Consider the following 102,389-nt stretch of genomic DNA (forward strand, 5'->3'; position numbering starts at 1 on the left):
GTGGGCTGATCCAGGAAGCCGGCCACTGGCTGCTCGACGAGCGCCTGGTGCTGTGGCTCGGCCTGGGACTGGCCGCCAGCTGGTTGGGGCGCTTCCTGCTGGCCGGGGCTTCGCAATTCATCGCAGGCAACGCGGCGATCCGCGTGCTCGGCAGCCTGCGCGTGCAGGTGTTCGCCCATGTCCAGGGGCTATCGGTGAGCTACTTCGACCAGACCCGCGCCGGGCGCATCATCGCCCGCGCCGACCGCGACATCGACGCGCTGGAGCCATTGCTGGTGCAAGGCCCGCCAGAGCTGATCGGCGCCCTGCTGCGTTGTTGCCTGGCCGGGGTGATGCTGTGGCGCATCGAACCGAGCTTCTTCTACAGCCTGGCTGCCACCGTGCCGTTGCTGGTGCTGGCGACCTGGCGTTTCAAGCGCATCTCTCAACGCAGCTGGGCCAGGGTCGCCGAACAGCGCAGCCGCTTCACCGCGCACCTGGTCGAGAGCGTCAGCGGCGTGCGGCTGATCCAGCAGTGTGGCCGCGAAGCCGGCAACCAGGGCCGCTACCGGCGTTTGCTGGAGGACTTCAACCAGGCCCTGATCCGCGGCAGCCTGCGCACCGGCTGGTTCGCCCCGCTCACTGCGCTGCTGAGTACGGCGGGCATGGCCGTGCTGTTGCTGGTGGGCGCCTTTGGCCTGGCCGAGGGCCGGGTGAGCGTCGGCCAGATAGCCGAGAGTCTGTTCTACGTGTTCCTGTTCCTCGGGCCGCTGCAGGAGCTGTCGGACCTGTTCGAACGCTACGCCACCGGCAGCGCCTCGGCACAGCGTATCTTCCTGCTGCTCGACACCCGCGCCGAGGTGCTCGACCCCGATCAACCGCGAGCACTGGGCCGGGCCCAAGGCCATGTGAGCTTCGAGCAGGTCGGTTTCGCCTACACCGCCCGGCCGGTGATCGACGGGCTCGACCTGCACATCCGCGCAGGCGAGGTGCTGGCCATCGTCGGCCCCTCGGGGCATGGCAAGAGCACCCTGGTGCAATTGCTCACGCGCTTCTACGACGTGCAACGCGGTGCGGTGAAGCTCGACGGCATCGACCTGCGCCAACTGGCCCAGCGCGACCTGCGGCGCAACGTTGGCGTGGTGCTGCAGGACAACGTGCTGTTCAGCGGCAGCATCCTCGACAATCTGCGCCTGGCCCGGCCCGAGGCCGACGATGCCGTGCTGGAGGCCGCCGCCCGTGAGCTGGGCGCCGACGAGGTGCTGGAGCGCTTGCCAGAGCAATACCACACCGAAGTCGGCCCGCTGGGCAGCCACCTCAGCCATGGCCAGCGCCAGCTGGTGTGCCTGGTGCGCGCCTACCTGGCGGACCCAGCGGTGCTGGTGCTCGACGAAGCCACCTCGGCGGTCGATGTGCACACCGAGCGCCGCATCCAGCGGGCGTTGCGGCGGCTGTGCCAGGGGCGCACGGCGATCATCATCGCCCACCGCCTGGCGACCATCCGCGATGCCGACCGGATCGCCGTGGTGCGCCACGGGCGGGTGGTGGAACTGGGACGGCATGCCGAACTGCTCGAGGCTGGAGGCGCGTATGCCGGACTGTACGACGCCTATCTGCGCAGCGCTGGTGAGGTGAACGCCGAAGCCTGACCCTGGCATTCATCCGCGATGCGCCGCGCCTGCGGCGCTCGGTTCGACAGGCGCAAATGCCCTACCGGCAAACACCTTGCGAACCTCAAATATCCGAAATCCGGATAGGTGGTTTTCAGGTGCTCGGCGAAAGCGCGATGGTGCTCATGTGACCGAGCGCCGCCCGCGCGGCGCATCGCGGATGAATCCGCTCCTACACAGGCCATGCTGCTGCTCATGCAATCGCTGCTGCCCGGCTGCTGCCACGGCAACACCCTGCCCTCGCCAACCACCACCATCCCCCGCGCCATCGGACTCGCGCCGCCATGGCACAGCCGTTGCACCGCCCCCACCCTCGACAACCTCCCCTTCAGGAGCCCCCATGACCACCGAATTCTTCTGGCGCCTGCCCCTGGGCACCGATGGCCCGCAGCTGTCCACCGACCGCCACAACCGCGGCAATCCACAGCACCGCCCCGGCCACATCGCCCCAGGCCGCCTGCCCAACGGCGAGGCCGATGGTTTCACCTACATCGACTACATCGCCCAGGTGGCCAAGGCCGCCGAGCTGGCCGGCTTCGAAGGCGCGCTGCTGCCCACCGGCCCCGAACCCTGGATCGCCGCCGCGGCCCTGGCCCGCGAGACCCGGCGCATCCGCTTTCTGATCGCCTTCCAGGCCACCTGGACCCTGCCCGCCTATGCCGCGCAGCAAGCGGCGATCCTGCAGAACCTCAGCGGCGGGCGGCTGGACTGGAACATCATCACCGGGGGCAACCCTGCCAGCCAGCGCGCCAATGGCGACTTCCTCGAACACGACCTGCGCTACAAGCGCACCGGCGAATTCCTCGACGTGATCCAGGGCCTGTGGGCCAACGACACGTTCTCCTACGAAGGCGACATCTACCGCCTGGAGCACGGCAGCCTGCCGCCGGGCCTGCAGCACGAGCGCAAGCCTGGGGTGTACTTCTCCGGTTTCTCCGACGCCGCGCTGGAGGTCGCCGCCCGCCACGCCGACGTCTACCTGAACTGGGCCGAGCCCATCGACAGGCTCAAGCCGCATATCGAGCGGGTGCGCGAGCTGGCCGACAAGCAAGGCCGCACGGTACGCTTCGGCTTGCGCGTGGACCTGTTCGCCCGCGAAACCGAAGAGCAGGCCTGGCGCGAACTGCGCCAGCAGTTCGAACGCCTCGAAGGCAACAGCAGCGCCATCGCCAAGGGCTTCGCCAGCGGCTCCGACTCGGTGGGCGGCGCGCGCCAGGCGGCCTATCACCAGCACCTGCAGGACTTCGACGCGCTGAAGCTGGCCCGCAACCTGTGGGCCGGCTTCGCCAAGGCCAAGCCCGGCCCGACGGTGGGCCTGGTGGGCAGTCACGAGCACATCGCCGAGCGCCTGGCCGAGTACCGCGATGCTGGCTTCTCGACCTTCATCCTGGCGGCCAACCCGCACCTGGAGGAAGCCTTGCGCATCGGCCAGGAAGTGCTGCCGCTGGTGCAGCAGCCCGCCGCCGCGCCACTGAAGGCCAGCGCCTGAGGAGAACAACCATGAGCCACCCCCTCGATACGCTCTGGTACACCCGCTGCCCGGTGCCCACCGGCCTGGGCATCGCCGTGCAGCAAGGCTGGTTGCAGCAAGACCTGGCCGCCCTCGGCACCCGCGTGCAGTCGCTGCGCGAAGCCGACGAGCAGGCCGTGCGCGAATCGCACTTCGACCACACGCTACGCAACTCGGTGCGCCACGGCGGCAGCATCCCGGCGATCTGGGCCCGCGCCCAAGGCCGCGAGACCCGCGTGATCGGCCTGTCCTGGGCCGACGAGGCACAACTGATCCTGGCCCGCCCGGACAGCGCCATCCACACCGTGAAGGACCTCAAGGGCCGGCGCTTCGGCCTGCCCGACTGGGCCGCGGCGCAGATCGACTTCACCCGCGCCCAGGCCCTGCGCGGCCTGGAAAACGCGCTCAGGCTCGACGGCCTGCAAGTGGGCGACCTGCAACTGGTCAACTACCGCTACGACGGCACCTTCAGCGACCGCCCGGTACGTACTGTCGCCGGCACCCCGGTATCCACCACCCACAACGAAGGCCGCAACCTGGAACTGGCCGGCCTGCTGCGCGGCGAGGTGGACGCGATCTTCCTCAAGGGCGCCAGCGCCGTGCAGCTGGCCCACGCCTTCGGCCTGCGCACCGTGATCGACACCGGCAGCCACCCCGACCCACTGATCCGCAGCAACAACGGCACCCCACGCACCCTGGCCGTGGACAACCACCTGCTCGAGCAGCACCCACAGGTGGCCCGCGCCATCCTCGCCAGCGTGCTGCGCGCCGAGGACTGGGCGCACCAGCACCCGGACGAAACCCGCCGCTACCTGGCGCGCGAAACCAACAGCAGCGAGTACTGGGTCGGCGTGGCCTACGGCAACGACGCCCACCTGCGCCTGCGCACCGCCCTGGACGAGCAGGCAATCGATGCCCTGCAGGACTTCGTGCACTTCCTCCAGCGCTGGCGCTTCATCCCCGCAAGTTTCGCCGTGCGCGACTGGATCGACCGGCAGCCGCTGGAGGCGCTGCTCGCCACGACAACCCCCATGGACAGGAAGCCCGTCGCCCTATGAGCAAGCCCCTGGAAACCCTCTGGTACACCCACAGCCCGGTGCCCACCGGCCTCGGCATTGCCGTGCAGTCCGGGCGCCTGGCCCAGGCCTTCGCGCCGTTCGGCACGCGCATCCAGTCATTGCGCGAGTCCAGCGAACGTGAGGTACGCGAGGCCCACTACGACCACCACCTGCAGAACTCGGTGCGCCACGGCGGCAGCATCCCGGCGATCTGGGCCTACGCCAGCGGCGTCGAGACCCGGGTGCTGGGGCTGAGCTGGATCGACGAGGTGCAGCTGATCCTCACCACCGAAGAGAGCGGCGTGCGCGGCATCCGCGACCTGAAGAACCGCCGCTTCGGCCTGCCCAAGTGGGCCAACGTGCAGATCGACTTCACCCGCGCCCAGGCCCTGCGCGGCCTGGAAAACGCGCTCAAGCTCGAAGGGCTGAACGTGGCTGATGTTGAGCTGGTGGACTACCCCTACGGCGGCACCTACAGCGACGAGCCCAAGCAGCACCTGTACGGCTCGGAAGTGGCCTTGGACACCCGCCGCGTGAGCCGGCGCAACAACGAGTTGATCGGCCTGCTGCGCGGCGACATCGACGCGATCTTCCTCAAGGGGGCCCACGCGGTGCAGCTGGCCCACGAGTTCGGCCTGCGCGTGGTGGTCGACACCGGCAGCCACCCCGACCCGCTGATCCGCAGCAACAACGGCACCCCACGCACGTTGACGGTGGACACCCACTTGCTGCACGAGCATTTCGACGCCAGCCGTATTTTGGTCGATACCGTGCTGCGCACCGAGCAGTGGGCCTGGGCCAACCCCGAGGAGACCCGGCGCTTTCTTGCCCGCGAACTGAACACCAGCGAGTACTGGGTGGCGGCGGCCTATGGCGAGGACGCCCACCGGCGCTTGCGCACGGCGCTGGATAGCCGGTCGATCGCGGCGTTGCAGGACTTCAGCGAGTTTCTCCATCGCTGGGGGTTCATTCCACGGCGCATCGATGTGCGCGAATGGATCGACTCGAGCGTGCTGGAGCAGGTGATCGGGTCGACATCGCGCTTGGCGGTTTGAACGCGGCACTGGGCAAGCCGGCCACTGCTCATATGAGGTCAAGCGGGTCGTCGAGGCTGGCGAACAGCTCGTCGAACGTCACCACGTTGATGTCCTGTTCCTTGGGCGCCATGGCCAACGGCGCGGCCTGGGTGCTGGCGGCGTGGGCCTGCCAGCGCTCCAGGGCCTCGGCCAGTTGCGGCTGGCCGGCGAGGCTGCCGTAGACGTCGGCTTCGCTGACCGGAGCGCGGCGCAGGCTGGCCAGCCGCTCGCGGGTAGCCTGCAGGCGTTCCAGTTCTTTTTCGATGGCGGTCAGGCTGGGCTCGCGGGAACGCGGGTAGTAGTCGCCTCGGCTTAGCCGGGAGCGGCGCTCGCGCAGTTGCTGGCTGATCGATGCCAATGCTGTGTCCACCGCCTCCAGTTCCCGCACGGTCACCGCTGGCGTGCGGTTGGCCAGCGCCTGCTGGTGACGGCGCAGCATGGCCCAGCAGGCCGGGATGTAGCTGGACACCATGAAATGATCCGCCAGGCTGACCGACCGGTGCTGCGGCAGGCCATCGACCTTTTCCAGGTAGTAGTTGCAGGCGGGCTGGGCGGTGATGGTGGTACAGCCCGGGCGCCAGAGAATGGCCGAGGATTCCTGGTTGCTGAGCTGGATCGGCATGAAATGCTGCAGCTCGCCATGGTGCCCGTAGGGCTCGCCGTCCTGGTTGACCAGGCCTGTTCGCATGACCATGGCGCCAAGCGGGAAGTTGATACTCGCCAGGACGGCGCCTGTGGCGATCACCTCGTAACGGGTGTTCATCCACGGCAGTGGCAGGTTGGGGACCATGTCGTCATTGTTGACGATGCGGTGGTGGCGCAGGTTGGCGGCGCTGGCGAGGAACGTGCTGTCGCCGGCTCGGGGGGCGCCGTAGGTGTAGAGCTGGAGGGGATAACTCCTATCGATGGCACGTAGCATTTGGGCCAGCGGTAATGCTATCGCGCCACCGAGGCTGTGGCCGCAGATGATGAGTTTCTGGGATTGATAAAACTTATCCATATAGTTTGTAACTAACCGAACAGCACGCTTTGCGGCAAGATAGAAGCCACGATGAACCTTACCATGCCCCTCTTCGAATGGGACCTGTAATGCGTCCACGTCACGCATTAGATCCGGGATCTTTTCGCTCGTGCCACGAATAGCAATGATCATCACATCGGCATTGTGGGTTATGAATGCCTGAGTATCCGTTGTGTCAGGAAGCCCTCTATCATCCAGGAAGTGAAGGCTGCTTGGATTTTCCTGATCGTCACCTAGCGCGGGGTTGTTCTGCTCATACAGTTCTGGATCGAATGGCACAATTTCCCATCGCTGGGAATAAGGCACATCTTCGTAGAGTGGGAAGTACTCTGTCTGTTGTTTCGTGTCTACGCGCCAGATCTCCTTCCCTTTGGCCAGAGCGTCGCCAAACCAGTTTCCGACGGTGGGGACATGAGGAAAATTGACCGATTGGGCTTTGACTGGATGACCCGGAGGTTCCTGCCCGAACGGGGTGTAGCTGAGCGTGGCCATCAATGCCAACTGATAGAGGTTCAGCGCGCAAAACTCCGGATCCATTGACAGGACAGGCCGCAGCGCTCGTAGCGGGCGAACTTCCAATACCGTGTGCTTGCCGAACATGAGCCCGACACCCCATTCGCAATGCTTGCCCATGATTCGTCGAATACCCAGATCCGAAGGAAAGTCACTCAAGGACCTAGGCGGAAGGTGGCAGATGTGGCAGACAAGCTCGCTAACTTCGACTTGATAAAACTCGTCAGCGCTAACGGCTGCGGGATTTGACTGTGTTCTTCTACCGTCGCGATTCTGGAAATGCGTTTGCTCAGCACGAACTTGAATATCGGTAATCTTCAGCGGGTAATGGTCTCGTGTCTGCAATCGTTCATAGCTCACATCCGCCCCGGTATATTCGCTCGCAAAGCGCAACGACACAGGCCCACGGCAATGATTTAGAACCTCACCTTTACCATCCGTGTCAAGGGCTCCCTTGTAGGTTGTGCCATCCATATCCACCACTTCATAAAAGGCACCTGCATAGGGGGCCCCATGACCTTGCTCGTCTACCAATTGAAAGCTCGTTGAGACGCCGCGCACAGGACAGACAAGCATAATATTGTTGAGCGGATGATTAATTTCCTTGAAAAACTCATTATGACCCATAACGCTTCACTCCTCGCAACTTGGATATAAATTGCAGATTCGCCCATCTGGCATCTTGAAATCGATAAAATCCGAGTAATTCCCTCGACAGTATCCATACAGATCATCCACCCCCTTCCCTAGGCATCGTTTCCAGCCCCTTGGAAATTTCACCCAGGTGTCTTTGAAATATGGCCTCTCGCTCTCAACGACACGAATATTCATTCGTATTGTTTTTCCCGGCAACTGGTCGACCAAGTAGGCACCAAACGGATTCCCGACAAACTTCTCCCCACGCTCTTTATCTTTTTTACAGAGGAGAACCTTCCTTATGTATCGCTCCTTCCCCATCGTTCGAAATAACCACTGACACTCACCATAAAACGTATCTCCATCACCAGCACTCATAACACGCCTATATTTTTCATCAAGCTCTGCATATACCCCAATGCCCGCCCTATTCTCCGACGCTTGATGAAAGGCATCTCCATAGATTCCAATAATTCGGATTTTTATACTACTTACAACCACACTACACCCATCGACAACCTTGCGAATCACGATAGTAGAAGTTGGTTCATACTCCTTATCCCACTCTCGATTGAAGTGCTGTACGGCCCTCCCCCAATCAGCTAGCACGCATTTCGCACCAGGCTCTGGCTCATAGTGCGCAACCGCCGCATACACAAAGTTCGATGGCAGCTCTCCCACCAACTTGAACGTATTCGGCGGCTCTTCCGCACATCCCACCAATGAAGCCAGCCCCAACATCACCAGACACTTCAAGAACGTCCCATTCATCTTTCTTTCTCCCTGTTCAAAACACCGTACGAAGTCGCAACCGCTCCAGGTGCGCCTGTGGACTTTCATCAACCAACGGTGCACACTCCCGCGGCACTTCGTACCCCGGCGAGCGCAGGCTCAACATCAGCAGGAACTCGATCTCCTCCCCTGTATGCCAACCCCAGGCACGGGCCTGGCGCAGTTGGCGTTGCAACCACTCAAGGGGCATCTGGTTCCGGGATAGGGTGCGGTAGGCGTCCAAATGCAGGCCGGAAAGATAGCGATGGGCATTGGCCAAGGCGACCCCATTGCCTTCGACTTCGGCCGGAGTCGGTAACCAGACCGGAACGGGCGGTACGGGGTAGGCACGGGGCGCCGGGTTATCCACCACCCGCCAGGCCGTGGCCTGCCAGTAGCACACGCTGATGGCCTCGCCGAGCCAGGCGGCCCTGCGATCCGCGACCGCCATCGCCCGCGCCAGTACACGGTTGTCATGGAACCGGTACAGCGCCCGCTGCGGCCGCTGGCCCAGCAGCAACCGTGCACGCCAATGCTCGACCCAGTCCGGCAAGGCGCCGGGCGCCAAGCTGGCCAGCCACCCCCAGTTGCCTTGCGGCGCCTCGAACAAGCCCTGCAGCAACTGCACTTCGCCCTCACCGATCAGAAAACAGGCCGGCCCTTGCGCCGCGAGATGGGCGACTTCGGTCTGCTGGTACAGCGCGCACCAGCGCTCGGAGCCCAGGCGGGCCATCAGGGCCTGGCGGGCATCGGAGCCGGCGTCGAGCATCAGCACGATGTCACGGCCGCAAGCGCGCTCGCGTGCCATCCATTGCCACGGGGTTAACTCGCTCATACCGCACCTCCCAAAGGCGTGTCGCAACAACTGTCACAGACCGGACACAGCGCGCTGTCGAGCGCCTGACTCCCCGCCCACAACGCCCACTGCACCGGCCCCGCCGTCACGGGCAGCGGCAATGCATCGGGCAGCTCCTGGCCGTCGCCCGGCAGCAGGGGCTGCGCCGGGACGCTGGCCGCCGGCGCCCCGCCGATCTGGATCGGGCTGCTGCAGAAGATGCCCGCACCATTGATCACCAGGTGCTGCCCACCAACCTTGAGGGTGATGCTGGCACCGCCCTCCACCACCACCTCGCCGTCCGCCGACACCTGCACCTGACGCCCGGCATGCTGCACCAGCACCGTGCCCACACGGGTCTGGCTGCCCTGCTCCACCACCAGGTGGTCGCTGGCCCGCACCAGCACCTGCCGATGCCCACCGACGGTGCGCTGCTCCTCGGCCTCCAGGGTGACCCGGCTGGCCCCTTTCACCCGCACCTCGCGCCGGCCGCCGATCGCCTCGTGGCTGTCGTTGCCCACCTGCCGCTCGTAGTCGCGCTGGGCGCGCAGGTACAGCAACTCCTGCCCCGCACGGTCCTCCATGACCAGCTCGTTGTAGCCCCCGCCGCCACCCAGGCTGCGGCTGCGCAACACCGTGCGACTGCGGTATTCGGGCAAGGCATAGGGTGGCGGGTGCAGGCTGTCGGGCAGGCAGCCGCTGACCACGGGCTGGTCGGGGTCGTTGTCGAGGAAGCTGACCACCACCGCCATGCCCACCCGGGGCAGCGTGACCGCGCCGTACCGGTCGCCGGACCAGCTGGACAGCACCCGCAACCAGCAACTGGTGTGTGCGTCGCCGCGGCCTTCGCGGTCCCAGTGGAACTGCACCTTGACCCTGCCCAGGGCGTCGCAATACACCTCCTCGCCGGGCGGGCCGGTAACCCTGGCCACCTGGCAGCCGGGCACCTGCGGCCTGGGCCGGCTCAGCGGCGGGCGGAACAGCACGTCCCAGGGGATGGCGTCGAAGGTGTTGCTGTAGCGCGTCTGCGCGTCGGCTGTGGCGTGCTCCTCGAGCACCTGGGGCTGGTGGCCCTCGTGGTGGACGTGGGTGAGCAGCCACAGGTCGTTCCAGGCCTCGCGGGGATGGTCGGTCAGTTGCAGCAGGTGGCCGCTGAGCAGAAACGCCGCGTCGCTGGCCCCTTCGGCCAGGCAATGGTTGAAGCGACAGCGCTGCAACGCGCGCTTGCTCAGCGATGCGCCCCGCTGCTGGTCGAGGGTCTGGCGCAAGCCGCCGGGGTAGGCGTAGTGCTCCAGGGGCAGCACCTGGGCCTCGCCGGTGCTGCTCGGGTAGGCCAGTGGCAGCGCGGCCTTGCGAAAGTCGTGGTCACGCAGCTCCACCTGGTTGACCGCGGTGCGCACGCTCACGCCGAACTGGCTGACCACCTGGGTGTCGGCCCGCAGGCCGGTGGGGGGATGAAAGCCCAGGGCGCGCCCGAGGCGGGGGAAGTGTGACTGGTGGTCGGCGAACACCACGCCGTGGCCCTGGCGTGAATGCGTGAAGTGGTAGTGGATACCGTCTTCCTGGCACAGCCGTTCGATGAACGCCAGGTCGCTCTCGCCGTACTGCACGCAGTATTCGCGCGGTGGGTAGGGTTCTTCGAGGAGGAAGCGGTAGCTGTCACCCAGCAGCCCGTGCTCTTCGAGCACCTGGCCGATGATCTGCGCCACCGTGCGTTGCTGGAAGACCCGCTGGTTGGTGCGCAGGCCCAGCCGCGCCAAGCGTGGCTCCAGGCGGGCGTGGTAGTGCGTGAGGCGGTCGCCGATGACGCCCTGGCGAAAACGGCTGATGACACCGTGGATACCGCAGTCCAGGCCATCGAAGGCGAGAAAGGCCGGTTGGTTGAGCATCCGCTCGAGCGGCAGGCGGGCATTTTCGCTGACCAGTTCGAGCTCGAAGCGGAAGAGCCTGCTGATGTATTCGTCGCCGTCGAATTTCAGGACCTGAAGCTCAGGCTGGACTGCCGGTACGTGAAACCGCAGGCGGTCGGGGGGTAATGATTCGAACATCCGTTGTCCCTGGTTGGGCCACCTTGGCCGGGGTGCAACATCGCCCCCTGCAAAGTGGGGAAAACCGCCAAGCTAGCCGAACTTCTCCACCAGATATGCAGGACCGATCCGAGCTCGCGTAGGAGCTTTCCTTGAAACGCGTAAGACGCTTATGAAGCCCCTGCTGCGCCAGCAACACCCAGCAAGCACCTCTCTGTTGCCCAATCCGCACAGCATCTGAAGAAAATCAATAAAACCCAACAATAACAATGAGTTATGAGACTGGCACAGTCCCTGCTCCAGCACTCCCCAACAACGTTTCAATATGGGGAGACTCCACATGCACCAACGCCATCCACTCGCCCGCCAGATCAGCCTCGCGCTGCTGCTCGGCAGCACCGCCAGCCACACCTTCGCCGCCGACGACAACAAGCCCGAGCCGGCCCTGGAGACCGTCACCGTCACCGCCCAGCACCGCGAACAGACGCTGCAGGAAGTGCCGGTTGCCGTATCGGCCATCAAGGGCACGCAACTGGTCGCCGACGGTGTGCGCGCGATGGGCGACATCACCACCTTCGTGCCCAACGCCTCGGCCAAGAACCCCGACGGCGACGGTCGCCCGCGCTGGTACATCCGCGGCCTGGGCACCGGCGACACCGGCGCGGCGACGGTCTACCCGGTGGGTATCTATGCCGACGACGTCTACCTCAACGCCCCGGTCGCCGGCGGCGGGCCGCTGTTCGACCTGGAGCGCATCGAGATCCTGCGCGGCCCGCAGGGCACCCTGTACGGCAAGAACACCACGGCCGGCGCGGTCAACGTGATCTCGAAGAAACCGACCTTCGACACCGACGGCTACGGCACGATCGGCTTCGGCAGCAAGAACGAACGCATCCTCAACGGCGCCATCGGCGGCACCCTGGTGGACGAGAAACTGGCCGGCCGGGTGTCGCTGTATTCCGAAGAGCGCGATGGTTTCCAGAACAACGACTACGACGGCAACAGCTATGGCGACGTGAACAAGAAGGCCGTGCGCGTACAGTTCCTCGCCCAGCTCAACCCCGACCTCGACGCCTTGCTGAAACTCCACAGCCGCCAGTTCAAGGGCGACGGCAGCAACGGTTCGTTGCCGGTGGGCCGCTACTACAACGTCGGCTACGAGCGCCCCAACGGCCGCGACATCTCGCTCAACGTCAACGAGGACTACCGCCTCGACCACGACGGCGCCTCGCTCACGTTCAACGGGTACCTGGGCGACTACACCCTGACCTCGATCAGCGCCTACGACTACATCCGCAACCGCTCCACCACCGACGCCGACTACACACCCTACGAGGTCAACGGCGCCGCGATCACCGACAACAGCTACCGCCAATGGTCCCAGGAACTGCGCCTGGCCTCGCCGGAGGATCGCCCGCTGCACTGGCTGCTCGGTGCCCACTACTTCCATGAAGACCTCGACAGCGCCGCGCAGCGCATCGTCACCCCAGGCCCGACCCCCAACGGCACCGGCTCCAACCAGGTCGGCAGCACGGCCTACCGCGACCTGGGCTTTGACCACCGCACCGACAGCTACGCGCTGTTCGGCAACGTCACCTATGCGTTCACCGATGCCTTCAGCGTGACCGGCGGCCTGCGCTGGACCCAGGAGAAAAAGGACATCGACCTGGACCTGGTGCAACTGACCCGCGCCACCGCCAACGGCCCGCTGATCCCCATCGCCGGCGCCGGCAGCAACGGCAACCGCCAGGAAGACAAGACCTGGGAAGCCTGGACCTACGACCTGACCCCGGAATACCGCATCAACGACAACCTGCGGGTGTTCTTCCGCTATGCCCATGGCTTTCGCTCCGGCGGCTTCAATACCGGACTGTCCACCAGCCTGGCGCAGTTGACCACAGTCGACCCGGAAGAGCTGGACGCCTACGAACTGGGGCTCAAGTCCGAGTGGTTCGACCGGCGCCTGACGGTCAACGCCAACGTCTTCTACTACGACTACTCGGACATCCAGGTGAACCTGCTGACGGTCAACGACGGCGTGCTCACCACCGCCCTGACCAACGGCGCCAAGGGCAAGGTCAAGGGCGCGGAACTGGAGATCGAAGGCCAGCCCACCGAGCGCTTGCACCTGCGCGCGGCGCTGTCGTTCCTCGACACCGAGTACACCGACTTCAAGAACACCAACCCGACCACCGGCGTGGTGACCGGCGACTACAGCGGCAACCGCTTCGTGCGCTCGCCGCGCAATGTGGTGTCGCTGGGCGCCGACTACACCCTGCCGCTGGACGTGCCCGGGCGCGTGGTGGCCGGCGGTGACGTGAGTTTCCGCGACAAGGAGTACTTCCTCGCCGACCGCCAGGGCAGCGCCGACGCGACCCTCAGCCAGCCGCACTACACCCTGGCCAACGCGCGTCTGAGCTGGTTCAGCGCCGACGACAAGCTCAGCATCACCGGCTTCGTCAACAACCTCACCGACCGCCGCTACCAGGTGCATGGCCGGCCCAACGGCGGTGCCGGGCAGTACGTGATCACCTACGGCGATCCACGCACGGTCGGGTTGAGCGTCACCAGCCGGTTCTGAGTCGCCCTTTCGGGCCTCTTCGCGGGCAAGCCCGCGCCCACAGATATCGGCTCGACACCGTACTTGCAGGCGCCGGCCTTGCCGTGAAGTCAGCACAGCCGGACAGCCCCCAAGGTATTGGATACCAATCCCTGTGGGAGCGGGTTTACCCGCGAAAGAGCCCGTACAGACAGCACAATCATCAGCAGGTACCCCATGCCCCCTTTCATCACCAATGCCCTCACCCTGGCCATCGGCAGCCTCGCCCTGCCCGCCCTCGCCGCCGACCAGCTCGACACCGTGGTCGTGGTCGGCACCCACCGCAGCGACCTCACCGCCCTGCAAAGCGCCGCCCCGGTCGATGTACTCAGCGGCGAGAAACTCCAACAAACCGGCGCCCAGGACCTGTCCGGCGCGCTCACCGCCCTGTCGCCCTCGTTCAACTACCCGCAATCCCCTCAAGGCGCCTTCGCCGGCTCCATCGCCCAGGGCGCCTCGCTGCGCGGCCTGGCCTCCGACCAAGTGCTGGTACTGGTCAACGGCAAGCGCCGCCACACCAGCGCCAACGTCACCCGCCAGGGCCTGGTCAACGGCCGCGGCGCGGCGGCGGTGGACCTGAGCCTGATCCCGCTGTCAGCCGTGGAGCGGGTGGAGATCCTGCGCGACGGCGCCGCCGCCCAGTACGGCTCGGACGCCATTGCCGGGGTGATCAACATCGTGCTCAAGGAACGCGACGACGGCGGCAACATCGGCTACCGCTTCGGCGGCTACGACAAGGGCGATGGCCGGCAGCGCAAACTCAGCGGCTGGAAGGGCTTCGCCCTGCCCAACGACGGTTTCCTCACCCTGGCCTTCGACGCCGGCAGCCAAGACCCGGCCAGCGACACCCGCGACGACAACCGGCTGTTCTACCCCGGTTCCACCAGCACCAATACTGCGCGCGAGCAGAACAACCGCTACCGCAACTGGCGCTGGGGCTCAGGCAATGTCTCGGACCAGTACAACTTCACCGCCAATGCCGAGATGGGCCTGGGCGAAGGCCTCAGCGCCTATGGCTTGGCCACTTACGCGCACAAGAACACCGACGCCGAGAACTTCTTCGACCCGCCCACCACCCTGCGCAACAACTATGGCAGCGTGGCCCTGGCCCGTTACCCGGACGGGCGCCTGCCGATCACCCGCTATGGCCTTGAGGACTATGCCGTCACCGGCGGGCTGCGCTACGAGGACGCAACCCTCGGCCACTTCGACCTGGCGCTGAACCACGGCAACAACCGCCTCGACTCCACCGACCGCGACGCCATCAACCCCAGCTGGGGCACCGCCAGCGCCTCGACGATCCACACCGGCCGTCGCGAGGCCGACCAGACCAACCTTACATTGGACTGGACCCGCGACTTCGCCACCGACCTGCTGTTCAAGCCACTCACCTTGTCCGCCGGCCTGGCCTGGCGCGAGGAGAACTACCAACTCACGGCCGGCGACGCCCAGGGCTGGCAGAACGGCCCCCTGTTCAACACCGTCGACCCACTGACCGGGCGGCGTATCCCCGGCTATTACTCGGGTATCACCCAGGTGGACGCCGCCTCGCTCGATCGCCGGGTGATCGGCGCCTATTTCGACCTCGAAGGGCAGGTCACCGAGAAATTCCAGGCCGGCTTCGCCCTGCGCAGCGAGCACTACTCCGACTTCGGCGACACCACCAACGGCAAACTGTCGCTGCGCTACGACTTCACCCCCGAGTTCGCTGCCCGGGCCAGCGCCAGCACCGGCTACCGCGCACCTTCACTGGTGCAGTCGGGATTGTCGTCGTTCAGCGTGCAGGTGGTCGAGCAACCACCGGGCAGCGGCAACTGGGTCGAGGTGCAGCAGCGCACCCTGCGCGCCGACAGCCCCGAGGCACGGCTGCTCGGTGGCCAGGCGCTCAAGCCGGAGGAATCGACCAACTTCTCCGTGGGCCTGGTGTGGCGCCCGCTGCCCAACGCCTCGCTCACCGTCGACGCCTACCGGATCGACATCGACAACCGCATCACCCTCTCCGACCAGTTGCCGGCCGCGGTGGTCGGGCCGATCTTCGCCGGTACGCCCTACGCCAACATCCAGAGCGCGGCGTTCTACACCAACATCGCCGACACCCGCACCGACGGCATCGAGCTGGCCGGGCACTACCAGCTCGACCTTGGTGCCTGGGGCCGGCTCGACCTCAACGGCGGCTATGCCCGTACCAACACCCGCATCACCGGGCTGGACGACGTGGGCGGCATCCCCGGCAACCAGATCATCGGCCGCAACACCCAAGGGCTGATCGAGGACGGCACGCCCAAGGACAAACTCACCCTGGGCGCCAACTGGCTGTATGACGGCTGGAGCGTGACCGTGGCCCAGCGCCGTTATGGCGAGTGGCAGAACCGCAACGCCGCCAACCCGTCCCTGGACCAGACCTTCGGTGCGCAGTGGGTGACCGACCTCGATGTGGCCTACCGCTTCGGCCTGGGGCTCACTTTGTCGGTGGGCGCGATCAACCTGTTCGACAGCCACCCGGACAAGCTCGAAGGCGCGCAGCTGTATGGCGTGCAGAAGTACTCGATCACCAGCCCCGAGGGCGCGCAGGGCGCGTTCTACTACACCAGCCTCAGCTACGATTTCTGATCCCCCGATACCCCGTAGGAGCCAGCCTTGCTGGCGAACCGCAACGCATCGTCATCAAGGCATACACCGCGTCGCGCCCTTCGCCAGCAAAGCTGGCTCCTCCAGAGGCCAGTGCTGACTCACTGCTTCTCTATCAACACTGCACTGCTGCCCTGCCAACACGCCCATCCGATCTCGCCCGGAATCACGGCCCGCCGCCGCTGGCACAGCTCTTGCGATACCCCATTACCACCCGCCACCCCAAGGCCCGCCATGCACCCGCTGAACGCCCTCACCTGGCTGATTTCCCCCCTCGCCCTGCTCGCCCTGTGGGCCGGGGTCGCCGCCGCCGGGCTGTTCCCGGCCAACCTGCTGGTGCCGCCGCTGGAGGTCTGGCGCAGCTTCGCCGACCTGCTGGCCACCGGCGAGCTGCAGGAGCACCTGCTCGGCAGCCTGTCGCGCCTGAGCCTGGGCTTTGCCGGTGGCGCCCTGGCCGGCCTGGCGTTCGGCACCGCCATGGCCCTGTCGCGCACGGTGGAGGCCTACTGCTCGCCGCTGTTCCACACCCTGCGCCAGGTCCCCAGCATCGCCCTGATCCCGATGCTGGTCCTGCTGCTGGGCATCGACGAGACGTTCAAGGTGGTCATCGTCGCCAAGACCGCGTTCTTCCCCGTGGCCCTGGCTACCGTCGAAGGCATCCGCGCCATCCCGCGCAACCATTTCGAGGTGGCCGCAGTGTACCGCCTGCCCTGGCCGACCCTGGTCGGGCGCATCGCCCTGCCCGCGGCGGTACCGGCCATCGTCACCGGCATCCGCGTCGCCCTGACCCGCGCCTGGGTGGTGCTGGTGGCCTGCGAGCTGCTGGCCGCCGACAGCGGCCTGGGGCAGATGATCGAGATGGGTCGGCAGATGCTGCGTATCGATGTGGTGATGGTCGGCGTGGTGCTCACCGGGATGATCGGCTTTACCCTGGACTTCACCTTGCGTCGCCTGGAACGGCGTCTGTCCAGTTGGCAAACGGTCGGGAGGTCGTGATGAAACTGCGCGGTCTAGTGTTGCCGTTGCTGCTGATCACAGCCTGGGAATACGCCTCACGCCAGGATGCCGTGGGGGCCTACGCCTTCGTCCCGCTGTCGTTGATCGGTGGCGCCTTCATCGAACTGCTGGGCAACGGCGAGCTGCTGGTGAACCTGCTGGCGAGCCTCGCACGCACCAGCATCGGTTTGCTGCTGGGGATCCTCGTCGGCGTCGGCCTGGGTGCGCTGATGGCGCTTTCACCGCTGGCCAACCGCCTGATCGCTCCGCTGTTCCACGCCCTGCGCCAGGTGCCGATGCTCGGCTGGATTCCGCTGATCGCGCTGTGGCTGGGCAATGGCGAAGCCTCCAAGCTGCTCATCGTCAGCCTGGCGGCGTTCTACCCGATGGTGCTCAACACCTTCGAAGGCCTGCGCCAGGTCGACACCCGCCACCGCGAGGTCGGCCAGGTGCTGGCCCTCGACCGCTGGCAGCAACTGCGCCTGGTGCTGCTGCCCGCCGCCCTGCCAAGCATCGCCACCGGCGTGCTGCAGGCCCTGGCCTTCGCCTGGGTCACGGCGGTGGGCAGCGAGCTGTTCCTCGCCTCCGGCGCCGGGCTCGGCAACTTGATGATGAATGCCGAGGCCGGGGCGCGCATGGAGATCATCGTGATCTGCGTGCTGTGCATCGGCCTGTGCGGCTACCTGATGACCTGGCTGTCCACCCTGCTCGCCCGCCGCCTGCTGCGCTGGCGCCCCACCCGTTGAAAGGCCCGACCATGAACGCGATCGCCCACTCCTTTACCGCCCACGTGCAGACCGGCGCGCTGAGCATCCGCAACCTGAGCAAGACCTACCCGCTCAAAGGCCAGGATGTGCCGGTGCTGCAAGGTATCGACCTGGATATCCACCCGGGCGAGTTCGTCAGCATTCTCGGCGCCAGCGGCTGTGGCAAATCCACCCTGCTACGCCTGATCGTCGGCCTCGACCCGGACTATCAAGGGCAGATCCTGCTCGACGGCCAGCCAGTGAGTGGGCCGGGCCTCGAACGTGGCATCGTGTTCCAGGACCATCGCCTGTTCCCCTGGATGAACCTGTGGCAGAACATTGCCCTGGCGCTGAAGAACCACGACCTGCCTGCCGCCGAGAAAGCGCGGCGAGTCGACGAGCACATCGCCCTGGTCGGCCTGCAAGGTTACGAACACGCCTACCCGCACCAGCTTTCCGGTGGCATGGCCCAGCGTGGCGCCATCGCCCGGGCGCTGGTGAACAAGCCCAAGGTGCTGCTGCTCGACGAGCCGTTCGGCGCCCTCGACGCCCTGACCCGCGTGCGTCTGCAGCAGGAGCTGCAACGGATCTGGGTGCAGGAGCGCTGCACGGTGATCATGGTCACCCACGATATCGAGGAGGCGCTGTATCTGGGTGACCGGGTGATCGTGATGGACGCCCACCCGGGGCGGATCGGCGAACAACTGCAGTTGGAGCTGCCCCACCCGCGCGAACGCAACGATGGCCTGTTGCAGCACTACAAGCAGCGGCTGCTGGCGCAGTTGGTGGCCAAGCTGCCCTGAGCGCAGTGTCCTCGCTGCGCATATCGGGGGAGCGCAGGCTGATCTGCTTGCGGGACGGCATGGGATGCACCTTTTGCGGCCGCCTCGATAGACAGGTTGCGCAGCGGCGCACGCGCGCCCGTACGCGACCTGTCACTCATGACAACGGCGTGACGAGCCCGGCGCGGTCACGTCCCCGCACGCTCGGCCACCCGTGGCGGAATCCGCAACGCCTTGCCATCCGCGACCATCAGTTCCCGGTAACGCCGGTAGCTCTGCCGCGCCTTGTCCTGATCGCCAAGCCCCCAGTAGCTGTCCGCCAGGTTCAGGTGGGCGACGATACGCTGCGGATCCGCCGCGACGACTCGCTCGAGCAGGATCCGCGCCTGCTCGAAATGGCCGGCTTCGGCAAACAGGAAGGCCAGGTCGTTGGACCAGCCCAACCGGTCGGCGTAGAAGAAGCGTTCGACCACGTAACGCTCCAGATCGCAATTGGCCTCGCCACCGATGATGCCCAGCGCGCCCAGTTGGCGCTCGAGGCCCGCCAGGTCGCCCTTGCGGTAACTGGCCAGGGCCGCAGTGGCGGACTGCTCGAGGTCGACCGGCAACACCTTGAAGGGCTCGTTGGCCGCCTGCAGTTGTGGGTAGGCCGCCTTGAGGTCGTGGAAGGCCCGGGTGCCGTCGAAGTCCTTGAGCCGCTGGTGCAATGCAAGGGCCGATTCGACGAAGTAGGTACTGGTGAAGGTCTGCCCACACTGATAGCGGTTGGTGTTGAGCAGCACACCGAACAGCTGGATGTCTTCACGCTTGGGGGTGTAGCCGAAGATCAGGTTGTAGTTGAAGCTGTCGTTGCTCGCTTCCCGCGTGCTCAGCACGATCACGTCGCCGCGCAGGGTCATGTTCAAGCGCACGGCATGCGGCTTGCCCTCGACACCGGAAACGGTCAGTGCACCACGCCTGGGCTGCACCACCGCCACGTCGAAGCCGTCGAAACGGCCTGGGTTCGACGTGCTGGCAATGGCCGGCAAGGCTTTGAAAGCATCGAGCGCTTCTTCGACATAGTCGCTGTTGGCGTAGTAGGCAGTCAGGGTTTTGACCTGGTTGCCCGCATCGGCGATGACCAGCCGCTCATCATCGCGCTTGCCGGTGAGGTGCATGGGGAGCACCGTCGAATCTTGCTGGCTGCCATGTTTGGCCAGCCACTCGGCCAATGCATCGGCGCCCGGCTTGCCGGCGAGCTGGGCGGCCTTGGTCAACGCGGCGCGAGCTTTATCCGGTGCCTGGCAGGGCCGTTCGGAGGCGATCAGGCTGCTGCCTTCACAATAGAAATAAGCCAGCGAGATCCACTCTTCAGGGTCGGCCTTGGCCGCCGCCATGAACAACGCCTCGGTGCGGGCGAACCCCAGGTACGGCGCCATCTGCGACATGCTCAGGCCCGCGGCGCGGCGGCTGAGGACAGGGTCGCCCGAGGCTGCCGCGCACACGTAGTTCTCGATACCGGCCTCGAACAGCTCCCGCGTGGGGAGGTACTCCTCCCTTGCCCCGAGCCCGGTGAACACCTCGGCCCTGGCGGCGCAGCGTTTCTCTTCGGGGGTATTGCCCAACTGCTGCGCAAGGTCGCGCGCCTGCGGCTCGTACGACCAGTCCTCGACGGTGGTCAAGGTCCAGCACCCCTGCTCGCGGAAACGGTACGCCTTGATCGCATTCAGGCCCTGGCGCTTGTCGATCACCTCGGCACTCTGCCCATCGACCCAGGACTGCACCTGATCGGACTCCAGGCCACGGGCATCGAACAGCGGATAGCCCAGGCCATCGCCCCGCGCCTTGGTGGTTACGGGGCCGATGCCCTCCGCAGTCGGCGCCAGGCGCAACAAATCGACCTCCGGCGCGACGAACGCACGCTGCAAGGCCGGGTCATGGGCATAGGCACGCAGGAAAGCCGCGAAGTCACCGGACGGGCAAACGGCCGGAGGCTCCCCGGCCTGGACCAGTCCGGGAAGCAGCGCGAAGACGGCCGCGCTTAACAGGAAGTGCACGCCGCCACGGCGCATGCCAGGAAACTGCATGGATCAATATCCTTATCAAAAACACCAGGCGCCTTGCTATGCGTGTGGGCGACTGCTTGGGGGCGCGATGATACTCCGTCCGGGTACCTTGCGGCGTCCCCATTCAGCCCAGCCGGCGCGGCCGTGCATGAGCAGGCGTCGTACCCCCCGGCAGGGTGGCACGCGCGATTGGCAACATTTGGACGCAAAATTACAGCGCATCCCTTCGTTCGCATCGCTAGAATGGCCGCCTGGCGTGTGCTGCGTGCGCCCGGGAGCCCTTCCCGAATACGGAGAACATTCATTTGTTTTCCGTGAGATCCGTCCATGTTGCACGCATGCCTCCATTCCCCATGGCCCTTCCCTGCCCGTGACTGCACGGCGTGGGTTGTTGCGCCGCGTTTCCCATCCTTCTGCTCGCCCTTGCGCGCAATGGTCCATGCTGCATGGAGCCATGGTTTCGCCGTGCCTGTCGCACGCCGCGTCACTGCCTGCGCGAGTGCGACGTCATGAACGAGGACCGCTACATGAATGCATCCCTGCACCCTCTCAAGCAGCCTTCGATGCTGCGCCAACTGCTGGCCACCGAAGCGGCCGGCGGCGTGTTGCTGATGTTCACCGCCGCCCTGGCCATCATCATCGCCAACAGCCCCTGGGCCAGCGCCTACCAGCACCTGCTGCACCTGCCGGTCGGCCCGGTAATGACCGACAAGCTCGGCCCGATGACCGTGCATATGTGGATCAACGATGGCCTGATGGCGATCTTCTTCCTGCTGGTGGGCCTGGAGATCAAGCGCGAGCTGGTCGACGGCCGCCTGTCCAGCTGGGAGCAACGCCGCCTGCCAGCCTTGCCGGCGCTGATGGGCATGGCCGTGCCCGCCCTGATCTACCTGGCCGTCTCCCGCGGCGAGCCTGGGCTGGCCGGTGGCTGGGCGATTCCCGCCGCCACCGACATCGCCTTTGCCGTCGGCGCCCTGGCGCTGCTCGGCAAGCATGCGCCGCTGTCGCTGAAAGTGATGCTGGTTTCGGTGGCGATCATCGACGACATGGGCGCGGTGGCGATCATCGCGGTGTTCTACACCTCGTCGATCAACCTGCTGGCGCTGGCCGGCGCCGCCGGCATCGTCGCCGTACTGCTGGCTTTCAACCGCCTGCGCGTGGTGGCCCTGTGGCCGTACCTGATCGGTGTCGCCGCGCTGTGGTACGTCACCCTGCTGTCGGGCGTGCACGCCACCATCGCCGGCGTGGTCGGCGCGCTGCTGATCCCCTACAGCGCCGGTAGCGGTGCCGAGCGCGAAGCCAGCCCGCTGCTCAAGCTGGAGCACGGCCTGGCCCCCTGGGTGGGCTTCCTGATCGTCCCGGTGTTCGGTTTCGCCAATGCCGGCGTGTCGTTCGGCGACCTGGGCTGGAGCGACATCTTCGCCCCGCTGCCGCTGGCCATCGCCCTGGGCCTGCTGCTGGGCAAGCAGCTGGGGGTGTTCGCTGGCGTGCTGCTGGCGGTGAAGAGCGGCCTGGCCAGCAAGCCCCGTGGCGCCAGCTGGTTGCAGATCTATGGCGTGGCGATGCTGTGCGGTATCGGCTTCACCATGAGCCTGTTCATCGGCGAACTGGCCTTCCCGGGCCAGGCTGAGAAGATCGACGCCGCCAAGATCGGTATCTTGCTGGGGTCGCTGTTGTCGGCGGTGATTGCCTGCCTGATCCTGCGCTTTGCGCCCAAGCAGGCGGAATAACGGAAAGCCCGCTCCCGCAAATCAGGCGTGGGAGCGGGCTTGCCCCGCGATTGAACACACCTCAGCCCCGAACGATCGACACCCCGCCACCGTCCAACTCATCCAGAATTGGTTGAGTTCGTCCTGGCGACGGGCCGTGAGCACGAGCTGCGCGCCGTACCTAGCGGCACCCTGCGCTCTCAGAGCATCAGCTCAGCACCGCCTGGAGGGATATCCATGGCCGAAACCGTTAGGTCGATCATCAACTGCCTTCGTGCCTGCTGTCGTGCTGTTTGAATACTTTCCGGGCTCTCACCCTCCTCCGCACTCTCCAACTTCCGATAATAAACAGCATCCAGCTCCTCAAATTTACCTGGGTAGGCTTTATCCATGTACTCACTCCAGAATGGTTGATCCACCAACCACTCCGCCAGCCCTTCCTGCCCCTTTTCTGCTTCGCGCTGCAACACTTCGTCACGGATACGTCCAATACGCCGCGCATCGAGCAAGGCGTCATGGGAGTACGCCATTTCATCCGCTTCGATAGGCAGTTCCAGGTGCTCTCGCAGTGCCAGTTGATACCCCAAAACCACTTCCAGCGGGTCAACGTTGCGATTGGCTTGCATCCAGGCAGGAATACGCTGCATGACCTGCTCCTCAACCATGTACAGGCGCAACTGACGCCGACCAAAACGCAGCAGCGCCGTCTGAGCCTCGCCTGCTCCAGCGGCCTCTGCGACGCCCCAGGCCTTCATGCGCACCTCCAGCATGCTGAATCGCCACAGATGGCCGTCCTGGCAAGTCAGCCCGTCGTCAACATGCTCGAATAGTTCCTCACGCAAGCCAGGGTTGTCCTGCATCTTTTCCAATATTCGGTAGACACGGTTTGCAAGCGCACGCGGCTGCCGGCGAAAGCCCGCAGTCTGCTGCAATTGACGAAGCAGGAGCATGACGCCTATCGATCTGTCATAGGCTTCCAATTGTGCCCATAAGTGGACCAAGCGTTGACGCACCTCCGTTGGCGCGGCCGTCGCCCACCTTTCAGCCACGAGTTCGGCAGCGTCTTCTCCCTGCGCGACGGAATGCAATCGAGTCAGTTGCGCGTCATCCAGAGGGTTACCCTCGACACGTATTGTTCGGCCAGTCCAGACCGGAAGGCTCATCAGTTCCTGCGGTAAGCGAGCAATCCGGTTGTCCCGAAGGTCCGCCATCTCCAGCAATGTGCAATCCTCAAGGCCGTTGGGCACCGTGTCGATCTGCGTACTATTCAAACGGAGCTTTCGTAACCGGTTCATACCGCTGACAGAAAACGACCTCCCAAGCGGGTTATGTGCAAGATTGATCACTTCAAGGTTCTCGCAACTGGCCAGGACAGTTGCCTGGCCGGCATCCAGTACGATCCGGTTGTTGTACAAATCCAGAACCGTCAGATACCTGAGCGCCAGTTGATTGGGCAATCGCGTCAGCTGATTGCCCGTCAAGCGCAAAATGCGCAGATTTGGAAACGCATCAAAAAAGCCTGGTGGCACACGTGCCAGCCCCATACCTCTGAAGCTAAGTTCGGTCACGTTCGTGAAGACAATGCCTGCTGGCAGATCAGGGAGCCGGCCAGGCTGTAGCCCTGTGAACGCCACCTTCTCAATCGTACCCTCAGGGGTGGGTATGCGGCGCCACGCCTCAAGCAATCGCTTCATGATCTGGGCACGCGCCAGGCGGCTGGCGGAGTCTTGCAAGTTTTCGCCAAGCCAGCGTCGCAGGGCATCCTCCAGTTGCCCTAACTGCTGTCGTAACCTCGACAGTTCCTCCCAAACATTCAAACGGTCCCGCGCCAAACCGTCCAACCACTGCATGATTTCATCGACGTCAAAATGTGGATAGATGCGCCTCACTTCCGGGTACAAAGCACTTGGCCCCAATGCCCGTATCGCCCCTCGACCACTCAAGGGAAAACCGACTCGCTGCTCATCCAATCGTTGCAACGCCGCCAGCGTGCCCTGCCTGGCAGGGCTCAACAACCGCTCGACTTCACGCCGACGCAGGGCAACCTCCTCGCCAATGCGTGCCTGCAACCGGCTCGGAAACGGCTCGCCAAGGGCCATGGATGAGCGCTGGCCGTCATCGAAGGCGCCGGTTATCACGGCAAACAATTCACCGAACATGCCCTTGGCTTCAGCGCCGTGGTAGAGGCCAAACTTCCCATCTGCATGTACGAGTTCAAAACGCTCACCGCTTCCTTGGCTATCAAACAACACCGGCCCCTCACTGCTCCCTTCCAACAGGCGCCAGTGCAGGTTTGGAGCATTCGCAACATGCTTGAGCATGCCCAATGCAACCCGAGCCAGATCAGCCGACTGAGGGGCGTCGATCGAGAATGCCTCATGCACACGGATAGCACGCACATGCAGCGACGTACGACGTGCAGATTCAGCCAGGTGCAGCGGCACGCGTCCGGTTGCAAGAAAGCGTTCGCGATCCGCAGTGCTGGCCAGACGCACCAGTGACGCAGCGGTTGGCGGACTCAGGCTGGGGAAGACCCGAATCAACTTCTCGCTATTCCCGACCTGGCCCGCGCTCCAGGTTTGATACAACGCGCCCAACAGCGAACGACGCTGACGCTGGGCCAGGCTCCCCAGTGCCGGCCCCGATACGCCTTTGGCACCCGGCAATGCCTGAGCGGCCTTCAGCACCTCGGTATCCTCGACAGGCACCCCCAGCCTCAAACGATTACTGAGTTCCCTGACCCGCTCGGCCAACTGCACACGCACTACCGTATCGAGCAAGTCCGCCGGGGGGCCCTCGCCCCGCACGTGCCACTCACGCAAGTGATCGGTGCGCAAGCCATGGATAGCCAAGACCGTCTCGATCTGCTCATCATCCAGCTGACGAAAGGGTTCACCCAACCGACGAAACATGCGATGGGTATCCGACCAACCCGCAGGATCATCACACTGCAGTCGCCAGGTACCTGTTGCGCTGCCACTCAATCGCGGACCATGCCCACTCTGGGGGCATATCTGCCATTGATGGCCCGTAGTCTGCTGCACCGGGTAGTGGTGCCCGTCCATATCGACCCACTGCTCGTTGTTCAAGTGATAGATGCCCTGCGCATCCCTCTGCGCCTCGGCAGATGGCCGGGCTACACGAAATGGGGCCAGGTTCATGGTCCACAGTTTCTGACTTCCATCCTCCAATTGTGCCGCGACCATGCCATCAACCAACTTGGAGCCCGGTTGCAGACGCGCTACCAGAGTGCCACCAGCGGCCATGGCGGCGACCTCCGCTGCTCGTTTACCGACTTCAAAGAAGTGATTCGCGGCTTCATGGGTATCGCCGTCATACCAGTCGTCAATACCCTCAAAGACTTCACTGAGCATCTCCCAGGCAAGTACCGCCAGCAGTCCCAAGGCAATCGCTGGTACGAACAATCCGGCAAGGCCTAGCAACAGCCAACCATCAGAAGCCAGCCGCTGGTGATGGTCCTGCCGCAGTCTGCTGTCCAGGTCCGCCACCGGAGACACCAACACGGCAGCGTCAGCCATGACCTGACGATTGCGCGCCATTGCGAGGTGTTGAAAAAGCGAAGGTGGATAGTCCACCGCATGCTCGTTCAGATCCCGGGTAGCCCACTCGGCAAGATCACCCAGCAATGCGTTGACTTGGGTGAAGAATGCAGAGCGCTGACCCAAGGGTACGAAGCGTTCGAAGAAGGTCTGATACTCAGATTGACGCAGATGCCTCCCCGGACCACGCCGGGCAAATACCGCCAAACTGTCAAACGCCCTCCAAGGTCCATGCGGGTCACCGGGAATGTACACAAGCACGCGCTTGCGGTTTTTGCCAAAGAGCAATCCGTCACGCAAGACGTCCAAGACCACAATTTGTTCGAGCCGGCATCCAAGCAACTCCAGCTGCCTGGCCTTGACCTCATCACCTTCGAGCGTGCCGAGCTTGCCCGTACGGCAAAACTCTGCAATCAGTTCAAACTCAGGCTCCGTGAGCTGCTTGCCGTGATAGTGCGCCTTGTAGGCATCCATCAGCATGTCGGCTTTCAGTGACTGCTCCAACAACGAAGCAACACGCAACTGCTCGCCATCGCTGTGCCATGTGGATTGTAGGACATCGCTCAAATGGTTTTGGTATTGCGCCCCCAAGTCGAGTTCGCGACAGAGGCGGGCGAACTCAATGGCGGAGATCGTGCGAACTTCCTTTCCCTGCTGATCCACCAGGCAATTGCCTTGCCGTTGACCACCTTCGACAGCTTCCGCAGCTGTGAAATTCCAGAGAACGGCCTCCATCAAGGGAATGGATCGGTACTCGACCTCATGAATCGGGACGCGATTGGGCCCCCAACTGGTGACTGGCTTGAACACGCCCTGCTCGAAGCGCATCGACCTGACATCCAAGCGGATACCGTACCGCTGCAGTGCATCTTGCATACGCGGAACGACGAAATTGTCGACGCGCTGAATGGTCCGCAGCCTGGCCTGAATCAATCGACGTGCGCGCAGACTTGATTTCATCGCCTCGCACAACTCATTCAATTGTTCGACCGTCAGAGCCTTGAACCATGAGGGTTGCCTGCTCGCAATCAGATTGTCCTGGTAGGCTTGCGCGAGCAGAGGCAATTCGGCAGCCCCTAACCGGCGTGTGGCGTCTAGCCCAGTCATCTCTATCTTCCTGAATAGCAAAGATGCCAGGCTAAGCACCCGCTCACATGCGTTGTCGCTAATTACTTACCGCGTAGGTCGATGCGCCTTGAGCCGGGCCACCAGCGCTACCTGGAAGGCAACAGTGCGACAGTGATCCTCGCTCACAGCCACCCCTTGGGTGAGGTGCTGCCCAGTGTCGCGAAAGGTCTGCGCAGCAGCCCCAGGATTGCAGATTGAGCCAAGATAACCGGGGCCGCTCCTACAGGAAAAGGCGTGAACCCCAATCACTGTTACCACAAATCAAGCGTGGGAGCGGGCTTGCCCAGCGATTGAACACTGATCGAAGGTCACCCCGCCTGGCTGATCGAATAAGGCCTGTGCAGTGCGGCGGGCGAGTGTCGTAGAGCATGATCATCATGATGGTCGCCACGCAATACACCCTGTGTGTGAAGAAGGAAACCGCCAGCGAGAGCAGATAACCCAGCCACAATCTAATCCCCACTGTGGCCGGGCCAAACTCAGGAATGTACCTTCACCCCCCAAATCCCAGGCACAAAAAAAGAGGCCTTTCGGCCTCTTCTTTGTGATCCCAGCGACGCACTGCGGATCGAATTTGGAGCGGGAAACGAGACTCGAACTCGCGACCCCGACCTTGGCAAGGTCGTGCTCTACCAACTGAGCTATTCCCGCGTCGTGATGGGCGCCATTCTATCGAATTACAGAACGGCGTCAACCCCTTGATTCAAAAAACTTTTATTTCTGCTCCGAACCTTCGCGCAGGTGCGGCCAGGCGGCCAGCAGGTAGTGCACCATCGACACCAGGGTCAGGCCAGCGGCCACCAGCAGCAAACCATAGCCCAGCACCACCCAGAAGGTCAGCACCGGCGGGTTGGCCAGCAGGATCACCAGCGCCAGCATCTGCGCGGCGGTCTTCCACTTGCCCAGGTTCGACACCGCCACGTGCGCCCTCGCCCCCAGCTCGGCCATCCACTCGCGCAGCGCCGAGACCACGATCTCGCGGCCAATGATCACCGCCGCCGGCAGCGTGAGCCAGAAGTTGGCGTGCACCTGCACCAGCAGCACCAAGGCCACGGCCACCATCAGCTTGTCGGCCACCGGGTCGAGGAAGGCGCCGAATGGCGTGCTCTGCTGCAACCGACGGGCCAGGTAGCCGTCGAGCCAGTCGGTGGCGGCGGCGATGGCGAACACCGTGCTGGCGGCCATGTAGCTCCAGTGATAGGGCACATAGAACAGCAGGATGAAGATCGGGATGAGCAGGACGCGTAGAACGGTGAGCAGGTTTGGAATATTCATCGGTACGACTGGCTGCGAGTTGAGCCCGGCATTCTACTCGCTATGCAGGCTGGCATAAATCGACTCGGCAAGCTTTTTACTGATGCCCGGGGCTTTGGCGATCTCGTCGATACTGGCGCGGTTGAGCTCCTGCAGGCCGCCGAAATGTTTCAGCAGGTCGCGGCGGCGCTTCGGTCCGACCCCGGCCACATCTTCCAGGCTCGAGGTACGGCGGGCCTTGCCGCGGCGGGCGCGGTGGCCGGTAATGGCAAAACGGTGGGCTTCGTCGCGGATCTGCTGGATCAGGTGCAAGGCTGGCGAGTCGCCCTTGAGGGTGAACTCATGGGCCACGTCGTTGAGGTACAGGGTCTCGAAACCGGCCTTGCGGGTCACGCCCTTGGCCACCCCCAGCAGCGTCAGGTCACCGAAGCCCAGTTCCTGCATCACGTCGCGGGCCATGTTCAGCTGGCCCTTGCCGCCGTCCACCAGCAGCACGTCGGGCAGCTTGCCCTCGCCGTCCTTGATCCGCCCATAGCGCCGCTGCAGGGCCTGGTGCATCGCTGCGTAGTCGTCGCCAGCAGTGACGCCTTCGATGTTGAAGCGGCGGTAGTCGGACTTGAGCGGGCCTTCGGGGCCGAACACCACGCAACTGGCCACGGTGGCTTCGCCGCTGGAGTGGCTGATGTCGTAGCACTCCAGGCGCTGCGGCACTTCGTCCAGGTCGAGCACCTGGGCCAATGCCTCGAAGCGCGCGGCCATGTGCTGGCGGTTGGCCAGGCGGGCGTTGAGGGCCTGCTCGGCGTTGGTCACCGCCAGCTGCTGCCAGCGCGCCCGGGTACCGCGCACCCGGTGGCTGATGCTGAGCTCGCGGCCGCGCAGCGTCTGCACGGCCTCGGTGATGGCCTCGAAGTCTTCGTGCACCACGTTGACGATCAGTTCGCCCGGCAGTTCGCGTTCGGCATTGCCGAGGTAGTACTGGGAAAGAAATGCGGCCATGACTTCGGCCACTTCTTCCTCGATACCCACCTGCGGGAAGAAATTCTTGCTGCCCAGCACCCGACCGCCGCGTACGCTGATCAGGTGCACGCAAGCGCCGCCCGGGTTGACGAAGGCCGCCACCACGTCGACATCGCCCGAACCGCCTTCCATGTACTGCTGGTCCTGGACCCGGCGCAGCAAAGCGATCTGGTCGCGCAGTTCGGCGGCCTTCTCGAAGTTCAGGGCCATGGCGGCCTTTTCCATCTCGGCATTGAGCTCGTTGCCCAGCTGCTGGCTGCGGCCTTCGAGGAACATCACCGAGTGGCGCACGTCCTCGGCGTACTCCTCGGGCGTCACCAGGCCCACGCACGGGCCCTTGCAGCGCTTGATCTGGTACTGCAGGCACGGGCGGGTGCGGTTGGCGTAGTAGCTGTCCTCGCACTGGCGCACCGAGAACGCCTTCTGCAACAGGCTCAGGCTCTCGCGGATGGCGCCGGCGCTGGGGTACGGGCCGAAATAGCGGCCCTTGGCCTTCTTCGCACCACGGTGGATGCCCAGGCGTGGGAATTCACCGTCGGACAGGAACACGTACGGGTAGGACTTATCGTCGCGCAGCAGGATATTGTAGGGCGGCCGCCATTCCTTGATCAGCGTCTGTTCGAGCAGCAGCGCTTCGGTTTCGTTGGCGGTGATGGTGGTTTCCACCTGGGCGATGCGCCCCACCAGGGCAGCCGTCTTCGGCGCCAGGCCGGTCTTGCGGAAATAACTGGCCAGGCGTTTCTTGAGGTTCTTGGCCTTGCCCACATACAGCAGCCGGGCTTCGCCGTCGAACATCCGGTACACGCCCGGGCGACCGCTGCAGGTCGCCAGGAACGCGCTTGCGTCAAAAGGTTGTGACATGAGGTGTGCTTAAAGACTTGCGTCGACCATACCGTGACGGACGGCCAGCAAGGTCAGTTCGACGTCGCTGGTGACCGAGAGTTTTTCGAAGATTCGATAACGGTAAGTATTGACGGTCTTGGGGGACAGACACAACTTGTCGGAGATGATCTGCACTTTCTGACAGCCGACGATCATCAGGGCGATCTGGATCTCTCGCTCCGACAGGGCGTCGAACGGCGAGCCCTGGGGCTGGAACGACTTCAACGCCAGTTGCTGGGCGATCTGCGGGCAGATGTAGCGCTGGCCGGCGAAGGCCAGGCGAATCGCCTGGACCATTTCGTCGAGCCCGGCCCCCTTGGTGAGGTAGCCGGCGGCGCCCGCCTGCAGCAACCGGGTGGGGAACGGGTCTTCCTCGCACACGGTCACCGCGACCACTTTCGTGTCCGGATGGCTGCGCAGCAGCTTGCGCGTTGCCTCCAGGCCGCCGATCCCTGGCATCTTCACGTCCATCAGGACCACGTCGGGCTTGAGCTCACGGGCGAGTTTGAGGGCGGACTCGCCGGAGTCCGCCTCCCCCACCACTTGCAGGCCGTCGATGTCGGCCAGCATGCGCGTGATGCCGGTACGCACCAGATCGTGATCGTCGACCACCAGGACCCTAATCAAGCAGACACCTCGTTAGTGGGGCGATTGGATCCCGCCACCTTAACAAAAAATTTCACGGCGAACCTAGCGCAAAGCGTCATGGAAGTACGCCTGCCGGTCGAGGCGCCGTACCCGCGGCGCATCCGGCCCGTCCATTTCACCTGCCAGGCGGTTGAGCAGGTGCCATACCGCAGCCTGGTCGGCCGATGGCAAACGCCGAAAGGCGCCGAGCAGACGGTCTTCGTCGGCGGTCAGGCTGTCCAGCGGCGCGGGGGTGCAGACCCCGCTCAACACGTACAGCGCATCGACGCCCTTGGCCGCCACGGCGGCGAGGTAGTCCATGCGGGGGGTGCGTTCGCCGCTTTCATACTTGCCCTGGGCATTGGGCTCTACCCCTCCGATATCGCCGAATACGCGCTGGGTCAGGCCCAGGCGTTCGCGCTCTTCTCGTAGGCGGGGACCAAATCCGTTCATCTGCTTGCCTCCTTTGCATGGATGGTAGACGGGTGCATCCAGCACCCGAGTGAATGCGTCTGCATTCGCACGGCACTATGCCAATTGGATCCAATCCTTGCAAGCCATCATTGCGCCACGCCACTGCCCCGCCCCTGAAAGCCGGGGCAATCGGTAAGTGCAATGAGTGATGTTGTCTGGCACCGGCTTTGCCAGTGTTCGCAGGCTTTGCCGGTGCCTGCAGGAAGCGTACTAAACAACAAAAAATGAGGACTGAGAGGCATGAAAGAGCCCATGGAAACACAGGGAACAGTGGTGACATTGGCGCCATTTTATCGTCAAACATGAGGTCAGCATTTTTTTGACGCCCAACTTTCACAAACTTTAAGTGACTGTTTTTATTGAAATTTACTGAAATCAGAAGAAACTTTTAAAAAACATCAAACTTGCAGAATGCCAGTACTTGCCTAACTAAGAAAAACCTCCTTAGGATGTAAAAAGACAACCAGGAACAGCCTGCACCGCCTTATCCAAGCGCGGCTTGATCGTGCACGTCTGCCACATCGACAACTTCAATGAATGGACTATCTCGGCTGGCTTGCGCCGCGCCTGAGGGAGAGGGATCTATGAACATCAGCATCTTCGGACTTGGCTATGTGGGGGCGGTGTGCGCCGGGTGCCTGTCGGCCCGTGGGCACCAGGTACTGGGGGTGGATGTCGCCCAGGACAAGATCGACCTGATCAACCAGGGCCGCTCGCCGATCGTCGAGCCGGGCCTCGAGCAGCTGCTGCTCGACGGCGTGCGCCAGGGCCGCCTGCGTGGCACCACCGATGTGCAGACGGCGATCCTGGCCACCGACCTGTCGCTGCTGTGCGTGGGCACCCCCAGCAAGAAAAACGGCGACCTCGACCTGGTGTACATGGAGGCGGTGTGCCGGGAGATCGGCGCGGCGCTGCGCGACAAGGCCAGCCGTCACACCGTGGTGGTGCGCAGTACGGTACTGCCAGGTACGGTGAAGAATGTGGTCATCCCCCTGCTGGAACAGGCCTCGGGCAAACGGGCCGGCGTCGACTTCGGCGTGGCGGTCAACCCGGAGTTCCTGCGCGAGAGCACGGCGATCCTGGACTACGACTTCCCGGCCATGACCGTGATCGGCGAGCTCGACACGCAGTCCGGCGACCTGCTCGCCTCGCTGTACCAGGGCCTCGACGCCCCGGTGATCCGCAAGTCGGTCGAAGTCGCCGAGCTGATCAAGTACACCTGCAACGTGTGGCACGCCACCAAGGTGAGCTTCGCCAACGAGATCGGCAACATCGCCAAGGCCTCGGGCGTGGATGGCCGCGAAGTGATGGACGTGGTCTGCCAGGACTTCAAGCTCAACCTGTCGCGCTATTACCTGCGCCCCGGCTTCGCCTTCGGCGGCTCGTGCCTGCCCAAGGACGTGCGCGCCCTCACCTACCGCGCCGGCCAGCTGGACGTCGAGCATCCGCTGCTGGCCTCGATCATGGCCAGCAACCGCTACCAGGTACAGCACGCCTTCGACCTGGTGACGCAATACGGCAAACGCAAGATCGCCCTGCTCGGTTTGGCGTTCAAGGCCGGCAGCGACGACCTGCGCGAAAGCCCGCTGCTGACCCTGGCCGAACAATTGATCGGCACCGGCCACGACCTGCGCATCTTCGACGCCAACGTCGAGCACGCCCGCCGCGTCGGTGCCAACCGCCAGTACATCGAGCAACAGATCCCCCATGTCAGCGCCCTGCTGCGCAGCGACCTGGCGCAGGTGATCGACGAGGCCGAGGTGATCGTGCTGGGAAACAACGACGAACGCTTCGCCCAGGCGCTCGCGGCCGAGCGCGGCAAGCAGGTGATCGACCTGGTCGGTTTCATGACCGGGCCGAGCAACGCCCGGCACCAGGGCATCTGCTGGTAAACCCCGCCGCACTCAGGAGCGACAAGCACATGGAACGACAGCATCAGCGGCCCGCCGAGGCCCCGGGGTACCTGCGCGCGGCCGCCCGCTTCTGCGCCTGGGCGCTACTCGCCGGGTTGATCGCGCTGGCCGCGCAGATGGTCGCGCCGCAGTACCTGGACCCCAGCCACCACCTGTTCATCTTCATCATCGGCACCCTGGGCATGTGGCGCTATGGCAACGCCATCGTCCACTACCTGCGCGGCATGTACTTCCTGCACTGGCGCTTCCCGCGCCTGCGCCGCCAGGTCGAACGCCTGGGCGACGCGGCCTTGCCGTCGCACCTGTTCATGGTGGTGACCAGCTTTCGCATCCCCACTCGCACCACCTTCAAGGTGTACCAGTCGGTGTTCCAGGAAGTGCAGCGGCTGAACGTACCGTGCACGGTGATTGCCTCGATCGTCGAGAAGGGCGATGAACAGTTCGTCAAGGATATCCTGCGCAGTGAAGTGCAGGGGCGCGACGACATCAACCTGGTAATCGTCCGAGCCCGCGGCACCGGCAAGCGGGACGGACTGGCCCATGCCTTCCGTGCCCTGTCGCGGCAGATGCCGCTGGAGGATGCGGTGGTGGGCGTGGTCGACGGCGACACGATGATGCTGCCAGGTTGCGTCGAACGGGCGGTGAAGCTGTTCGCCCTGCTGCCCGACGTGGGCGGCCTGACCACCAACGAGTTCTGCGAGGTCGAGGGTAGCCGCTGGATGCGCCAGTGGCATTCGATGCGCTTCGTCCAGCGGCATATCAACATGTGCTCGATGGCCTTGTCGCACCGGGTGCTGACCCTCACCGGACGGCTGTCGTTCTTCCGCGCCGGTGTGATGACCGACCCGGCGTTCATCCGCGACGTGGAAGCCGACTTCCTCGAACACTGGCGCCTGGGCCGCTTCCAGTTCCTCACCGGCGACGACAAGTCCAGCTGGCTGAGCCTGATGCGCGCCGGCTGGGACACCTTCTATGTGCCCGACAGCCACACCCTGACCGTCGAGCACCCGCCCAGCGACAGCTTCTGGGTCGCCACCCGGCAATTGATGTTCCGCTGGTACGGCAACTCGCTGCGGCAGAACTTCCGCGCCACTGCCCTGCTCGGCCGCGCGCGCCTGGGGTTGTTCACGCTCTACGTACTGCTCGACCAGCGGGTGTCGATGTGGACCTGCCTGATGGGCCTGACCGCCTCGCTGGTGGCGGGCCTGGTGTTCGGCATCCAGTACCTGCTGGTGTACCTGTTCTGGGTACTGGTCTCGCGCAGCCTGGTGACGGTGCTGTTCGTGTTCGCCGGGCACCCGGTCAGCCCGATGTACCCGTTCGTTCTCTATTACAACCAGATCGTCGGTTCGCTGATGAAGGTCTACGCGATGTTCCACATGGACCAGCAACGCTGGACGCGGCAGAAGACCACCCTGGCCACCGGCAGCGTCGACTTCGACGCCAGCCTCAACCGCTGGTCCTCGAAGGCGATGCTGTGCGCGTCTGTCGCCCTGTTCTTCGGGGTCATCACCGTTCTCCTGGAACTCTCGCACCGTTAAGGAAAGGCGCCTGCACATGAGTACTTCGAACACCCCAACGGCCACTATCGTCCACGAGGCCATCGACGAGCGGCAGTACGTGCGCACCCGGATGAACGCCCGCGTGCGCCTGTCCACGAAAGGCCGCGAGCCCTTCGCGGCGGATCTGCAGGATATCTCCCTGGGCGGTATCGGCCTGTTGCACGAGGCACCGCTGACCGTGGGCGCGCTGTACGACGCATCGATCCAGTTGCGCCTGAACCAGGTCGACCTGGCCATCGACGCCAAGGTGCGCATCGTCTCCCAGCGCGGCCAGGAGGTCGGCGCCCAGTTCGTCGACCTCGACGCACAGAAGCGCGACATCCTGCGCTACCTGATCAGCGCCTACCTGTCGGGCGAGGTCGCCGACATCGATGGCCTGTTCAACGTGATGCAGCGCGAGAACTACATCAAGGCGCGCAAGCACCAGCAGGCCAGCGCGCGCACCCCGGGCGAGCGCCTGAAGGCCGTGGCTGGTACGGCGCTGTACACCGCGGCGGGCCTGGCAGCGCTGGGCTTCGTCGCCTACAAGAGCTATTTGCTGTTCTTCCGTATCCCGGCGGTCCAGGCCACGGTGGCGGCCAACGCCCAGGTGATCAGCATGCCGGACAACGGCTACGTGAAGTACCTGCTGCCGGCCGGCGCCACCGAGGTGCGGGCCGGCCAGCCGCTGGCGAACATCTCCACCCAGCTGGCCACCAGTTTCACCAGCCCGGCAGACATGAAGGCCCTGGCCGACCTCGCGCCCGGCGACCTGCAGGCGCTGCTGGGGCGCGCCAGCATCGAGACGGTGATCAACAGCCCGTGCGACTGCCAGGTCTGGTATCCGTCGCAACCGCTGGATGGCTTCGGCTACAAGGCCGCGCCGATGCTGCACCTGCTGCCGAAACACGAGGGCCTGTTCGTGCGCGCCAACGTGCCGTTCGACAAGCTCGCCGATGTGAGCCGCGTGCGCTCGGTGGACATGCAGGTATTCGGCCTCGACCAGCACTTCAGCGGCACGCTGGTGGATGCCCGCTCCGACGAGGTCAACCGCAACCTGGCCCTGACCATCCAGCCAGACAGCCCGCTGCCGGCGGCGGCCTACCAGAAGGCGGTGGCGGTCGACCTGTACCTGGGCCTGCCGTTCGGCAGCGGCAACTGAGGGCAGGCCATGAACGCCAAGAACACGCCGCGCCTGCTGCTGGCCGGCCTGGGCCTGATCTGGGCCGGCAGCGCCTGCGCAGGGCAGAGCCTGGAGCAGATCCGCTACGCGCTGTACAAGGACCCGGCGGCCGATGTCGTGGCCGACCTGCGTCAGCTCGCCGACCGTGGCGACCTGGCCTCCAAGCAGTTGCTTGGCGATGTGCTGGCCAACAGCGACGGCGCCAACCGTCAGGAGATCGTGCGCCTGTACCAGGAAGCCTTCGCCGACGGCCATGGCCAGATCCCGGCGCTCGCCTCGCTGGCGCGCTTGCTCGACCGTACTGCGCGCCTGCAGCGCAGCCACGAGGCGTGGGTGCGCCAAGCTCTGACCCGCTTCCCCAACGGTCTCGACCCGCGCAGTACAAGTACCAGCCTGGAGGTGTTCCTGGTCTACCCGCAGCAGTTCCCCGGCGAACGCGCCGCCGAACTGCTGGCGCTGTACGAGCAGAGCTGCCTGCTCAATTGCCGTGCCGAGCTGTACCGCGCCGTGGTCGCCGAACGCCAGGGCGAACGCGCCGAAGCCGAACGCTGGTACCGCAAGGCCGCGCGCATCGACCCACGCGGCGTCGAGCGCTACTACCGCTTCCTGGGCGAGCGCCAGGACACAGCCTTTCTGGACTTCGCCCGCAGCCTGGAGCCCGAAATGGCCGGTTTGCCGGTGGAGGTCGTGCACCGCATCGGCGCGCTGCTGGACAACATCCACGGCGTGTTCCGTGGCGAACTGGAGGCCGAGCGCGAACAACGCCAGGGCAGCGCCATGGGCCCCAAGGTCGAGCCGACACCTGAACAACTGGCCCGCGACAAGGCCAACGAAAAGCTGCGCGCCGACGGTATCGCCGAAGCCCAGCGCTGGCTGGACCATGCGGTCGCCCGTGGCTACCTGCCGGCGCTGGTGTCCAAGGCCAACTTCATGATCTCCAACCCCACCGAGCACAACGCCGAAGAAACCCAGGCGCTGATCGCCCAGGTGCGGGCCAAGGAGCCGACCCGGGCCAAGGCGCTGGAGGCGGCGTTCTACATGGTCAACAACTGGCTGACCCTCGACCCGGAAAAAGCCCAGGTGCTGATCGACGAACTGATCGCCGCCCGCTACCCCGACGCCCAGTTGCTGCTGGGTGACCTGTACAGCAAGGGCGGCCTCGACCAGCCCGACCAGCAACGCGCCATCGCCGTCTGGCAGGCCCAGGCCGAACAGGGCGCCACCGCCGCCTGGTACCGCATGGCCACCGTGTACCTGCGCGGCCGTGCGATCTGCCACGACCCGGTCAAAGCCTACACCTACGCGCGCATCGCCCTGGACCTGGGCGAGACCCGCGCCCGTGGCCTGCTCAAACGGCTGGACAAGACCCTGCCCAAGGATGATATCGAGCGCGCCCTGGCCGCACGCAACGATCTGTTGAAGGAAGCCCCCCTGTGAAAGCGCACCACCCCCTGCTCGGCGCCCTGCTCGCCCTGGCACCGTTGCCAACGGCCCTGGCGCTCGAGGAAGTCACCGGCCCCGAAGCCGACAGCAGCGCACCCGTGCGCGTGGCCAGCGCCGACGAACCAGCGATCACTTCGGAAGTCTTCAACAAGTTCACCGTGCAGGCCGGCTATGGCCCGCAGGACTCGCAGGTCGGGCGTGATCGCGAGACCTTCTACAGCCTGCGCTACGAGCCATCGTTCGCCTGGTACTCGCCGGAAAAACGCTGGGCCAGGTGGATGGTCTATGGCCGCCTGTGGCTGAACTACGACTCCAGCCAGTCGAGCAACCTGGCCAACGAATCGACCAACAACAACGAACGCGAGCAGCCTGAAGGCTGGTACGCCGAGCTGCGCGAGCTGTACGTCAAACGCAACCTGATCGGCGACGACCCGCGCTTCTCGTTGTCGCTCGGCCGCCAGCGCTTCCACGACGACTACGGCATCTGGTGGGACGACAGCCTGGAGTCGCTGCGTTTCAACTACCAGGACACCTTCTCCGACGCCTTCGTCGCGGTCGGGCAGAAATTTCGCAACTACAACACCGACGTCAATGCGCTGGCCGCCAGCGAGGCACGCACGCTGTACCTCATGGGCCAGTACGCCTATCGCTGGAGCCCGAATAACCAGGCCGGCCTGCGCCTGATGCAGGAAAACGACCGCAGCGGCCACGACATCGACGACCGCTACGACTTCAAGGGCTGGCGCTACGGGCTGTTCTTCAAGGGCGACCACTTGCCACTGGCCAGTGACTACCACCTGGAGCTGGCGGCGCTGGACGGCACGATGGACAACACCGCCGGCAACGGCGTCACCAGCACGGGGCACAGCAGTCGCGGCTGGGCGGCATTGGGCGAGCTCGGCAAGCGCTTCGATACCCTGCCCTGGACGCCGCGCGTGGCCCTGCGCGGCGGCCTGACCGACAAGCCGGACAACGACAACGACGGTTTTCGCCTCAACCCGATCCAGTCCGACCGCATCACCCGCCAGGGCGCTTACAGCACGCGCCTGACCAGCGCGTTCGTCGCCCTCGACCTGCGCAACCTGAGCTACTACGGCATCGCCCTGGAAACCCGCCCCACCCCGCGCAGCGCCCTGGACCTGCGGGTCACCCAGCTCAACCTGCGCGACCCGGGCGGTGCCCTGCCGATCCGCCTGGCCGCCGATGCCCGCGCCCGGCGCCAGAGCGAACTCAACGCCGGCCTGCACGGCAAGGGCGGCAACGTCGGGCAGATGATCGACCTCAACTACTACTGGAAAATGTTCCCGGTCGCCCTCGACGGCAAGCACCTGGACGTCAACACCCTGGTCAGCGCCAGCTACCTCAACGCAGGCAGCGCGCTGGACACCGGCGACGACTACCAACTGAGCGTCGGCGTCGTGATCAGCTACTGAGGGCGGACCGACATGATCTTCGCTTCCAATGTGTTCCTGTTCCTCTACCTGCCCCTGTTCCTGGCCATCTACTACCTGGTCCGGCCGCGGTGGCGCTCGCTGGTGATCGTGGCCGCCAGCTACATTTTCTACGCCTGGTGGCGCCCGGACTTCCTGCTGCTGTTCGTCGCCATCACCGCTTGGAACTACGGTTTCGGCCTGGGCATCAAGGCGCGCCTGGACAGCGCTGACAAACGCGGGGCCTTGCGCCTGCTGTGGCTTGGCGTGGCCGGCAACCTGGCCACGCTCGGCTACTTCAAGTACGCCAATTTCGGCGCCGAGGTGCTGGCCCTGCTGCTGGCGCCGCTGGGCATCGATACCTGGACCCTGGAAAACATCTTCCTGCCGCTGGGCATCTCGTTCTATGTGTTCCATGCCCTGAGCTACATCGTCGACATCTACCGCAAGGACGCCACGCCGACCCGCAGCTTCATCGACTTCGCCGCCTTCGTCGCGCTGTTCCCGCACCTGGTGGCAGGCCCGATCCTGCGCTACAGCCAGTTGGCACCGCAACTGCGCCAGCGCAGCCACTCACTGGAGCTGTTCTCCCTGGGCGTGTGCCGCTTCATGCTCGGCTTCATCATGAAGGTGCTGATCGCCGACCGTCTGGCGCCGATCAACGCGCTATTCGTCGGCGAAGGCACGCTGCAGTTCAGCGATGCCTGGTTCGGCCTGGTGGTGTCGACGTTGCAGCTGTACTTCGATTTCGCCGGCTACAGCCATATGGCCCTGGGCCTGGCCTTGATGATGGGGTTTCGCTTCCCGGAAAACTTCAATCAACCCTACGTGTCGCAGAGCATCACCGAGTTCTGGTCGCGCTGGCACATGACCCTCGCGCATTTTCTGCGCGACTACGTGTACCTGCCGCTGGTGCGCAAGCGCGTGGCCGGCGCCCTGCCGGCGCTGGTCTGGACCATGTTGCTGTCCGGGCTGTGGCACGGCGCGAGCTTCGCCTTCATCTGCTGGGGGTTGTTCTTCGGGGTGGGGATGGTGCTGGAGCGTAAGTTCGGCCTGGCCACCAAGCTCAACACGCCTTACCGCCTGGGGCGCAACCTGCGCACGGCGCTGCTGATCACCTTCAGCATGCCGCTGTTCTTCACCATGGACCTGCGCCACAGCCTCGCCATCTACCAGGCGTTGCTGGGTTTCAACGGCCTCGGCTCGCTGGAGCTGTACGTGCTGGGGGCCTCGAAGATGGCCATGAGTTTCGCCGTGGTGGCGCTGGCCTGGCTGGTGCTGGCGGGGATCAACAACGTGCGGTTCTACGCCGGCAACCAGGACGGCTACTTCATGCGCCATGTGGGTGTGCTGCACAGCCTGTTGCTGTGGGGCGGCTTCCTGCTGGCGCTGAGCAGCCTGGCGGCCAGTTCGTTCTCGCCGTTCCTGTATTTCCAGTTCTAGGAGATCCCTGCTGGGGTGCGTCGATCAACGAATCAACTTTATGTTCTGTGGGAATCACATGTACCCAGTGATGAAATCGGCCAGCAAGGCCAACGGTGTGCTCTTCGCCCTGGTGCTGGCGGCGATGTTCGTCTATTCGCTGCCCCCTGTGGTGAGCTTCGCCCGCAACCAGACCGACGCCTGGAACCTGTTCGTCGACGGCAAGCTGTTGCGCAAGTTCGAACAGGCCTACGACAAGCGCTTCTTCCTGCGCGATCCGTCGATCGGGCTATGGGCAGACGCCCAGTTCCAACTGTTCGGCGAGGGCTCCAGCGGCGTGGTACTGGGCAGGCGCGGCTGGCTCTACACTCGCCAGGAATACCGCGTGCCCAACGACCTGGACGCCAACCTGGCCCGCCAACTGCAACAGATCACCGAGGTTGCCCAGCGCTTGGCCAGCCATGGCAAGCACCTGGTGCTGCTGCCGCTGCCGATGAAACTTGACATCTACGCCCAGCACGCCCAGCGCGCCTTCGACCCGCGGGTTTCCAGCCTCTACGCCCGCTTCGTCAGCGACCTGCAAGCCCGGCAGCTGGACGTGGTGGCACTGCGCGAGGCCTACCTGCGCAACCTGTCCGGGCCAGCGCTGTTCCTCAAGTCCGACACCCACTGGAGCCCGGACGGCGCGCGCCTGTCGGCCTACGAACTGGCCCGCCAGCGCCCGCAATTGCTGGGTGACCAGGTGTACGTGTCGCACAGGACCGGCGAGAAACAGGTCAAGGGCGACCTGATGAACTACCTGCAGTTCGACCATGCGCGCCTGGCGCCGCAGTTCGGCCCCAACCCGATCGAGCTGTACGAGACCCTCAAGGCCGAACAAGACAGTGACGCACTGTTCGCTGAGCAGACCCAGAACCTGCTGCTGGTGGGCACCAGCTACAGCAAGATCGACGACTGGAACTTCGTCGGTTTCCTCAAGGAGGCGCTCAACCGCGACCTGCTGTCCATCGCCGTGGAAGCCCGCGGGCCGTTCGAGGCGATGAACCAGTTCCTGGCCAGCGACCAGTTGCAAGACCCGCGTATCGACACGGTGGTCTGGGAGTTCCCCCTGCGCACCCTGCTCGCGCAGCGCCCCGACACAGCCCGTCACACCGCCCAACCCGGGCATTTCTGACGTTCAAAGGAGCACCTGATGAAGCCTTCAACCCTGTTCGCCGCCCTCGCCCTGACGGTCGCCAGCCACTCCACCCTGGCCGCCGAAGGCAACGCCGACCTGTATGACGCCGTGGCCCCGGCCGACTCGACATTCGTGCGCGTACTCAACCTGTCCGACGCCAACATCGAGGTGACCCTCAGCGGCAAGGTCAACCCCCAGAAGGTCGCCCCAGGGCAACTCGGTGGCTACCGCTTCGTGCCGGCGGGCGCGCACAAGATCGGCATCGGCGCCAAGGCCATCGAGGCGACTTTGGCGGCCAACGCCGCCAGCACCGTGGTGTACGACGGCAAGCAACTGGACCTGATCGCCGACCAGTACGTCAACGAGCCGAAAAAGGCCCAGGTGGCCTTCTACAACCTGACCCCGGCCCAGGCCACGCTGCGCACCGCCGATGGCAAGCATGAGGTGGTCAAGGCCCTGGCCAACCGCCAGACCGGCGCACGCATGGTCAACGAGATCAAGATCGACTTCGCCGCCTATGTGAATGACAAGGAGGTGGCCAGTTTCGACGAGCTGTTCCTGAAGAAGGGCCGCTCGTACAGCTATGTGCTGCTGCCAGGCAACCGCAGCTTGAGCCTGGCCAACAGCATCGACCCGACCGAGTGACGCAACGCCGAACGCAAGGATGACTGGCCCATGAACACCCTCCTCCCCCTCGGCCTGGCGGCCACCCTCGCGCTGCTCAGCTTGCCGGGCCAGGCGGCCGAGCCTGGCAAACCCGGCTGCGAGAACCTGCAGTGCATGGCCTGCCCGGCCCTGGCCGAACCACGGCACTATGCCGAAGGGCGCATGAAGCTGATGCGCCAGATCGTCCCCGGCAAGGAGCGTTGGCTGTTTCGCTCGATGGTCGACCTGACCAACGATTTCGGCATCCCCGCGCCCATGCGCCCGGAGTTCGCCCGGTTGATGGCCGCGTTTCACCGGCAGGGCATCCAGGTGGCCATGGCGATCCAGCCGACCCGCGGCCTGATGCACCGCGACAAGCTCCAAGCCGATCATCTGCTGGGTTTCGACCATGACCGCGCCAGCCGCAACCTTGACGCCTATCTGGGGCAACTGCGCCAGGGCGGCGCGGTGGTGGCGCCAATGATGCAGCTGGTGCGCCAGCCGCCCAAGGGCGAGTATTTCTTCCGCCGCGACCACCACTGGACCCCGGCCGGCGCCGAAGCCACGGCCAGGCTGATGGCCGAGGAGATCCGCCGCCAGCCGTTCTACGCTGGCCTGACGAAAAAGCAGTACCGCACCGAGCCCGGGGTGATGGTGCCCAAGGATGGCACCCTGAACCTGGCCCTGAGCTACATCTGTGGCAACAACTACGGCTTCCAGTACGTGCGCGGCTACCAGACCGTGCCGCTGGCCAACGACAGCGGCGCCCTGTTCGACGAAGCGCCCGACCCCGAGGTGATCCTGGTCGGCGACAGCAACGCGGCGGCCCGTGAGGACGAGAGCAAGCAGTTCAACTTCGACGGCTACCTGAAGCAGTACCTGGAGGTGGATATCCTCAACTACGCCCTGCCCGGCGTGGGCGAAGATGGCTCGCTGCTGGAATACCTGCTGTCCGCCGACTACAAGCCCGCGGCACCGCCCAAGCTGATCATCTGGGAACTGCCGGCCAACTACCGGCTGGACTCACCCTTGATGTACCGCCAGTTGGTGCCGGCTATACAAGGGGGCTGCAAGGCGTCGCAAGCCGTGTTGGCCACCAAGCTGCAACGCCCGGCGCTGAAAGTCGGCGAACGTATCGAGCTGCTGAGCAACGCCGGCAGTGCACGCCAGACCCTGTCCAACGGCTTCCTCGATATCCGCCTGAGCGACAGGAACGTCAAGGACTTCTACCTCCTCGTCTATTACGACAATGGCGCCCGCGACAAGGTGTGGTTCCGCCGCGAGGCGGCGGTGAGCGGTGGCCAGTATTACCTGGAACTGAGCAAGGCGCCCGAGTTTGCCGGCGCCAACCTGCTCTCGGTGTTCCTCGAGCCGACCAAGGCCGGCACCGCCGCGACCGAAGTGGAGACACGGTTATGTCTGTGATCGGCAAAGCAGCCCTGGGCTTGTCAAGCGTACTCATCTTGACGCTGTTGCTCCCCCAAGCCCACGCAGCGCAATCGATCTGGCCGCCACGCGCCACCGCACAGTCGGCCATGATCACCGACTACCGCACCCTGCCCTGCCCGAAGGAGCCGCCACCGCCCTACACCGGCAGCCTGCTCCTGCAAAGCAAGTACGACCCGCGCGACGCCAGCAAATCCACCCTGCGCGCCAGCCCCGACACCGACAGCGAGCGCATCGCCGGGCAGATCAAGCCGTTCATCGCCGGCCTGATCCAGGCCGGCAAACGCTTCCAGCAGGCCAAGAAGCCCAAGCAAGCCAACCTCGCCCTGGCCTGCCAGGCCCAGTGGCTGGAGCACTGGGCCAAGGCCGGCGCCCTGCTCGCACCGGACGCCAGCAACACCGGCATGGCCGCGCGCAAGTGGGCGTTGGCGGCCATGGCCGGCAGCGTGCTGCTGACCCAGGCCGCCGCCGACGGCAAGGTGCGCCTGAGCGCCACGCAGCAGCAGTGGTTCACCCGACTAGGCGAGCAGGTGATTCGCGAATACGCGCCACGCCGCACCTCCACCACCGTGTACTTCAACAACCACGACTACTGGGCCGCCTGGGCCGTGGCCGCCACCGGCATGCTGGTGGGCCGCGACGACTTCATCCGCTGGGCCGACGGCAACCTGCGCCGGGGCCTGGCCCAGGCCGTGCGCCATGACGACTACGCCTATCTGCCGCTTGAAGTGGCGCGCAGCAAGCTGGCCGCCAACTACAGCCAATACGCCCTGGTGCCCCTGGTGCTGCTCAGCGAGTCGGCCCGCGCCAACGGCCTGGCCTGGAGCGACGACGACCAGCAGACCCTTGACCGCTTGGCCCGTTTCGCCGCCCGCAGTGTGCTCGAACCAGGCACCCTGCCCGAGCTCAAGGGCAAGGCCCAAGCCGAAGTCGCCCCCTACAAGCTGGCCTGGCTGATTCCCTTCCTCGCCCGAGCGCCCGGCCATCGCCTAGCCCGCCAGCTGTACGACGAAGAAGATGGCGAAGTGGACAACTACAGCCAGATCGGCGGCCCGCTGAAGCCGGCCTACCCCAACCTGCCGTGAACAAGGACGATCCCATGGCCCCCCTTACCCGCCTTTACTGCCTGGCCGCCCTGCTGCTGGCAAGCACCGCCCAAGCCTCACCCGCCATCGAAACCCTGCCCCTGGAGCAACACCAACGGCAACTGGCCGAGCTGCGTCAGCAAGCGCACCAGGCGGTAGCCTTCGAACAGGCCAGCCGTCCACGACCACCAGGCCGTGCCAGCGTCACCCTGCAACCGATGTTCTCGTCCCAGGCCGGCAGCTGGCCGTTCGAGCCCTTCGTCAACAACGGCCTGTTCCGCGCCATCGCCGGCTACCAGGCGCACCATCCGCAGGCCGTGATGCTGCGCAGTGGCAGCATCACCCTGGCGCAACTGCATGACGCGCTGAACGATGCCCGCATCCTCAAGCGCTACAAGGATGGCTACCTGTTGAGTTATCCGCTGATGATCGGGCCGGATGCCGGTCTGGTGCTGGAGGACACTCACCTCTACCTCTACACCTTTTCCGGCACCGCCCTGATCAACCAGGGCTGGCTGGGGCTGAACCGCTCGACACTGGAAAGCATGGCCGGCGACAAACCGGGCAACACCGACCGCGCCTGGCGGCCGTTCGTGGTGGCCTGGGCCGGCAGCCACACCCAGGTGGTCGGCTCGACACTCAGGCGCCTGGGCTACAACGCCAACCTGTCCCGCGGCCTGAGCACTGCGCTCAGCGCCCAGCAACCGGCCGGCTCCCACCCGGCCACGGTGTTGATCGAGAACAGCCTGTTCAGCGAGCTGTCCAGTGCCGTGGAGTTGCAGCACAGCCAGGCGACCCTCACCGGCAGCCAGTTCGAGCAATCGCAGCAGTACGCCATCGACGTCCGTGACAGCCAGTTGAACCTGAGCGGCAACCAGGTGCGTGGCATCGACAACAACAGCGGCGTGCGCCTGCGCGGGCAAACCCGGGCACGGGTGCAGGACAACCTGATCCTCGGCGCCGCCAAGGCGGCCATCGAGATCAGCGACCAGCGCGGCGCCGTGCTGCTGGCCGGTAATCGCATCGGCGACAGCCGCGGCAATGGCATCCAGTTGCGCAACCTTGCGCCCACCCCGTCAGCCCCCTTGCTGATCGACGACAACCTGCTGGCCAGCAGCCAGGGTAGCGCGGTGGACGCCAGTGACGTTGCGGCGTTCGCGCTGGTAGGCAACCGCATCGGCAATACCCCGGAGTACGCCGTCAGCCTGCGCAACGCCGCGCCGTTGTCCGGGCCGTTGCTGATCAGCGGCAATCACCTCGGCCAGGTGGGCAAGGCGGTGATGCGGGTCGAGGGGGTCCGGGAGATCGAGCTGGGGCGTAATACCTTCGATGGCAAGGCATTGCTGCAGAACCTGCTGATTGGCGACCTGCTGCCGTTGCAGGGGCAGGTGCTGGAGGCGACAGTGGCTCGCGGCCAGATTGTGCGGGTGTGTCACGGTAGGAGCGGCTTCAGCCGCGATGCAGGCAACGCGGTGCATGGCACCCGCCCCGCGGGTGATCGCGGCTGAAGCCGCTCCTACAAGGATCGTGTCAGGCCACAGAGCGCTGCATCCGCACGAAACATTCGTCCATGCCCACCTCGACGAAGCCCCGGCGCTGGTACAAGCGCCGCGCCGGGTTGCTGCCGAACACCGTCAAGCGCAGCAACGGCAAGCGCCGCTGCGCCGTCCAGCCGGCCAGTTGCTCCAGTACCCAGCCACCGATACCCCGGCCACGATGTTCAGGCAGCAGGTGCAACTCGCGGATATACAATGCCTGGCGGTCCTGGCTCAGGCTGCAGAAGCCCAGCACCTGGTCGCCGTCGACCACCAGCCACTGCTCGCGCCAGCCCCAGGCCTCGTCGAAGGCTTCCTCGATCCACAGCAGGTCGAATTCACGGTAGTACGGCAGCATGGCGCGGCGGGTCAGGTCACGGGCGAAGGTACGGTGACTGTCGGCGGCGGGGAACAGTTGAAGGGGCATCATCGAACACACGGGGTCAGGGGGTTTCGGGGGCATAGCAGACAGGCGAACTGCCCGGGCCGCGCCGCTCCAGTTCGTCTTCCAGCCAGCGGGCCAGCACCTGGGCATTGTTGTGCTCGGTATCCTTGCCGGCATACAGCAGGGTCAGGACGCCCTTGTCGGCCAGGTCCAGCAAGGGGTACCAATACTCGGGATGGGCAGCCAGTTCCTGCTGGTAGCACCGGGTGAAACCGGCAAAATCCATTTCTCCGGCATGGAACGCCTTACGCAGTTCGTCGGATGGCGCCACCTCACGCAGCCACCGGCCCTGCAGCTCATCCTTGCGCGTGTTGCGCGGCCACAGGCGATCGACCAGCACACGCTGGCCATCGCTCGGCAATGCCGCTTCGTAGACACGCTTGCATCGAATCATCAGTGACCTGCGCGACATCTCACCTCAGCAAGCCTAAGACGTTCATTGACCGAGGTCACGCACAAGTAACGATTTGTTTCTATGCTGGAAGCCTTCGGCACCCTTTGCCCGACGCCAACCGGAGCCCCCATGGCAACCCCGTCACTGGCCAGCCAGCCGCAACTGACCCACCGCGATTCACGTCCCCAGCTTGCTCACAAACCCAGCCGCGCCACCCTCACCCTGTTCATCGGCCTACTCCTGGCCGGCCTGGCCTACACCTTCTGGAGCCTCAAGCAGGACGTCAGCGCCAGCGGCACCGTGGTCACCACCGTCACCCCGTTCCTGCTGCTGGGCCTGGCGCTGCTGATCGCCCTGGGCTTCGAGTTCGTCAATGGTTTCCACGACACCGCCAATGCCGTGGCCACGGTGATCTACACCCACTCGCTGCCGGCACCGGTGGCGGTGGTGTGGTCGGGGCTGTGCAATTTTCTGGGGGTATTGCTGTCCAGCGGTGCGGTGGCGTTCGGCATCATCGCCCTGCTGCCGGTCGAACTGATCCTGCAGGTGGGCTCCAGCACCGGGTTCGCCATGGTCTTCGCCCTGCTGCTGGCGGCGATCATCTGGAACCTGGGCACCTGGTGGCTGGGCCTGCCGGCCTCCTCCTCGCACACCCTGATCGGTTCGATCATCGGCGTGGGCGTGGCCAACGCGCTCATGCATGGGCGCGACGGCACCAGTGGGGTGGACTGGGCCCAGGCCAGCAAGGTCGGCTACGCCCTGCTGTTCTCGCCGTTGATCGGTTTCACCTGCGCCGCCCTGCTGCTACTGGCCCTGCGCGCGCTGGTCAAGCGCCAGGAGCTGTACCAGGCGCCGCAAGGCCAGACCCCGCCGCCCTGGTGGATCCGCGGCGTGCTGATCCTGACCTGCACCGGCGTGTCGTTCGCCCATGGCTCGAACGACGGACAGAAAGGCATGGGCCTGATCATGCTCATTCTGGTCGGTACCCTGCCCATGGCCTACGCCCTGAACAAGACCATGCCCAACGAGCAGGCCCTGCAGTTCTCGGCCGTGGCCGAAGTGACCCGACAGGCCCTGGTACGCAGTGCGCCGCAGCCAGCCCCGGCAGACCCGCGCCAGGTGCTGACCGCGTTCATCAGCACGCCCAAGGCCAGCCCCGAACTGGTTCCCGCCCTCGCCGCGCTGACCGGCATGATCGGCGAGGAGGTCAAAGGCTATGGCTCGCTCAAGCGCGTGCCCGCCGAAGCCATGGCCAACGTGCGCAATGACATGTACCTGACCAGCGAGGCGATCCGCTTGCTCGACAAGCACCAACTGGCCCGTTTCGACGCCGACACCACTCGCCATGTGCAACTGTTCAAGCGCCAGCTCGACGACGCCACCCGCTATATTCCGCTGTGGGTCAAGGTGGCGGTGGCCATTGCCCTCGGCCTGGGCACCATGGTCGGCTGGCGGCGCATCGTGGTCACGGTGGGCGAAAAGATCGGCAAGACCCATTTGAGCTATGCCCAGGGCGCCTCGGCCGAGGTGGTGGCGATGTGCACCATCGGTGCGGCGGACCTGTTCGGGCTGCCGGTGTCGACCACCCACGTGCTCAGCTCCGGTGTGGCTGGGAGCATGGTGGCCAACGGGTCGGGGATCCAGAAGCGCACCCTGGTCAACCTGCTGATGGCCTGGGTGCTGACCTTGCCAGCGGCGATGCTGCTGGCCGGGGGCTTGTACTGGCTGCTCAACCAGCTCTTCTGACCCGTAGGAGCAGCTTCAGCCGCGATCACCCGCAAAGCAGGTGCCAGGCACCGAGTTGCCTGCATCGCGGCTGAAGCCGCGCCTACAGCGGTGAGGCGTGATCAGCCAGGAATCTTCAGGCCACGCTGCACCGCCGGGCGCTCGAGGAAGCTGGCCAGCACCCGCTGCACCTCCCTGAACTCATCGAACCCCACCAAGTCCCGTGCGTTGTAGCGCTCCACCAGGTTGCGCACCCAGGGGAAGATGGCGATATCGGCGATGCTGTACTCGTCCACCATCCATTCACGCCCCTTCAGGTGCCGATCCAGCACACCCAGCAAGCGCTTCGATTCGTTGACGTAACGATCCCGCGGCCGCTTGTCCTCGTAGTCCTTGCCTGCGAAGAAGTGGAAGAACCCCACCTGGCCGAACATCGGCCCGATGCCGCCCATCTGGAACATCAGCCACTGCAGCGTCTGGTAGCGCTGGGCCGGGTCGTGGCTCAGCAATTGGCCGCTCTTCTCGGCCAGGTACTGCAGGATCGCCCCCGACTCGAACAGCGGCAGCGGTTGGCCACCGGGGCCATCGGGGTCAAGGATCGCCGGGATCTTGTTGTTTGTGCTCAGCGAGATGAACTCGGGGCTCAACTGGTCATCGGTTTCGAAGCTGACCTTGTGCACTTCATAGGGCAGGCCGATCTCCTCGAGCATGATCGAGACTTTGACACCGTTGGGCGTGGCCAGCGAGTACAGCTGCAACCGCTCGGGGTATCGTGCCGGCCACTTGCGGGTGATGGGGAACGCGGACAGATCAGTCATGTTCAGGCCTTGGTGGTATGAGGTTGGCAAGGGTTAGCGAAGCGGTGTCCCTGACCATCACCCAGTCGCGATGGCGCTCCTCGCCACACGGGAAAACCGCCTCCCCCACCTTGCAAAAACCATTGCGCTGGTAGAAGCGGATGGCCCGCGCGTTGAGTTCGTTGACGGTGAGGCGCACCGCTCCCTGGGTGTGGGCCAGGGTCGCCTCCAGCAGCTGCTGCCCCGCCCCGCTGCCATGGACGTCAGGCAACAGGTAGAAACGGGAAATCTCCACCAGGTGGTCGGCGGCGCCGATACCCAGGCTGCCAGGCGCCAGGTCGAGCATGCTGTAGCCCACCACCCGCCCCGCTTGTTCGAGCACCAGCAAACGCTTGTGGGGGTGCTGCAGGTGCACCAGGAAATGCTCGGGCTGAAGGTTGTGGGCGATATAGTGCTGCAGCGCGGCAGGGGCGCTGTCGGGTGGGCTGGCCAAGGCGAAGGTGGCCTGGCCGACATGGCTCAGGGCGCTGCTGTCAGCGTCGCGGGCCGGGCGGATCTGGTAGGGCATGGCAACATCCTGTCGGGCGTCCGGATCGCCTCCGACAATGCCAGCCCCGCCGGGGCGGTGCAAATGAAAAGGCGACCCGGCTTGCACCGGATCGCCTGATCAATCCGTCAACGGGCTCTCACGGCATTAGCGTCATTGGAGACGATAATTTCCACCCGTCGATTACGCTGATGTGAACGCTCATCTGTGCTGTGCGTCAACAAGAAGGACTTGCCATACCCCTCACTGACAATGCGCTTGCTTGAAACACCGAAGTCTCTCAGTTTCTCAGCCACCGCATAGGCCCGTTCGCGGGACAGGGCCAAATTGTAACTTTCCGACCCTCTGGCATCCGTGAAGCCTTCTACCCGGACTTTTCGCTCTGGGTTTGCACGCAGAAACTCGGCAAGGCTCTTGATATCGTCGAGGCTATCGTTACGTAACGTTGCCTTGTTTGTCGCAAACAATACATCGCTGAACGACACCACGGTACCGCGGTCGGTCTGCTCGACTTTGTCAGCCTTGCTGACCATACGCGCCTTCAACGCGTTGAGCTGAGCATCGCGCACGTCCAGTTGCGCCTTGACACGCTCGGCCTCGACCCTCTTCAGTTTCGCCTCGGCCTGACGTTGACGGACCTTCGCATTGGCGGCATCGATTCGACTGTTGGCCACATAGGCGAGCTCCTCTACTTCGAGCGCCTTGCGATTGACCTGCGAAGCTTCTTCGGCACGGCGCAACGCGGCTTGTGCCTGCTGGGTTTCCAGGGCAGCCAGGCGATGCGACTCAGGCTTGCCTTGCAGGGTAGTGAAGGCCTCGCGGGCTTCGACCAATTGCGGGTTTTCCGGCGTGGCGGCACAACCGGCGATCACCAGTGCAAGGGCGGACAAGGCTGGCAGCAAAAGTTTGTTCGACATGTTCGTCTCCTTTATGGATGGGCAGGCTTGTCAGTGGAAAAACCTGACGCTTGCAGTCCTTCCTTACGGATATCGTCCACCGCCTTCCTCGCCTCATCAGAGCTCTCTTCGGCCTTGGCGGCGCCGGCCTCGGCCTCGGCCGCGATCGCATCTACCTCAGCGCGCACAGCGAGAAGTTTTGCTTCGGCATAATCGTGCTCACCCAACGCTCGCTCCATGGCGTTCAGATGGCGTTGCGCCGAATACATCCTCACCGGTGCATATTGGGTGGCATCAGCGGCAACCGCACGGTTGACCGCGTTATGGGCAATTTCAATCTGTTCGGTGGGTTTCACTGCGCTGGCACAGCCGCCCAAGATAATGAGCAGGCCGGCCAGCGGCAGCATCTTGCGATTGAAAGGGACACGCATGGAAAAGCTCCTGTGCTGCGTATGCGAACCGGTGATCGGCGAGCCATCACCGGGATTGGACTGAAGACGTGGGAAATGTCCGGCTTGCTCGTTGTAAAACCGGCTACACCGCCGGGTCGGAGTCCCTTCCGACATGAGGAATACGCGAGCACCCAAGACAGACTGTTGCGAAAACGGCATCAGACTATTCCCAGCGAACCAGCGGTCGAATAGGACTTTTCGCAATTGAGCTGTAAGGAAATTCGACAGGCGATTAACCTTTCCCCTCCCGGCCCGGCCAGTGCCTTGCTGGTATCGAGCGGGGTTGGGCTCTTTTCCGTCTAGCAGGATATTTCCGTTGGGCATGATGCCGCCTCCAGTCCGAGCAGTTGTCACGTCGAAACGACGCTTGCTGACGGTAGGATTTCGGCCTGATTGGCGTCTACTGACAGAATTATCAGGTGGGAGGCCGCGCAGTGGGCTGACCGCAACAGGTACGGTCAGATCACACGGGCAAAGCTGGCGTCCAGGGCCTAGCCCTGCTGATGGGCCTTGAGCTTGAGCTGTTCGGTATCGACCCGCACGAACACCGAGTCGGCGAGCACCGTCAGTACATCACCGGCCCAGACCTCGCAGATCACCCGGCTCTTGCGCCCGACCTCGCCTTCGACCCGCGCCTTGAGCAACAGCTCGACGCCCATCGGCGTCGGCTTGAGGTAGGTCAGCCCGAGTTGGCCGGTGACACAGTCGATCCGCGGCAGGCTGCCTGCCTCGCGGCCTTCGGCGCGGTAGTGGCAGGCCATGGCGGTCCAGTTGGAATGGCAGTCCACCAGCATCGCCAGCAGGCCGCCATAGACCAGGCCCGGCCAGCCGGTGAAGGTCGCGTCGGGGGTGTGGCGGCATAGCAGGTGAACACCATCGGTGTCCCAATGGCTTTGCAGGTGCAGCCCGCTGGGATGGGAACAGCCGCAGCCGTAGCAGATACCTTCAGGGGCAGCCAGGGCTTGCAGGGATAGGGCTTGCTCGGTCATACGCGTCCTTGGTTTGTTGGAATTGGGACAGGAGGCAAGCGCCCGATGTTAGCGCCCTGCCCAGCAGACGCCAATGCAAAAGCCCATGACCAGATCATGGGCTTGACGCGGATCAGGCCGCCTGCGCCGCACCCTGACGGTTGTCACGCTGGGTCAGCGACACCAGCAGGATGAACAGCGTCACCCCCGCGGTCATCAGCGTTTCATAGCGGTAGGCGTCGCTGAACAGCATGTAGCCCAGCACCATGACGATGGTGCCGATCACCAGCCAGGTCAGCCATGGGAACAGCCACATTTTCAGCTCCAGTGGCCGGCCTTCCCGCTCGGCGCGCGCCCGCATGCGCAGTTGCGACACGGCGATCACCAGGTACACCAGCAGGGCGATGGCCCCCGTGGTGGACAACAGGAAGCCGAACACCTTGCCGGGGAAAACATAGTTGACCAGGCAACCGGCAAAGCCCGCCAACGTTGAAAGCACGACCGCCACCGTCGGCACACCGGCACCGGAAATGCGCTTGGTCATGCCCAACGCCTGGCCTCGAGCCCCCAACGAATAAAGCATGCGCGAAGCGGTATACAGGCCGGAGTTCATGCAACTGGTCACCGCCACCAGCACCACCAGGTCGACCAGCAGCTTGGCGCCCGGCACATTGAGCACCTCCAGCACCCGCTGGAACGAACCGACCGCCTTGAGCCCCGGGTCATTCCACGCCACCAACGACACCACCAGGAAGATCGACGCCAGGTAGAAGATGGCAATGCGGTACACCACCAGGTTGGTGGCGCGGCGGATCTTGTCTTTCGGGTTGGCAGTCTCGTCGGCGGCGATGGTGACGATTTCGGCGCCGAAGAACGAGAAGATGGTGATCAGCACACCGCCCAGTACCGTGCCAAAACCATTGGGCATGAACCCGCCGTTGCCCCACAGGCGACTGACTCCGGACACTTCGGCCAGCGGCCAGAAACCGAACACCGCCAGGCTGCAGACCACGATGAAGGCAATGATCGCGACCACCTTCACCAAGGCGAACCAGTACTCGAATGCGCCAAAATTCTTCACGCTGACCAGGTTGCTGCCCGACAGCACGACCATGATCAGGAAGGCGAACAACCAGGACGGCACGCCCGGGAAATAGGCATGCAGGATATCCGCGCCGGCGATGGCCTCGACCGGGATGATCAGCACCCAGAACCACCAATACAGCCAACCGATGGTGAAGCCCGCCCACGGCCCGATGGCCTCGCTGGCGTAGGTGGAGAACGAACCGCTGTTGGGGTTGGCGATGGCCATCTCGCCAAGCATGCGCATCACCAGCAGCACCAGCAGGCCGGTCATGGCGTAGGAAATGAGAATGGCCGGGCCGGCGGTGGCGATGGCGTTGGAGGAACCGATGAACAACCCGGCACCAATGATGCCGGCGATGGAGATCATGGACACCTGGCGCGAGGTCAGGCCGTGTTGCAGGGAGCGTTGTTTGTTGTTGTCTGGCGATGCCATGGGGAACCCTCGAATGGGTCGGTCGCAAGGACGACTGAAAGTTGGAGCAGAATTCTGTAAGTCGGAGTTGCTCGTTCTTGTTGTTGTGAAACACCGGTCGCTAACTTTCCCTCCTCTACGAACAATGGGTTGTCATTGTTGATCCAGGTCAGTATTAATCTATGGCGCCGGCTCAACAAACGACCTTTTCGAAACACATCATTCCCTCATGGATTGAACTTCTTCCATTTTCGCTGGGTAACACCTCGCCATGTCCAGACGCCTGATGCCCTCCACCACCGCCCTGCAATGCTTCGAAGCCGCCGCCCGCCACCTGAGCTTCACCCGTGCCGCGCAGGAGTTGCACCTGACCCAGAGCGCGGTCAGCAAGCAGGTGGCGCAGCTCGAGGAGATGCTGGCCCACCCACTGTTCCAGCGCATCCGCAGGCGCCTGCACCTGACCCCGGCAGGTGCGCTGTACCTGGCCGAAGTGAACAAGATCCTCACCCAGATCGACATCTCCAGCCGCTACATCCTCAGCTACGGCGACGAGACCGAAGTGCTGCGCATCGCCACCCAGCCCACCTTCGGCGCACGCTGGCTGGTGCCCAGGCTCAAGGGCTTCGGCGATCGCCACCCGCGCATCCACCTGGATATTCGCAACGAACTCGAGCCCTTCGACCTGGTGCAGGCCAAGGCCGACATCGCTTTCTTCTTCGGCCAGGGCACCTGGCCGGGGGCAACCTGCATCGAGCTGTTCAGTGAAGAGGTGGTGCCGGTGTGCGCGCCAAACTTGCTGGCGCAACATCGCTTCGCCAGCGCCGAGGCCTTGACCGAGCACCGCCTGCTGCAATGCGCCTCGCGCCCGGAAGCCTGGCACGAGTGGTTCCTCGGCCTGGGCCTGCACAGCCAGAACAGTTACCACGGGCCGCGCTTCGACACGTTCTACCTGTGCATCCGCGCCGCCATCGCCGGTTGCGGCATCGCCCTGATTCCACGCTATCTCGTGGCCGAAGAGCTGGCCGAGGCCAAGCTGATGGTGGCCTGGGATCATCCGCTGGCGAGCAACGGCCGGCATTTCATGGCCCATGCCGAGCATGCGGCCGAGGTGCCCAAGGTGCAGGCGTTCGTGCAGTGGATTCGCGAGCGGGTAGCCGAGGGCAATTGATGCCGCCTGTTACGGCCTCTTCGCGGGTAAACCCGCTCCTACAGGGGCATCACTGAGTTCGAAGACTGTGGGAGACCTGTAGGAGCGGGTTTACCCGCGAAGGGGCCGGCAACAGCAACACGGATTTCAGTCTTATCACGAATTTTAGGAATGACAGCAATCGATTAATTCGTTTGCGAAATATAGACCCGGCACGTTTCGATAATGGCTAATTCGAACAACAGGCCGCGCGCACATGCATCAGGAAAGTATCAGCCACTCCATCGCCATCGTTCACCCGATCACACTTTCCCATGGCCGCAACGCTGAAGTCTGGGACACCGATGGCAAGCGCTACATCGACTTCGTCGGCGGCATCGGCGTGCTCAACCTGGGCCATTGCAACCCAGCCGTGGTGGAGGCGATCCAGCAGCAGGCCACGCGCCTGACCCACTACGCCTTCAACGCCGCCCCCCATGGCCCCTATCTCGAACTGATGGCACGCCTGAAAGAGTTCGTTCCGGTCAGCTATCCCGCGGCGGGCATGCTCACCAACAGCGGTGCGGAAGCGGCGGAAAACGCCCTGAAGATGGCCCGCGCGGCCACCGGCAAACGCGCCATCATCGCCTTCGACGGCGGCTTCCACGGCCGCACCCTGGCCACCCTCAACCTCAACGGCAAGGTCGCGCCCTACAAGCAACGGGTCGGCGAACTGCCCGGCCCGGTCTACCACTTGCCCTTCCCCAGCCCCGACACCGGAGTCACCTGCGAACAGGCGTTACAGGCCATGGACCGGCTGTTCAGTGTCGAGCTGGCGGTGGAGGACGTGGCAGCGTTCATCTTCGAGCCGGTACAGGGCGAAGGCGGCTTTCTCGCCCTCGACCCAACCTTTGCCCAAGCCTTGCGACACTTCTGCGACGAGCGCGGGATCCTGGTCATCATCGATGAGATCCAGTCCGGTTTCGGGCGTACCGGGCAGCGCTTCGCATTCTCGCGGTTGGGAATAGAACCGGACCTGTTGTTGCTCGCCAAGAGCATTGCCGGAGGCATGCCCCTGGGCGCGGTGCTCGGCCGTCGGGCAATCGTGGACGCGCTGCCCAAGGGCGGCCTGGGTGGCACCTATTCCGGCAACCCGATCGCCTGCGCGGCGGCACTGGCCAGCCTGGCGCAGATGACGGATGAGCACATCGCCACCTGGGGCGAGCGCCAGGAGCAGGCCATCGTCCACCGCGCAAAGCGCTGGAAGACGGCCTATCCGTTTATCGGTCGCCTGACAGGCGTGGGCGCCATGCGCGGCATCGAGTTCGTCAACACCGACGGCAGCCCGGCGCCTGCGCTACTGGCCAAGGTGTTGGAGGCCGCGCGGGACAAAGGCCTGTTACTGATGCCCAGTGGCAAGGCACGGCACATCATCCGCCTGCTGGCCCCGCTGACCATCGAGCCTGAGGTGCTCGAGGAAGGGCTGGATATCCTCGAGCAGTGCCTCATGGCGCTGAACTGAAAGTTACAGGCCCAGCTCTTCGGGAGTGGGCATGTCGCACTCGAAGGCAATCCAGCCGCCTTCGAGTTCGGCGTGGCCGTTGACGATCAAGCCGTAGTAGGTCAGGCCGTTCTCCAGCGTGACACAGATGTGCGTGGCGCCTTTTTCCGGCGCTGCGAGCGTACCGACGAAATGCACCTTCTTCAGGACTTCGGTCACCGCCTCGAGGCCCACGCGCATGTTGGTGTTTTCCGAAGCCTCGGTATCGCCCCCACGGTCTTCGGCGCTGACGGTCACGGTGGCGATGTACGGGTACTTGGTGCTCAAGCGGGATTACCTCGGTTGGAGTGGGTGGTGAAACGGCGCCTAGGGTACGGCAGCGACACCTCATTGTCTGCATCGACCTGTTCACCGCCATGCCGTCGATGCACATGGCCTCCCCTGCCCCGATCTGTTAGGGTGCCCGCCGATGCACGCCACACCCACGCGAGGATACCGAGTGAGCGCCGAACAACCCCTGATCGCCGACCTGTTCGAGGTCGACAAACGCCTGACCCTCAAGCCCGTCGTGGACTTCAACAGCTACCTGCGCAATGCCTTCGGCGACGGCCCCTGCCGCTGCCACCGCTGTGTCGAGGGTGGCGGCGATGAAAGCACCTACACACACCGGCACACCTTCGAACTGGAAGGCCGCACCCTGCACCGGCGCTTCGCCAACACCGCGGGCAGCGACGTCCTGATGGCCCTGAAGAAGGCCTGGCTGTCCTACACCAAGGCCGAGCTGATCACCGTCGGCGCGCTGGACATGGCCACCCTGAAGGCCTTCACCGAAGCCGCCCTCCACGAACGCCTGCTCGCCCTGCTGCCCGCCAGCGGCCTGGCGCGAGAAGTCGATGGCCAATGGCAGTTGCAGGTGCTCGCCGACTGACGGTCGCCCCGGCAGGATTCTCCCGCTCTGCTACCTTGGGAGAACCCTCACCCACAGGTGATCCGACCATGGCCCGCACGACCCCCATCGAGCTGTACCGCAACATCGGTATCGTTGCCCACGTGGATGCCGGCAAGACCACCACCACCGAGCGGATCCTGTTCTACACCGGGGTCAACCACAAGATGGGCGAGGTGCACGACGGTGCCGCGACCATGGACTGGATGGCCCAGGAGCAGGAACGCGGCATCACCATCACCTCGGCGGCCACCACCGCGTTCTGGCAGGGTTCGACCAAGCAGTTCGCCGACAAGTACCGCTTCAACATCATCGACACCCCCGGCCACGTCGACTTCACCATCGAGGTGGAGCGCTCGCTGCGCGTGCTAGATGGCGCGGTGGTGGTGTTCAGCGGTGCCGACGGCGTCGAACCGCAATCCGAGACCGTGTGGCGCCAGGCCAACAAGTACCATGTGCCGCGCCTGGCCTACATCAACAAGATGGACCGCCAGGGCGCGGACTTCCTGCGTGTGGTCAAGCAGATCGACAAGCGCCTGGGGCACCACCCCGTCCCCATTCAACTGGCCATTGGCGCCGAGGAGAACTTCATCGGCCAGATCGACCTGGTGAAGATGAAAGCCATCTACTGGAACGACGCCGACCAGGGCACCACCTATCGCGAAGAAGAGATTCCAGCCGAACTCAAGGCACTGGCCGATGAATGGCGCGCGCACATGATCGAAGCGGCGGCCGAAGCCAACGACGAGCTGACCATGAAATTTCTCGACGGCGAGGAACTGACCATCGACGAAATCAAGGCAGCCCTGCGCCAGCGCACCATCGCCAATGAAATCGTCCCCACCATTCTCGGCTCGTCATTCAAGAACAAGGGCGTGCCGCTGATGCTCGACGCGGTGATCGACTACCTCCCCGCCCCCTCCGAAATCCCGGCGATCAAGGGCACCGACCCGGACCACGAAGACAAGCACCTGGAGCGCCACGCCGACGACAAAGAGCCGTTCTCGGCCCTGGCCTTCAAGATCGCCACCGACCCGTTCGTCGGTACCCTCACCTTCGCCCGCGTGTATTCCGGCGTGCTCAGCTCCGGCAACGCGGTGCTCAACTCGGTCAAAGGCAAGAAGGAGCGCATCGGCCGCATGGTGCAGATGCACGCCAACCAGCGCGCCGAGATCAAGGACGTGTGCGCCGGCGACATCGCCGCGCTGATCGGCATGAAGGACGTCACCACCGGCGACACCCTGTGCGACATCGACAAACCGATCATCCTCGAACGCATGGACTTCCCCGACCCGGTGATCTCGGTGGCCGTGGAACCAAAGACCAAGGGCGACCAGGAGAAGATGGGCATCGCCTTGAGCAAGCTGGCCCAGGAAGACCCATCGTTCCGGGTCAAAACCGACGAAGAGACCGGCCAGACCATCATCTCGGGCATGGGCGAGCTGCACCTGGACATCATCGTCGACCGCATGCGCCGCGAATTCAACGTCGAGGCCAACATCGGCAAGCCCCAGGTGGCCTACCGCGAGAAGATCCGCAACACCTGCGAGATCGAGGGGCGCTTCGTACGCCAGTCGGGCGGTCGCGGCCAGTACGGCCATTGCTGGATCCGTTTCGCCCCGGGCGACGAAGGCAAGGAAGGGCTGGAGTTCATCAACGAGATCGTCGGTGGCGTGGTCCCCCGCGAATACATCCCGGCCATCCAGAAAGGCATCGAGGAGCAGATGAAGAACGGCGTGCTCGCCGGTTATCCGCTGATCAACCTCAAGGCAGCGGTATACGACGGTTCGTACCACGACGTCGACTCCAACGAGATGGCCTACAAGATCGCCGCCTCGATGGCCACCAAGCAACTGTCGCAGAAGGGCGGCGCGGTGCTGCTGGAGCCGGTGATGAAGGTCGAGGTGGTGACGCCCGAGGAGTATCAGGGCGACATCATGGGCGACCTGAGTCGGCGCCGGGGGATGATCCAGGATGGCGACGAGACGCCGGCCGGCAAGGTGATCCGCGCCGAAGTGCCGCTGGGCGAGATGTTCGGCTACGCCACCTCGATGCGCTCGATGACCCAGGGGCGGGCCAGCTACACGATGGAGTTCACCCGCTATGCCGAGGCACCGGCGAGCATTGCCGATGCCATCGTCAAGAAGAACCGCGGGGAATAGCGCGGCCCTATCGCGGCTGAAGCCGCTCCTACAGGGATCGCGTACCCCCTGTAGGAGCGGCTTCAGCCGCGATAAGGCCGCCACAATGGTCAGTGCTGCTCGCCAGCCCGCTTGAGCAGTTTCTTGCAGCGCTCCGACACGTGCACCACCCGCAGCTGCTTGCCCGCTCTGGCATAACGCTCACGCAAGGTCTGCAACGCCGCAATCGCCGAATAATCGACAAAGCTCAAATGCTGGCAATCCAGGGTGACCTTGGCCGGATCGTTGGCCGGGTCGAACTGGTTCAGGAACGGCGTGGTCGAGGCAAAGAACAGCGTGCCGTGCACCTGATAACGCTTGCCGCCCTCGCCATCGTCATGGCTGTCGGCATACAGCTCCCGCGCATGCTGCCAGGCGAAATTGATCGCGGCGATGACGATACCGAACATGACCGCCATGGCCAGGTCGGTGAGCACCGTGACCACAGTCACCGCGATGATCGCCAGCACATCGCTCACCGGCACCTTGTTCAGCACCCGCAAGGAGGCCCAGGCGAAGGTCTGCTGGGCGACCACGAACATCACCCCCACCAGTGCCGCCAGCGGAATACGCTCGATCAGCGGCGACAGGAACAGCACGAACAGCAGGATCATCACCCCAGCCACCACGCCAGAAAGCCGCCCACGCCCATTGGAGCTGAGATTGATCACGGTCTGACCGATCATCGCGCAGCCGCCCATGCCACCACACAAGCCCGAGACCATGTTGGCCGCGCCCAGTGCCACGCATTCGCGGTCCGGGTAGCCACGGCTCTCGGTGATCTCGTCGGTGAGGTTGAGGGTCAGCAGGGTTTCCAGCAGACCGACCATGGCCATCAGGAATGCATAGGGGGCGATGATCTTCAGCGTCTCGAGGTTCCAGGGCACCTCCGGCAGGGCCAGTTGCGGCAGCCCCCCGGCGATATGCGCCATGTCACCCAGGGTGCGTGTCGGCAGGCCGAGCAGATACACAAGCAGGCCGACACCAAGGATCGCCACCAGCGCGGGCGGCACGGCGCGGGTCAGCTTCGGCAGCACGTAGACCACCAGCATGGTCAAGGCCACCAGGCCGATCATCAGATACAGCGGCGTGCCGCTGAGCCAGTGCTCGCCCTCCTTGAAGTGCTCCAGCTGCGCCAGGGCGATGACGATGGCCAGGCCGTTGACGAAGCCGAGCATCACCGGGTACGGCACCAGCCGCACCAGCTTGCCCAGGCGCAGCGCGCCGAACAGGATCATCACCACCCCGCCGAGCAACACCGTGGCCAACAGGTACTGGGCACCGTGCTGCACCACCAGGGCGACGATGACCACGGCCATGGAGCCGGCGGCGCCGGAGATCATGCCCGGGCGGCCGCCGAACAGCGCGGTCAGGGTGCAGATGATGAAGGCGCCGTACAGGCCCATCAGCGGGTTGAGGTGGGCCACCAGGGCGAAGGCGATGCACTCGGGCACCAGGGCGAAGGAGGTGGTGAGGCCAGCGAGCAGGTCGGCGCGTAGACGAGCAGGTTTCATGGGGGTCCTGATCAGGAGGCGAAGGCAAAACACTTTCTTTGTGGGAGATTGCCCGCCCTTCGGGCTGCGCTGGGGTCCTCTGTAGAAGCGGCTTTAGCCGCGATACAGGCAACCCGCTTCGCGGGTGATCGCGGCTAAAGCCGCTCCTACAGGGGGCGCGCCAAATCAATGGGCGGGCGAGACTGAAATTCGAGGGCCGATGTTACGGAATTTGCCTCGCGCCAGCCAGCAACCACCCCACACTTTCATGTGCCTGTGATCCAGGCCCGGCAAGATGCCGACAAATTTGCCATCATGTTCATTCCACCCGCGGAGATCATGGACATGCCGCTACGCCCCCTCATCGCCTCCCTGCTGCTGGCCGCCAGCCTCACCGCCCAGGCCGCCACCGAGGTCATCCCCCTGCAACACCGCGGCAGCGCCGAACTGCTGCCCGCCGCCCAGTCCTTCCTGGGCAAGGATGGCACCGTCAGCACCTTCGAGGACAAACTGATCGTCACCGCGTCTCCCGAGCGCATCGGCGACCTGCGCAGCCTGCTGCAACAGCTCGATACCGCGCCCAGGCGCCTGCTGATCAGCGTCGACAACAACGACAGCAACTTCCAGGACAACCACGGCAACGCGCGGGTCATCCAGTACGGCACCGCCAACCGCGAAGGCGGCATGCAACAGGTGCAGGCCAGCGAGGGGCAACCGGCGCTGATCCAGGTTGGCCAGAGCGTCCCGATCACCAGCACCGCCACCGACGGCTACGGGCGCCTGCAGAGCAACACCGAGTACCGCAACGTCACCCAGGGCTTCTATGTCACGCCACGCCTGAGCGGCGACACCGTGCGCCTGCAGATCAGCACCAACAACGACCGCATGAGCCAGGAGCGCCCCGATGTAGTGAAGGTGCAAAGCACCGACACGACCGTCACCGGCAAGCTCGGCGAGTGGATCACCCTGGCCGGATACAACCAGCAGAGCCAGGCCGATATCAGTGCGTCAAGCCGCACTTATAGCACCCAGCGCGGTGAAAACATGACTTTACGTGTCAAAGTCGACCTTCTCGACTGAATCCAGGCAATTCAAGGCCTCGACCAAAGGCCTTGAAACTGACCGTAGAGTCGCATTAGACCAAAGATGTAGTAAGCAGAAAAAAGCACTACAAAACATTTGACAGGCTCTTTTTGGCAAAGGCATGATGGCCTCGCTCCCGCTAATCAGAGGCCCTGGCAAGGGTCTTCGGAGCGCACTCCCCACCACCCGTGGAGGCGCTTCGTGTCCATACGGCCCATAAGGCGGTTCGACGGGATTGCGACTGCAACGAAGAAGTTGTCCCGAGGGACGGAAGCGCATCACCGCAGTTCTGGCAATCGCGTCGCACCGCAGCAAGGCAACCACGAGCCGACCTGCAGGGCACACCTTCGCCTGGCCTGCACACCCTTCCCCTTCGCACCTCCTCCGTTCGCCGCCGCACTCCCCCGGACAGGACAGCCGCCAGGCCCTCTGACCCGCGTATCCGAGCATCAGCACAATTACACTCAAGATCGATGCGACGAGGTTTATTTCCATGGCACTGACACGCGAACAGCAAATTGCAGCCCTCGAGAAAGACTGGGCCGAAAACCCGCGCTGGAAAGGCGTGACCCGTACCTACACCGCCGCTGATGTCGTTCGCCTGCGTGGCTCGCTGCAGCCAGAGCACACCTTCGCTCGCCAAGGCGCAGAAAAACTGTGGAAGCTGGTCACCGAAGGTGCCCACCCGTCCTTCCGCCCAGAAAAAGATTTCGTCAACTGCATGGGCGCCCTGACCGGCGGCCAGGCAGTGCAGCAGGTAAAAGCCGGCATCCAGGCCATCTACCTGTCCGGCTGGCAGGTTGCCGCCGACAACAACTCGGCCGAGTCGATGTACCCCGACCAGTCGCTGTACCCGGTCGACTCTGTACCGACCGTGGTCAAGCGCATCAACAACGCCTTCCGCCGCGCCGACCAGATCCAGTGGAAAGCCGGCAAGAACCCCGGCGACGATGGCTACATCGACTACTTCGCCCCGATCGTGGCTGACGCCGAAGCCGGTTTCGGCGGCGTGCTGAACGCCTACGAGCTGATGAAGAACATGATCGAAGCGGGCGCCGCCGGCGTGCACTTCGAAGACCAGCTGGCCTCGGTGAAGAAGTGCGGCCACATGGGCGGCAAGGTGCTGGTCCCGACGCAAGAAGCCGTACAAAAGCTGGTGGCCGCTCGCCTGGCAGCCGACGTTTCGGGCGTACCGACCATCATCCTGGCCCGTACCGACGCCAACGCCGCCGACCTGCTGACCAGCGACTGCGACCCGTACGACCAGCCGTTCGTGATCGGCGAGCGTACCCGTGAAGGCTTCTACAAGGTGCGTGCCGGCCTCGACCAGGCCATCGCCCGCGGCCTGGCCTACGCCCCGTACGCCGACCTGATCTGGTGCGAAACCGCCAAGCCGGACCTGGACGAAGCCCGTCGCTTCGCCGAAGCGATCAAGAAGGAATACCCGGACCAGATCCTGTCGTACAACTGCTCGCCCTCGTTCAACTGGAAGAAGAACCTGGACGACGCCACCATCGCCAAGTTCCAGCGCGAACTGTCGGCCATGGGCTACAAGCACCAGTTCATCACCCTGGCCGGCATCCACAACATGTGGCACGGCATGTTCAACCTGGCGCACGACTACGCCCGCAACGACATGACCGCCTACGTTAAGCTGCAGGAGCAGGAGTTCGCCGACGCCAGCAAAGGCTACACCTTCGTGGCGCACCAGCAGGAAGTGGGCACCGGCTACTTCGACGACATGACCACCGTGATCCAGGGTGGCGCATCGTCGGTAACCGCCCTGACCGGTTCGACCGAGGAAGAGCAGTTCCACTGAGTGCGTTGAGCTGAACAGGAAGCCCAGGTTCCGCGAGGAGCCTGGGCTTTTTTCTGCCACACACTGTAGGAGCGGCTTTAGCCGCGATGCAGGCAACGCGGTTCCGACACCGGCTTCGCGGGTGATCGCGGCTGAAGCCGCCCCTACAGGCATCGCGTCGCCAGCAAATCCCCAGATCAGGTCTAAGCTTGTGGCTACCCCATAGCAAGGACTGCCCATGCCCCGCCCTGGCCACCTGCTCCTCATCGCCGTCGCAGCCGCCGCCTGCTACCTATATGCACTGGCGATTGACAACGCCCTGCTCGGCCTGCTGGTCAAACCCATTCCCGTGCTGGCCCTGATTGCCTGGCTGAGCACCACACCCGCCACGCCCTACCGCCGCTGGATCATGCTCGGCCTGGGCTTCTCGGTGCTGGGTGACATCCTGCTGGCCATCCCGCGCGACCTGTTCGTGTTCGGCCTGGCCGCGTTTCTCTGCGCCCACCTGGCCTACCTGCGCGGCTACTGCATTCTCGCGCTGCGCCCACACTACCCGGCCCTGGCCTTCGCCCTGTTGGTCGGTGGCTCGCTGTTCAGCCTGCTCGCCAGCCACGGCCTCGGCCCGCTGCTCATACCGGTGGCGTTCTACGCCCTGGCCATCGGCGCCATGCTCTGGCGCGCGCTCGCCTGCGGCGGCCTGGCCGCGCTGGGCGCCTGCGCCTTCGTTTTCTCCGACAGCCTGATCGGCATCGACCGCTTCGTCAGCCCGTTCGCCGCCGCCGAGTACCTGATCATCCTCTGCTACTGGCTCGGCCAGTGGCTGATCGCCGCTTCGGTCATTCGCCACTCAACTGCACAAGTATTGACCCAGAGCGGTGCGAGCCGCCTTGGAAGCTGCTAGAACGAGAGTTTTTCGCATTTGCAAGTGGGCAGATTGCCCAAGGAACTTTACAAGACGCAGAAACGCTAAAAGATTACAGCTCAAGTCAAATGATATTAATTATCATTACACAACTAGACGGTCGTTACGCGAGGCAAGAAACATAATTAACAAAACCGTGCGCAATGCCCGAAAATCAGGGGTTTCAGCCAGTTACGAAGGTTTTTTGTTCTTAAACCTACGAATAAATTTGCAACGGAAATTTTACTTGCACTGGGTTTACCCATAAAATCAGCGCGATTGATTCAGCTGCGACATTTGGTCACTGCGTCTGCGACACCACGTCGCCGCTCTACTTATTTCAGACTGCAGAGCTGGGTCTCTGTATAAGGATTTCAAGCATGTCCGATTCGGCAGGACTCATCGCCCACAACTGGGGCTTTGCCATCTTCCTCCTGGGTGTCGTCGGCCTGTGTGCCTTCATGCTCGGCTTGTCCAGCCTGCTTGGTAGCAAGGCCTGGGGCCGCGCCAAGAACGAACCCTTCGAATCCGGCATGCTGCCCGTCGGCAGCGCCCGCCTGCGCCTGTCCGCCAAATTCTATCTGGTCGCGATGCTGTTCGTGATCTTCGATATCGAAGCCCTCTTCCTGTATGCATGGTCTGTGTCCGTCCGCGAAAGCGGCTGGACCGGATTCGTCGAAGCACTCGTTTTCATAGCAATTCTGTTGGCTGGTCTTGTCTACCTATGGCGCGTCGGGGCGCTCGATTGGGCTCCCGAAGGTCGCCGCAAGCGGCAAGCGAAGCTGAAACAATGAGGCTTTGGCATGCAATACAATCTCACCAGAATCGATCCGGACGCACCCAACGAGCAGTATCCGGTCGGTGAGCGGGAAACCGTCACCGATCAGCTGCTAGAGGACCAGGTCCACAAGAACATCTACATGGGGAAACTCGAAGATGTGCTGCGTGGCGCGGTCAACTGGGGTCGCAAGAACTCCCTCTGGCCGTACAACTTCGGCCTGTCCTGCTGCTACGTGGAAATGACCACGGCCTTCACGGCGCCCCACGACATCGCCCGCTTCGGCGCCGAAGTCATCCGGGCCTCGCCGCGCCAGGCCGACTTCATGGTCATCGCCGGTACCTGCTTCGTCAAAATGGCGCCGATCATCCAGCGCCTGTACGAGCAGATGCTCGAACCGAAATGGGTCATCTCCATGGGTTCGTGCGCCAACTCCGGCGGCATGTACGACATCTACTCGGTCGTTCAGGGGGTCGACAAGTTCCTCCCCGTGGACGTGTACGTGCCTGGCTGCCCGCCGCGCCCCGAGGCGTTCCTGCAAGGCCTGATGCTGCTGCAGGAATCGATCGGCCAGGAGCGACGCCCGCTCTCATGGGTCGTTGGCGATCAAGGCATCTACCGTGCCGAAATGCCCGCCCAGAAAGACCTGCGTCGCGAACAGCGTATCGCGGTAACCAACCTGCGCAGCCCCGACGAAGTCTGATCCAGCGACCTGCCGCCCGCTCCCCCAGGAGCCGGCGGCCTGGCTTCATTCTTAACGTTGACCCAAAGCGACCGAGACCATGACAGCGGACAACGCTATTTATATTCCGCCTTACAAGGCTGACGACCAGGATGTGGTCGTCGAACTGCACAACCGATTCGGCGCCGACGCTTTCGTCGCCCAGGAAACCCGCACCGGCATGCCGGTACTGTGGGTCAAGCGTGCCCAGCTCAAAGAAGTGCTCACCTTCCTGCGCAACGTCGCCAAGCCGTACAGCATGCTGTACGACCTGCACGGCGTGGACGAGCGCCTGCGCACCCAGCGCCGCGGCCTGCCGGCTGCCGACTTCAGCGTGTTCTACCACCTGCTGTCGATCGAACGTAACAGCGACGTGATGATCAAGGTGTCGCTGAGCGAAGGCGACCTCAACCTGCCCACCGTCACCGGTATCTGGCCCAACGCCAACTGGTACGAGCGTGAAGTGTGGGACATGTTCGGCATCGACTTCGCCGGCCACCCGCACCTGACCCGCATCATGATGCCGCCGACCTGGGAAGGTCACCCGCTGCGCAAGGACTTCCCGGCCCGTGCCACCGAGTTCGACCCCTACAGCCTCACGCTCGCCAAGCAGCAGCTTGAAGAAGAGTCGGCACGCTTCAACCCCGAAGCCTGGGGCATGAAGCGTCAGGGCACCAACGAGGACTACATGTTCCTCAACCTCGGCCCCAACCACCCGTCCGCCCACGGTGCCTTCCGTATCGTCCTGCAGCTGGACGGCGAAGAGATCGTCGACTGCGTCCCGGACATCGGCTACCACCACCGTGGCGCCGAGAAGATGGCCGAGCGTCAATCGTGGCACAGCTTCATCCCCTACACCGACCGTATCGACTACCTCGGCGGGGTGATGAACAACCTGCCGTACGTGCTCGCGGTCGAGAAGCTGGCCGGCATTCAGGTGCCGCAGAAGGTCGACGTGATTCGCATCATGCTCGCCGAGTTCTTCCGCATCACCAGCCACCTGCTGTTCCTGGGCACCTACATCCAGGACGTCGGCGCCATGACCCCGGTGTTCTTCACCTTCACCGACCGCCAGCGCGCCTACACCGTGATCGAGGCGATCACCGGTTTCCGCCTGCACCCGGCCTGGTACCGCATCGGTGGCGTCGCCCACGACCTGCCGCGCGGCTGGGACAAGCTGGTCAAGGACTTCGTCGAATGGCTGCCCAAGCGCCTCGACGAATACACCAAGGCCGCCCTGCAGAACAGCATCCTCAAGGGCCGTACCATCGGCGTCGCCGCGTACAACACCAAGGAAGCGCTGTCGTGGGGTACCACCGGTGCCGGCCTGCGTGCCACCGGCTGCAACTTCGACCTGCGTAAAGCCCGCCCCTACTCCGGCTACGAGAACTTCGAGTTCGAAGTACCGCTGGCCCACAACGGCGATGCCTACGATCGCTGCATGGTCCGCGTCGAGGAGATGCGCCAGAGTATCCGCATCATCGACCAGTGCCTGCGCAACATGCCGGAAGGCCCGTACAAGGCGGATCACCCGCTGACCACGCCGCCACCGAAAGAGCGCACCCTGCAGCACATCGAAACCTTGATCACCCACTTCCTGCAAGTCTCGTGGGGCCCGGTCATGCCGGCCAACGAGTCGTTCCAGATGATCGAGGCAACCAAGGGCATCAACAGTTACTACCTGACGAGCGACGGCGGCACCATGAGCTACCGCACCCGGATCCGCACCCCGAGCTACCCGCACCTGCAGCAGATCCCTTCGGTGATCAAAGGCAGCATGGTCGCGGACCTCATCGCGTACCTGGGCAGTATCGACTTCGTTATGGCTGACGTGGACCGCTAAGCATGAACAGCACGCTTATCCAAACCGACCGTTTCGCCCTGAGCGAAACCGAGCGCTCGGCCATCGAGCACGAGATGCACCATTACGAGGACCCGCGCGCGGCGTCCATCGAAGCCCTGAAGATCGTCCAGAAAGAGCGCGGCTGGGTGCCGGACGGCGCCATCTACGCCATCGGCGAAGTGCTGGGCATCCCCGCCAGCGACGTCGAGGGCGTGGCCACCTTCTACAGCCAGATCTTCCGCCAGCCGGTCGGCCGCCACATCATCCGCGTGTGCGACAGCATGGTCTGCTACATCGGCGGCCATGAGTCGGTGGTCAGCCAGATCCAGAGCGAGCTGGGCATCGGCCTCGGCCAGACCACTGCCGACGGGCGCTTCACCCTGCTGCCGGTGTGCTGCCTGGGCAACTGCGACAAGGCCCCGGCGCTGATGATCGACGACGACACCTTTGGCGACGTGCAACCTGCCGGCGTCAGCAAGCTGCTGGAGGGTTACGTATGACCATCACTTCCTTCGGCCCGGCCAACCGCATCGCGCGCTCGGCCGAAACCCACCCGCTGACCTGGCGCCTGCGCGACGACGGCGAGCCAGTCTGGCTGGCCGAGTACGAATCGAAGAACGGCTACGCCGCTGCCCGCAAGGCACTGGCCGAGATGTCCGCCGATGATATCGTGCAGAGCGTCAAGGACTCCGGCCTCAAGGGCCGTGGCGGCGCAGGCTTCCCCACTGGCGTGAAGTGGGGCCTGATGCCCAAAGACGAATCCATGAACATCCGCTACCTGCTGTGCAACGCGGATGAAATGGAGCCCAACACCTGGAAAGACCGCATGCTGATGGAGCAACAGCCCCATCTGCTGGTCGAAGGCATGCTGATCAGCGCCCGCGCGCTGAAAGCCTATCGCGGCTACATCTTCCTGCGTGGCGAATACACCACCGCGGCGAAGAACCTCAACCGTGCCATCGATGAAGCCAAGGCCGCCGGCCTGCTGGGCAAGAACATCCTCGGTTCCGGCTTCGACTTCGAGCTGTTCGTGCACACCGGCGCCGGCCGCTATATCTGCGGTGAAGAAACCGCGCTGATCAACTCGCTGGAAGGCCGCCGCGCCAACCCGCGCTCCAAGCCGCCCTTCCCTGCCGCCGTCGGCGTATGGGGCAAGCCGACTTGCGTGAACAACGTCGAAACGCTGTGCAACGTGCCGGCCATCGTCGCCAACGGCAACGACTGGTACAAGTCGCTGGCCCGTGAGGGCAGCGAAGACCACGGCACCAAGCTGATGGGCTTCTCCGGCAAGGTGAAGAACCCCGGCCTGTGGGAACTGCCGTTCGGCGTCACCGCCCGCGAGCTGTTCGAAGACTACGCCGGCGGCATGCGCGACGGCTTCAAGCTCAAGTGCTGGCAGCCTGGCGGCGCCGGTACCGGTTTCCTGCTGCCCGAGCACCTCGACGCACAGATGTACGCCGGCGGCATCGCCAAGGTCGGCACCCGCATGGGTACCGGCCTGGCCATGGCGGTCGACGACAGCATCAACATGGTGTCGCTGCTGCGCAACATGGAAGAGTTCTTCGCCCGCGAATCCTGCGGCTGGTGCACCCCGTGCCGCGACGGCCTGCCATGGAGCGTGAAGATGCTGCGCGCCCTGGAGAAAGGCCAGGGCCGCGCCGAAGACATCGAGACCCTGCTGGGTCTGGTCAACTTCCTCGGCCCAGGCCGTACCTTCTGTGCTCACGCACCGGGTGCCGTCGAGCCATTGGGCAGTGCCATCAAATACTTCCGGTCCGAGTTCGAGGCCGGTGTCGCTCCCGCTAGCGCGGCTGACACCCTGCGCCCGAACCTGGCCAAGCCGATCGTGGTCGGCGCATAACAAGATGAAGCAGCGGATGGTCCGTGCCATCCGCCAGCCCGCAGGCCGGCCCGAACGATTCGAGGCCGGCCGCAGGCTCACCGATTTCCATTAGCCACGCCCGCCCACGCGGGCCAACGAAGAACTTTGAACAATGGCCACTATCCACGTAGACGGCAAAGCGCTCGAAGTCAACGGTGCGGACAACCTGTTACAGGCCTGTCTGTCACTCGGCCTCGACATCCCCTATTTCTGCTGGCACCCGGCGCTCGGTAGTGTCGGCGCCTGCCGGCAGTGCGCGGTCAAGCAGTACACCGACGAGAACGACACCCGTGGTCGTATCGTCATGTCCTGCATGACCCCTGCCTCCGACGGCACCTGGATCTCCATCGACGATGAAGAATCGAAGGCGTTTCGCGCCAGCGTCGTCGAATGGCTGATGACCAACCACCCGCACGACTGCCCGGTGTGCGAGGAAGGCGGTCACTGCCACCTGCAGGACATGACGGTAATGACCGGCCACAACGAGCGCCGCTACCGTTTCACCAAGCGTACCCACCAGAACCAGGACCTCGGCCCGTTCATCGCCCACGAGATGAACCGCTGCATCGCCTGCTACCGCTGCGTGCGCTACTACAAGGACTACGCCGGCGGCACCGATCTGGGCGTATACGGCGCCCACGACAACGTGTACTTCGGTCGCGTTGAAGACGGCGTGCTGGAAAGCGAGTTCTCCGGCAACCTCACCGAGGTCTGCCCGACCGGTGTGTTCACCGACAAGACGCATTCCGAGCGCTACAACCGCAAGTGGGACATGCAGTTCGCCCCGAGCATCTGCCATGGCTGCTCCAGCGGCTGCAACATCAGCCCCGGCGAGCGCTATGGTGAACTGCGCCGCATCGAGAACCGCTTCAACGGCTCGGTGAACCAGTACTTCCTGTGCGACCGTGGCCGCTTCGGCTATGGCTACGTCAACCGCAAGGACCGTCCACGCCAGCCACTGCTGGCCGATGGCACTAAACTGTCGCTGGACGCCGCCCTGGACAAGGCCGCCGACCTGCTGCGCGGCCGCACCATCGTCGGTATCGGCTCGCCACGCGCCAGCCTCGAAAGCAACTACGGCCTGCGTGAGCTGGTCGGCGCCGAGTACTTCTACTCTGGCATGGAAGCTGGCGAACTGGCCCGCGTGCGCCTGGCGCTGAACGTGCTGAACAACAGCCCGCTTCCGGTCCCTACCCTGCGCGACATCGAAGACCACGACGCGGTGTTCGTACTCGGTGAAGACCTCACGCAAACCGCCGCCCGTGTCGCCCTGGCCGTGCGCCAGGCCACCAAGGGCAAGGCCGAGGCCATGGCCGACGCCATGCGCGTACAGCCCTGGCTGGACGCTGCGGTGAAGAACATCGGCCAGCACGCGCTGTACCCGCTGTTCATCGCTTCGCTGGCTGAAACCAAGCTCGACGACGTCGCCGAAGAGTGCGTACACGCCGCCCCGGCGGACCTCGCCCGCATCGGTTTCGCCGTGGCCCACGCCATCGACCCGAGCGCCCCGGCCGTCGACGGCCTGGACAGCGAAGCCAAGGCCCTGGCCCAGCGTATCGCCGATGCCCTGGTCGCCGCCAACCGCCCACTGGTGGTCGCTGGCACCTCCCTGGCCGACCCGGCACTGATCGAAGCCGCCGCCAACATCGCCAAGGCCCTCAAGCTGCGCGAGAAGAACGGTTCGCTGAGCCTGGTCGTCCCTGAGGCCAACAGCCTCGGCATGGCGATGATGGGCGGTGAGTCCGTCGACGCCGCCCTGGACGCGGTGATCAGCGGCAAGGCCGATGCCATCGTGGTACTGGAAAACGACCTGTACACCCGCGTACCGGCACAAAAGGTCGACGCCGCCCTGGCCGCAGCCAAGGTAGTGATCGTCGCCGACCACTCGAAAACCCCGACTGTGGACCGCGCCCACCTGGTGCTGCCAGCCGCTTCCTTCGCCGAAGGCGACGGCACCCTGGTCAGCCAGGAAGGCCGTGCCCAGCGTTTCTTCCAGGTGTTCGACCCGCAGTACCTGGACAGCAGCATCCAGATCCACGAAGGCTGGCGCTGGATGCACGCCCTGCGTGCCACCCTGCTCAACAAGCCAGTGGACTGGACCCAGCTGGACCACGTCACCAGCGCCTGCGCCGAAGCCGCCCCGCAACTGGCCGGCATCGTCAACGCCGCGCCAAGCGCCGCGTTCCGCATCAAGGGCATGAAGCTGGCCCGCGAGCCGCTGCGCTACTCCGGCCGTACCGCCATGCGCGCCAACATCAGCGTGCACGAGCCGCGCACACCACAGGACAAGGACACCGCGTTCGCCTTCTCCATGGAAGGTTACTCGGGCTCCGCCGAACCGCGCCAGCAAGTGCCGTTCGCCTGGTCGCCGGGCTGGAACTCGCCGCAAGCCTGGAACAAGTTCCAGGACGAAGTCGGCGGCCACCTGCGTGCCGGTGACCCGGGCGTGCGCCTGATCGAGTCGCAGGGCGACAAGCTCAACTGGTTCACCGCCATCCCGGGTGCCTTCAACCCGGCCCGTGGCACCTGGACCGCGGTGCCGTTCTTCCACCTGTTCGGCAGCGAAGAGAGCTCCTCGCGCGCCGCCCCGGTGCAAGAGCGCATCCCAGCCGCCTATGTCGGCCTGGCCAAGTCCGAAGCCGACCGCCTGGGCGTCAACGACGGCGCGCTGCTGAGCCTGACCGTCGCCGGCGTTTCGCTGCGCCTGCCGCTGCGTATCAATGAAGAACTGGGCGCTGGCCTGGTTGCGCTGCCCAAAGGCCTGGCCGGCATTCCGCCCGCCATCTTCGGTGCATCCGTCGAAGGTCTGCAGGAGGCAGCACAATGAGCTGGTTCACCCCCGAAGTGATCGATGTGATCCTCACCGTCGTGCGGGCCATCGTGGTCCTGCTGGCCGTGGTGGTCTGCGGCGCGCTGCTCAGCTTCGTCGAACGTCGCCTGCTGGGCTGGTGGCAGGACCGCTACGGTCCGAACCGTGTCGGCCCGTTCGGCATGTTCCAGATCGCCGCCGACATGCTGAAGATGTTCTTCAAGGAAGACTGGAACCCGCCCTTCGTCGATCGCATGATCTTCACCCTGGCGCCGGTCGTGGCCATGAGTGCCCTGCTGATCGCCTTCGTGGTCATCCCGATCACCCCGCTGTGGGGCGTCGCCGACCTGAACATCGGCCTGCTGTTCTTCTTCGCCATGGCCGGCCTGTCGGTCTACGCCGTGCTGTTCGCCGGCTGGTCGTCGAACAACAAGTACGCCCTGCTGGGCAGTCTGCGGGCCTCGGCACAGACCGTGTCGTACGAGGTGTTCCTCGGTCTGGCGCTGATGGGCGTGGTGGTGCAGGTGGGCTCGTTCAACATGCGCGACATCGTTGAATACCAGGCCAACAACCTGTGGTTCATCATTCCGCAGTTCTTCGGTTTCTGCACCTTCTTCATCGCTGGCGTCGCCGTGACCCACCGTCACCCGTTCGACCAGCCGGAAGCGGAACAGGAATTGGCCGACGGCTACCACATCGAATATGCCGGCATGAAATGGGGCATGTTCTTCGTCGGTGAGTACATCGGCATCATCCTGATCTCGGCGCTGCTGGTAACCCTGTTCTTCGGTGGCTGGCACGGTCCGTTCGGCATCCTGCCGCAAGTGCCGTTCCTGTGGTTCGCCCTGAAGACCGCGTTCTTCATCATGCTGTTCATCCTGCTGCGCGCCTCGATCCCGCGCCCGCGCTATGACCAGGTGATGGACTTCAGCTGGAAGTTCTGCCTGCCGCTGACCCTGATCAATTTGCTGGTGACCGCTGCGGTTGTGCTCTACAACACGCCAGCCGTCGCGGCCCAGTGAGGATTTGACCCATGTTCAAGTATATCGGCGACATCGTTAAGGGCACCGGCACCCAGCTGCGCAGCCTGGTGATGGTGTTCTCCCACGGGTTCCGCAAGCGCGACACCCTGCAGTACCCCGAAGAACCCGTGTACCTGCCGCCACGCTACCGTGGCCGCATCGTCCTCACCCGCGACCCCGACGGCGAGGAGCGCTGCGTGGCGTGCAACCTCTGCGCGGTGGCCTGCCCGGTCGGCTGCATCTCGCTGCAGAAGGCTGAGACCGAGGACGGCCGTTGGTACCCCGAGTTCTTCCGTATCAACTTCTCGCGCTGCATCTTCTGCGGCCTGTGCGAAGAGGCCTGCCCGACCACCGCAATCCAGCTCACTCCGGATTTCGAAATGGCCGAGTTCAAGCGTCAGGACCTGGTGTACGAGAAAGAAGATCTGCTGATCTCCGGCCCCGGCAAGAACCCTGACTACAACTTCTACCGTGTTGCGGGTATGGCGATCGCTGGCAAGCCGAAGGGCTCCGCGCAGAACGAAGCCGAGCCGATCAACGTGAAGAGCTTGCTCCCATAAGGACAGAAAGATGGAATTCGCTTTCTACTTCGCATCCGGCGTCGCCGTTGTCTCCACGCTTCGCGTGGTGACCGGCACCAACCCCGTGCACGCCCTGCTCTACCTGATCATTTCGCTGATCTCCGTGGCGATGATCTTCTTCTCCCTCGGTGCGCCGTTCGCCGGCGCCCTGGAAGTGATCGCCTACGCCGGCGCCATCATGGTGCTGTTCGTCTTCGTGGTGATGATGCTCAACCTCGGGCCGGCCTCGGTCGCCCAGGAGCGTGGCTGGCTCAAGCCGGGCATCTGGGCGGGGCCGGTGATTCTCGCCGCCCTGCTGCTGCTGGAGCTGCTGTACGTGCTGTTCGTCACCCCGAGTGGCGCGGCCATCAGCGGTACCACCGTGGACGCCAAGGCCGTGGGCATCAGCCTGTTCGGCCCGTACCTGCTGGTGGTCGAACTGGCGTCGATGCTGCTGCTCGCCGCGGCCGTCACCGCCTTCCACCTGGGCCGCAACGAGGCGAAGGAGTAAATCATGGGTGCTATCCCTCTCGAGCATGGTCTGGCGGTCGCCGGCATCCTGTTCTGCTTAGGTCTGGTCGGGCTGATGGTCCGCCGCAACATCCTCTTCGTGCTCATGAGCCTGGAAGTCATGATGAACGCCTCTGCCCTGGCGTTCATCGTCGCCGGCGCCCGTTGGGTCCAGCCCGACGGCCAGGTGATGTTCATTCTGGTGATCAGCCTGGCAGCCGCCGAGGCCAGCATTGGCCTGGCGATCCTGCTGCAGCTGTATCGCCGCTTCCACACTCTCGACATCGATGCTGCCAGTGAGATGCGCGGATGAACCTTATCTTCCTGACGTTCGTATTCCCCCTGATCGGCTTCCTGCTGCTGTCGTTCTCCCGTGGACGGTTCTCGGAGAACCTGTCCGCGCTGATCGGCGTCGGTTCGGTGGGCCTCTCGGCCGCCGTGGCCGCCTACGTGATCTGGCAGTTCAATGTCGCCCCGCCTGAAGGCGGGGCGTACAGCCAGCTGCTGTGGCAGTGGATGTCGGTGGACGGCTTCGCGCCGAACTTCACCCTGTACGTGGATGGCCTGTCGGTCACCATGCTGGGCGTGGTCACCGGCGTCGGCTTCCTGATCCACCTGTTCGCCTCCTGGTACATGCGTGGCGAAGCCGGCTACTCGCGCTTCTTCTCGTACACCAACCTGTTCATCGCCAGCATGCTGTTCCTGGTGCTGGGCGACAACCTGCTGTTCATCTACTTCGGCTGGGAAGGCGTGGGCCTGTGCTCGTACCTGTTGATCGGTTTCTACTACAGCAACCGCAACAACGGTAACGCGGCACTCAAGGCGTTCATCGTCACCCGTATCGGCGACGTGTTCATGGCCATCGGCCTGTTCATCCTGTTCGCCCAGCTGGGCACGCTGAACGTGCAGGAACTGCTGGTGCTGGCACCGCAGAAGTTCCAGGCGGGTGACACCTGGATGGTCCTGGCGACCCTGATGCTGCTGGGTGGCGCGGTCGGTAAATCGGCCCAGCTGCCGCTGCAGACCTGGCTGGCCGACGCGATGGCAGGCCCGACTCCGGTTTCGGCACTGATCCACGCGGCCACCATGGTGACCGCGGGCGTGTACCTGATCGCCCGTACCAACGGCCTGTTCCTGCTGGCGCCGGACATCCTGCACCTGGTCGGCGTGGTCGGTGGTGTCACCCTGGTGCTGGCCGGCTTCGCCGCGCTGGTACAGACCGACATCAAACGTATCCTCGCCTACTCGACCATGAGCCAGATCGGCTACATGTTCCTCGCCCTGGGTGTTGGCGCCTGGGACGCGGCGATCTTCCACCTGATGACCCACGCCTTCTTCAAGGCTCTGCTGTTCCTTGCCTCCGGTGCGGTGATCGTCGCCTGCCATCACGAGCAGAACATCTTCAAGATGGGCGGCCTGTGGAAGAAACTGCCGCTGGCCTATGCCAGCTTCGTGGTCGGTGGCGCCGCCCTGGCCGCCCTGCCGATCCTGACCGTGGGCTTCTACTCCAAAGACGAAATTCTTTGGGAAGCCTTCGCCAGCGGCAACACCGGCCTGCTGTACGCCGGCCTGGTCGGCGCGTTCATGACCTCGCTGTACACCTTCCGCCTGATCTTCATCGCCTTCCACGGCGAAGCCAAGACCGAAGCCCACGCTGGCCACGGCATCAGCCACTGGCTGCCGCTGGGCGTGCTGATCGTGCTGTCGACCTTCGTCGGTGCCTGGATCCACCCGCCACTGGCAGGCGTGCTGCCTGAAAGCGCCGGCCACGCCGGTGGCGAAGCCAAGCACTCGCTGGAGATCGCCTCGGGCGCCATCGCCATCGCCGGTATCCTGCTGTCGGCCCTGCTGTTCCTGGGCAAGCGCCGCTTCGTCAGCGCGGTCGCGGGCAGCGGTATCGGTCGCGTCCTGTCGGCCTGGTGGTTCGCCGCCTGGGGCTTCGACTGGATCTACGACAAGCTCTTCGTCAAACCTTACCTGCTGATCAGCCACCTCCTGCGCAAGGACCCGGTTGACCGCAGCATCGGCCTCATCCCTCGGATGGCCCGTGGCGGCCATGTCGCCATGAGCAAGACCGAGACCGGCCAGCTGCGCTGGTACACCGCCTCGATCGCCGTGGGCGCCGTGCTGGTGCTCGGTGCCGTGGTAGTGGCCGCGGTATGACTATGAATCTTGCGACTTTGCCAAAGGAAACCAACCCGTCATGATTTTGCCTTGGCTGATCCTGATCCCCTTCATCGGCGGCTTCCTGTGCTGGCTGGGTGAGCGCTTCGGCTCCACCCTGCCGCGCTGGATCGCGCTGCTGACCATGTCCCTGCTGCTTGGCATCGGCCTGTGGCTGTGGGCGAACGGCAACTACACCCTGGCTCCCGCCCCTGGCGCGGAGCCCGCCTGGGCCCTCGAATACAAGGTCGAGTGGATCAAGCGCTTCGGCATCAGCATCCACCTGGCCCTCGACGGCCTGTCGCTGCTGATGATCCTGCTCACCGGCCTGCTCGGTGTGCTGTCGGTGCTGTGCTCGTGGAAAGAGATCCAGCGCCACGTCGGCTTCTTCCACCTCAACCTGATGTGGATCCTGGGTGGCGTGGTCGGCGTGTTCCTGGCGCTCGACCTGTTCCTGTTCTTCTTCTTCTGGGAAATGATGCTGGTGCCGATGTACTTCCTCATCGCGCTCTGGGGTCACAGCTCGGCCGACGGCAAGAAGACCCGGATCTACGCGGCGACCAAGTTCTTCATCTTCACCCAGGCCAGCGGCCTGATCATGCTGGTGGCGATCCTCGGCCTGGTGCTGGTCAACTACAACACCACCGGCGTGCTCACCTTCAACTACAGCGACCTGCTCAAGGCTGAACTGCCGGCCGGCGTCGAGTACGTGCTGATGCTGGGCTTCTTCATCGCCTTCGCGGTGAAGCTGCCGGTGGTGCCGTTCCACTCCTGGCTGCCTGACGCCCACGCCCAGGCACCGACCGCAGGTTCCGTGGACCTGGCGGGCATCCTGCTGAAGACCGCGGCCTACGGCCTGCTGCGCTTCGCCCTGCCGCTGTTCCCGAACGCCTCGGCCGAGTTCGCGCCGATCGCCATGACCCTGGGCCTGATCGGTATCTTCTACGGTGCCTTCCTGGCCTTCGCCCAGACCGACATCAAGCGCCTGGTGGCGTTCTCCAGCGTCTCGCACATGGGCTTCGTGCTGATCGGCATCTACTCCGGCAGCCAGCAAGCCCTGCAAGGCGCGGTGATCCAGATGCTGGCCCACGGCCTGTCGGCCGCCGCGCTGTTCATCCTGGCCGGCCAGCTGTACGAGCGCCTGCACACCCGTGACATGCGCCAGATGGGTGGCCTGTGGCACCGCATCGCCTACCTGCCGGCCATCAGCCTGTTCTTCGCCGCCGCTTCGCTCGGTTTGCCGGGCACCGGCAACTTCGTCGGCGAATTCCTGATCCTGATCGGCAGCTTCGCCCACGTGCCGTGGATCACCGTGATCGCCACCACCGGCCTGGTGTTCGGTTCGGTCTACTCGCTGATCATGATCCACCGCGCCTACTTCGGCCCGGCCAAGACCGACACCGTGCTGGCCGGCATGGACGGTCGCGAGCTGATCATGGTGCTGGGCCTGGCGGGCCTGCTGATCCTGCTGGGCGTGTATCCGCAGCCGTTCCTGGACACCTCTGCCGCCACCATGAGCGGTGTGCAGCAGTGGCTCGGTTCCGCTTTCACTCAACTCGCTTCGGCCCGGTAAGAGCGCTATGGAATTCACCACTCAACACTTCATCGCATTGGCGCCGATGCTGATCACCACCATCACCACGGTGGTGGTGATGCTGGCGATCGCCTGGAAGCGCAACCACTCGCAGACCTTCCTGCTGTCCACCGTGGGCCTGAACCTGGCCCTGCTGTCGATCCTGCCGGCGCTCAAGGTCGCGCCGCTGGCGGTCACCTCGCTGGTGACCATCGACAAGTTCGCCTGCCTGTACATGGCGATCATCCTGGTGGCGACGCTGGCCTGCGTCACCCTGGCCCACGCCTACCTCGGCGAAGGTTCCAAGGGTTTCCCGGGCAACCGTGAAGAGCTGTACCTGCTGCTGCTGATGTCGGCACTGGGTGGCCTGGTGCTGGTCAGCGCCAACCACCTGGCCGGCCTGTTCATCGGCCTGGAACTGCTGTCGGTGCCGGTCTACGGCCTGGTGGCGTACGCCTTCTTCAACAAGCGCTCGCTGGAAGCCGGCATCAAGTACATGGTGCTGTCTGCCGCCGGTTCCGCCTTCCTGCTGTTTGGCATGGCGCTGCTGTACGCCGATGCCGGCAGCCTGACCTTCGACCAGCTGGGCAAGGCCCTGGCCGCCACCAGCATGCCGAGCCTGCTGGCACAGCTGGGCCTGGGCATGATGCTGGTAGGCCTGGCCTTCAAGCTGTCGCTGGTGCCGTTCCACCTGTGGACCCCGGATGTGTACGAAGGCGCCCCGGCGCCGGTCGCCGCGTTCCTGGCCACCGCCAGCAAGGTCGCGGTATTCGCCGTGGTCGTGCGCCTGTTCATGCTCTCCCCAGCCGCCAGCAGTGGCGTGCTGAGCACCGTGCTGGCGGTGATCGCGGTCGCCTCGATCCTGATCGGCAACCTGCTGGCGCTGACCCAGAGCAACCTCAAGCGTCTGCTGGGTTACTCGTCCATCGCCCACTTCGGCTACCTGGTCATCGCCCTGGTCGCCAGCAAGGGCCTGGCCATGGAGGCCATGGGCGTGTACCTGGTCACCTACGTGATCACCAGCCTCGGCGCGTTCGGTGTGATCACCCTGATGTCCTCGCCATACGCCGGCCGTGACGCCGACGCCCTGTACGAGTACCGTGGCCTGTTCTGGCGCCGTCCGTACCTGACCGCGGTGCTGACCGTGATGATGCTGTCGCTGGCCGGTATCCCGCTGACCGCGGGCTTCATCGGCAAGTTCTACATCATCGCCACCGGTGTCGAGTCGCAGCTGTGGTGGCTGGTCGGCGCCCTGGTGCTGGGTAGCGCCATCGGCGTGTACTACTACCTGCGCGTCATGGTCACCCTGTACCTGGTCGAACCAAACCTGCGTCGCCACGATGCCCCGCTGAAGTGGGAACAGCGCACCGGCGGCGTGATGCTGCTGGCGATCGCGATCCTCGCCTTCGTGCTGGGTGTGTACCCGCAGCCGTTGCTGGAGATGGTGCAGCAGGCAGGCCTGCAACTGATCGGCTGATCGGCTGCACGATGTGAAAGACACCCCGCCTCGGCGGGGTTTCTTTTTGCCTGAAGAAGCCACTGCGGATTTACAGATCGACCACTGTGCTTCGTCTGCCCTTTGCAGCGTCAGACTCCCGCACTCGATCTGGAACCCCGTCCCCATGCGCCCCACCCTCCCCTACTCCCTACTGGCCCTGTTCGTCGCCGGCACAACCCAGGCCGCCAACCACGTCGAGCTCGACCAGGTGCTGATCCAGGACCAGCAGCAGACTGATCTGGAAGCCGCCGCCGACCACCTGCGTGAAATCCCCGGCGCCAGCAATCTGGTGGACATGGACAAGGTGGGCCAAGGCCGAGTGGCGAGCAATCAGGACGTGCTGGCCTACCAGCCTGGGGTGTTCGCCCAGTCGGCGGGCAACGACGGCATCAAGCTGTCGATCCGTGGTTCGGGCATCAACCGCGCGCCGGGCGCCCACGGCTCCGGTGTGTACACGATGTTCGACGGCCTGCCGCTGACCGGCCCGGGCGGCACCCCCTACGAACTGTTCGAACCGCTGTGGCTGAGCCGCGCCGAAGTGCTGCGCGGCGCCAACGGTTTCGACCAGGGATCACTGGCCTTGGGCGGCGCGATCAACTATGTGACCCACACCGGCCATGATGCGGCGCCCCTGCAGGTGCGCTACGAAGCCGGCAGCCGTGGCTACCAGCATCGGCATATCAGCTCCGGCCAGGTGCTGGGCAACCTCGACTACTACGTGGCCCTGACCGATGCCGAGTACGACGGCTACCAGCACCACAGCAGCGGCAGCGCCAAGGGCATCGCGGCCAACGTCGGCTACCGCTTCAACCCGAACCTGGAGACGCGCTTCTACCTGCGCTACCGGGAAACCGAGAACGACCTGGCCGGGCGCCTGACCAAGGACCAGATCAAGCACCACCCCCGCGCCGCCAACCCAACCTACCTGGCCCGTGACGATAGCCGCCCGCAACCGGGCAGTACCTGGGTGGGCAACAAGACCACCTTCTTCCTGGATGACGATTCGCGCCTCGAGACGGGGCTGGTCTATCACGACTACCCGATGGACCTGCGCGAGGGGCCGATGCGCCTGAAAGTCGCCTACACCGACGTCAGCGGTACACTGAACTACTTGCGTCGTGACACCCTGCTCGGCCATGAGAGCAAGACCACCCTCGGCTGGCGCACCACCAAGCACCTGCCCAACAGCGGCGCCTCGCAGTTCGCCCGCACCAGCGGTGACAACTTCGGTGCCCGCACCCGCGACTTCAGCTATCAGGGCTCGGACACCGTGCTGCATGCGAGCAACGATCTGGAGCTGATTCCCGACCTGTGGCTGACCACGGGCCTGGCGATGATCTACACCCGCCGCGAGAGCGACGTCACTTACCCAACCACGGGTGGCAAGGTCAGCCAGCATGATTGGGACTATGCCCCGCGACTGGGCCTGCGCTACGACATCCGCCCGGACCTGCAGGTCTACGGCAACCTCAGTCGCTCGGTGGAGCCGCCGCACCCGTGGTCGCTGGTCTGGAGTGCGCCGGTCGCCAACCAGCCAATGAAGATGCAGAACCAGACCGCCACCACCCTGGAACTCGGCGCCCGTGGCGATTCTGCACTGGGGCGTTGGGACCTGGCCTGGTACTACGCCCAGGTACGCCACGAACTGCTGAACGTGGAAGTCGTGCAAGGTTTACCGTTCAAGGAGTTCAACGCCAGTCCCACCGTGCACCAGGGCATGGAAGCTGGCCTGGACAGCCTCCTCTGGGAGCAACCCGGCACCGGCAAGCTCAGCCTGCGCCAGGCCTACACCTTCAGCGACTTCCACTACCGCGACGACGACAAGTTCGGCGACAACCGCCTGCCAGGCATCCCCATGCATTACTACCAGGCCGAACTGCGCTACGACTGGCCGAGTGGCTTCTACGCCGGGGTGAACACGCAGATGGCCTCCAAGGTGCAGGTGGACTACGCCAACAGCTACCACGCCGACGCCTATGCCCTGCTAGGCGCACGCCTGGGCTGGGATTCTCCGAAGCAGGACTGGCAGACCTGGCTGGACCTGCGCAACCTGACCAACAAGCGCTATGCGGCCACAGTGACGCCGGGGTACAACGACGCCGGGCAGGACATTGCCCGCTCGACGCCTGGGGAAGGGTTCGGGGTGTATGCGGGGGTTTCCTACAGTTTCCGCTGATCACTGGCCCTGTTCGCCGGCGAGCCGGCCCTCATGGAGCAAGACATGACCCATTGATTCGGTCAGACCTCTGTAGGAGCGGCTTTAGCCGCGATCACCCGCGAAGCGGGTACCAGGCACCGCGTTGCCTGCATCGCGGCTAAAGCCGCTCCTACAGAGGCAACTGCACCTGCGGCTTGCCCGACACGAAGATCGCCCAGCTCGACACGAACAACGCCGCGATCAACGGCCCGATCACGAACCCGTTGAGCCCGAACACTGCCAGCCCACCCAGGGTCGACACCAGCACCAGGTAATCCGGCATCCGTGTATCCTTGCCCACCAGGATCGGCCGCAACAGGTTGTCCACCAGCCCGATCACCAGCACCCCGAAAGCGATTAGCACGATCCCCTGCCACGTTGCCCCGGTCAGCAGGAAGTACGCCGCCACCGGCCCCCAGACGATCCCCGCGCCCACCGCCGGCAACAGCGACAGGAACGCCATCAGCACCGCCCAGACCAGCGCGCTGGGGATATCCAGCACCCAGAAGATCAGCCCGCCCAATGCCCCCTGGGTGATCGCCACCAGCAGGTTGCCCTTGACCGTCGCCCGCACCACGCGCTTGAACTTCAGCTGCAGCCGGCGTTTCTGTTGCTCAGGCAATGGCACAGCCTGGCGCACCTTGCGCGCGACTTCCGCCCCCTCGCGCAGAAAGAAGAACAGCAGGTAGAGCATGATGCCGAAGCTCACCAGGAACTCGAAGGTGCCCTGGCCGAAGCTGAACGCCTGGCCCGCGAGGAACTGGCTGCCTTGGGTAGCCCACTTGCTGATCTTGTCACGCAGGCCGTCGAGGTTGCCCATGCCAATGCGGTCGAGGAAATGCTGGGCATAGACCGGCAGCATGTCCTTGCCGCGCTCGATATAGCCGGCGATATCCAACTGGCCGCTCTCGATGCGCTGGTACAACGCGGCGCCCTCCTGCACCAGCAAGGCACTGATGATGATCACCGGCAGCACGGCGATCAGCAGGCAAGTCATCAGCGCCGCCGCCGTCGCCAGGTTGCGCCGCCCACCGCAGCGCAACAGCAGGTGGCGCTGCAAGGGCGAGAAAAGAATCCCGAGGATCACCGCCCAGAAGATCGCACCCGCGTATGGCAGCAGGATCCACAGGAAGGCGATGGTCACCAGGGCCAGCAACACGGTCAGGGCTTTGTTCTGCAGCACTGTTTCGTTCATGGGCATTCCTCATGGGCTCAACCATTTAGTGCCTCGCCCATCGCCAAAAGTGCCGTTGACCCAGATCAATACCCACTGATGGCCAGCAACTTAGCATCCGCGCCTTTTGCCCCCCGGTGCGCACCATGACCTCCTTCGCCAAGCCCGAACTGCTCGCCCCCGCCGGCACCCTCAAGACCATGCGCTACGCTTTCGCCTACGGCGCCGATGCGGTCTATGCCGGCCAGCCGCGCTACAGCCTGCGGGTGCGCAACAACGAATTCGACCACGCCAACCTGGCCCTCGGTATCCAGGAGGCCCATGCCCTGGGCAAGCAGTTCTACGTGGTGGTCAACATCGCCCCGCACAACGCCAAGCTGAAGACCTTCCTCAAGGACCTCGCGCCGGTGATCGAGATGGGCCCGGACGCGCTGATCATGTCCGACCCCGGGCTGATCATGCTGGTGCGCCAGCACTTCCCGCAGATGCCCATCCACCTCTCGGTGCAAGCCAACACGGTGAATTGGGCCAGCGTGAAGTTCTGGCAGGGCATGGGCCTGACCCGGGTGATCCTGTCGCGGGAACTGTCACTGGAAGAGATCGAGGAGATTCGCCAGCAGGTGCCGGACATGGAGCTGGAAGTCTTCGTCCACGGCGCACTGTGCATGGCCTACTCCGGGCGCTGCCTGCTGTCGGGCTACTTGAACAAACGCGACGCCAACCAGGGCACCTGCACCAATGCCTGCCGCTGGAAGTACGAAGCGACCCCGGCCGCCGAGAACGCCACCGGCGACATCGTCCGCGAGTTCGAGCCGACGCTGGGCATCGGCGCCCCCACCGACCAGGTGTTCCTGTTGCAGGAGTCCAGCCGCCCGGGTGAGGAAATGCCGGCGTTCGAGGACGAGCACGGCACCTATATCATGAACGCCAAGGACCTGCGCGCGATCCAGCACGTCGAGCGCCTGAGCCACATGGGTGTACATTCGCTGAAGATCGAGGGGCGCACCAAATCGCACTTCTATTGCGCCCGCGCCGTGCAGTCGTACCGCCAGGCCATCGACGACGCGGTGGCCGGGCGACCGTTCGACCGTGGCTTGATGGACAACCTTGAATCCCTTGCCCAGCGCGGCTACACCGAAGGCTTCCTGCGCCGTCACGTGCACGATGAATACCAGAACTACCAGCGTGGCAACTCGGTATCCGAGCGCCAGCAGTTCGTCGGCGAACTGACCGGGGCACGGGTCGATGGCCTGGCCGAAGTCAAGGTGAAGAACCGTTTCGCCGTAGGCGACCACCTGGAGCTGATGACCCCACGCGGCAACTACCATTTCGACCTCGAGCGGATGCGTGATCGCCTGCAACAACCACTGCAGATCGCGCCCGGCGATGGTCACACCGTGTATCTGCCCATTCCCGAGCAGGTGTCATTGACGTACGGCTTGCTGATGCGTGACCTGCCTGACGTGCCGTGATCAGTCGATTGGCATTTCGAGGAGCGCGCGCCGCGACCAACGAGTCAGATCCTGCTGGATCTGCTCGCGAAAGTCGGCGAAACGCTCCCGGTCAAAACAATAGGCGGTGCCGATCTTCCACACCACGATGTCGCGGCGGACTTCGCTCCAGAAGTCGAAGTCACGCATCTCGACCGTTGCGTTCAGCCTGAAGGCATAGACCGCGAAGCTGATCCGGCCTTGGGCATCCTTGTAGCAGGGTGTCACCATGAACGAGGAAGATTGGCCATCCTGCGTGCCCCGCTCGAAGAACCTCCTGGCGAACGCGCTGCCGCGCAACACCTCCAGGGCATCGCGTGCCTGCCTGGCCAAAAGCGCTGGAACACCACCTGCACCGATGGGGCCGAGCTGGGCCTCGAAGTCGGTATAGCTACCCACCACCCGCGGGGGATGGCTCAGGCTCTCCAGGCTGATACAACCATGCTTTTCGAGACGGTTGCGAAAACGGTCCAGCCAGCTCTTCCAGAGCTCCTGGTGATCGAAGAAGCGATTGGCGAATCCTTCGGCGTGATCCAGCAGGTCGAGCACATCGCCACGCTCCTCCCGAGAGAGGTAGGGGCCAAGGCCGATCAGGTTGGACTCGGATTGCGAAAGTGAAACCAGCGAAGGTGGGATCATGGTCGTTTAGTCAGTCAGAAAACAGAAGTGCACCCTAGAGGTCGAATCGGCGAGCCGGCATAGGGAACCCCTGCCTTGCAGACGTTCAGAAAGGTGATAGCTACGGCTATGGGAGTAGCCGCGACACTGCAATTGCTGACAAATCTGTAATCCGCATCTCAGGTATCTGTCAGGCGCGGGCAGCGAGGATCGTGGCACTTTCGTAGCGAGAGCACGCCATGCCACCAGCACCAACCCGCCGCACCTTCGTCAAGGGCCTGGGCGCCGCCACCACCCTCGCCGGCCTGGGCCTCTGGCGCCCACTGGCCCAGGCCGCCGAGGGCCGGCGCCCTTTGCACGACCTCAGCGGCCAGCAGTTCGAACTGTTCATCGGCCAGACCCCGGTCAATATCACCGGCCGTCCACGCACCGCGCAGACCATCAATGGCAGCCTGCCTGGCCCGCAGCTGCGTTGGCGCGAAGGCGACACCGTGACCCTGCGCGTGCGCAACCGCCTGGGCCAGCCCACCTCGATCCACTGGCACGGCATCATCCTGCCGGCCAACATGGACGGCGTGCCAGGGCTGAGCTTCGCCGGCATCGAACCCGGTGGCGACTACCTCTACCAGTTCACCCTGCGCCAGAGCGGCACCTACTGGTACCACAGCCACTCCGGGTTGCAGGAGCAGGCCGGCGTATACGGGGCCATCGTCATCGATCCGCGCGGACCGGAGCCGCACCAGTACCAGCGCGACCATGTACTGCTGTTCAGCGACTGGTCGGACCAGGCGCCGGAGGCGTTGATGGCCACGCTTAAAAAACAGTCCGACGCCTTCAACTACCACAAACGCACGGTCGGCGACTTCGTCGACGATGTCGCCGAAAACGGCGGGAGCAAGGCCGTCGACAACCGCTGGGGCTGGGCAAAAATGCGTATGAGCCCCACCGACCTCGCCGACATCAGCGCCGCCAGCTACACCTACCTGCTCAACGGCCAGCCACCGGATGGCAATTTCACCTGCCTGTTCCAACCTGGCGAGACTGTGCGCCTGCGTCTGATCAACGCCTCGGCGATGACCTACTTCGACTTCCGCATCCCGGGCTTGAAGCTCACGGTGATCGCCGCCGACGGCCTGGCCGTGACGCCCGTGACCGTGGACGAGCTGCGCATTGCCGTAGCCGAAACCTATGACGTGCTGGTGACCGTGGGTGATCTGCCCGCCTACACCCTTTTCGCCCAAAGCATGGACCGCACCGGCTTCGCCCGTGGCACCCTGGCTCGCGTGGCCGGTTTGCAGGCTCCCGTGCCCGAGCCGGATCCGCGCCCGGTACTGACCATGGACGACATGGGGCACGGCGGCATGGGCCAGATGGATCACTCGAACATGGCGGCGATGGATCACGGCAACATGGCGGGCATGGACCACTCGGCCATGGCCGGCATGGCCATGATGCAACGCCATCCCGCCAGCGAAACCGACAACCCGTTGGTGGACATGCAGACCATGGCGCCCCGCGCCAACCTGGCCGACCCCGGCATAGGCCTGCGCGACAACGGCCGCCGGGTGCTGACCTACGCCGACCTGCGCAGCCCCTACCCCGACCCGGACGGCCGCGAACCGTCGCGGGACATCGAACTGCACCTGACCGGGCACATGGAGCGCTTCGCCTGGTCGTTCGACGGCATCAAGTTCAGCGACGCCGAGCCACTGCAGCTGAAATACGGCGAGCGGGTACGCATCACCCTGGTCAATGACACGATGATGACCCACCCCATCCACCTGCACGGCATGTGGAGCGACCTGGAGGATGAACAGGGGCGCTTCCTGGTACGCAAGCACACCATCGACATGCCCCCCGGCAGCCGCCGTAGCTACCGCGTCAGCGCCGACGCCCTGGGCCGCTGGGCCTATCACTGCCACCTGCTCTACCACATGGAGACCGGCATGTTCCGCGAGGTACGGGTCGATGAATGAGATCTCCAACCGCCGCATCGTCACCGGTGTCGCGTTGCTTGCCCTGCTGGCCAGCGAACGCGCCCTGGCCGCTGGCATGGCGCCTATGAATCATGACGCCATGGACCACGGCCAGATGAGTCACGGTGCCATGCAAATGGACCACAGCCAGATGAATCACGCAGCGACGCCCCCCAGCCAACCACGCACACCGCTGCCAGCGATCACCGACGCCGACCGCCGCGCCGCATTCCCGCCACTGCCAGGACATCAGGTACACGATCGGGCAACCAACTGGGCGGTGATCGTCGACCAGCTGGAATACCAGAACTTCGAAAGCAGCAGCGCTCTGAACTGGAATGCCAGCGCCTGGGTCGGGGGTGATATCGACCGCCTGTGGCTGCGCAGTGAAGGCGAGCGGGAACAAGGCAAGACCCACAAAGCCGAACTGCAGGCACTTTGGGGCCATGCCATCAGCCCCTGGTGGGAGCTGGTCGGCGGGGTGCGCCAGGACTTCAAGCCCGCCAGCGGCCAGACCTGGGCCGCCTTCGGCATCCAGGGCACGCCGCTCTACGGCCTGGAACTGGAGGCCACCGCCTATGCCGGCGAGCGACAGCAGACCGCACTGCGTCTGGAGGCCGGTTACGCTATGCTGCTGACCAACCGCTGGGTCCTCGAGCCCACCGTCGAAGCCAACTTCTTCGGGCGCAACGACCCCGGACGCGAACAAGGCTCGGGCCTGGCCGAGAGCGAAGTGGGCCTGCGCCTGCGCTATGAGATCACTCGCGCATTCGCGCCCTACGTCGGCGTAAGCTTCAACCGCCTGCACGGCAACCGCGCCGACCAGGCCCGGGAGGACGGCGAGGACATCGGCCAGACCCGCTTGGTGGCTGGGGTTCGCTTGCGCTTCTAGGCCCTGGCACCGGGCCTCTGTAGGAGCGGCTTCAGCCGCGATACAGGCACCGCGGTGAGTGGCACCCGCTTTGCGGGTGTTCGCGGCTAAAGCCGCTCCTACAGGGCCGGCGCTGAACCAACCCGATTCGTTTTGTTTCACAGGAGTTCCACCCATGCTGCGCAAACACCTGCTCACCCTCGGCCTGCTGGCCATCACCGGCCTGGCCCAGGCCGCCGAGACCATCGACGTGTACCGCGACCCCAACTGCGGATGCTGCAAGCAATGGATCAAGCACCTGAGCGATAACGGTTTCACCGTCAACGACCACGTCGAGCCGAACATGAGCGCGGTCAAACAACGCCTGGGGGTCGCGCCACGCCTGGCCTCCTGCCACACCGGGGTGATCAACGGCAAGTTCGTCGAGGGCCATGTGCCCGCCGAGCAAGTACGCCTGCTGGCCAAGCGCAATGACCTCAAGGGTATCGCGGTGCCAGGCATGCCCATGGGCTCGCCGGGCATGGAGATGGGTGACCACAAGGATCCATACCAGGTCATCGGCGTGACCCAGGACGATCAGGACATCGTGGTCGCCACTTACTGATGCTCAGTCTCTGGGCGCTGTTCCTCAGCGCCTTCGGCGCCGCCACCCTGCTGCCGTTGCAGTCCGAGGCCGTGCTGGTCGGGCTGCTGATCCGCGATCCCCAGGCCTGGCCGACCCTGCTGCTGGTCGCCACCCTGGGCAATGTGCTGGGGTCCATCGTCAACTGGGTCCTGGGCCGCGCCATCGAGCACTTGCGCGACCGTCGCGGGTTCCCGTTCAGCGCCAGCCAGCTTGAACGCGCCCAGCAGCGCTACCAGCGTTGGGGACAGTGGTCGTTATTGTTGAGCTGGATGCCGGTGATCGGCGATCCGCTCACACTGATCGCCGGGATCATGCGCGAACCCTTCTGGCGCTTCGTGTTACTGGTTACCCTCGCCAAGGGCGGGCGTTACATCGTGGTAGCGATGATTACCCTGGGCTGGTTCCATACTGCGTGACTCCTTGGCGCCCTGTTCGCCAGCAAGCCGGCGCCTACAGCGGCGTCCAGATCTGCGTCTCGCTCCAGCCCAGCTCTGCGAAATCATCGGCCCGCAGCGCCGCTTCCTCCTCACAGAAGAATTCATCCAGTTGCGGAGGCTTTACCGCCGTGTCACTAAGCATCGCGTGCACCTGCCCACGATGATGGATCTGGTGCTCGAACAGGTGTGACAACAGGCGCAACCGCCTTTCGCGCTGCACCCGGTCCGGCCGTACGATGCTCACGTAACGCGCCAGCTGGTCATCGCTCAACTGTCGGCAATAGGCGATCAACCGCCGGTCGGCCTGGGCCTGCTGGGCTTGCAAGTCGGTGCAGGTGGCGAATGGCTGTTCCGGCTGGAAGAAGCGCTCGCCGTCTGGATCCGGCGCCTCGCCGCGCTGCTCGCACTCAAGCGCGTCGAGGTAGAACCAGTCCACTGTCAGCAGGTGGTTGAGGGTAGCCTTGATCGAGGGGAAGAAGCTGCAACGGGGCGCGACGAATTCGTCCTGGGTCAGTTGCAGGCAAGCCTTGTACAGGCGGTGGTTGGCCCAGCCATTGTTGTAGGCCTGGGTCAGCAGATGATGCGACAGCGGCTCCATGGTCGGCTCCTTCAGGCGAAGCGTTGCAGTTGCATCTCCCGTAGCCGGCTCAGGGTCCGTTGGTACGGGAACGCCAGATACCCTTGAGTGTAGAGCGCTTCGAGCGCAACCTCGGCCTCCAGGTACAAGGCCACCCGACGGTCGTAGCATTCATCGACCAGGGCGATGAAACGGCGCACGCTGTCATCCTTGGGGGCCAGTGTGGGGAGCGTCCGCTCCCCCGCCTCTACCCGTGCGGCACCATCCTCGGTGCCGCGGGCGATGCGCCCGGCCTGCTGAACACCCCCTAACACCGGTATGCCGCTGACCAGGATCGCCGGAAAGCGGTCGCACAAAGCCATGAAATCCATTGCTGCCAGGGGTTGCTCGCAAAGGTCGCTAAAACGGCACCAGATGGCTCGGGTGCTGCGCCGCACGACTTGGATCTGCCGCGAGCCTAGCTGCAAGGGCTGCGGGTTGCCGTCATCGTCCTGGCTCAACTGCTGGAACACCGCCTGCAAAGCGCTTGGCTGCCCCCGCTCGCAGATCCAGTAGCGTTGCCGATGTGCCCCTGGGTGCAGGCGGTGGTCCTGCTCCCCGGCCACCGCCAGCACGCGCATGTGCCGCTCGATGGCAGCGATCGCCGGAAGGAAGCGTTCGCGGTTGAAGCCATCGCGGTACAGCTGGTCGGGGGGCTGGTTGGAGGTGGCGACGATCACCACACCCTGGTCGAACAGCACCTGGAACAAGCGACCGAGGATGATCGCGTCGCCGATATCGCTGACGAACAACTCGTCGAAGCACAACACGCGAATTTCGCGGGCAAGCTCCCTCGCCAGGGCCTTGAGCGGGTCAGCGGTGCCATTGAGCTGGAACAGACGCTGGTGGACCCAGGCCATGAAGTGGTGGAAATGCTGGCGCCGGGCGGGCACCTCCAGGCACTGGTGAAACAAGTCCATCAGCCAGGTCTTGCCTCGGCCGACCGGGCCCCAGAGGTACAGGCCCTGGGTTGGCTTGCCTGTACGCAGGGCGTCGAAACACGCCTGTAACGCGGCGAGGGCGGTGGCCTGGGCGGGATCAGGGATGTAGCCCCGTTCGCCAAGGGCCTGCTGGTAGAGGGATTCGGGGGTCATGCCGGAGCGCCGGAAAGGAAACCGCCATGGTACGACAGTGGCGGCCTCTTCGCGGAACTGCATCGCCTCCAAGCTCAGCGCTGCACCTGCAGGAGCCGGCTTTACCGGCGAATGGGCCAGCACAGCCGAAGCAAATCTGTCAGCTCTCCCCCAACCCCACCTTCAGCAATGCCCCATCCGTGGCATCGGTCAACACATACAGGTATCCATCCGGCCCCACCCGTACATCACGGATCCGCGCTTTCAGCTCCCCCAGCAAGCGCTCTTCATGCACCACCTTGTCGCCCTCGAGTTGCAGCCGGATCAGCTCCTGGCTCGCCAGCGCCCCGATGAACAGGTTGTGGTCCCAGGCCTTGAACGCTGGGCTGTCATAGAACGCCATGCCACTGATACCCGGCGACTTCTCCCATACATGGTGCGGGTCGACCATACCATCGACGTGCTTGCCCTTGGCCTCGGGAATTGGCAACAGCGAATAATTGATGCCATGGGTCGCGATCGGCCAGCCATAGTTCTTGCCCGGCTCGGGAATGTTGATCTCGTCACCACCCCGCGGACCATGCTCGTGGGTCCACAACTTGCCGGTCCAGGGGTTGAGCGCCGCGCCCTGCTGGTTGCGGTGGCCGAACGACCAGATCTCCGGACGCACATTGTCGCGGCCGACGAAAGGGTTGTCCTTGGGGATTTCGCCATCGGGCAGCAGGCGCACGATCTTGCCCTGCAGCTTGTCCAGGTCCTGCGCCGTGGGGCGCTGGTTGTTCTCGCCCAGAGCAATGAACAGGTAGCCATCGCGGTCGAACACCAGGCGTGAGCCGAAGTGGTTGCCCTCGGACAGCTTCGGCTGCTGGCGGAAGATCACCGTGAAATGCTCGATCCGCGCCTGGTCCTGTGAAAGCTGGCCACGGCCAACCGCCGTACCGGCCTTGCCGTCGTTGCCCACCTCGGCGAACGACAAATACACCGTGCGATCCTTGGCGAAGTCCGGCGACAGGACGACATCGAGCAGCCCTCCCTGCCCTTCGCCCCAGACCTTGGGCACGCCGGAGAGCGGCGGCCCCACCTTGCCATCCGTGCTCACGACGCGCAGGTTACCCGGCCGCTCGGTGACCAGCATGCCCTTGCCATCCGGCAGAAACGCCAGCGCCCAGGGGTTGCGCAGGCCTTCGGCCAGGGTGCTGACCGTCAGCGGGCCCTCCTCGCTGGGAAACTGCTGCTCGGGCGCGGCCTCGGCCTGCAGGGGAAACAGGCTGGCAGCGGCCAGGGTGATCAACCAGCTACGTGGCGTCATGTTCGATTCCTTCGAAAGGGCTCAGGGCACGCGTTGCGAGTCGCGCGGTGGCCGAGTGGGTTCCAGGTTCGGGGTCTGTTGCTGGCGACGCAGGTTTTCGCCGTTGCCAATGCCGCGATTATCGAGTGTCGGCGGACGTGGAATCGGCTGGGTGGAGGCGCCGGGCACGGGCGGTGTGGCGGGCACGCTGCCCTGACGGCTATTGGGGTTGGCGCGCATGATCGGGCTGTTGTAGGGGTTGTTGCTGTCGTTGGCGGCCAGCACCGGGGCCGGCAGCGGCAATGCCAGCAACAGGCCGAAGGCCAGGGCCGTGAATGTGGGATTCATGTTTCACCTCCGCTACGAAAAGGCGCGCCTCAGCGTTGGATAGCCTAAGACGCGCAGGGTTCGATGCAACCGTCGAGGTAATTCTCGATGTTTCAACCCTCTCCCCCGTAAGCGCCGGCTTGCCGGCGAACCGCTGCTAAATCGCCCCCTCCTTGTCCACCTTGTGCCGCGCCGCATAAAGACAAAGCATCTCCATCGCCAGCGTCGCCCCCGCCAGCGCGGTGATATCGGCGTGGTCGTAGGCCGGCGCCACCTCCACCAGGTCCATCCCCACCAGGTTGATCCCACGCAACCCGCCCAGGATCTCCAGCGCCTGCACCGTGCTCAGCCCCCCACAGACCGGCGTACCGGTCCCAGGCGCGTAGGCCGGGTCCAGGCAGTCGATATCGAAGGTCAGGTACACCGGCCGGTCGCCAACCCGCTGGCGAATCGCCGCGACGATCGCTTCGGTGCCCTGGCGATGCACCTGCCGCGCATCGAGGATGGCGAAACCCTGGCTCTCGTCGTTGGTGGTGCGCAGGCCGATCTGCACCGAGTGCCCCGGATCCACCAGCCCTTCCCGGGCGGCATGCCAGAACATGGTGCCGTGGTCGATGCGCTTGCCCTCCTCGTCCGGCCAGGTATCACTGTGCGCGTCGAAGTGGATCAACGCCAGCGGCCCATGCCGGCGGGCATGGGCCTTGAGTAGCGGGTAGCTGATGAAATGGTCGCCGCCGAGGGTAAGCATCGCGCAACCGGCATCGAGGATGCGCTCGGCATGGGCCTGGATGCTGTCCGGCACCGACGCTGGCGTGCCACTGTCGAAGGCACAGTCGCCGTAGTCGATCACCGCCAGGTGGTCGAACGGGTCGAATGCCCAAGGCCAGTGCCGGGCCCAGGCCTGCTGCACCGAGGCCGCGCGGATAGCCCGCGGCCCGAAGCGCGCGCCTGGGCGATTGCTGGTGGCGGTGTCGAACGGCACACCGCTGACTACCACATCGACACCGCGCAGGTCGCGGCTGTAGCGGCGCCTGGAGAAACTGGTGATGCCGGCATAGGTGCTCTCGGCGGCCGTGCCGAAGAGGCTGTCGCGGGTGATGGCCTGGTCATTGTCCTGGGCGAGATCCACGGATTGTCTCCTGTCGTTTTGGTTTTACTGGCGGCTGCGGAAAGCGGTCCACAGGCGGTTGCGCTGGCGCAGGTCGGATAGCGCCATGCTACGGTCGGCGAACAGCCGCTGGCGCACCTCGGCGGATGGGTAGATGTCCGGGTCGTTGCGGATCGCCTCGTCCACCAGCGGCGTGGCGGCCTGGTTGGCATTGGCGAAGAACAGCGTGTTGGTCAGCGCCGCCACCGAATCGGGGCGCAGCATGAAGGTGATGAAAGCGCGAGCAGCCTCGGGGTGCGGGGCATCTTTGGGGATCACCAGGTTGTCCTGCCACACCAGCGTGCCTTCGCGGGGGATGCGGTAGATCAGCTCGAACGGCTTGCCGGCGCGGCGCGCCTGTTCGGCAGCCATGGCCGCGTCGCCGTTGTAAGTCAGCGCCAGGCAGACGCTGCCATTGGCCAGGTCGTTGATCTGGCGGCCGTTGGCCACGTAGCTGATCGACGGCTGCAACTGCTGCAGCAAGGCTTGGGCAGCGTCCAGGTCAGCCTTGTTCTGGCTGTAGGGGTCCTTGCCAAGGTAGTTGAGGGTCAAGCCGATCACTTCCTGAGGGGAGTCGGGCATGGCGATGCCACAATCCTTCAGGCGGCTGGCATATTCGGGCTTGAACAACAGGTCGAGGCTGTCCAGCGGTACATCCCCCAGGCGCTGACGCACCGCCTCGACATTCACCCCCAGGCCCAGGGTGCCCCAGGTGTAGGGCACGGCGTGGCGGTTGCCTGGGTCGGCCTCGGCCAACTTGGCCAACAGGTCCTTGTCGAGGTTGGCGTAGCCCGGTAGCGCCTGGACGTCGAGCGGTTGCAAGGCGCCGGCCTTGAGCGCCCTGGCCAGCACGGTGGCCGAGGGCACCACCACGTCATAGCCGCTACGGCCGGTGAGCAGCTTGGTCTCCAGCACCTCGGTGGTATCGAAAGTGTCGTAGCGCACCTTGTAGCCGGTCTCTTTTTCGAAACGCTCAAGGGTTTGCGGGGCGACGTAGTCAGCCCAACTGTACAGGTTGACGACCTTTTCCTCGGCTTGCAGTGGCAAGGCGAGCAGCAATGAGAGCAGGCACAACGTTCGACGCATGGCGGGCACCTCGGCAAAAGGGTGGATGCCGCCAGCATGCCTGCCGGGTTACATTGCAAAAATGGCAACTTTGCGAAGCTGACATTCACCAGGAGCAATGTGATGCTCGGACAATTGCACGACCCGGACCTGCACCTGCTGCGGCTGTTCGTCACTGTAGTCGAGGCCGGCGGCTTCAGTGCCGCCCAGGGCGTGCTGGGGCTGAGCCAGCCCAGCATCAGCCAGCAGATGGCGCGGCTGGAAACGCGCCTGGGCTATCGCCTGTGCAGCCGAGGTAAAGGCGGCTTCCGCCTGACCGAGAAGGGCGAGCTGCTGCTGCAGGCGACCCAAGGCCTGTTGCTGCAGATCGAACAGTTCCGCCAGCAAGCCAATGGCGTGGCCGGCCGATTGCTGGGCACGGTACGCATCGGCCTGGCCGAGAACCAGGACAAGCGCATCACCCTGCGCATCGCCCAGGCCGTTGCCCGCTTTCGCCAGCGCGAAGAATCCGTGCAGCTGGAACTGACCAGCGCCCCGCCTGCCGAGCTGGAGCGTCTGTTGCTGGAACAACGCCTGGACTGCGCGATCAGCTACTTTTCGGGCACGCAGGCCGCATTCGACTATGTGCCGCTGTTCGACGAACAGCAACGGCTCTACTGCGGCAAAGCACATACGTTGTACGACGCGCAAGACATCACTCGGGACCATCTATTGGAAGTCGATCAGGTGCGCCATCCCTATCGCTTTCTCAAGCAGGGTGAGCCCTTCCAAAGCCGGCGCAGCATGGCAGTGGCCGAGCAGATCGACAGTGCGCTGACGTTCATCCTTTCGGGCCAGCACATCGGTTACCTGCCATGCCACTGCGCCGCACCTTGGGAAGCACAGGGGCTGCTCAGGGCACTGGATCCGCGGCTGGACTTCGTGGTGCCGTTTACCTTGGCCCGGCATCGCGGGCAGACGCCGGGGGAGGCCCAGCAGGCCTTCGTCGAGGATCTGCTGGCGGTGTTCGAATGAAGGGCCAGCCTTTCAACCCAGCCGTGCATTTGCCACACTGCCGACTTGCCCGTGAACCAAGGCCGTGAAAACCATGCTTGTGCGCTGCTGCCTGATCCTGCTGTTGACCCTTGCCCTGAATGCCTGCGCCCTGTTTCAGGGCCGTGACCCACTTAACATCAGCGTGGTCGGCATCGACCCCTTGCCCGGCCAGGACATGGAACTGCGCATGGCGGTGAAGATCCGTGTGCAGAACCCCAACGAAACACCGGTCGACTTCAACGGCGTGGCCCTCACCCTCGAGGTCAACGATCAACCCCTGGCCGCCGGCGTGAGCGATCAGCGTGGGCATATCGGCCGCTATGACGAAGCGATGATCGTGGTACCGGTCAGCATCACCGCCTTCGCGTTCCTGCGCCAGGCCTATGGCCTGAGCCGCGTGGATTCGCTGCAGGGGCTACCCTATGTGCTGCGCGGCAAGCTCGCCGGTGGCCCGTTGGGCACGGTGCGCTTCACCGACAAAGGCAGGCTCGACCTGCCCAAGGCTGCAGGCGCAGGCTGGTGATCCTCAGCCGACGAACCGCACACCGGGGCGTGGGCGCTCATCCACACTGAGCTCGAAGACATCCGGCCGCGCATAGTGGCCGACCACATCGAAGTCGTAACGGGCACGCACCAGCTCGTCGGTATCGATTTCGGCACAGACCAGCCCTCGCGCACCCAGCAACGGCCCGGCCAGCACATCGCCCAGCGGGCCGACGATCAGGCTGCCACCGTTGATCAGCGGCCGCTCGGCGGGCCAGTTGGCCACTTCCATGCCGAGCGCCGCAGGCGAATCCTGCACCTGGCAGGCACTGATCACGAAACAGCGCCCCTCCGCCGCGACATGGCGCATGCTCACCTGCCACAACTCACGCTCATCCACCGTCGGCGCGCACCACAGTTGCACGCCTTTGGCGTACATGGCAGTACGCAGCAAGGGCATGTAGTTCTCCCAGCACACCGCAGCACCAATGCGCCCGGCGCGGCCGTCGACCACCGGCAGCGTGGAACCGTCACCCGTGCCCCAGATCAGGCGCTCGGTACCCGTCGGCATCAATTTGCGATGCTTGGCCACCAGCCCGCCGTCTGGCTCGAAGAACAGCACGGTGCAGTACAGGGTATTACCGCTGCGCTCGATCACCCCAAGCACCAGGCTCGCCCCCGTGCGCGCCGACAGCCCGGCCAAGGCAGCGGTCTCGCTACCAGGCACGTCGATCGCATTGGCGAAATAACGAGCGAAGGCTTCCCGGCCCTCGGGCAAGCGGTAGCCCAGTTGGGTACCGAAACCTTCCCCTTTGGGGTAGCCGCCGAGCAGGGCTTCCGGCATGACCACCAAGCTGGCGCCGGCCTCACGGATGGCCTGCTCGTAGCCGAGGATCTGCTCCAGGGTGGCGGCTTTGCCTGCGGGCAGCGAACCGATCTGCAGGGCAGCGACGATGGACTTGGGCATCTTGGAAACTCCTGTCAGGGGGAAGATCAGGAAGATTCTCCGACACCAGCTATCGGCGCAACAACGGGGCGATGACACCGCGGGTGGAACAGCGCCGTAGTGCCGTGCTTGAGGTGTTCGCCTGACTCAGCGGCTGGCGTTGGCGGCGGCCATCATCTTGTTGACTTCACTGCGCACCAGTTGGGTGAACTCGGGTGGCGACATGCCGTCCAGTTCGGTGCGCACCCACTCGGCCCACTTGCTCTTGCGCCGCGGCTTTTCTGCAATCAGCCGTGCAGCCTCGCCCTTGGCCTTGCCAAGATTGCTCTGCCAGTACTCGAACAGACGCGCCTTTTCCGCCTCGATCTGTGCCCGTTCCTGGAAGCTCATGTTGGCCAGATTGAAACTCATGGGTAATACCTGCCGCTGGAAAATGGGCGCTATCTTACACGCTAGCGGCTGGGCACGGGAAAGCCGCTGCAACTTTCCCGACGTCGCGGCATCCACTGTTCAACCCCACTCGCCACGAGGATGTGTACATGGCCAGGAAAACTGCCGCATCAAACGATAATGAACAGATCAAGGATCAGGTGTTCAGCGAGCTGCAGGCGTTGATCGAGGAGTCGGAGAAACTGCTTACCGAGAGCGTCTCGCTGGTCGGTGAGGAGGCCGATACCCTTCGCGCCCAACTGGGCCTGAAGCTGCGCCAGGCGCGCGATGCCACTGGCCGGTTGGGGCAACGGGCCCAGCCGATGGTCGATGCCACGCAGGAATACATTGGCGGGCACCCCTGGCAGACCGTGGCGATCTCCGCGGGCTTTGGCCTGGTGGTCGGCCTGCTGCTGGGCCGTCGGCAGTAAACGCCGATCAGGCGGCCAACGCCATTGGGATACCGCTGTGGAAGCGCAGTTCCTGGTCAGGTGACATGATCAGCTGCGCTTCCGCTTCACGTACTTGCTCGATGACACGCGCGATGTCCGCTGCTTCACCGTAGTGATGAGCCAGCTTCAGGTAGCCCTGGTAATGCCGAGCCTCGCTCTTCAGCAAACCGTGGTAGAACGTGCCGAGTTCTTCGTCCAGGTGCGGCACCAGTGCGGCGAAGCGCTCGCAGCTGCGCGCCTCGATGAAGGCCCCCACCACCAGCGTGTCCACCAGTTTTACCGGTTCATGCGCCCGTACCAGGCGGCGCAGGCCTGAGGCGTAGCGCCCCGCCGACACCGGACGCAACGGCACGCCACGGCGCTTCATCAGCCGCAGCACTTGCTCGTGGTGCACCAGTTCTTCGCGGGCCAGGCGCGACATCATGTTGATCAGGTCGAGGTGCGTGTTGTACTTGGCGATCAAGCTCAACGCCGTGCTGGCAGCCTTGAACTCGCAATTCTTGTGATCGATCAGCAAGGTTTCCTGGTCGGCCAGCGCCGCTTCGATCCAGGCGTCAGGGGTACGACAGCCCAGGAAGGCGTCGATTTCGGGAGTCAGGGACATAACACTCACAATCACACAAGATACTGGCAGGACCGGCGATTATACCGGCGGCGCCGCCGAGTGCCAGTGACTATGCTTGATGCATGTCAACCGGCGGCAGGAGGAGCGCCGTCTATAGTCAGGCATTGGCCGCCATTGAGAAGGGAGTTCACGCCCATGCAAGCCGTCCGCAGCATCCTCGTCGTCCTCGACCCCGAGCACGCTCATAGCCGTGCCCTGACCCGGGCAAAACTGATTGCCGGCGTGACCGGTGCGCGCCTGCATCTGCTCATGTGCGACAAGAAGCAGGACCACAGCGCGCTGCTCAGCCTGCTGAGTAGCCAGTTGCACGACGATGGTTATGACAATGTCACCCATGAACAGCATTGGAAGGAAAGCCTGCACGAATCGATCATCCATGTGCAGCAGGCGGAAGGCTGTGAGCTGGTGATCAAGGAGCATCGACCGGACAATCCGCTGCGCAAGGCACTGCTGACGCCCAATGACTGGAAGCTGCTACGCCAGTGCCCATGCGCAGTGCTGATGGTCAAAAGCGAACGGCCCTGGATGGGCGGCAAGATCCTCGCGGCCGTGGATGTGGGCAACCAGGACGAGGCTCATCGCCGGTTGCACGCCAGTATCATCGACCATGGCTATGCCATTGCCAGCCTGGCCAAGGGTGAATTGCACGTCATCAGTGCCCACCCCTCCCCCATGCTGTCGGCATCCGACCCGGTGTACCAGCTCACCGAGACCATCGAGCAGCGCTATCGCGAGGCTTGCAAGGCGTTCCAGGCGGAGTTCGATGTCAGTGACGATCGCCTGCATATCGACGAAGGGCCTGCGGATGTACTGATCCCTTACACCGAGAAAAAGTATGATGCCGTGGTGACCATCATTGGTACCGTGGCGCGCACTGGGATTTCCGGGGCCCTGATTGGCAATACCGCAGAGGTCGTATTGGATTCGCTGGAGGGCGACGTGCTGGTGCTCAAGAGCGAAGAAGTAACGGCACACCTGGCGGAGCTGGCACGAGGCTGAAGATTGCTGGGGCCGCGTTGCGGCCCTTTACGGCCGGTCCGACGCCTCGGCAAGGCCGCTCCTACAGGGGGAGGCGGTGCTGGCTTTGGGACGCGGAAAAGACAAAACCCCTACCTGCCTGCGCAGATAGGGGTTTTGCGAAATGAATCTTGACGATGACCTACTCTCACATGGGGAAACCCCACACTACCATCGGCGATGCATCGTTTCACTGCTGAGTTCGGGATGGGATCAGGTGGTTCCAATGCTCTATGGTCGTCAAGAAATTCTGTTGCCAGAAGATCCAGATGGATACTCCAGCGAATTCGGATATGTGATCGTTGTGGTTCGTTGCGAACTTTCGGTTCGTATCGTCTTCACCACCACAATCTGCTTCGTGTGCAGATTGCTTGGGTGTTATATGGTCAAGCCTCACGGGCAATTAGTATTGGTTAGCTCAACGCCTCACAGCGCTTACACACCCAACCTATCAACGTCGTAGTCTTCGACGGCCCTTCAGGGGATTCAAGATCCCAGTGAGATCTCATCTTGAGGCAAGTTTCCCGCTTAGATGCTTTCAGCGGTTATCTCTTCCGAACATAGCTACCCGGCAATGCCACTGGCGTGACAACCGGAACACCAGAGGTTCGTCCACTCCGGTCCTCTCGTACTAGGAGCAGCCCCTCTCAAATCTCAAACGTCCACGGCAGATAGGGACCGAACTGTCTCACGACGTTCTAAACCCAGCTCGCGTACCACTTTAAATGGCGAACAGCCATACCCTTGGGACCGGCTTCAGCCCCAGGATGTGATGAGCCGACATCGAGGTGCCAAACACCGCCGTCGATATGAACTCTTGGGCGGTATCAGCCTGTTATCCCCGGAGTACCTTTTATCCGTTGAGCGATGGCCCTTCCATACAGAACCACCGGATCACTAAGACCTACTTTCGTACCTGCTCGACGTGTTTGTCTCGCAGTCAAGCGCGCTTTTGCCTTTATACTCTACGACCGATTTCCGACCGGTCTGAGCGCACCTTCGTACTCCTCCGTTACTCTTTGGGAGGAGACCGCCCCAGTCAAACTACCCACCATACACTGTCCTCGATCCGGATAACGGACCTGAGTTAGAACCTCAAGGTTGCCAGGGTGGTATTTCAAGGATGGCTCCATGAGAACTGGCGTCCCCACTTCAAAGCCTCCCACCTATCCTACACAAGCAAGCTCAAAGTCCAGTGCAAAGCTATAGTAAAGGTTCACGGGGTCTTTCCGTCTAGCCGCGGATACACTGCATCTTCACAGCGATTTCAATTTCACTGAGTCTCGGGTGGAGACAGCGCCGCCATCGTTACGCCATTCGTGCAGGTCGGAACTTACCCGACAAGGAATTTCGCTACCTTAGGACCGTTATAGTTACGGCCGCCGTTTACCGGGGCTTCGATCAAGAGCTTCGCTTGCGCTAACCCCATCAATTAACCTTCCGGCACCGGGCAGGCGTCACACCCTATACGTCCACTTTCGTGTTTGCAGAGTGCTGTGTTTTTAATAAACAGTCGCAGCGGCCTGGTATCTTCGACCGGCGTGGGCTTACGCAGCAAGTGCTTCACCCTCACCGGCGCACCTTCTCCCGAAGTTACGGTGCCATTTTGCCTAGTTCCTTCACCCGAGTTCTCTCAAGCGCCTTGGTATTCTCTACCTAACCACCTGTGTCGGTTTGGGGTACGGTTCCCAGTTATCTGAAGCTTAGGAGCTTTTCTTGGAAGCATGGCATCAACCACTTCGCGCTCTAATGAGCACTCGTCATCAGCTCTCGGCCTTGAGATCCCGGATTTGCCTAAGATCTCAGCCTACCACCTTAAACTTGGACAACCAACGCCAAGCTGGCCTAGCCTTCTCCGTCCCTCCATCGCAATAACTGGAAGTACAGGAATATTAACCTGTTTTCCATCGACTACGCTTTTCAGCCTCGCCTTAGGGACCGACTAACCCTGCGTCGATTAACGTTGCGCAGGAAACCTTGGTCTTTCGGCGTGCGAGTTTTTCACTCGCATTGTCGTTACTCATGT

At 64.2% G+C, this 102,389-nt stretch carries 83 protein-coding genes, 1 tRNA gene and 2 rRNA genes (2 of these 86 only partly in view); 52 read left to right on the forward strand and 34 right to left on the reverse strand.

What is annotated here, in order from left to right:
* The 4 genes from JYG34_RS16405 to JYG34_RS16420 all read left to right on the forward strand — a co-directional run.
* Positions 1-1,628, forward strand: the 3' portion of a protein-coding gene (locus JYG34_RS16405) for an ABC transporter ATP-binding protein (RefSeq protein ID WP_213657444.1). The gene continues 187 nt to the left of window position 1, outside the view; the window shows 1,628 of its 1,815 coding nt (coding positions 188-1,815); the start codon falls outside the window, past its left edge; the stop codon is at positions 1,626-1,628.
* Positions 1,629-1,989: 361 nt separating this feature from the next.
* Positions 1,990-3,138: an LLM class flavin-dependent oxidoreductase gene (locus JYG34_RS16410; protein ID WP_213657445.1), complete on the forward strand. Its 1,149-nt coding sequence runs from the start codon at positions 1,990-1,992 to the stop codon at positions 3,136-3,138.
* 11 nt (positions 3,139-3,149) lie between these two features.
* Entirely contained in the window at positions 3,150-4,217 is a 1,068-nt protein-coding gene (locus JYG34_RS16415) for an ABC transporter substrate-binding protein (RefSeq protein WP_213657446.1), read from the forward strand.
* Complete coding sequence (locus JYG34_RS16420; RefSeq protein WP_011534565.1) at positions 4,214-5,272, forward strand: ABC transporter substrate-binding protein; 1,059 nt, start codon at positions 4,214-4,216, stop codon at positions 5,270-5,272. The genes JYG34_RS16415 and JYG34_RS16420 overlap by 4 nt, the downstream gene beginning before the upstream one ends.
* A gap of 28 nt (positions 5,273-5,300) precedes the next feature.
* Here JYG34_RS16420 and JYG34_RS16425 read toward each other — a convergent pair whose 3' ends face one another.
* From JYG34_RS16425 to JYG34_RS16440, 4 genes are read right to left on the reverse strand one after another with little or no spacing between them, the layout of a single operon-like run.
* Positions 5,301-7,454, reverse strand: a complete 2,154-nt coding sequence (locus JYG34_RS16425; protein WP_213657447.1) for a lipase family protein — start codon at positions 7,452-7,454, stop codon at positions 5,301-5,303.
* Positions 7,455-7,460: 6 nt separating this feature from the next.
* The gene (locus JYG34_RS16430) at positions 7,461-8,234 is read right to left on the reverse strand and encodes a hypothetical protein (RefSeq protein ID WP_213657448.1); all 774 of its coding nucleotides are present in this window, start codon (positions 8,232-8,234) and stop codon (positions 7,461-7,463) included.
* A gap of 16 nt (positions 8,235-8,250) precedes the next feature.
* Positions 8,251-9,069, reverse strand: coding sequence for a DUF4123 domain-containing protein (locus tag JYG34_RS16435; RefSeq protein WP_213657449.1), 819 nt, complete (start codon positions 9,067-9,069; stop codon positions 8,251-8,253).
* Positions 9,066-11,117: a type VI secretion system tip protein VgrG gene (locus tag JYG34_RS16440; RefSeq protein WP_213657450.1), complete on the reverse strand. Its 2,052-nt coding sequence runs from the start codon at positions 11,115-11,117 to the stop codon at positions 9,066-9,068. Before JYG34_RS16440 ends, JYG34_RS16435 begins: the two co-directional genes overlap by 4 nt.
* A gap of 319 nt (positions 11,118-11,436) precedes the next feature.
* Here JYG34_RS16440 and JYG34_RS16445 point away from each other — a divergent pair, with 319 nt between their 5' ends.
* The 5 genes from JYG34_RS16445 (at position 11,437) to JYG34_RS16465 (ending at position 18,868) form a co-directional block, all read left to right on the forward strand.
* Positions 11,437-13,677, forward strand: a complete 2,241-nt coding sequence (locus JYG34_RS16445; protein WP_213657451.1) for a TonB-dependent receptor — start codon at positions 11,437-11,439, stop codon at positions 13,675-13,677.
* Between the two features lie 195 nt (positions 13,678-13,872).
* The gene (locus JYG34_RS16450; protein WP_213657452.1) at positions 13,873-16,305 is read left to right on the forward strand and encodes a TonB-dependent receptor plug domain-containing protein; all 2,433 of its coding nucleotides are present in this window, start codon (positions 13,873-13,875) and stop codon (positions 16,303-16,305) included.
* 252 nt (positions 16,306-16,557) lie between these two features.
* The gene (locus tag JYG34_RS16455) at positions 16,558-17,319 is read left to right on the forward strand and encodes an ABC transporter permease (protein WP_213657453.1); all 762 of its coding nucleotides are present in this window, start codon (positions 16,558-16,560) and stop codon (positions 17,317-17,319) included.
* Positions 17,319-18,065, forward strand: coding sequence for an ABC transporter permease (locus tag JYG34_RS16460; protein WP_213657454.1), 747 nt, complete (start codon positions 17,319-17,321; stop codon positions 18,063-18,065). Before JYG34_RS16455 ends, JYG34_RS16460 begins: the two co-directional genes overlap by 1 nt.
* A gap of 11 nt (positions 18,066-18,076) precedes the next feature.
* Entirely contained in the window at positions 18,077-18,868 is a 792-nt protein-coding gene (locus JYG34_RS16465; protein ID WP_213657455.1) for an ABC transporter ATP-binding protein, read from the forward strand.
* 167 nt (positions 18,869-19,035) lie between these two features.
* Here JYG34_RS16465 and JYG34_RS16470 read toward each other — a convergent pair whose 3' ends face one another.
* Positions 19,036-20,913, reverse strand: a complete 1,878-nt coding sequence (locus JYG34_RS16470; protein ID WP_213657456.1) for a tetratricopeptide repeat protein — start codon at positions 20,911-20,913, stop codon at positions 19,036-19,038.
* A gap of 506 nt (positions 20,914-21,419) precedes the next feature.
* On the opposite strand from JYG34_RS16470, the gene nhaA reads away from it, so the two are divergent.
* A complete protein-coding gene (gene nhaA, locus JYG34_RS16475) occupies positions 21,420-22,622 on the forward strand; it encodes a Na+/H+ antiporter NhaA (RefSeq protein WP_213657457.1) in 1,203 nt (400 codons plus the stop codon).
* Between the two features lie 179 nt (positions 22,623-22,801).
* On the opposite strand, the gene JYG34_RS16480 is transcribed toward nhaA, so the two are convergent.
* The 6 genes from JYG34_RS16480 to JYG34_RS16505 all read right to left on the reverse strand — a co-directional run bounded on the left by JYG34_RS16480 (position 22,802) and on the right by JYG34_RS16505 (position 31,522).
* On the reverse strand, positions 22,802-27,268 hold the full coding sequence (locus JYG34_RS16480; RefSeq protein WP_213657458.1) for an NEL-type E3 ubiquitin ligase domain-containing protein: 4,467 nt from the start codon (positions 27,266-27,268) through the stop codon (positions 22,802-22,804).
* A gap of 596 nt (positions 27,269-27,864) precedes the next feature.
* Positions 27,865-27,940, reverse strand: a tRNA-Gly gene (locus tag JYG34_RS16485).
* A 63-nt stretch (positions 27,941-28,003) separates the two neighbouring features.
* The gene (gene pgsA, locus JYG34_RS16490) at positions 28,004-28,564 is read right to left on the reverse strand and encodes a CDP-diacylglycerol--glycerol-3-phosphate 3-phosphatidyltransferase (protein WP_011534581.1); all 561 of its coding nucleotides are present in this window, start codon (positions 28,562-28,564) and stop codon (positions 28,004-28,006) included.
* 33 nt (positions 28,565-28,597) lie between these two features.
* A complete protein-coding gene (uvrC, locus tag JYG34_RS16495; RefSeq protein WP_213657459.1) occupies positions 28,598-30,421 on the reverse strand; it encodes an excinuclease ABC subunit UvrC in 1,824 nt (607 codons plus the stop codon).
* A 9-nt stretch (positions 30,422-30,430) separates the two neighbouring features.
* The gene (gacA, locus tag JYG34_RS16500; protein WP_011534583.1) at positions 30,431-31,069 is read right to left on the reverse strand and encodes a response regulator transcription factor GacA; all 639 of its coding nucleotides are present in this window, start codon (positions 31,067-31,069) and stop codon (positions 30,431-30,433) included.
* A 63-nt stretch (positions 31,070-31,132) separates the two neighbouring features.
* On the reverse strand, positions 31,133-31,522 hold the full coding sequence (locus JYG34_RS16505) for a helix-turn-helix domain-containing protein (RefSeq protein ID WP_011534584.1): 390 nt from the start codon (positions 31,520-31,522) through the stop codon (positions 31,133-31,135).
* 605 nt (positions 31,523-32,127) lie between these two features.
* Here JYG34_RS16505 and JYG34_RS16510 point away from each other — a divergent pair.
* From JYG34_RS16510 to JYG34_RS16560, 11 genes are read left to right on the forward strand one after another with little or no spacing between them, the layout of a single operon-like run.
* On the forward strand, positions 32,128-33,435 hold the full coding sequence (locus JYG34_RS16510) for a nucleotide sugar dehydrogenase (protein WP_213657460.1): 1,308 nt from the start codon (positions 32,128-32,130) through the stop codon (positions 33,433-33,435).
* 29 nt (positions 33,436-33,464) lie between these two features.
* A complete protein-coding gene (locus tag JYG34_RS16515) occupies positions 33,465-34,997 on the forward strand; it encodes a glycosyltransferase (protein WP_213657461.1) in 1,533 nt (510 codons plus the stop codon).
* A 16-nt stretch (positions 34,998-35,013) separates the two neighbouring features.
* A complete protein-coding gene (locus JYG34_RS16520) occupies positions 35,014-36,159 on the forward strand; it encodes a PilZ domain-containing protein (RefSeq protein ID WP_213657462.1) in 1,146 nt (381 codons plus the stop codon).
* A 9-nt stretch (positions 36,160-36,168) separates the two neighbouring features.
* Complete coding sequence (locus JYG34_RS16525) at positions 36,169-37,617, forward strand: SEL1-like repeat protein (protein ID WP_213657463.1); 1,449 nt, start codon at positions 36,169-36,171, stop codon at positions 37,615-37,617.
* Positions 37,614-39,056 (forward strand): alginate export family protein, encoded by a 1,443-nt coding sequence (locus JYG34_RS16530; RefSeq protein ID WP_213657464.1) that lies wholly within the window; start codon positions 37,614-37,616, stop codon positions 39,054-39,056. Before JYG34_RS16525 ends, JYG34_RS16530 begins: the two co-directional genes overlap by 4 nt.
* A gap of 12 nt (positions 39,057-39,068) precedes the next feature.
* Entirely contained in the window at positions 39,069-40,496 is a 1,428-nt protein-coding gene (locus JYG34_RS16535; RefSeq protein WP_213657465.1) for an MBOAT family O-acyltransferase, read from the forward strand.
* Positions 40,497-40,554: 58 nt separating this feature from the next.
* Positions 40,555-41,649: an alginate O-acetyltransferase gene (locus tag JYG34_RS16540; protein WP_213657466.1), complete on the forward strand. Its 1,095-nt coding sequence runs from the start codon at positions 40,555-40,557 to the stop codon at positions 41,647-41,649.
* An 18-nt stretch (positions 41,650-41,667) separates the two neighbouring features.
* On the forward strand, positions 41,668-42,297 hold the full coding sequence (locus JYG34_RS16545) for an alginate O-acetyltransferase AlgF (RefSeq protein WP_213657467.1): 630 nt from the start codon (positions 41,668-41,670) through the stop codon (positions 42,295-42,297).
* 30 nt (positions 42,298-42,327) lie between these two features.
* On the forward strand, positions 42,328-43,722 hold the full coding sequence (locus JYG34_RS16550; protein WP_213657468.1) for an alginate O-acetyltransferase AlgX-related protein: 1,395 nt from the start codon (positions 42,328-42,330) through the stop codon (positions 43,720-43,722).
* A 38-nt stretch (positions 43,723-43,760) separates the two neighbouring features.
* Positions 43,761-44,828, forward strand: coding sequence for a polysaccharide lyase (locus JYG34_RS16555; RefSeq protein ID WP_249746177.1), 1,068 nt, complete (start codon positions 43,761-43,763; stop codon positions 44,826-44,828).
* Between the two features lie 14 nt (positions 44,829-44,842).
* A complete protein-coding gene (locus JYG34_RS16560) occupies positions 44,843-46,336 on the forward strand; it encodes a right-handed parallel beta-helix repeat-containing protein (RefSeq protein WP_213657470.1) in 1,494 nt (497 codons plus the stop codon).
* Between the two features lie 22 nt (positions 46,337-46,358).
* Here JYG34_RS16560 and JYG34_RS16565 read toward each other — a convergent pair whose 3' ends face one another.
* The gene (locus tag JYG34_RS16565; protein WP_213657471.1) at positions 46,359-46,790 is read right to left on the reverse strand and encodes a GNAT family N-acetyltransferase; all 432 of its coding nucleotides are present in this window, start codon (positions 46,788-46,790) and stop codon (positions 46,359-46,361) included.
* 16 nt (positions 46,791-46,806) lie between these two features.
* A complete protein-coding gene (locus JYG34_RS16570) occupies positions 46,807-47,202 on the reverse strand; it encodes a DUF488 domain-containing protein (protein WP_213657472.1) in 396 nt (131 codons plus the stop codon).
* A 129-nt stretch (positions 47,203-47,331) separates the two neighbouring features.
* Between JYG34_RS16570 and JYG34_RS16575 the strand changes: the two genes are divergently transcribed.
* On the forward strand, positions 47,332-48,948 hold the full coding sequence (locus JYG34_RS16575) for an inorganic phosphate transporter (RefSeq protein WP_213657473.1): 1,617 nt from the start codon (positions 47,332-47,334) through the stop codon (positions 48,946-48,948).
* 101 nt (positions 48,949-49,049) lie between these two features.
* On the opposite strand, the gene JYG34_RS16580 is transcribed toward JYG34_RS16575, so the two are convergent.
* The 6 genes from JYG34_RS16580 to JYG34_RS16605 form a co-directional block, all read right to left on the reverse strand.
* Positions 49,050-49,745 (reverse strand): glutathione S-transferase N-terminal domain-containing protein, encoded by a 696-nt coding sequence (locus tag JYG34_RS16580; protein WP_213657474.1) that lies wholly within the window; start codon positions 49,743-49,745, stop codon positions 49,050-49,052.
* Complete coding sequence (locus JYG34_RS16585) at positions 49,738-50,292, reverse strand: GNAT family N-acetyltransferase (protein ID WP_213657475.1); 555 nt, start codon at positions 50,290-50,292, stop codon at positions 49,738-49,740. The genes JYG34_RS16580 and JYG34_RS16585 overlap by 8 nt, the downstream gene beginning before the upstream one ends.
* A gap of 107 nt (positions 50,293-50,399) precedes the next feature.
* Complete coding sequence (locus JYG34_RS16590) at positions 50,400-51,188, reverse strand: OmpA family protein (protein WP_213657476.1); 789 nt, start codon at positions 51,186-51,188, stop codon at positions 50,400-50,402.
* Positions 51,189-51,199: 11 nt separating this feature from the next.
* Complete coding sequence (locus JYG34_RS16595) at positions 51,200-51,598, reverse strand: DUF4398 domain-containing protein (RefSeq protein WP_213657477.1); 399 nt, start codon at positions 51,596-51,598, stop codon at positions 51,200-51,202.
* Positions 51,599-52,110: 512 nt separating this feature from the next.
* Positions 52,111-52,608, reverse strand: a complete 498-nt coding sequence (locus tag JYG34_RS16600) for a PaaI family thioesterase (RefSeq protein WP_213657478.1) — start codon at positions 52,606-52,608, stop codon at positions 52,111-52,113.
* A 112-nt stretch (positions 52,609-52,720) separates the two neighbouring features.
* Positions 52,721-54,106, reverse strand: coding sequence for an amino acid permease (locus tag JYG34_RS16605; RefSeq protein ID WP_213657479.1), 1,386 nt, complete (start codon positions 54,104-54,106; stop codon positions 52,721-52,723).
* Positions 54,107-54,356: 250 nt separating this feature from the next.
* On the opposite strand from JYG34_RS16605, the gene JYG34_RS16610 reads away from it, so the two are divergent.
* Positions 54,357-55,253: a LysR substrate-binding domain-containing protein gene (locus JYG34_RS16610; RefSeq protein WP_213657480.1), complete on the forward strand. Its 897-nt coding sequence runs from the start codon at positions 54,357-54,359 to the stop codon at positions 55,251-55,253.
* 235 nt (positions 55,254-55,488) lie between these two features.
* On the forward strand, positions 55,489-56,733 hold the full coding sequence (locus tag JYG34_RS16615) for a 2-aminoadipate transaminase (protein WP_213657481.1): 1,245 nt from the start codon (positions 55,489-55,491) through the stop codon (positions 56,731-56,733).
* Positions 56,734-56,736: 3 nt separating this feature from the next.
* Here JYG34_RS16615 and JYG34_RS16620 read toward each other — a convergent pair whose 3' ends face one another.
* On the reverse strand, positions 56,737-57,039 hold the full coding sequence (locus JYG34_RS16620; protein ID WP_011534608.1) for a hypothetical protein: 303 nt from the start codon (positions 57,037-57,039) through the stop codon (positions 56,737-56,739).
* A 172-nt stretch (positions 57,040-57,211) separates the two neighbouring features.
* On the opposite strand from JYG34_RS16620, the gene JYG34_RS16625 reads away from it, so the two are divergent.
* Together JYG34_RS16625 and fusA are read left to right on the forward strand one after the other, a co-directional pair.
* Positions 57,212-57,640, forward strand: coding sequence for a hypothetical protein (locus JYG34_RS16625; protein ID WP_213657482.1), 429 nt, complete (start codon positions 57,212-57,214; stop codon positions 57,638-57,640).
* A 68-nt stretch (positions 57,641-57,708) separates the two neighbouring features.
* Positions 57,709-59,820 carry an elongation factor G gene (gene fusA / locus JYG34_RS16630; protein WP_213657483.1) on the forward strand — a complete coding sequence of 704 codons (2,112 nt, stop codon included), beginning with the start codon at positions 57,709-57,711 and terminating at the stop codon, positions 59,818-59,820.
* 89 nt (positions 59,821-59,909) lie between these two features.
* On the opposite strand, the gene JYG34_RS16635 is transcribed toward fusA, so the two are convergent.
* Entirely contained in the window at positions 59,910-61,352 is a 1,443-nt protein-coding gene (locus JYG34_RS16635; RefSeq protein WP_213657484.1) for a SulP family inorganic anion transporter, read from the reverse strand.
* Between the two features lie 294 nt (positions 61,353-61,646).
* Here JYG34_RS16635 and JYG34_RS16640 point away from each other — a divergent pair, with 294 nt between their 5' ends.
* From JYG34_RS16640 to JYG34_RS16720, 17 genes are all read left to right on the forward strand, one after another.
* Positions 61,647-62,411 carry a secretin N-terminal domain-containing protein gene (locus JYG34_RS16640; protein WP_213657485.1) on the forward strand — a complete coding sequence of 255 codons (765 nt, stop codon included), beginning with the start codon at positions 61,647-61,649 and terminating at the stop codon, positions 62,409-62,411.
* A 496-nt stretch (positions 62,412-62,907) separates the two neighbouring features.
* Positions 62,908-64,233: an isocitrate lyase gene (gene aceA, locus JYG34_RS16645; protein ID WP_008096174.1), complete on the forward strand. Its 1,326-nt coding sequence runs from the start codon at positions 62,908-62,910 to the stop codon at positions 64,231-64,233.
* A 217-nt stretch (positions 64,234-64,450) separates the two neighbouring features.
* Positions 64,451-65,113 (forward strand): lysoplasmalogenase, encoded by a 663-nt coding sequence (locus JYG34_RS16650; RefSeq protein ID WP_213657486.1) that lies wholly within the window; start codon positions 64,451-64,453, stop codon positions 65,111-65,113.
* Positions 65,114-65,493: 380 nt separating this feature from the next.
* Positions 65,494-65,907, forward strand: coding sequence for an NADH-quinone oxidoreductase subunit A (locus JYG34_RS16655; protein ID WP_011534614.1), 414 nt, complete (start codon positions 65,494-65,496; stop codon positions 65,905-65,907).
* A 9-nt stretch (positions 65,908-65,916) separates the two neighbouring features.
* Complete coding sequence (locus tag JYG34_RS16660; RefSeq protein ID WP_008096180.1) at positions 65,917-66,594, forward strand: NuoB/complex I 20 kDa subunit family protein; 678 nt, start codon at positions 65,917-65,919, stop codon at positions 66,592-66,594.
* 79 nt (positions 66,595-66,673) lie between these two features.
* Complete coding sequence (gene nuoC / locus JYG34_RS16665) at positions 66,674-68,455, forward strand: NADH-quinone oxidoreductase subunit C/D (protein WP_213657487.1); 1,782 nt, start codon at positions 66,674-66,676, stop codon at positions 68,453-68,455.
* Positions 68,456-68,457: 2 nt separating this feature from the next.
* Positions 68,458-68,955: an NADH-quinone oxidoreductase subunit NuoE gene (gene nuoE / locus JYG34_RS16670; protein ID WP_012313767.1), complete on the forward strand. Its 498-nt coding sequence runs from the start codon at positions 68,458-68,460 to the stop codon at positions 68,953-68,955.
* Positions 68,952-70,316 carry an NADH-quinone oxidoreductase subunit NuoF gene (gene nuoF, locus JYG34_RS16675; protein ID WP_213657488.1) on the forward strand — a complete coding sequence of 455 codons (1,365 nt, stop codon included), beginning with the start codon at positions 68,952-68,954 and terminating at the stop codon, positions 70,314-70,316. The genes nuoE and nuoF overlap by 4 nt, the downstream gene beginning before the upstream one ends.
* Positions 70,317-70,449: 133 nt before the next feature.
* Positions 70,450-73,164: an NADH-quinone oxidoreductase subunit NuoG gene (gene nuoG, locus JYG34_RS16680; RefSeq protein WP_213657489.1), complete on the forward strand. Its 2,715-nt coding sequence runs from the start codon at positions 70,450-70,452 to the stop codon at positions 73,162-73,164.
* Positions 73,161-74,168: an NADH-quinone oxidoreductase subunit NuoH gene (gene nuoH, locus JYG34_RS16685; protein ID WP_011534619.1), complete on the forward strand. Its 1,008-nt coding sequence runs from the start codon at positions 73,161-73,163 to the stop codon at positions 74,166-74,168. The genes nuoG and nuoH overlap by 4 nt, the downstream gene beginning before the upstream one ends.
* 11 nt (positions 74,169-74,179) lie before the next feature.
* A complete protein-coding gene (gene nuoI / locus JYG34_RS16690) occupies positions 74,180-74,728 on the forward strand; it encodes an NADH-quinone oxidoreductase subunit NuoI (RefSeq protein ID WP_011534620.1) in 549 nt (182 codons plus the stop codon).
* Positions 74,729-74,738: 10 nt separating this feature from the next.
* Positions 74,739-75,239 carry an NADH-quinone oxidoreductase subunit J gene (nuoJ, locus tag JYG34_RS16695; protein WP_011534621.1) on the forward strand — a complete coding sequence of 167 codons (501 nt, stop codon included), beginning with the start codon at positions 74,739-74,741 and terminating at the stop codon, positions 75,237-75,239.
* A 3-nt stretch (positions 75,240-75,242) separates the two neighbouring features.
* Entirely contained in the window at positions 75,243-75,551 is a 309-nt protein-coding gene (gene nuoK / locus JYG34_RS16700; protein WP_008096201.1) for an NADH-quinone oxidoreductase subunit NuoK, read from the forward strand.
* Positions 75,548-77,401, forward strand: coding sequence for an NADH-quinone oxidoreductase subunit L (nuoL, locus tag JYG34_RS16705; protein WP_213657490.1), 1,854 nt, complete (start codon positions 75,548-75,550; stop codon positions 77,399-77,401). Before nuoK ends, nuoL begins: the two co-directional genes overlap by 4 nt.
* A gap of 40 nt (positions 77,402-77,441) precedes the next feature.
* The gene (nuoM, locus tag JYG34_RS16710; protein WP_213657491.1) at positions 77,442-78,974 is read left to right on the forward strand and encodes an NADH-quinone oxidoreductase subunit M; all 1,533 of its coding nucleotides are present in this window, start codon (positions 77,442-77,444) and stop codon (positions 78,972-78,974) included.
* A 7-nt stretch (positions 78,975-78,981) separates the two neighbouring features.
* Positions 78,982-80,451, forward strand: coding sequence for an NADH-quinone oxidoreductase subunit NuoN (gene nuoN / locus JYG34_RS16715; protein WP_213657492.1), 1,470 nt, complete (start codon positions 78,982-78,984; stop codon positions 80,449-80,451).
* Positions 80,452-80,596: 145 nt separating this feature from the next.
* On the forward strand, positions 80,597-82,648 hold the full coding sequence (locus tag JYG34_RS16720) for a TonB-dependent receptor family protein (RefSeq protein ID WP_213657493.1): 2,052 nt from the start codon (positions 80,597-80,599) through the stop codon (positions 82,646-82,648).
* Positions 82,649-82,799: 151 nt separating this feature from the next.
* Here JYG34_RS16720 and JYG34_RS16725 read toward each other — a convergent pair whose 3' ends face one another.
* Positions 82,800-83,864, reverse strand: a complete 1,065-nt coding sequence (locus JYG34_RS16725; RefSeq protein WP_213657494.1) for an AI-2E family transporter — start codon at positions 83,862-83,864, stop codon at positions 82,800-82,802.
* A 125-nt stretch (positions 83,865-83,989) separates the two neighbouring features.
* On the opposite strand from JYG34_RS16725, the gene yegQ reads away from it, so the two are divergent.
* Positions 83,990-85,315, forward strand: a complete 1,326-nt coding sequence (gene yegQ / locus JYG34_RS16730) for a tRNA 5-hydroxyuridine modification protein YegQ (RefSeq protein ID WP_213657495.1) — start codon at positions 83,990-83,992, stop codon at positions 85,313-85,315.
* Here yegQ and JYG34_RS16735 read toward each other — a convergent pair whose 3' ends face one another.
* Entirely contained in the window at positions 85,316-85,882 is a 567-nt protein-coding gene (locus tag JYG34_RS16735) for a hypothetical protein (RefSeq protein WP_249746178.1), read from the reverse strand.
* A gap of 308 nt (positions 85,883-86,190) precedes the next feature.
* Between JYG34_RS16735 and JYG34_RS16740 the strand changes: the two genes are divergently transcribed.
* From JYG34_RS16740 to JYG34_RS16755, 4 genes are all read left to right on the forward strand, one after another.
* Positions 86,191-87,927: a copper resistance system multicopper oxidase gene (locus JYG34_RS16740; RefSeq protein ID WP_213657497.1), complete on the forward strand. Its 1,737-nt coding sequence runs from the start codon at positions 86,191-86,193 to the stop codon at positions 87,925-87,927.
* Positions 87,920-88,819: a copper resistance protein B gene (locus tag JYG34_RS16745; protein WP_213657498.1), complete on the forward strand. Its 900-nt coding sequence runs from the start codon at positions 87,920-87,922 to the stop codon at positions 88,817-88,819. The genes JYG34_RS16740 and JYG34_RS16745 overlap by 8 nt, the downstream gene beginning before the upstream one ends.
* A gap of 154 nt (positions 88,820-88,973) precedes the next feature.
* The gene (locus JYG34_RS16750) at positions 88,974-89,402 is read left to right on the forward strand and encodes a DUF411 domain-containing protein (RefSeq protein WP_213657499.1); all 429 of its coding nucleotides are present in this window, start codon (positions 88,974-88,976) and stop codon (positions 89,400-89,402) included.
* Complete coding sequence (locus JYG34_RS16755) at positions 89,402-89,839, forward strand: YqaA family protein (RefSeq protein ID WP_213657500.1); 438 nt, start codon at positions 89,402-89,404, stop codon at positions 89,837-89,839. The genes JYG34_RS16750 and JYG34_RS16755 overlap by 1 nt, the downstream gene beginning before the upstream one ends.
* 34 nt (positions 89,840-89,873) lie before the next feature.
* Here JYG34_RS16755 and JYG34_RS16760 read toward each other — a convergent pair whose 3' ends face one another.
* The 6 genes from JYG34_RS16760 to JYG34_RS16785 form a co-directional block, all read right to left on the reverse strand.
* Entirely contained in the window at positions 89,874-90,458 is a 585-nt protein-coding gene (locus JYG34_RS16760; protein WP_213657501.1) for a DinB family protein, read from the reverse strand.
* A gap of 11 nt (positions 90,459-90,469) precedes the next feature.
* Positions 90,470-91,570, reverse strand: coding sequence for a cell division protein ZapE (gene zapE, locus JYG34_RS16765; protein ID WP_213657502.1), 1,101 nt, complete (start codon positions 91,568-91,570; stop codon positions 90,470-90,472).
* 139 nt (positions 91,571-91,709) lie between these two features.
* Positions 91,710-92,858 carry a PQQ-dependent sugar dehydrogenase gene (locus JYG34_RS16770; protein ID WP_213657503.1) on the reverse strand — a complete coding sequence of 383 codons (1,149 nt, stop codon included), beginning with the start codon at positions 92,856-92,858 and terminating at the stop codon, positions 91,710-91,712.
* A gap of 21 nt (positions 92,859-92,879) precedes the next feature.
* Entirely contained in the window at positions 92,880-93,185 is a 306-nt protein-coding gene (locus JYG34_RS16775) for a hypothetical protein (RefSeq protein ID WP_213657504.1), read from the reverse strand.
* A gap of 136 nt (positions 93,186-93,321) precedes the next feature.
* The gene (speB, locus tag JYG34_RS16780) at positions 93,322-94,293 is read right to left on the reverse strand and encodes an agmatinase (protein WP_213657505.1); all 972 of its coding nucleotides are present in this window, start codon (positions 94,291-94,293) and stop codon (positions 93,322-93,324) included.
* A gap of 24 nt (positions 94,294-94,317) precedes the next feature.
* Positions 94,318-95,397 carry an extracellular solute-binding protein gene (locus JYG34_RS16785; RefSeq protein ID WP_213657506.1) on the reverse strand — a complete coding sequence of 360 codons (1,080 nt, stop codon included), beginning with the start codon at positions 95,395-95,397 and terminating at the stop codon, positions 94,318-94,320.
* 102 nt (positions 95,398-95,499) lie between these two features.
* Between JYG34_RS16785 and JYG34_RS16790 the strand changes: the two genes are divergently transcribed.
* Together JYG34_RS16790 and JYG34_RS16795 are read left to right on the forward strand one after the other, a co-directional pair.
* Positions 95,500-96,390 carry a LysR family transcriptional regulator gene (locus JYG34_RS16790; RefSeq protein WP_213657507.1) on the forward strand — a complete coding sequence of 297 codons (891 nt, stop codon included), beginning with the start codon at positions 95,500-95,502 and terminating at the stop codon, positions 96,388-96,390.
* Positions 96,391-96,463: 73 nt separating this feature from the next.
* Complete coding sequence (locus tag JYG34_RS16795) at positions 96,464-96,934, forward strand: LEA type 2 family protein (protein ID WP_213661208.1); 471 nt, start codon at positions 96,464-96,466, stop codon at positions 96,932-96,934.
* Positions 96,935-96,937: 3 nt separating this feature from the next.
* Here the strand turns inward: JYG34_RS16795 and JYG34_RS16800 are convergent, their stop codons facing one another.
* Positions 96,938-97,861 carry a carbon-nitrogen hydrolase family protein gene (locus JYG34_RS16800; RefSeq protein ID WP_213657508.1) on the reverse strand — a complete coding sequence of 308 codons (924 nt, stop codon included), beginning with the start codon at positions 97,859-97,861 and terminating at the stop codon, positions 96,938-96,940.
* Between the two features lie 126 nt (positions 97,862-97,987).
* A complete protein-coding gene (locus tag JYG34_RS16805) occupies positions 97,988-98,251 on the reverse strand; it encodes a hypothetical protein (protein ID WP_213657509.1) in 264 nt (87 codons plus the stop codon).
* Between the two features lie 128 nt (positions 98,252-98,379).
* Between JYG34_RS16805 and JYG34_RS16810 the strand changes: the two genes are divergently transcribed.
* Positions 98,380-98,700 (forward strand): DUF883 family protein, encoded by a 321-nt coding sequence (locus tag JYG34_RS16810; RefSeq protein WP_213657510.1) that lies wholly within the window; start codon positions 98,380-98,382, stop codon positions 98,698-98,700.
* Positions 98,701-98,707: 7 nt separating this feature from the next.
* Here JYG34_RS16810 and JYG34_RS16815 read toward each other — a convergent pair whose 3' ends face one another.
* On the reverse strand, positions 98,708-99,325 hold the full coding sequence (locus JYG34_RS16815; protein WP_213657511.1) for a tRNA-(ms[2]io[6]A)-hydroxylase: 618 nt from the start codon (positions 99,323-99,325) through the stop codon (positions 98,708-98,710).
* A gap of 156 nt (positions 99,326-99,481) precedes the next feature.
* Here JYG34_RS16815 and JYG34_RS16820 point away from each other — a divergent pair, with 156 nt between their 5' ends.
* Complete coding sequence (locus tag JYG34_RS16820) at positions 99,482-100,345, forward strand: universal stress protein (RefSeq protein WP_213657512.1); 864 nt, start codon at positions 99,482-99,484, stop codon at positions 100,343-100,345.
* Between the two features lie 147 nt (positions 100,346-100,492).
* Here the strand turns inward: JYG34_RS16820 and rrf are convergent.
* Positions 100,493-100,608, reverse strand: a 5S ribosomal RNA gene (gene rrf / locus JYG34_RS16825).
* Positions 100,609-100,745: 137 nt separating this feature from the next.
* Positions 100,746-102,389, reverse strand: a 23S ribosomal RNA gene (locus JYG34_RS16830); it runs 1,249 nt beyond the window's last position.

This window comes from Pseudomonas entomophila, from assembly GCF_018417595.1.
In the GTDB taxonomy this organism is placed as follows: Bacteria; Pseudomonadota; Gammaproteobacteria; order Pseudomonadales; family Pseudomonadaceae; genus Aquipseudomonas; species Aquipseudomonas entomophila_C.

Coding starts and splice junctions, on each gene's coding strand:
- JYG34_RS16410 (WP_213657445.1), top strand. CDS start 1,990: ATGACCACCGAATTCTTCTGGCGCCTGCCCCTGGGCACCGATGGCCCG.
- JYG34_RS16415 (WP_213657446.1), top strand. CDS start 3,150: ATGAGCCACCCCCTCGATACGCTCTGGTACACCCGCTGCCCGGTGCCC.
- JYG34_RS16420 (WP_011534565.1), top strand. CDS start 4,214: ATGAGCAAGCCCCTGGAAACCCTCTGGTACACCCACAGCCCGGTGCCC.
- JYG34_RS16425 (WP_213657447.1), bottom strand. CDS start 7,454: ATGGGTCATAATGAGTTTTTCAAGGAAATTAATCATCCGCTCAACAAT.
- JYG34_RS16430 (WP_213657448.1), bottom strand. CDS start 8,234: ATGAATGGGACGTTCTTGAAGTGTCTGGTGATGTTGGGGCTGGCTTCA.
- JYG34_RS16435 (WP_213657449.1), bottom strand. CDS start 9,069: ATGAGCGAGTTAACCCCGTGGCAATGGATGGCACGCGAGCGCGCTTGC.
- JYG34_RS16440 (WP_213657450.1), bottom strand. CDS start 11,117: ATGTTCGAATCATTACCCCCCGACCGCCTGCGGTTTCACGTACCGGCA.
- JYG34_RS16445 (WP_213657451.1), top strand. CDS start 11,437: ATGCACCAACGCCATCCACTCGCCCGCCAGATCAGCCTCGCGCTGCTG.
- JYG34_RS16450 (WP_213657452.1), top strand. CDS start 13,873: ATGCCCCCTTTCATCACCAATGCCCTCACCCTGGCCATCGGCAGCCTC.
- JYG34_RS16455 (WP_213657453.1), top strand. CDS start 16,558: ATGCACCCGCTGAACGCCCTCACCTGGCTGATTTCCCCCCTCGCCCTG.
- JYG34_RS16460 (WP_213657454.1), top strand. CDS start 17,319: ATGAAACTGCGCGGTCTAGTGTTGCCGTTGCTGCTGATCACAGCCTGG.
- JYG34_RS16465 (WP_213657455.1), top strand. CDS start 18,077: ATGAACGCGATCGCCCACTCCTTTACCGCCCACGTGCAGACCGGCGCG.
- JYG34_RS16470 (WP_213657456.1), bottom strand. CDS start 20,913: ATGCAGTTTCCTGGCATGCGCCGTGGCGGCGTGCACTTCCTGTTAAGC.
- nhaA (WP_213657457.1), top strand. CDS start 21,420: ATGAATGCATCCCTGCACCCTCTCAAGCAGCCTTCGATGCTGCGCCAA.
- JYG34_RS16480 (WP_213657458.1), bottom strand. CDS start 27,268: ATGACTGGGCTAGACGCCACACGCCGGTTAGGGGCTGCCGAATTGCCT.
- pgsA (WP_011534581.1), bottom strand. CDS start 28,564: ATGAATATTCCAAACCTGCTCACCGTTCTACGCGTCCTGCTCATCCCG.
- uvrC (WP_213657459.1), bottom strand. CDS start 30,421: ATGTCACAACCTTTTGACGCAAGCGCGTTCCTGGCGACCTGCAGCGGT.
- JYG34_RS16505 (WP_011534584.1), bottom strand. CDS start 31,522: ATGAACGGATTTGGTCCCCGCCTACGAGAAGAGCGCGAACGCCTGGGC.
- JYG34_RS16510 (WP_213657460.1), top strand. CDS start 32,128: ATGAACATCAGCATCTTCGGACTTGGCTATGTGGGGGCGGTGTGCGCC.
- JYG34_RS16515 (WP_213657461.1), top strand. CDS start 33,465: ATGGAACGACAGCATCAGCGGCCCGCCGAGGCCCCGGGGTACCTGCGC.
- JYG34_RS16520 (WP_213657462.1), top strand. CDS start 35,014: ATGAGTACTTCGAACACCCCAACGGCCACTATCGTCCACGAGGCCATC.
- JYG34_RS16525 (WP_213657463.1), top strand. CDS start 36,169: ATGAACGCCAAGAACACGCCGCGCCTGCTGCTGGCCGGCCTGGGCCTG.
- JYG34_RS16535 (WP_213657465.1), top strand. CDS start 39,069: ATGATCTTCGCTTCCAATGTGTTCCTGTTCCTCTACCTGCCCCTGTTC.
- JYG34_RS16540 (WP_213657466.1), top strand. CDS start 40,555: ATGTACCCAGTGATGAAATCGGCCAGCAAGGCCAACGGTGTGCTCTTC.
- JYG34_RS16545 (WP_213657467.1), top strand. CDS start 41,668: ATGAAGCCTTCAACCCTGTTCGCCGCCCTCGCCCTGACGGTCGCCAGC.
- JYG34_RS16550 (WP_213657468.1), top strand. CDS start 42,328: ATGAACACCCTCCTCCCCCTCGGCCTGGCGGCCACCCTCGCGCTGCTC.
- JYG34_RS16560 (WP_213657470.1), top strand. CDS start 44,843: ATGGCCCCCCTTACCCGCCTTTACTGCCTGGCCGCCCTGCTGCTGGCA.
- JYG34_RS16565 (WP_213657471.1), bottom strand. CDS start 46,790: ATGCCCCTTCAACTGTTCCCCGCCGCCGACAGTCACCGTACCTTCGCC.
- JYG34_RS16570 (WP_213657472.1), bottom strand. CDS start 47,202: ATGATTCGATGCAAGCGTGTCTACGAAGCGGCATTGCCGAGCGATGGC.
- JYG34_RS16575 (WP_213657473.1), top strand. CDS start 47,332: ATGGCAACCCCGTCACTGGCCAGCCAGCCGCAACTGACCCACCGCGAT.
- JYG34_RS16580 (WP_213657474.1), bottom strand. CDS start 49,745: ATGACTGATCTGTCCGCGTTCCCCATCACCCGCAAGTGGCCGGCACGA.
- JYG34_RS16585 (WP_213657475.1), bottom strand. CDS start 50,292: ATGCCCTACCAGATCCGCCCGGCCCGCGACGCTGACAGCAGCGCCCTG.
- JYG34_RS16590 (WP_213657476.1), bottom strand. CDS start 51,188: ATGTCGAACAAACTTTTGCTGCCAGCCTTGTCCGCCCTTGCACTGGTG.
- JYG34_RS16595 (WP_213657477.1), bottom strand. CDS start 51,598: ATGCGTGTCCCTTTCAATCGCAAGATGCTGCCGCTGGCCGGCCTGCTC.
- JYG34_RS16600 (WP_213657478.1), bottom strand. CDS start 52,608: ATGACCGAGCAAGCCCTATCCCTGCAAGCCCTGGCTGCCCCTGAAGGT.
- JYG34_RS16605 (WP_213657479.1), bottom strand. CDS start 54,106: ATGGCATCGCCAGACAACAACAAACAACGCTCCCTGCAACACGGCCTG.
- JYG34_RS16610 (WP_213657480.1), top strand. CDS start 54,357: ATGTCCAGACGCCTGATGCCCTCCACCACCGCCCTGCAATGCTTCGAA.
- JYG34_RS16615 (WP_213657481.1), top strand. CDS start 55,489: ATGCATCAGGAAAGTATCAGCCACTCCATCGCCATCGTTCACCCGATC.
- fusA (WP_213657483.1), top strand. CDS start 57,709: ATGGCCCGCACGACCCCCATCGAGCTGTACCGCAACATCGGTATCGTT.
- JYG34_RS16635 (WP_213657484.1), bottom strand. CDS start 61,352: ATGAAACCTGCTCGTCTACGCGCCGACCTGCTCGCTGGCCTCACCACC.
- JYG34_RS16640 (WP_213657485.1), top strand. CDS start 61,647: ATGTTCATTCCACCCGCGGAGATCATGGACATGCCGCTACGCCCCCTC.
- aceA (WP_008096174.1), top strand. CDS start 62,908: ATGGCACTGACACGCGAACAGCAAATTGCAGCCCTCGAGAAAGACTGG.
- JYG34_RS16650 (WP_213657486.1), top strand. CDS start 64,451: ATGCCCCGCCCTGGCCACCTGCTCCTCATCGCCGTCGCAGCCGCCGCC.
- JYG34_RS16655 (WP_011534614.1), top strand. CDS start 65,494: ATGTCCGATTCGGCAGGACTCATCGCCCACAACTGGGGCTTTGCCATC.
- JYG34_RS16660 (WP_008096180.1), top strand. CDS start 65,917: ATGCAATACAATCTCACCAGAATCGATCCGGACGCACCCAACGAGCAG.
- nuoC (WP_213657487.1), top strand. CDS start 66,674: ATGACAGCGGACAACGCTATTTATATTCCGCCTTACAAGGCTGACGAC.
- nuoE (WP_012313767.1), top strand. CDS start 68,458: ATGAACAGCACGCTTATCCAAACCGACCGTTTCGCCCTGAGCGAAACC.
- nuoF (WP_213657488.1), top strand. CDS start 68,952: ATGACCATCACTTCCTTCGGCCCGGCCAACCGCATCGCGCGCTCGGCC.
- nuoG (WP_213657489.1), top strand. CDS start 70,450: ATGGCCACTATCCACGTAGACGGCAAAGCGCTCGAAGTCAACGGTGCG.
- nuoH (WP_011534619.1), top strand. CDS start 73,161: ATGAGCTGGTTCACCCCCGAAGTGATCGATGTGATCCTCACCGTCGTG.
- nuoI (WP_011534620.1), top strand. CDS start 74,180: ATGTTCAAGTATATCGGCGACATCGTTAAGGGCACCGGCACCCAGCTG.
- nuoJ (WP_011534621.1), top strand. CDS start 74,739: ATGGAATTCGCTTTCTACTTCGCATCCGGCGTCGCCGTTGTCTCCACG.
- nuoK (WP_008096201.1), top strand. CDS start 75,243: ATGGGTGCTATCCCTCTCGAGCATGGTCTGGCGGTCGCCGGCATCCTG.
- nuoL (WP_213657490.1), top strand. CDS start 75,548: ATGAACCTTATCTTCCTGACGTTCGTATTCCCCCTGATCGGCTTCCTG.
- nuoM (WP_213657491.1), top strand. CDS start 77,442: ATGATTTTGCCTTGGCTGATCCTGATCCCCTTCATCGGCGGCTTCCTG.
- nuoN (WP_213657492.1), top strand. CDS start 78,982: ATGGAATTCACCACTCAACACTTCATCGCATTGGCGCCGATGCTGATC.
- JYG34_RS16720 (WP_213657493.1), top strand. CDS start 80,597: ATGCGCCCCACCCTCCCCTACTCCCTACTGGCCCTGTTCGTCGCCGGC.
- JYG34_RS16725 (WP_213657494.1), bottom strand. CDS start 83,864: ATGAACGAAACAGTGCTGCAGAACAAAGCCCTGACCGTGTTGCTGGCC.
- yegQ (WP_213657495.1), top strand. CDS start 83,990: ATGACCTCCTTCGCCAAGCCCGAACTGCTCGCCCCCGCCGGCACCCTC.
- JYG34_RS16740 (WP_213657497.1), top strand. CDS start 86,191: ATGCCACCAGCACCAACCCGCCGCACCTTCGTCAAGGGCCTGGGCGCC.
- JYG34_RS16745 (WP_213657498.1), top strand. CDS start 87,920: ATGAATGAGATCTCCAACCGCCGCATCGTCACCGGTGTCGCGTTGCTT.
- JYG34_RS16750 (WP_213657499.1), top strand. CDS start 88,974: ATGCTGCGCAAACACCTGCTCACCCTCGGCCTGCTGGCCATCACCGGC.
- JYG34_RS16755 (WP_213657500.1), top strand. CDS start 89,402: ATGCTCAGTCTCTGGGCGCTGTTCCTCAGCGCCTTCGGCGCCGCCACC.
- JYG34_RS16760 (WP_213657501.1), bottom strand. CDS start 90,458: ATGGAGCCGCTGTCGCATCATCTGCTGACCCAGGCCTACAACAATGGC.
- zapE (WP_213657502.1), bottom strand. CDS start 91,570: ATGACCCCCGAATCCCTCTACCAGCAGGCCCTTGGCGAACGGGGCTAC.
- JYG34_RS16770 (WP_213657503.1), bottom strand. CDS start 92,858: ATGACGCCACGTAGCTGGTTGATCACCCTGGCCGCTGCCAGCCTGTTT.
- JYG34_RS16775 (WP_213657504.1), bottom strand. CDS start 93,185: ATGAATCCCACATTCACGGCCCTGGCCTTCGGCCTGTTGCTGGCATTG.
- JYG34_RS16785 (WP_213657506.1), bottom strand. CDS start 95,397: ATGCGTCGAACGTTGTGCCTGCTCTCATTGCTGCTCGCCTTGCCACTG.
- JYG34_RS16790 (WP_213657507.1), top strand. CDS start 95,500: ATGCTCGGACAATTGCACGACCCGGACCTGCACCTGCTGCGGCTGTTC.
- JYG34_RS16795 (WP_213661208.1), top strand. CDS start 96,464: ATGCTTGTGCGCTGCTGCCTGATCCTGCTGTTGACCCTTGCCCTGAAT.
- JYG34_RS16800 (WP_213657508.1), bottom strand. CDS start 97,861: ATGCCCAAGTCCATCGTCGCTGCCCTGCAGATCGGTTCGCTGCCCGCA.
- JYG34_RS16805 (WP_213657509.1), bottom strand. CDS start 98,251: ATGAGTTTCAATCTGGCCAACATGAGCTTCCAGGAACGGGCACAGATC.
- JYG34_RS16810 (WP_213657510.1), top strand. CDS start 98,380: ATGGCCAGGAAAACTGCCGCATCAAACGATAATGAACAGATCAAGGAT.
- JYG34_RS16815 (WP_213657511.1), bottom strand. CDS start 99,325: ATGTCCCTGACTCCCGAAATCGACGCCTTCCTGGGCTGTCGTACCCCT.
- JYG34_RS16820 (WP_213657512.1), top strand. CDS start 99,482: ATGCAAGCCGTCCGCAGCATCCTCGTCGTCCTCGACCCCGAGCACGCT.